Annotated in this window: 106 protein-coding genes and 8 pseudogenes (2 of these 114 only partly in view); 65 read left to right on the top strand and 49 right to left on the bottom strand. The window is 69.5% G+C overall.

Translation table 11 applies throughout. The features are described 5' to 3' along the window. The 9 genes from OHT57_RS02275 to OHT57_RS02235 form a co-directional block, all read left to right on the top strand. Nucleotides 1-109: the 3' portion of a hypothetical protein gene (locus OHT57_RS02275; RefSeq protein WP_328744134.1), read on the top strand. Its footprint begins 320 nt before the window's first position; only the last 109 of its 429 coding nucleotides appear in the window; its start codon lies beyond the left edge, outside the window; it ends in the stop codon at nt 107-109. Between the two features lie 159 nt (nt 110-268). Next, entirely contained in the window at nt 269-1,090 is an 822-nt protein-coding gene (locus OHT57_RS02270; RefSeq protein ID WP_328744133.1) for an ABC transporter ATP-binding protein, read from the top strand. Nucleotides 1,091-1,110: 20 nt separating this feature from the next. Next, entirely contained in the window at nt 1,111-1,983 is an 873-nt protein-coding gene (locus OHT57_RS02265) for an ABC transporter permease (RefSeq protein ID WP_328744132.1), read from the top strand. 134 nt (nt 1,984-2,117) lie between these two features. Beyond that, on the top strand, nt 2,118-3,233 hold the full coding sequence (locus OHT57_RS02260) for an ABC transporter substrate-binding protein (RefSeq protein WP_328744131.1): 1,116 nt from the start codon (nt 2,118-2,120) through the stop codon (nt 3,231-3,233). A 56-nt stretch (nt 3,234-3,289) separates the two neighbouring features. After that, on the top strand, nt 3,290-4,351 hold the full coding sequence (locus OHT57_RS02255; protein ID WP_328744129.1) for an LLM class flavin-dependent oxidoreductase: 1,062 nt from the start codon (nt 3,290-3,292) through the stop codon (nt 4,349-4,351). Continuing rightward, entirely contained in the window at nt 4,351-5,010 is a 660-nt protein-coding gene (locus OHT57_RS02250; protein WP_328744128.1) for a cysteine hydrolase family protein, read from the top strand. The genes OHT57_RS02255 and OHT57_RS02250 overlap by 1 nt, the downstream gene beginning before the upstream one ends. Next, nucleotides 5,007-6,341, top strand: coding sequence for an NtaA/DmoA family FMN-dependent monooxygenase (locus OHT57_RS02245; protein WP_328744127.1), 1,335 nt, complete (start codon nt 5,007-5,009; stop codon nt 6,339-6,341). Before OHT57_RS02250 ends, OHT57_RS02245 begins: the two co-directional genes overlap by 4 nt. Nucleotide 6,342: 1 nt before the next feature. Continuing rightward, nucleotides 6,343-7,752: an MFS transporter gene (locus tag OHT57_RS02240; RefSeq protein ID WP_328744126.1), complete on the top strand. Its 1,410-nt coding sequence runs from the start codon at nt 6,343-6,345 to the stop codon at nt 7,750-7,752. 103 nt (nt 7,753-7,855) lie between these two features. Then, a complete protein-coding gene (locus tag OHT57_RS02235) occupies nt 7,856-8,356 on the top strand; it encodes a flavin reductase family protein (RefSeq protein WP_328744125.1) in 501 nt (166 codons plus the stop codon). 350 nt (nt 8,357-8,706) lie between these two features. On the opposite strand, the gene OHT57_RS02230 is transcribed toward OHT57_RS02235, so the two are convergent. Next, nucleotides 8,707-9,972, bottom strand: a complete 1,266-nt coding sequence (locus OHT57_RS02230) for a cellulase-like family protein (RefSeq protein ID WP_328744124.1) — start codon at nt 9,970-9,972, stop codon at nt 8,707-8,709. A 76-nt stretch (nt 9,973-10,048) separates the two neighbouring features. On the opposite strand from OHT57_RS02230, the gene OHT57_RS02225 reads away from it, so the two are divergent. Beyond that, entirely contained in the window at nt 10,049-12,097 is a 2,049-nt protein-coding gene (locus tag OHT57_RS02225) for a glycoside hydrolase family 2 protein (RefSeq protein ID WP_328744123.1), read from the top strand. Nucleotides 12,098-12,148: 51 nt separating this feature from the next. Here OHT57_RS02225 and OHT57_RS02220 read toward each other — a convergent pair whose 3' ends face one another. From OHT57_RS02220 to OHT57_RS02200, 5 genes and pseudogenes are all read right to left on the bottom strand, one after another. Continuing rightward, a complete protein-coding gene (locus tag OHT57_RS02220; protein WP_328753093.1) occupies nt 12,149-12,982 on the bottom strand; it encodes a carbohydrate ABC transporter permease in 834 nt (277 codons plus the stop codon). 104 nt (nt 12,983-13,086) lie between these two features. Next, nucleotides 13,087-14,016 (bottom strand): carbohydrate ABC transporter permease, encoded by a 930-nt coding sequence (locus tag OHT57_RS02215; protein ID WP_328744122.1) that lies wholly within the window; start codon nt 14,014-14,016, stop codon nt 13,087-13,089. Further along, entirely contained in the window at nt 14,013-15,365 is a 1,353-nt protein-coding gene (locus OHT57_RS02210; protein WP_328744121.1) for an ABC transporter substrate-binding protein, read from the bottom strand. Before OHT57_RS02210 ends, OHT57_RS02215 begins: the two co-directional genes overlap by 4 nt. Nucleotides 15,366-15,406: 41 nt before the next feature. Further along, nucleotides 15,407-15,694: a Beta-galactosidase C-terminal domain gene (locus OHT57_RS02205; protein ID WP_328744119.1), complete on the bottom strand. Its 288-nt coding sequence runs from the start codon at nt 15,692-15,694 to the stop codon at nt 15,407-15,409. Further along, a pseudogene (locus OHT57_RS02200) lies at nt 15,586-15,843 on the bottom strand (beta-galactosidase); the annotation flags it as partial. The pseudogene OHT57_RS02200 and the gene OHT57_RS02205, both read right to left, overlap by 109 nt. 492 nt (nt 15,844-16,335) lie before the next feature. Between OHT57_RS02200 and OHT57_RS02195 the strand changes: the two are divergent. The 4 genes from OHT57_RS02195 (at nt 16,336) to OHT57_RS02180 (ending at nt 19,744) form a co-directional block, all read left to right on the top strand. Next, nucleotides 16,336-16,869 carry a 2,4'-dihydroxyacetophenone dioxygenase family protein gene (locus OHT57_RS02195; RefSeq protein WP_328744118.1) on the top strand — a complete coding sequence of 178 codons (534 nt, stop codon included), beginning with the start codon at nt 16,336-16,338 and terminating at the stop codon, nt 16,867-16,869. Nucleotides 16,870-16,930: 61 nt separating this feature from the next. After that, nucleotides 16,931-17,968 carry a 2,3-butanediol dehydrogenase gene (locus tag OHT57_RS02190; RefSeq protein WP_328744117.1) on the top strand — a complete coding sequence of 346 codons (1,038 nt, stop codon included), beginning with the start codon at nt 16,931-16,933 and terminating at the stop codon, nt 17,966-17,968. Further along, entirely contained in the window at nt 17,965-18,684 is a 720-nt protein-coding gene (locus OHT57_RS02185) for an SDR family NAD(P)-dependent oxidoreductase (RefSeq protein ID WP_328744116.1), read from the top strand. The genes OHT57_RS02190 and OHT57_RS02185 overlap by 4 nt, the downstream gene beginning before the upstream one ends. Nucleotides 18,685-18,733: 49 nt before the next feature. Continuing rightward, on the top strand, nt 18,734-19,744 hold the full coding sequence (locus OHT57_RS02180) for a helix-turn-helix domain-containing protein (RefSeq protein WP_328744115.1): 1,011 nt from the start codon (nt 18,734-18,736) through the stop codon (nt 19,742-19,744). On the opposite strand, the gene OHT57_RS02175 is transcribed toward OHT57_RS02180, so the two are convergent. The 8 genes from OHT57_RS02175 to OHT57_RS02140 form a co-directional block, all read right to left on the bottom strand. Continuing rightward, nucleotides 19,726-19,860 carry a hypothetical protein gene (locus tag OHT57_RS02175; RefSeq protein WP_328744114.1) on the bottom strand — a complete coding sequence of 45 codons (135 nt, stop codon included), beginning with the start codon at nt 19,858-19,860 and terminating at the stop codon, nt 19,726-19,728. The genes OHT57_RS02180 and OHT57_RS02175 overlap by 19 nt on opposite strands. Further along, nucleotides 19,850-20,575, bottom strand: a complete 726-nt coding sequence (locus OHT57_RS02170) for a hypothetical protein (protein WP_328744113.1) — start codon at nt 20,573-20,575, stop codon at nt 19,850-19,852. Before OHT57_RS02170 ends, OHT57_RS02175 begins: the two co-directional genes overlap by 11 nt. Before the next feature lie 306 nt (nt 20,576-20,881). Then, on the bottom strand, nt 20,882-21,508 hold the full coding sequence (locus tag OHT57_RS02165; RefSeq protein WP_328744112.1) for a hypothetical protein: 627 nt from the start codon (nt 21,506-21,508) through the stop codon (nt 20,882-20,884). Between the two features lie 316 nt (nt 21,509-21,824). Further along, nucleotides 21,825-22,535, bottom strand: coding sequence for a DUF4232 domain-containing protein (locus OHT57_RS02160; protein WP_328744111.1), 711 nt, complete (start codon nt 22,533-22,535; stop codon nt 21,825-21,827). A 172-nt stretch (nt 22,536-22,707) separates the two neighbouring features. Next, nucleotides 22,708-22,893, bottom strand: coding sequence for a hypothetical protein (locus OHT57_RS02155; RefSeq protein WP_328744110.1), 186 nt, complete (start codon nt 22,891-22,893; stop codon nt 22,708-22,710). Beyond that, nucleotides 22,890-23,924, bottom strand: coding sequence for a zinc-dependent alcohol dehydrogenase (locus OHT57_RS02150; RefSeq protein ID WP_328744109.1), 1,035 nt, complete (start codon nt 23,922-23,924; stop codon nt 22,890-22,892). Before OHT57_RS02150 ends, OHT57_RS02155 begins: the two co-directional genes overlap by 4 nt. Nucleotides 23,925-23,935: 11 nt before the next feature. Further along, nucleotides 23,936-24,133 carry a hypothetical protein gene (locus OHT57_RS02145; RefSeq protein ID WP_328744107.1) on the bottom strand — a complete coding sequence of 66 codons (198 nt, stop codon included), beginning with the start codon at nt 24,131-24,133 and terminating at the stop codon, nt 23,936-23,938. Between the two features lie 48 nt (nt 24,134-24,181). Next, complete coding sequence (locus OHT57_RS02140) at nt 24,182-25,006, bottom strand: IclR family transcriptional regulator (RefSeq protein ID WP_328744105.1); 825 nt, start codon at nt 25,004-25,006, stop codon at nt 24,182-24,184. 51 nt (nt 25,007-25,057) lie between these two features. On the opposite strand from OHT57_RS02140, the gene OHT57_RS02135 reads away from it, so the two are divergent. Next, nucleotides 25,058-26,770, top strand: a complete 1,713-nt coding sequence (locus OHT57_RS02135) for an IlvD/Edd family dehydratase (protein ID WP_328744104.1) — start codon at nt 25,058-25,060, stop codon at nt 26,768-26,770. Nucleotides 26,771-26,874: 104 nt separating this feature from the next. Then, entirely contained in the window at nt 26,875-27,264 is a 390-nt protein-coding gene (locus OHT57_RS02130; protein ID WP_328744101.1) for an FAD-binding protein, read from the top strand. A 333-nt stretch (nt 27,265-27,597) separates the two neighbouring features. On the opposite strand, the gene OHT57_RS02125 is transcribed toward OHT57_RS02130, so the two are convergent. Then, complete coding sequence (locus OHT57_RS02125) at nt 27,598-28,476, bottom strand: helix-turn-helix transcriptional regulator (RefSeq protein ID WP_328744100.1); 879 nt, start codon at nt 28,474-28,476, stop codon at nt 27,598-27,600. A 105-nt stretch (nt 28,477-28,581) separates the two neighbouring features. Here OHT57_RS02125 and OHT57_RS02120 point away from each other — a divergent pair, with 105 nt between their 5' ends. From OHT57_RS02120 to OHT57_RS02110, 3 genes and pseudogenes are all read left to right on the top strand, one after another. Then, nucleotides 28,582-29,280 carry an SDR family NAD(P)-dependent oxidoreductase gene (locus tag OHT57_RS02120; RefSeq protein WP_328744099.1) on the top strand — a complete coding sequence of 233 codons (699 nt, stop codon included), beginning with the start codon at nt 28,582-28,584 and terminating at the stop codon, nt 29,278-29,280. Nucleotides 29,281-29,715: 435 nt separating this feature from the next. Continuing rightward, a pseudogene (locus OHT57_RS02115) lies at nt 29,716-30,147 on the top strand (transposase); the annotation flags it as partial. Between the two features lie 74 nt (nt 30,148-30,221). After that, nucleotides 30,222-30,677 carry a GNAT family N-acetyltransferase gene (locus OHT57_RS02110; protein ID WP_328744098.1) on the top strand — a complete coding sequence of 152 codons (456 nt, stop codon included), beginning with the start codon at nt 30,222-30,224 and terminating at the stop codon, nt 30,675-30,677. Nucleotides 30,678-30,956: 279 nt separating this feature from the next. Here OHT57_RS02110 and OHT57_RS02105 read toward each other — a convergent pair whose 3' ends face one another. Beyond that, nucleotides 30,957-31,718: a metallophosphoesterase family protein gene (locus tag OHT57_RS02105; protein ID WP_328744097.1), complete on the bottom strand. Its 762-nt coding sequence runs from the start codon at nt 31,716-31,718 to the stop codon at nt 30,957-30,959. A gap of 285 nt (nt 31,719-32,003) precedes the next feature. Here OHT57_RS02105 and OHT57_RS02100 point away from each other — a divergent pair, with 285 nt between their 5' ends. From OHT57_RS02100 to OHT57_RS02085, 4 genes are read left to right on the top strand one after another with little or no spacing between them, the layout of a single operon-like run. Beyond that, complete coding sequence (locus OHT57_RS02100) at nt 32,004-32,189, top strand: hypothetical protein (RefSeq protein WP_328744096.1); 186 nt, start codon at nt 32,004-32,006, stop codon at nt 32,187-32,189. Next, nucleotides 32,186-32,497: a hypothetical protein gene (locus OHT57_RS02095; protein ID WP_328744095.1), complete on the top strand. Its 312-nt coding sequence runs from the start codon at nt 32,186-32,188 to the stop codon at nt 32,495-32,497. The genes OHT57_RS02100 and OHT57_RS02095 overlap by 4 nt, the downstream gene beginning before the upstream one ends. Further along, nucleotides 32,478-32,903 (top strand): MmyB family transcriptional regulator, encoded by a 426-nt coding sequence (locus tag OHT57_RS02090; protein WP_328744094.1) that lies wholly within the window; start codon nt 32,478-32,480, stop codon nt 32,901-32,903. Before OHT57_RS02095 ends, OHT57_RS02090 begins: the two co-directional genes overlap by 20 nt. After that, complete coding sequence (locus OHT57_RS02085) at nt 32,900-33,649, top strand: SDR family NAD(P)-dependent oxidoreductase (RefSeq protein WP_328744093.1); 750 nt, start codon at nt 32,900-32,902, stop codon at nt 33,647-33,649. Before OHT57_RS02090 ends, OHT57_RS02085 begins: the two co-directional genes overlap by 4 nt. A gap of 121 nt (nt 33,650-33,770) precedes the next feature. Here the strand turns inward: OHT57_RS02085 and OHT57_RS02080 are convergent, their stop codons facing one another. Next, entirely contained in the window at nt 33,771-34,442 is a 672-nt protein-coding gene (locus OHT57_RS02080; protein ID WP_328744092.1) for an enoyl-CoA hydratase-related protein, read from the bottom strand. Nucleotides 34,443-34,702: 260 nt separating this feature from the next. Further along, nucleotides 34,703-34,978, bottom strand: a complete 276-nt coding sequence (locus OHT57_RS02075; protein ID WP_328744090.1) for a hypothetical protein — start codon at nt 34,976-34,978, stop codon at nt 34,703-34,705. Between the two features lie 272 nt (nt 34,979-35,250). On the opposite strand from OHT57_RS02075, the pseudogene OHT57_RS02070 reads away from it, so the two are divergent. Continuing rightward, a pseudogene (locus OHT57_RS02070) lies at nt 35,251-35,618 on the top strand (vitamin B12-dependent ribonucleotide reductase); the annotation flags it as partial. Nucleotides 35,619-35,703: 85 nt separating this feature from the next. On the opposite strand, the gene OHT57_RS02065 reads toward OHT57_RS02070, so the two are convergent. From OHT57_RS02065 to OHT57_RS02055, 3 genes are all read right to left on the bottom strand, one after another. Further along, nucleotides 35,704-37,713 carry a S9 family peptidase gene (locus OHT57_RS02065; RefSeq protein WP_328744089.1) on the bottom strand — a complete coding sequence of 670 codons (2,010 nt, stop codon included), beginning with the start codon at nt 37,711-37,713 and terminating at the stop codon, nt 35,704-35,706. Nucleotides 37,714-37,937: 224 nt separating this feature from the next. Beyond that, nucleotides 37,938-38,951 carry a carbon-nitrogen hydrolase family protein gene (locus OHT57_RS02060; protein WP_328744087.1) on the bottom strand — a complete coding sequence of 338 codons (1,014 nt, stop codon included), beginning with the start codon at nt 38,949-38,951 and terminating at the stop codon, nt 37,938-37,940. A gap of 432 nt (nt 38,952-39,383) precedes the next feature. Further along, nucleotides 39,384-40,262: an alpha/beta hydrolase gene (locus OHT57_RS02055; protein ID WP_328744086.1), complete on the bottom strand. Its 879-nt coding sequence runs from the start codon at nt 40,260-40,262 to the stop codon at nt 39,384-39,386. A 111-nt stretch (nt 40,263-40,373) separates the two neighbouring features. Between OHT57_RS02055 and OHT57_RS02050 the strand changes: the two genes are divergently transcribed. After that, nucleotides 40,374-42,311, top strand: coding sequence for an AfsR/SARP family transcriptional regulator (locus OHT57_RS02050; protein ID WP_328744084.1), 1,938 nt, complete (start codon nt 40,374-40,376; stop codon nt 42,309-42,311). A gap of 267 nt (nt 42,312-42,578) precedes the next feature. Further along, the gene (locus OHT57_RS02045; protein ID WP_328744082.1) at nt 42,579-42,842 is read left to right on the top strand and encodes a hypothetical protein; all 264 of its coding nucleotides are present in this window, start codon (nt 42,579-42,581) and stop codon (nt 42,840-42,842) included. A gap of 121 nt (nt 42,843-42,963) precedes the next feature. Here the strand turns inward: OHT57_RS02045 and OHT57_RS02040 are convergent, their stop codons facing one another. From OHT57_RS02040 to OHT57_RS02020, 5 genes and pseudogenes are all read right to left on the bottom strand, one after another. Further along, the gene (locus tag OHT57_RS02040) at nt 42,964-43,329 is read right to left on the bottom strand and encodes a hypothetical protein (protein WP_328744080.1); all 366 of its coding nucleotides are present in this window, start codon (nt 43,327-43,329) and stop codon (nt 42,964-42,966) included. Nucleotides 43,330-43,424: 95 nt separating this feature from the next. Next, complete coding sequence (locus OHT57_RS02035) at nt 43,425-44,504, bottom strand: ABC transporter (RefSeq protein WP_328744078.1); 1,080 nt, start codon at nt 44,502-44,504, stop codon at nt 43,425-43,427. Further along, nucleotides 44,501-45,433: an ABC transporter ATP-binding protein gene (locus OHT57_RS02030; protein ID WP_328753092.1), complete on the bottom strand. Its 933-nt coding sequence runs from the start codon at nt 45,431-45,433 to the stop codon at nt 44,501-44,503. Before OHT57_RS02030 ends, OHT57_RS02035 begins: the two co-directional genes overlap by 4 nt. Before the next feature lie 4 nt (nt 45,434-45,437). Further along, a complete protein-coding gene (locus OHT57_RS02025; RefSeq protein ID WP_328744076.1) occupies nt 45,438-45,890 on the bottom strand; it encodes a GntR family transcriptional regulator in 453 nt (150 codons plus the stop codon). 229 nt (nt 45,891-46,119) lie between these two features. Then, a pseudogene (locus tag OHT57_RS02020) lies at nt 46,120-46,724 on the bottom strand (transposase); the annotation flags it as partial. A gap of 478 nt (nt 46,725-47,202) precedes the next feature. Between OHT57_RS02020 and OHT57_RS02015 the strand changes: the two are divergent. Continuing rightward, nucleotides 47,203-47,865: an HAD family hydrolase gene (locus OHT57_RS02015; RefSeq protein WP_328744074.1), complete on the top strand. Its 663-nt coding sequence runs from the start codon at nt 47,203-47,205 to the stop codon at nt 47,863-47,865. Here the strand turns inward: OHT57_RS02015 and OHT57_RS02010 are convergent. Further along, the gene (locus tag OHT57_RS02010; protein WP_328744073.1) at nt 47,846-49,072 is read right to left on the bottom strand and encodes a helix-turn-helix transcriptional regulator; all 1,227 of its coding nucleotides are present in this window, start codon (nt 49,070-49,072) and stop codon (nt 47,846-47,848) included. The two genes, OHT57_RS02015 and OHT57_RS02010, sit on opposite strands and share 20 nt — an antisense overlap. 189 nt (nt 49,073-49,261) lie before the next feature. Between OHT57_RS02010 and OHT57_RS02005 the strand changes: the two genes are divergently transcribed. The 12 genes from OHT57_RS02005 (at nt 49,262) to OHT57_RS01950 (ending at nt 64,332) form a co-directional block, all read left to right on the top strand. Continuing rightward, the gene (locus OHT57_RS02005; RefSeq protein ID WP_328744071.1) at nt 49,262-49,651 is read left to right on the top strand and encodes a hypothetical protein; all 390 of its coding nucleotides are present in this window, start codon (nt 49,262-49,264) and stop codon (nt 49,649-49,651) included. Then, entirely contained in the window at nt 49,648-50,193 is a 546-nt protein-coding gene (locus tag OHT57_RS02000) for a hypothetical protein (protein WP_328744069.1), read from the top strand. Before OHT57_RS02005 ends, OHT57_RS02000 begins: the two co-directional genes overlap by 4 nt. Nucleotides 50,194-50,406: 213 nt before the next feature. Next, nucleotides 50,407-51,339, top strand: a complete 933-nt coding sequence (locus OHT57_RS01995) for a hypothetical protein (RefSeq protein ID WP_328744068.1) — start codon at nt 50,407-50,409, stop codon at nt 51,337-51,339. 79 nt (nt 51,340-51,418) lie between these two features. After that, nucleotides 51,419-52,930, top strand: coding sequence for an amino acid permease (locus OHT57_RS01990; RefSeq protein WP_328744066.1), 1,512 nt, complete (start codon nt 51,419-51,421; stop codon nt 52,928-52,930). Further along, the gene (locus tag OHT57_RS01985; protein WP_328744065.1) at nt 52,930-54,300 is read left to right on the top strand and encodes a glutamine synthetase family protein; all 1,371 of its coding nucleotides are present in this window, start codon (nt 52,930-52,932) and stop codon (nt 54,298-54,300) included. The genes OHT57_RS01990 and OHT57_RS01985 overlap by 1 nt, the downstream gene beginning before the upstream one ends. Before the next feature lie 113 nt (nt 54,301-54,413). Continuing rightward, on the top strand, nt 54,414-55,619 hold the full coding sequence (gene fxlM / locus OHT57_RS01980) for a methyltransferase, FxLD system (protein ID WP_328744064.1): 1,206 nt from the start codon (nt 54,414-54,416) through the stop codon (nt 55,617-55,619). Between the two features lie 66 nt (nt 55,620-55,685). Beyond that, nucleotides 55,686-55,868 carry an FxLD family lanthipeptide gene (locus OHT57_RS01975; RefSeq protein ID WP_328744062.1) on the top strand — a complete coding sequence of 61 codons (183 nt, stop codon included), beginning with the start codon at nt 55,686-55,688 and terminating at the stop codon, nt 55,866-55,868. 78 nt (nt 55,869-55,946) lie between these two features. Beyond that, entirely contained in the window at nt 55,947-58,850 is a 2,904-nt protein-coding gene (locus tag OHT57_RS01970) for a lantibiotic dehydratase (RefSeq protein ID WP_328744061.1), read from the top strand. Beyond that, on the top strand, nt 58,847-60,091 hold the full coding sequence (locus tag OHT57_RS01965; protein ID WP_328744060.1) for a lanthionine synthetase C family protein: 1,245 nt from the start codon (nt 58,847-58,849) through the stop codon (nt 60,089-60,091). The genes OHT57_RS01970 and OHT57_RS01965 overlap by 4 nt, the downstream gene beginning before the upstream one ends. Before the next feature lie 138 nt (nt 60,092-60,229). After that, a complete protein-coding gene (locus OHT57_RS01960; RefSeq protein WP_328744058.1) occupies nt 60,230-61,060 on the top strand; it encodes a thiopeptide-type bacteriocin biosynthesis protein in 831 nt (276 codons plus the stop codon). Next, nucleotides 61,044-62,177, top strand: a complete 1,134-nt coding sequence (locus tag OHT57_RS01955; protein ID WP_328744057.1) for a hypothetical protein — start codon at nt 61,044-61,046, stop codon at nt 62,175-62,177. Before OHT57_RS01960 ends, OHT57_RS01955 begins: the two co-directional genes overlap by 17 nt. Before the next feature lie 271 nt (nt 62,178-62,448). Further along, nucleotides 62,449-64,332: an ATP-binding cassette domain-containing protein gene (locus tag OHT57_RS01950; RefSeq protein WP_328753091.1), complete on the top strand. Its 1,884-nt coding sequence runs from the start codon at nt 62,449-62,451 to the stop codon at nt 64,330-64,332. Nucleotides 64,333-64,443: 111 nt separating this feature from the next. Here the strand turns inward: OHT57_RS01950 and OHT57_RS47350 are convergent, their stop codons facing one another. The 6 genes and pseudogenes from OHT57_RS47350 to OHT57_RS01925 form a co-directional block, all read right to left on the bottom strand. Then, entirely contained in the window at nt 64,444-64,710 is a 267-nt protein-coding gene (locus tag OHT57_RS47350) for a transposase (protein ID WP_443053412.1), read from the bottom strand. Then, nucleotides 64,667-64,795 (bottom strand): annotated as a pseudogene (locus OHT57_RS47345) (hypothetical protein); the annotation flags it as partial. The pseudogene OHT57_RS47345 and the gene OHT57_RS47350, both read right to left, overlap by 44 nt. Nucleotides 64,796-64,891: 96 nt before the next feature. Then, a complete protein-coding gene (locus tag OHT57_RS01940) occupies nt 64,892-65,326 on the bottom strand; it encodes an SRPBCC domain-containing protein (RefSeq protein WP_328744056.1) in 435 nt (144 codons plus the stop codon). A 73-nt stretch (nt 65,327-65,399) separates the two neighbouring features. Then, entirely contained in the window at nt 65,400-65,963 is a 564-nt protein-coding gene (locus tag OHT57_RS01935; RefSeq protein ID WP_328753090.1) for a TetR/AcrR family transcriptional regulator, read from the bottom strand. 22 nt (nt 65,964-65,985) lie between these two features. Then, nucleotides 65,986-66,819 carry an alpha/beta fold hydrolase gene (locus OHT57_RS01930; protein WP_328744055.1) on the bottom strand — a complete coding sequence of 278 codons (834 nt, stop codon included), beginning with the start codon at nt 66,817-66,819 and terminating at the stop codon, nt 65,986-65,988. Between the two features lie 368 nt (nt 66,820-67,187). Next, nucleotides 67,188-70,082: a helix-turn-helix transcriptional regulator gene (locus tag OHT57_RS01925; protein ID WP_328744054.1), complete on the bottom strand. Its 2,895-nt coding sequence runs from the start codon at nt 70,080-70,082 to the stop codon at nt 67,188-67,190. Nucleotides 70,083-70,521: 439 nt separating this feature from the next. Between OHT57_RS01925 and OHT57_RS01920 the strand changes: the two genes are divergently transcribed. From OHT57_RS01920 to OHT57_RS01910, 3 genes and pseudogenes are all read left to right on the top strand, one after another. Then, nucleotides 70,522-71,646 (top strand): helix-turn-helix domain-containing protein, encoded by a 1,125-nt coding sequence (locus tag OHT57_RS01920; protein ID WP_328744053.1) that lies wholly within the window; start codon nt 70,522-70,524, stop codon nt 71,644-71,646. A 171-nt stretch (nt 71,647-71,817) separates the two neighbouring features. Continuing rightward, nucleotides 71,818-72,108: pseudogene (locus OHT57_RS01915) on the top strand (RICIN domain-containing protein); the annotation flags it as partial. Between the two features lie 179 nt (nt 72,109-72,287). After that, nucleotides 72,288-72,815: a mycothiol transferase gene (locus tag OHT57_RS01910; protein WP_328744052.1), complete on the top strand. Its 528-nt coding sequence runs from the start codon at nt 72,288-72,290 to the stop codon at nt 72,813-72,815. Nucleotides 72,816-74,188: 1,373 nt separating this feature from the next. Here OHT57_RS01910 and OHT57_RS01905 read toward each other — a convergent pair. Together OHT57_RS01905 and OHT57_RS01900 are read right to left on the bottom strand one after the other, a co-directional pair. Next, nucleotides 74,189-74,860 carry a recombinase family protein gene (locus OHT57_RS01905; protein WP_328642906.1) on the bottom strand — a complete coding sequence of 224 codons (672 nt, stop codon included), beginning with the start codon at nt 74,858-74,860 and terminating at the stop codon, nt 74,189-74,191. Between the two features lie 277 nt (nt 74,861-75,137). Then, on the bottom strand, nt 75,138-75,611 hold the full coding sequence (locus OHT57_RS01900) for a MarR family winged helix-turn-helix transcriptional regulator (RefSeq protein ID WP_057582258.1): 474 nt from the start codon (nt 75,609-75,611) through the stop codon (nt 75,138-75,140). Between the two features lie 184 nt (nt 75,612-75,795). On the opposite strand from OHT57_RS01900, the gene OHT57_RS01895 reads away from it, so the two are divergent. The 4 genes from OHT57_RS01895 (at nt 75,796) to OHT57_RS01880 (ending at nt 78,720) form a co-directional block, all read left to right on the top strand. Beyond that, nucleotides 75,796-76,407 (top strand): NADPH-dependent F420 reductase, encoded by a 612-nt coding sequence (locus OHT57_RS01895; protein WP_319751767.1) that lies wholly within the window; start codon nt 75,796-75,798, stop codon nt 76,405-76,407. A gap of 263 nt (nt 76,408-76,670) precedes the next feature. After that, complete coding sequence (locus OHT57_RS01890) at nt 76,671-77,042, top strand: DoxX family protein (RefSeq protein ID WP_057582123.1); 372 nt, start codon at nt 76,671-76,673, stop codon at nt 77,040-77,042. A gap of 138 nt (nt 77,043-77,180) precedes the next feature. Beyond that, entirely contained in the window at nt 77,181-77,834 is a 654-nt protein-coding gene (locus tag OHT57_RS01885) for an FMN-dependent NADH-azoreductase (protein WP_230193429.1), read from the top strand. A gap of 367 nt (nt 77,835-78,201) precedes the next feature. Then, nucleotides 78,202-78,720 (top strand): hemerythrin domain-containing protein, encoded by a 519-nt coding sequence (locus tag OHT57_RS01880; protein WP_328744050.1) that lies wholly within the window; start codon nt 78,202-78,204, stop codon nt 78,718-78,720. A 118-nt stretch (nt 78,721-78,838) separates the two neighbouring features. Here the strand turns inward: OHT57_RS01880 and OHT57_RS01875 are convergent, their stop codons facing one another. Both OHT57_RS01875 and OHT57_RS01870 read right to left on the bottom strand, forming a co-directional pair. After that, a complete protein-coding gene (locus OHT57_RS01875; protein ID WP_267953763.1) occupies nt 78,839-78,961 on the bottom strand; it encodes a hypothetical protein in 123 nt (40 codons plus the stop codon). An 85-nt stretch (nt 78,962-79,046) separates the two neighbouring features. Then, nucleotides 79,047-79,313, bottom strand: a pseudogene (locus tag OHT57_RS01870) (Tn3 family transposase); the annotation flags it as partial. A gap of 156 nt (nt 79,314-79,469) precedes the next feature. On the opposite strand from OHT57_RS01870, the gene OHT57_RS01865 reads away from it, so the two are divergent. Further along, nucleotides 79,470-80,063: a hypothetical protein gene (locus tag OHT57_RS01865; RefSeq protein WP_328753089.1), complete on the top strand. Its 594-nt coding sequence runs from the start codon at nt 79,470-79,472 to the stop codon at nt 80,061-80,063. 136 nt (nt 80,064-80,199) lie between these two features. Here OHT57_RS01865 and OHT57_RS01860 read toward each other — a convergent pair. After that, nucleotides 80,200-82,074, bottom strand: a pseudogene (locus tag OHT57_RS01860) (DUF4158 domain-containing protein); the annotation flags it as partial. 309 nt (nt 82,075-82,383) lie between these two features. After that, nucleotides 82,384-82,722 (bottom strand): hypothetical protein, encoded by a 339-nt coding sequence (locus OHT57_RS01855; RefSeq protein WP_328744047.1) that lies wholly within the window; start codon nt 82,720-82,722, stop codon nt 82,384-82,386. A 175-nt stretch (nt 82,723-82,897) separates the two neighbouring features. Here OHT57_RS01855 and OHT57_RS01850 point away from each other — a divergent pair, with 175 nt between their 5' ends. Continuing rightward, a complete protein-coding gene (locus OHT57_RS01850) occupies nt 82,898-83,908 on the top strand; it encodes a cellulase family glycosylhydrolase (protein ID WP_328744046.1) in 1,011 nt (336 codons plus the stop codon). 110 nt (nt 83,909-84,018) lie between these two features. On the opposite strand, the gene OHT57_RS01845 is transcribed toward OHT57_RS01850, so the two are convergent. Beyond that, the gene (locus tag OHT57_RS01845; RefSeq protein ID WP_328744045.1) at nt 84,019-85,779 is read right to left on the bottom strand and encodes a S8 family peptidase; all 1,761 of its coding nucleotides are present in this window, start codon (nt 85,777-85,779) and stop codon (nt 84,019-84,021) included. 1,021 nt (nt 85,780-86,800) lie between these two features. Between OHT57_RS01845 and OHT57_RS01840 the strand changes: the two genes are divergently transcribed. Together OHT57_RS01840 and OHT57_RS01835 are read left to right on the top strand one after the other, a co-directional pair. Then, nucleotides 86,801-87,145: a hypothetical protein gene (locus tag OHT57_RS01840; protein ID WP_328744044.1), complete on the top strand. Its 345-nt coding sequence runs from the start codon at nt 86,801-86,803 to the stop codon at nt 87,143-87,145. Further along, nucleotides 87,142-87,855 carry a hypothetical protein gene (locus OHT57_RS01835; RefSeq protein WP_328744043.1) on the top strand — a complete coding sequence of 238 codons (714 nt, stop codon included), beginning with the start codon at nt 87,142-87,144 and terminating at the stop codon, nt 87,853-87,855. The genes OHT57_RS01840 and OHT57_RS01835 overlap by 4 nt, the downstream gene beginning before the upstream one ends. A 422-nt stretch (nt 87,856-88,277) precedes the next feature. Here OHT57_RS01835 and OHT57_RS01830 read toward each other — a convergent pair whose 3' ends face one another. From OHT57_RS01830 to OHT57_RS01815, 4 genes are read right to left on the bottom strand one after another with little or no spacing between them, the layout of a single operon-like run. Continuing rightward, nucleotides 88,278-89,126: an ABC transporter permease gene (locus OHT57_RS01830; protein ID WP_328744042.1), complete on the bottom strand. Its 849-nt coding sequence runs from the start codon at nt 89,124-89,126 to the stop codon at nt 88,278-88,280. Beyond that, a complete protein-coding gene (locus tag OHT57_RS01825; RefSeq protein ID WP_328744040.1) occupies nt 89,123-89,890 on the bottom strand; it encodes an ABC transporter permease in 768 nt (255 codons plus the stop codon). The genes OHT57_RS01830 and OHT57_RS01825 overlap by 4 nt, the downstream gene beginning before the upstream one ends. Further along, nucleotides 89,887-90,876 carry an ABC transporter ATP-binding protein gene (locus OHT57_RS01820; RefSeq protein ID WP_328744039.1) on the bottom strand — a complete coding sequence of 330 codons (990 nt, stop codon included), beginning with the start codon at nt 90,874-90,876 and terminating at the stop codon, nt 89,887-89,889. Before OHT57_RS01820 ends, OHT57_RS01825 begins: the two co-directional genes overlap by 4 nt. Next, nucleotides 90,873-92,249, bottom strand: a complete 1,377-nt coding sequence (locus OHT57_RS01815; RefSeq protein WP_328744038.1) for a nucleotidyltransferase family protein — start codon at nt 92,247-92,249, stop codon at nt 90,873-90,875. The genes OHT57_RS01820 and OHT57_RS01815 overlap by 4 nt, the downstream gene beginning before the upstream one ends. Nucleotides 92,250-92,609: 360 nt before the next feature. Here OHT57_RS01815 and OHT57_RS01810 point away from each other — a divergent pair, with 360 nt between their 5' ends. The 10 genes from OHT57_RS01810 (at nt 92,610) to OHT57_RS01765 (ending at nt 104,301) form a co-directional block, all read left to right on the top strand. After that, entirely contained in the window at nt 92,610-93,611 is a 1,002-nt protein-coding gene (locus tag OHT57_RS01810) for a hypothetical protein (protein ID WP_328744037.1), read from the top strand. Nucleotides 93,612-93,667: 56 nt separating this feature from the next. After that, entirely contained in the window at nt 93,668-94,489 is an 822-nt protein-coding gene (locus tag OHT57_RS01805; RefSeq protein WP_328744036.1) for a metallophosphoesterase family protein, read from the top strand. A 198-nt stretch (nt 94,490-94,687) separates the two neighbouring features. Then, nucleotides 94,688-94,849, top strand: coding sequence for a hypothetical protein (locus OHT57_RS01800; RefSeq protein WP_328744035.1), 162 nt, complete (start codon nt 94,688-94,690; stop codon nt 94,847-94,849). A gap of 5 nt (nt 94,850-94,854) precedes the next feature. Beyond that, nucleotides 94,855-95,970: an alkaline phosphatase family protein gene (locus tag OHT57_RS01795; RefSeq protein ID WP_328744034.1), complete on the top strand. Its 1,116-nt coding sequence runs from the start codon at nt 94,855-94,857 to the stop codon at nt 95,968-95,970. Nucleotides 95,971-96,003: 33 nt separating this feature from the next. After that, nucleotides 96,004-97,224, top strand: a complete 1,221-nt coding sequence (locus OHT57_RS01790) for a hypothetical protein (protein ID WP_328744033.1) — start codon at nt 96,004-96,006, stop codon at nt 97,222-97,224. Continuing rightward, a complete protein-coding gene (locus tag OHT57_RS01785) occupies nt 97,221-99,164 on the top strand; it encodes an aminotransferase class I/II-fold pyridoxal phosphate-dependent enzyme (protein WP_328744032.1) in 1,944 nt (647 codons plus the stop codon). The genes OHT57_RS01790 and OHT57_RS01785 overlap by 4 nt, the downstream gene beginning before the upstream one ends. 1 nt (nt 99,165) lies before the next feature. Continuing rightward, the gene (locus OHT57_RS01780) at nt 99,166-101,133 is read left to right on the top strand and encodes a DUF4910 domain-containing protein (RefSeq protein ID WP_328744031.1); all 1,968 of its coding nucleotides are present in this window, start codon (nt 99,166-99,168) and stop codon (nt 101,131-101,133) included. Beyond that, on the top strand, nt 101,130-102,155 hold the full coding sequence (locus tag OHT57_RS01775) for a GNAT family N-acetyltransferase (RefSeq protein WP_328744030.1): 1,026 nt from the start codon (nt 101,130-101,132) through the stop codon (nt 102,153-102,155). The genes OHT57_RS01780 and OHT57_RS01775 overlap by 4 nt, the downstream gene beginning before the upstream one ends. Before the next feature lie 418 nt (nt 102,156-102,573). Next, nucleotides 102,574-103,380 carry an SDR family oxidoreductase gene (locus tag OHT57_RS01770; protein WP_328744029.1) on the top strand — a complete coding sequence of 269 codons (807 nt, stop codon included), beginning with the start codon at nt 102,574-102,576 and terminating at the stop codon, nt 103,378-103,380. Between the two features lie 27 nt (nt 103,381-103,407). Continuing rightward, nucleotides 103,408-104,301 carry a helix-turn-helix transcriptional regulator gene (locus tag OHT57_RS01765; RefSeq protein WP_443053411.1) on the top strand — a complete coding sequence of 298 codons (894 nt, stop codon included), beginning with the start codon at nt 103,408-103,410 and terminating at the stop codon, nt 104,299-104,301. 519 nt (nt 104,302-104,820) lie between these two features. On the opposite strand, the gene OHT57_RS01760 is transcribed toward OHT57_RS01765, so the two are convergent. Beyond that, on the bottom strand, nt 104,821-105,771 hold the full coding sequence (locus tag OHT57_RS01760; protein ID WP_328744028.1) for a hypothetical protein: 951 nt from the start codon (nt 105,769-105,771) through the stop codon (nt 104,821-104,823). Nucleotides 105,772-105,813: 42 nt separating this feature from the next. Then, nucleotides 105,814-108,174, bottom strand: a complete 2,361-nt coding sequence (locus OHT57_RS01755; RefSeq protein WP_328744026.1) for a S8 family peptidase — start codon at nt 108,172-108,174, stop codon at nt 105,814-105,816. A 306-nt stretch (nt 108,175-108,480) separates the two neighbouring features. Between OHT57_RS01755 and OHT57_RS01750 the strand changes: the two genes are divergently transcribed. The 3 genes from OHT57_RS01750 (at nt 108,481) to OHT57_RS01740 (ending at nt 110,649) form a co-directional block, all read left to right on the top strand. Beyond that, on the top strand, nt 108,481-109,026 hold the full coding sequence (locus OHT57_RS01750; protein WP_328744024.1) for a hypothetical protein: 546 nt from the start codon (nt 108,481-108,483) through the stop codon (nt 109,024-109,026). Between the two features lie 289 nt (nt 109,027-109,315). Beyond that, nucleotides 109,316-109,900, top strand: coding sequence for a sigma-70 family RNA polymerase sigma factor (locus tag OHT57_RS01745; RefSeq protein WP_328744023.1), 585 nt, complete (start codon nt 109,316-109,318; stop codon nt 109,898-109,900). Then, a complete protein-coding gene (locus OHT57_RS01740; RefSeq protein ID WP_328744022.1) occupies nt 109,897-110,649 on the top strand; it encodes an anti-sigma factor in 753 nt (250 codons plus the stop codon). Before OHT57_RS01745 ends, OHT57_RS01740 begins: the two co-directional genes overlap by 4 nt. A gap of 261 nt (nt 110,650-110,910) precedes the next feature. On the opposite strand, the gene OHT57_RS01735 is transcribed toward OHT57_RS01740, so the two are convergent. The 3 genes from OHT57_RS01735 to OHT57_RS01725 are packed head-to-tail and all read right to left on the bottom strand — an operon-like array spanning nt 110,911 to nt 112,477. Further along, nucleotides 110,911-111,264 (bottom strand): hypothetical protein, encoded by a 354-nt coding sequence (locus tag OHT57_RS01735; RefSeq protein ID WP_328744021.1) that lies wholly within the window; start codon nt 111,262-111,264, stop codon nt 110,911-110,913. Continuing rightward, a complete protein-coding gene (locus tag OHT57_RS01730; protein ID WP_328744020.1) occupies nt 111,261-111,881 on the bottom strand; it encodes an Asp23/Gls24 family envelope stress response protein in 621 nt (206 codons plus the stop codon). The genes OHT57_RS01735 and OHT57_RS01730 overlap by 4 nt, the downstream gene beginning before the upstream one ends. Then, nucleotides 111,878-112,477 carry an RNA polymerase sigma factor gene (locus OHT57_RS01725; protein WP_328744019.1) on the bottom strand — a complete coding sequence of 200 codons (600 nt, stop codon included), beginning with the start codon at nt 112,475-112,477 and terminating at the stop codon, nt 111,878-111,880. Before OHT57_RS01725 ends, OHT57_RS01730 begins: the two co-directional genes overlap by 4 nt. A gap of 277 nt (nt 112,478-112,754) precedes the next feature. Between OHT57_RS01725 and OHT57_RS01720 the strand changes: the two genes are divergently transcribed. Together OHT57_RS01720 and OHT57_RS01715 are read left to right on the top strand one after the other, a co-directional pair. Further along, on the top strand, nt 112,755-114,356 hold the full coding sequence (locus tag OHT57_RS01720) for a molybdopterin-dependent oxidoreductase (protein WP_328744018.1): 1,602 nt from the start codon (nt 112,755-112,757) through the stop codon (nt 114,354-114,356). A gap of 69 nt (nt 114,357-114,425) precedes the next feature. Beyond that, on the top strand, nt 114,426-114,982 hold the 5' portion of the coding sequence (locus OHT57_RS01715) for a fasciclin domain-containing protein (RefSeq protein WP_328744017.1). The gene runs 103 nt beyond the window's last position; the window shows 557 of its 660 coding nt (coding positions 1-557); the start codon lies at nt 114,426-114,428; its stop codon lies beyond the right edge, outside the window.

The following is a 114,982-nucleotide window of genomic DNA, read 5'->3' as shown; positions in this document are numbered from 1 at the left end:
GATCGTGCCGGCGCTCGGAGGCTGGGTGGCGTGCGCGGCGGCCGACCTCGGTATTGAGATCTACGTCTTCGACGGAGCCGGGTCCGTCACGGCGCAGCCGGCGGCGTAACCGCCGCGAAACCGAAGGCCGCCACCGGTGAAACGCAGGGCTCCTACGGTCAAGGGCAGCTAAGCGGATTTCCGCGTCGCAGTCATCGCACTCGCTACGCACGCTCTCCGACTTCCAGGATCGGGCCTTCGTGCTCGCGAGATGGATGGGAGCGTGAAGGTGACTGGTACGCCAGCACTCGAACTGCGGTCGGTGCACCGCGTCTACGGCTACGGGCCGTCCGCCACGAACGCCCTCGACGGCGTCGACCTGACGGTGCCGTCCGGCCGGTTCGTCAGCCTCATCGGGCCCAGCGGCTGTGGCAAATCGACCCTGCTGCGCATGGTGGCCGGACTCGAACAGCCCGACCGGGGCGAGGCGCGGGTGCACGGCGTCACACCGGCGCAGGCGTGCGCCGCCAAGATGATCGGCCTCGTGCCGCAGAGCCCGGCGCTGCTGCCCTGGCTGTCCGTGCTGCGGAACGTCACACTGCCGCAGAAGATCAACAGGGGTGCAGGGCGGCGCCGCGAACGCATCGCCGGCTTCGAGGAGCGGCAAGCGGTGCCGGACATGCGGGAACTCCTCGACAAGGCAGGCCTGGGCGAGGTCACGCACAAGCTCCCGGCGCAGCTGTCCGGCGGCATGCAGCAGCGGGCCGCGATCGTGCGCGCCTTCGGGCTGCGGCCCGACGTACTCCTCATGGACGAGCCCTTCTCGGCCCTGGACGAGTTCACCCGCGAGAGCCTGCAGGACCAACTGCTCGACCTGTGGGACGAACTGAACACGACCGTCCTGTTCGTCACCCACTCCGTCTCCGAGGCCGTCCGGCTCTCCGACACCGTCGTCGTCATGGCCCCGAACCCGGGACGCATCGTGGAGAGCGTCGACATCGACCTGCCCCGGCCGCGCAACGCACGTCTTTTTCGGCAGCAGAGCTTCCACGAGTACGAGGACCTGATCCGGGAGCGGCTGCGCCGTGCCTGGCACGGTGCAGCCGCGTGAAGGGGGTCCGGGAGATGACGATGGCCGACGAACGCACCGCTACCGTCCCGCCGACCGGCGCGGACAACGCCGTAGAACCGTCAGAACCGGCAGAACCGTCGCGCTTCAGCCTCGGGCATCCGCGGTCCCGGCTCGCGTGGATCCGTCCCTCCGTGTGGCTGCCGCTGGCCGTGATGCTGGCGTTGCTCGCCGTGCTGTGGCAGTGGGGGGCCCGGAAGCTGCCCTATCTGCTGCCGCCGCTGCCGAAGATCGGCGACTCGCTCGGCGCGCAGCCCGGCTACTACGTCGACAACGCCCTGGTCACCTTGGGAGAGGCGATGGCCGGCCTCGCCATCGGGTTCGTCGCCGCCTTCGTCCTCGCGGTGCTGACGAGTGAACTTCCCCTGGTGCGCCGGGCGGTGATGCCGATCGCGGTCGTCCTCAACGTCACTCCGCTCGTGGCGATCGCACCGGCGCTGGTCGTGGCCTTCGGCTTCGGTCCGCTGCCCAAGCTCGTCATCGCCGGCCTGATCTGCTTCTTCCCGATCCTCATCAACACCGCGGCGGGACTGCGGTCCGTACCGCGGCAGGTGCTGCAGGTCTACCGGACGATGGACGCCGGTCGCTTCGAACTGCTGTGGCACGTGCGCATTCCCAACGCGCTGCCGTTCCTCTTCGCGGCGTTGCGCATCGTCTTCCCGTTGTCGATCATCGGCGCCGTGGTGGCAGAGATGTCGGCGTCGGGTTCGGCCCGCGGCCTGGGCACGGTGATCAGCGTCGCCTCGTCGATGAACCAGCTGCCGGTCGTATACGCCGCGATCCTTGTCCTCGCGCTGCTCGGTCTGCTGCTGCTGTTCGTCGTGACGCTGGTGGAACGCCGCGTCCTGCACTGGCACGACAGCGCAGACGACTGACCCGTTCGCACGTCGTCCCCCGTGGCCCGCGACGGCGGGACGCTCGGCGACTGCCGCTCCGGCCCCCGCACCGATCCGCTGTGCCTCCTCGGCACCCTCATGCCCCGATGGCCCTCGCAAGTCTGGAGTCACCCATGCGTTCCCGCCTCATCAGATCCGGCCTCGCCTCCCTCGCCGCCGTCGCACTGACGACCGTTGTCGCGGGGTGCGGTTCGGACAGCTCCGACACCACTTCGGCGGGTGCGGAAGGCTCCGCGATCTCCGCCGCGCGCTGTGCCGAGAACAAGGCCGCCGGCCCGATCACCTATCTGTCCGGGTACCAGTACCAGTCCTCGGCGTCGATCCTCGAATACATCGCGGCCGCCAAGCTCGGCTACTTCAAGGACCTCTGCCTCGACGTCACCCTCAAGCCGGGCACCGGCGACACCGCCCAGAACACCAAACTGCTCGCCAGCGGACAGGCGACCGTGAGTCCGATCGCCGAGCAGGACGTCATCCAGGCGCGGGCCAACGGCATCGACATCACCGGCATCTCCTCGTACTCCAACGCGGGCCTGGAGATCCTGATGACGAACAAGGACATCACCAAGCTGACCCAGCTCGACGGCAAGGTCGTAGGGCACAAGGGTTACGTCCCCGCCACCGTCGAGGCGATGCTGGTGAAGGCCGGAGTGGACTGGAAGTCGCTCAAGCTGGTCAAGCAGGGCTACGACCCCTCGGTGCTGCCCCGCAGACAGGGCGGTCTGGCAGCGCTCACCGGGTTCGTCTCCAACGAGCCCAACCAGCTCAAGGCCGCCGGCCACGACGTCACGGTGTGGAAGCCGATCGACTACGGCGTCCCCAGCTCCCTCGGGGCCATGGCGGTCAACCCGGCGTTTGCCAAGGCGCACCCGCACGCCGTCGAGGACATCCTGCGGGCGGCGCTGCACGCCTATGCCTACTGCACGGCGAGCCCCGCGCACATCTCCGAGTGCGTCGGTCACGCGGCCGCGCTGGCCGGCCCCACCTACGACACGAAGCTCAACACGACGATCTGGAAGACCGAGACGCAGGTCGTCAAGGACAACCCGGTCTCCGGTCAGCCGCTCGGCGGCCTCGATCCGGCCAACGTCAAGGGGATCGTCGACATGCTGCACCGGTTCGGCATCATCCCCGCCTCGGTGACCGGAGCGAAGGCCGAGGCGTGGTTCGACGGGTCCTACGTCAAGAACGTCTACAACGGCGACAAGCTGGTCTGGCCCGCCCCGTAGCCGACGCACCCGCACCCGCAGCAGCCGTATCGCACCACCACGGAAAGGCCCGCAACGTGCCCACGAAAGAGTACGGAATCTTCCTCCCCATCGGGAACGGCGGCTGGATGCTGTCCACGACCGCGCCCCACCCCGAAGCGAACTACGCCTGGAACAAGCGCGCAGCCCTGCACGCCGAGACCATCGGCCTCGACTTCGTCATGTCGATGGCGAAGTGGCGGGGCTTCGGCGGCAGCACCGACCACTGGGGCCGTTCGCTCGAGTCGATGACCATGATGGCCGCCCTCGCCGAGGCGACCAGCCGGGTCAAGATCTGGGCGACCATGCACGCGAACGTCCACAACCCCGCCGTCGCCGCGAAGATGTACGCCACCCTCCAGGACATCTCCGGTGGCCGCGCCGGAATGAACATCGTCAACGGCTCCTACGCGGGCGAGTTCGAACAGTTCGGCGAGTGGGACGCGAGTCTGAGCCACGCGGAGCGCTACCGGATGACGGAGCTGTGGACGGAGGCCGTCACCCGGCTGTGGACCGAGGACTCCGTGACGCTGCGCACGCCCTACTTCGACCTCGTCGACTGCGAGTCACGCCCGCATCCGGCCACCCCTCCGACCCTCATCAACGCGGGCCGGTCGGAAGACGCCCGGCGCTTCCAGGCCAAGTACGCCGACGGCGCCTTCCTCGCCGCTGAAAGCCTCGACGAGATGCGGATGCTCTCGGCGGACGTCCACGAGCGGGCGAAGGCCCATGGACGCGTCTGCAAGACCTACTCGATGCTCACCGTCGTCCAGGACGAGACCGACGAACGGGCCGCCGAGAAGGCGCGGGAGTGGGGCGCGGGCCTGGACCGCGAGGCGCTCGCCCGGATGCGCAGCACCTGGGGCATCCCCGTGGATCAGGCCCGCGCCTGGGCCGACGGGGCGGACGGCGAGGCGGCGTTCCAGACCCCGTATGTCGCGGGATCGGCGCGGACGGTCACCGAGCACATCGAGTACATCGTGCGCGAGGCCGACCTCGACGGGCTCATGCTGATCTTCCCGGAGTACGACGAGGACATGCTGCTGTTCGGCGAGACCGTGCTGCCCGCGCTGCGCGCCCACGACGAGGTGGCGCTCTGATGCCCGACCTGCGCGAAAGACAACTCGCCCGCCTCGTCCGCCCCGGCAGCAGTCCCGCGCTGGTCGTGGTCGACGTACAGGCCGACTTCGCCGACCCCGACCGCCTGGCGGGACACGGACTGACGGAGGCCGCGCTCGCGGCGCTGGACCGGGCCGTCACCCGTGTCGGCGCCCTCGTCGACGCCGCGCGGGCCCACCACGTACCCGTTGTCTGGGTCGAGTTGGGCAGTGACCCGGCCCGCCCCTGGCGAGCGAGCAACTGGCTGCGCGGGGGCGATTACGACGCCCCCATGAGCCCGGACGAGCCGTGCGTCCTCAGCACCGCGGGAGCCGAGTGGTACCGGCTGCGCCCCGCCGAGGGGGAGCCGCGCGTGGTCAAGCGCGGCTACAGCGGGTTCCTCGGCACCGACCTCGACGCCCGGCTGCGCGCGGCCGGCCACGACTGGCTCACCGTCGTGGGCCTGACGAGCGAGTGCTGCGTCCAGGCGACCGCCCTGGACGCCGTCCAACTCGACTGGCCCGTCGTCGTCCCCCGCGACGCCACGGCCGCCTACGACCTCGACGTCAACACTGCGGCCCTCGTCCAGCTGGGCCTCAACGTGGCCGTGCTCAGCGACACGGACGAGGTCGTCGAACTGTGGAAGAAGGTGGCGCCATGACCGGCATGCACATCGGCTACGACCTCTCCTTCACCCACACCGAGGGGGCGTGGGCACGACAGGGCTCGTGGAGCGGGACGGACTTCCCCGACATCCGCATGTACATGGAGCTCGCGCGGACCGCCGAGCGCGCCGGCGTCGGAATGCTGTTCTTCGGCGACGGCAGCGGCATCCCCAGCACATGGCGGGGGAGTATCGAACCGGCCGTGGAGTGGGGCATACAGTGGCCGCGCCACGACATGTCACCGGTCATCGCGGCCATGTCCACGGTGACCGAGAGGATCGGCTTCGGGCTGACCTACTCCTCGACGTTCATGCACCCCTTCTACGTCGCCCGGCTGCTGAACTCGCTGGACCACGTGACGAACGGCCGCATCGCCTTCAACGTGGTCGCCTCCACCCGCGGCGCGGACGCGGCGAACTACGGCTTCAACCAGCTGATGGACCACGGCCTGCGGTACGAGCGGATGGAGGAGTTCGTCGCGGTCTGCCGCGCGCTGTGGGACTCGGTGGCACCCGACGCCATCGTGCGCGACCGCAGCACAGGCCGGTTCGCCGACCCCTCGAAGGTGCATCCGATCGACCACGAGGGGAAGTTCTTCACCGTCAAGGGCCCCCTGGCGTCCGTACCCAGTCCGCAGCACCACCCGCTCGTCGTCCAGGCCGGCAACTCGCCCCGCGGCATCACCGCATCAGCCCGGCTCGCCGATCTCGTCTTCGGCTTCGGCGGCAGCCTCGCGGGACAGCAGCGTCACCGCGACCTGCTCGACCAGGCACTGCGCTGTGAGGGACGGGACCCCGCGCGCGTGGGCATCCTCTGGGCCACCCAGGTGATCGTCGGCCGCACGACGGCCGAGGCGCTGGCCCGGCGGGACTCGGTGCACGAGTTCTGGAACGAGGAGGCAGTCGCCACCTACCTGTCGCACAACGCCGGCTACGACTTCTCGACGCTGCCGGAGTCGTTCCGCCTGGCCGAGCTGCGCGACGAGATCCTCGCCGCCAACGCCTCGCCCGCGGGTCTCGTCGGCTCGCTCGTCGCGGAACTCGGCGAGAACCACACGATGAGCCGCGGCGAGTTCTTCGCACACGGCCGCGGCCATGCGACGGGCCTCGACCACAGCATCGTCGGGGACCCCGACACCGTCGCCGACGCACTGCAGGACAACTTCGCCGCCACCGGAGCGCGCGGCGGCTACATGTTCTCCTGCCCGGCGGCCATGCCCTCGGGCTTCGGCGAGATCAGCGAACTGCTGCTGCCCGAACTGCGCCGCCGCGGCGCCCTCGCCCCGGCCTACCCCGGTGCCACACTGCGCGAGAACCTGGCGGTGTGAGATGACCGCGGGAAACCCGCGACGCCACTGGCTCGCCCTCGGCAGCCTGTGCGCGGGGTTCTTCATGCTGCTGGTGGACAGCACCGTCACCTCGGTCGCGCTGCCCGCGCTGGCCGGCGGGCTGCACACCGATGAGACCACCGCGATCTGGGTCAACAGCGCCTACCTCATCGCCTACGCCGTCCCCCTGATCATCGCGGCACGGCTGGGCGACCGCTACGGCCACCGCAGGGTCCTCCTGGCCGGACTCACCCTCTTCACGCTCGGGTCGCTGCTGTGCGCGCTGGCCCCCACCGTCGAGGTACTCGTCGCATGGCGGGTGGCCCAGGGTGTCGGTGCCGCGTTGATGACGCCGCAGAGCCTCACCATCATCAAGGCACTGTTCCAGCCGCCGCACCTGGCCACTGCGCTCGGCGTGTGGGGCGCGGTCGGCGGAGCCGCGGTGGCCGCCGGCCCGTTGCTCGGCGGTCTGCTCGTCGCCGTCGGCGGCTGGCCCGCCGTGTTCTGGGTCAACGTCCCCGTCGGCATCGCCACCACGGCTGCCGTGGTCGCGTTCGTCCCCACCCTGCCCCGGCAGGGGGCGAGCATCCCGGTGTGGGCCATCTGCGCCAACGCCACGGGCATCGGCGCACTCGTGCTCGGTGTCCAGGGCACGGACGCCGCGAGCCCCACCGCACTGGGGGTGCCGCGCTGGCTGCTCGCCCTCGCCGGCGTGCTGGTCGTCGCAGCCGTGGTCCGGCTGCAGCGGCACGACGGGAAACGCGCACTGGTGCCGGTCGCCCTGCTGCGCAGCCGCGGGTTCGTCACCGCCGCCGGGGGAGGCGCCGCCGCGGCCTTCTGCTCCGGCTCGGTCATGATCCCGCTGATGCTCTACCTCCAGCAGGAGCGCGGTCTGACTCCCGGCACGGCGGCCTACACCCTCGTACCGATGGGCGTGGTGTGCCTGTTCGGCGCTCCGCTCTCGGCCCGGCTCAACAACGCGACGGGCACACGAACGGTCGCCCTCATCGGCTCGTCCGCCCTCGTCCTGTCCATCGGAGCGTCGGCGGTCCTCGTCGCGGCCGACGCACCGGTGCCCGCACTGGCCGCCGTCTTCGCAGTGTACGGAGTGGCCAACTCGTTCGTCTGGTCACCGCTGTCGATCGCCGCGGTCACCGAGGTCGCCCCGGACGACGTCGGAGCGGCATCGGGAGCCTTCAACGCCGTCAAGCAACTCGGCGCCGTCCTGGGCAGTGCGATCTGCGCCGTCCTCCTCGCCGGATCCGGCTACGCGCTCACCCTGGGCGGCCTCGCCGCCGTAGGACTGCTCTGCCTCCTGGCCTGTGCCCTCCTCCGGGACGGCAGTCCCGGGACCGTGCCCGCGGCGGAGCCCACGTCCTCAACAGCCCCGATCACCACAGGAGTTGCCTGATGAAGGCCATCGACTCCACCTACACGACGGACGACTCGCTGACCCGCTGGGTCAGCCAGTGGGGTTCGATCGTGCTCGACGCAGCGCAGACGGGAGTACAACGATGACCGCATCAAGGAGCCTCACCACCGATCACGCCGAGGTGAAGAGGGCGTTCGCCGCGTTCCCCTCCGGAGTCGCGGCCGTCTCGGCACACGTCCACGGCGAACCCGCCGTGATCGTCGTCTCGTCGTTCACCGTGGGGGTCTCCCTCCACCCGCCCATGGTCTCCTTCGCCGTGCAGCACACCTCGACGACCTGGCCGATGCTGTCCCGCGCGGACACCGTGGGAGTCTCGATCCTGGGCGAGAACCACACCGACAAGACCCGGCAACTCGCCTCCCCCGCCAAGGAGGACCGGTTCGACGGCGTCGACACGGTCCAGGCGCCGTCCGGCGCGATCTTCCTCGACGGCGCGCCGGTCTGGCTGGAATGCGCCGTCGAGCACCGCTACCCGGCCGGCGATCACGACATCATCGTGCTGCGTGTGCTGGCCATGCTGACGGACGACGACCACAGACCGCTCGTCTGGCACCGGCAGACGCTGAAGATGTTGAACGGCTGAGTCGATCCCGGCTTCCCTGTGTGGTGCGGGAGTCGATGCCGTTGACGGCGCGCGTGGACGGGCACGGGACGTTCGAGTCCTGGCACGGTCACCCTCGTCCTCGGTCGGGACGGGAGCCCACAGCCCGTCTCCGACGCCGTGCTCGACGGGTCCGCCGTGACCGGGGGAGTCGACGGCCGCTGCCGACCCGCCGACGTGGGGGGCGCCGGGATCCAGGAGGAGGCGGGTCGAGGCATCGCGCGGGCCGCTCCGGGGGCTGGTGACCGTCTGCTCCGATGCCCGCCCCGACCGCGTGCACGTCCTGCTCGACCACTTTGCCGCCCCGGTTGTGGGCCGCCTTCGGGTCGGGTTCAGCCCGCGGTGATACGGGAGTTGACCCGTCGCATCCAGTCCCGGTCGGTGTGCCACATGGGGTGGTGCGGGGCCGCGTTGGAGGTCAGGACGAGGCCCTGGAAGCCCGCCGCGAGGCAGCGGTCGACGACGAACTCCGCGATGTCCTTGCCGACGGCGTCCTCCTCGAAGCGTGTCAGCAGCGGGGTGTAGCCGACGATTCCTTCGCCGAGGACGGCGGGAACACCGCGGCGACGGGCGAACTCGGCGACGGAGTCGACCCACCCGGCCAGCGTCTCGCGCATGGCGTCCCGGTGCGTCGCGTAGTTCTCGTAGAGCCAGAGGTCCCAGCGGTCGGGGTCCACCCAGTCGTGTGCGTAGAACAGTTCGCGCGGTATCCCGGTGGCGGCCAGCCGCCAGGGCTCGTCCGGCTGGTAGTCGGCGAAGGCGGGCGCGTCGGGGCGCAGCATGGCGGCCAGTTCGGGGGTGGGCCAGGCGGCCGTATCGGGCGCCGCTTCGGTGCCGTGGCCGAGACCCACCGCCTCGTAGAGCGCGCCGAGCACGCCGTAGACGTAGAAGTGGAAGTGCGCGAGCTGGGCCTGCTCCGGCAGGTCCTGGAGCTCGTCCGGCCACGGCTCCCCCAGGGAGTAGGTGGCGGGGATGTCAGGGTGGCGGGTCTGCAGCAGCTTCACGGCGCGTTCGAGGGGCCCGCGCAGCCGGGCGTAGTGGCCGGGGGTGCCGTCGGCCGGTACGAGGGAGCAGTTGTCGACCTCGTTGTGCACCTCGACGTAGGCGACGCGGTCGGCGAGACCGCGCTCGGTGAGGAAGTCCAGCAGTCCCGCGAGCGCTTCGGCCACCGCCTCGGCGCGGTCCGGGCCGGGGACCGCGGCCAGGGCGCGGTGCCAGGCGTCGGTGTCGGCGAAGCTGGGGGACTGCTGGTACTCCCAGGAGGACACGATCACCTTGCAGTCATGGCGGGCCGCCGCCTCGAACAGCTCGACGAGGCGGCGGCGGCCGTCCAGCGGGTAACCGCCGCGCACGTTGTACCAGCGGGTGCGCTGCCCGAACTGCTCGCCCAGGCCGCGTATTTGGAGCGAGTCCGGCTCCTCGACGCGTCCGGAGAACAGCAGGAAGGGCATCGCGCAGATGCGCACGGTGTTGAAGCCCCGGTCCACCGCCTCGGCGAAGGCGCGGTCGAGGTCGGCGAACGGCTCACCGGGGCCCGCCTGGGTGTACCAGCTGAAGTCCCAGAGGGTGATGGTCATGGTCTGCTGCGGTGTGGTCATGAGGGCACGTTAACCCAGTTCATTATTTATGAATAATCCTTGACAGGGGTGGCGGGACTGCCCAGGCTCATGTGCCATGACCGAATCCACCCACCCGTCCCGGCGTACCGTCGTGACGGCACTCGGCGCCGCCGCCTTCGTCGCCCTGCCCGCCTGGCCGGCGACCGCGCAAGCCGCGCACGGCACGGCGGCCGCCGCTGCGAACGGCCCGGTGCTCGACACCCACCCGGCCACCGAGCCCTCCGGCACCCATGTGCGTGACATCGGCGGCACCAACGTCGTCTTCCAGTACGGTGCGGTCCTCCCCGCCTTCGACAGCTGGCGCACCCATGAGCCCACCCGTGAGTACCTGTCCCTCGACAAGAAGTGGCGCTTCCGCTTCGACCCCGACGACCACGGGCTCGATGAGGGCTGGCAGTCGGCCCACCACGACGACAAGGCGTGGGGCCGCATCGGTGTCCCATCGGCCTGGGACCTGCTGGACACTCCCGGATTCGGCTCGGAGAGCGGCCCGTTCGCCCAGGGCACCGCGTTCAACGACGGCTACGCCTGGTACCGCACCACCGTCGACGTACCCGGATCCTGGCGTGCCCGGCACGTACGTATCGCCTTCCTCGCCGCCGGGTACAGCGCCGAGGTCTGGCTCGACGGCAGGCATCTCGGCAAGCACGAGGGCGCCAACTCCCCCTTCGCGCTGCCGGTGGCGGGGGCGCTCAGGCCGGGAACACGTCAGACGATCGCCGTCCGCGTCTTCCGCAGGGCGAGCTACACCGACTACACCGACTCGACACCCCAACCGGTCACGGACGACCACGAGCTGCCGTACAAGCCCGTCGACTACTGGCCCTACGCGGGCCTGACCCGGTCCGCCTGGATCGAGGCGGTCCCGCAGGTCACCATCGCCAAACTCCTGGCCGTCGGCGCGAACGGGCGCCTCGAGGCACGCGCGGTCGTCGAGAACCACGGCGCAGACGACTTCGACGGCCGCCTGACGCTCGAGCCCGGCCGGGAAAGCGGCGGCCGGCCCGTCGTGGTCGCGGCCCGGATCGCCGCCCGCTCGGCGGGAGTGGTCCGTGTCTCGGTCCCGATACCCCACGCCCCCCGCTGGAGCCCGGCCTCCCCGCACACGCTCACCGCTCGGGCCACCCTCACCGCCGGGCGGCACTCGGGCCCGCGCGTGGACACGCTGTCCACCGGGTACGGCGTGCGTGAACTGACCATCACTGGCGCCCAGTTGCGGCTGAACGGCAAACCGCTGTTCCTCAAGGGGCTCAACTGGCACGAGGAGACGGCCGCGCACGGCAGGGCGATGACCCCGGCCGAGTACGACCGCGAACTGGGCCAGGTGACGGCGGTGGGCGCCAACTTCATCCGCAACTGCGTCTACAACCGCCACCCGTACGTCTACGACTGGGCGGACGAGCACGGTGTGCTGGTGATGGACGACATCGACACCATGTGGCTCAACACCTCCCAGGAGAAGCTCCAGACCGAGCGCTACGGCCTCGCCCGCGCCCTCGCCCTGACCATGGCGTGGAACCAGCACAACCACCCCTCGGTGATCCTGTGGGGACTCCAGAACGAGTCGGAGATCGACGCCGCCGGCGCCCCGGTCTACCGGGCCTGGCTCGCCGACCTCAAGGCGGCCGTGAAGGCGGTCGACCTCACCGCCCGCCCCGTGACCTGGGCCTCCAGCACCAGCAACGACCCCGCCTTCGACCTCGCCGACGTGATCGGGTTCAACGAATACTTCGGCTACTTCTACGGCAAGGACGCCGACCTCGGCCCCACGCTCGACGCGGTCCACGCGAAGTATCCCGGCAAGCCGATCCTGATCACCGAGAACGGCACCTGGTCCATTGCCGGCACCCACGGCCCCGACACCACACAGGGCACCGAGGAGTGGCAGGCGGCGAGCTTCACCGCCCACTGGGCACAGGTCGCCGCACGCAGCGACTTCGTCACCGGCTTCACGTACTGGGTGCTCAAGGACTATAAGCAGCGGGCCGGGTACAACCAGGCCTACAACGGCATCTCCGTCATGGGGCTGCTCACCTTCGGGGACGAGCGCCCCAAGCTCGTGCACGACGCCTTCCGCAAGGCGGTCATACCCACCGGCAGATGACGCCGAATAAGGGGGGAGGGGCAACTCAGCCCCTCCCCCCTTATTCGGCTTTCAGCCCTTGACGCTGCCCTGGGTCAGACCGGAACGCCAGTAGCGCTGGAGGACGAGCATCGCGGCGGCCAGCGGGAGGATCGACAGGAACGCTCCGCCCACCGTGAGCTGATAGAGCTCGGGATACCGCTGCGCCTGCGACTGCCAGGTGGTCAGGCCCAGGGTCAGGGGGTACTTGCGGTCGTCGGAGAGCATGACCAGCGGCATGAAGTAGTTGTTCCAGATTCCGACGAACTGGAAGAGGAACACGGTCACCAGCGCGGGCGTCATCGTGCGCAGGACGAGGGTCCTGAAGATCCGCAACTCGCCGGCGCCGTCGACCCGTGCCGCCTCCAGCATCTCCATGGGTACCGCCGCCTCGGCGTAGATGCGGCACAGGTACACCCCGAACGGACTGACCATGCTGGGGATCAGCACGGCCCAGTAGGTGTTGGTCAGGCCCACTTTGCTGAACAGCAGGTACAAGGGGAGTGCGAGCGCGGTGCTGGGCAGCAGCACACCGGCGAGCACGACCTTGAAGACCGCCTCACGTCCGCGGAAGCGGTACACGGCGAGGGCGTACCCGGCCGCGCACGCCAGCAGGGTCGCCAGGGCGCCGCCGATCCCCGCGTACAGGAAGCTGTTCCACGTCCAGTTCCAGAAGACGCCGTCGTCGTAGGAGAAGACCTGCGACAGATTGTGCAGCCACTGCGGGTCGGAGAACCACAGCCCGAAACTGCCGAAGAGATCCGCACTGCTCTTGGTGGAGGCCACCACCAGCCAGTAGACGGGCAGCAGGAAGTAGAGGGCCGCCACCGCGAGCAGGGCGACCACCAGGATCCGCGATGGTTTCACCCTGCCGCGGGGCCGGCCGCCACGGCCGCCACGGCCGGCCCCGGCGGACCGGGAGGCGTCGGGGGGAACGACGGCCGTCTTCGTCGTCTGCGGTGTGGACACGCTCACCGTGCCCCCCTTTCCTTACGGTTCACCAGGCTGAGGAAACCGAAGGACAGCACGCTCGCGACCAGCGCGAGGATCACCGACTCGGCCGCGGCGAGGTAGATGTTGTTGTTGGAGAACGCCTCGTTGTAGGCGGCCAGGTTCGGTGTGTACGAGCTGGTGACCGTCGAGGTCAGCGGCTTGATGACCAGCGGCTCGGCGAACAGCTGCAGGGTGCCGATGATGGAGAACACGGCGGTGAGCACGAGGGCGGGCCGGGCCAGCGGCAGCTTGATCCTGACCGCCGTCTGCCAGGAACTGGCCCCGTCGATGCGCGCGGCCTCGTAGAGCTCCTGCGGGATCGACTTGAGCTGCGCGACGATCACCAGCATGTTGTAGCCCGTGAACTCCCAGATCACGATGTTGGCGATCGACCACAGCACGCCGTGGTAGCCGAGGAAGTCGGGAGCGAGACCGACCCTGTCGAGCAGGTCGACGAGGGGACTGACGCCCGGCACGTACAGGAAGCCCCACAGGATCGAGGCGATGACGCCGGGGACGCCGTACGGCAGGAAGTAGGCGGCTCGCAGGACGCCCGACCAGCGCTGCGAGAGCGTGTCGAGGACCAGCGCCAGCGTGGTCGCCAGCAGCAGCATCACGGGGACCTGCACGATGCCGAAGAGCAGCACCCGGCCGAAGCTCTCCAGGAAGTCCGACTGCTGCAGCGCGAGGGTGTAGTTGTCCAGCCCGGCGAAGCCGATGCTCGCCGGGCCCAGGCCCAGCGGCCCCGAACGGATCGGCTTCAGCAGGCTTTCGTAGACCGCGTAGCCGAGCGGGATGACGAAGACGAACAGGAAGAGGGCCACGAAGGGAAGGAGGAATCCCCAGGCGGCGCGGTCCGGTCGCGGGGTGCGCTGCCGGCGGCCGAGGACAGAGGTCGTGCTGCTCATGACTGGCTCCTCGCCTTCAGGCACTTGGCCAGCAGGTCGTCCACAGTGCGTTTCTGCGCGTCGGCCAGAGCCGAGGCGAGGGTGCCGTCTCCCGCCATGGACGCGCCGAAGGCGTCGCCGAGGTGGGCGAAGTCGGCATCCGTGGTGGGTGACCACTTCCAGGAGGTGTCGATGGCCCGGTCGGACGCGGCGAAGACGTCGTTGTACCGCTGTCCGCCGAAGAACGGGTCGGGCTTGTCGAGGGCGGATCCGCGGAAGATGCCGGTGGCGGCGGGCCAGCCGTAGCCGGCGGCGATGTTGAGGTCGACGGCCTTGGGGTCGGAGTTGATCCAGTGCGCGAACTGCAGCGCCTCACGCGGGTGCCTGCTGCCCTGCAGCACGGCGGTGGACGCTCCGCCCCAGTTGGCGGAGGCGTTCTCCCCCGCTTTCCACTGGGGGAGGGGGGCGGCCCGCCACTTTCCCTTGGTGCCCGGTGCGTTGCCGCGCAGCAGGGCGTCGCCCCACTGGGGGCCGATCCAGGTGACGACCTGCCCGGTCTGCAGCTGCCGGTACCAGGCACTGGAGAGGTCGGGTTCGGCGAAGACGAGGTCGTCGCGGACCATCCGCTCCCAGAACTCCGCGACCTCGCGGGAGGGGTCGTCGTTCATGTCGACGATCCAGGTGTCGTCCTGGGTGCGCACCCAGTGCGACCCGCGCTGCCAGCACAGCGCGGCGAACCAGGCAGGTGAGTTGGGGTTGAACGCGCTGATCCTGGCACCGTTGCCGCGGGCCTTGACCACGCGGGCGGCCCGCTCGAAGTCGGCCCACGTGGCGGGCGTTTCCAGGCCCCACTTCGCGAGGAGATCCTGGCGGTGGAAGAGTCCCATCGGGCCGGACGCCTGGGGGATGGTGTGGACCCGGCCGCCGAAGACGCCCTGGTTCCACTGCCAGGGCACATAGCTGTCGCGCAGCGCGTCGGCCCCGTAACGGCTCAGGTCCGTCAGGCCGTTGACCAGCATGAAGGCGGGAAGCTCCTGGTACTCCACCTGCGCCAGGTCCGGCGGGTTGCCGGCCGACAGGGCGGAGTACATCTTCTGGTAGCCGCCCTGGGTGCTCGCCGGGATGGTCTGCATCTCGACGTGGATGTCGGAGTGCGTCCGGTTCCACAGGTCGACGGTCTTCTGCATCGGTACCCAGGTCCAGAAGACGAGATTCACCTTCTGGCCGGGACGGGTGGATTCCTGCCGGGTCGTGCGGGCGGCCCCGACGGTCTGCCCGCAGGCGGTGAGGGCCGGAAGAGCGGCGAGTGCTCCGGCCGCCCCGGCACCCCAGCGAAGGACCGACCTCCGTGAGGGGGGTGAGCTGTTCATGTACGTCCCTTACGTCCCTTGTCTGCGGCTCGATCGGTGGTCTACGGCTCGATCAGTACGGCTACTCCGGCTCCCGGCAGCGTGATGCGGTCGGTGGGGGCCGCCTGCCGGGCCAGGGCGTCGGTCATCGGTGCGGGGAGCCCGACTTCGACCTCTTCCTGCCCGTGGTTCAGCAGGAAGGCGAACCGTCCGCCGTCGCCCGCGCGGACGGTCGCCTGGACGTGCTCGGGCAGGCCGGGAAACGGCGGCCGTCGGCGGTCTCGGGGAGCACCTCCGGGTGCAACCGGGACAGCCAGGGCGGCGCAGACGCCGTCATGGTGGGCGGGCATACGGCCACGCCGGCTCCGGCGGGGTTGTCCATGACCCGGTCGAACCAGGTGAAGTCGTATTCCCCGGGCCTCGGTTCCACCCTGGCCCAGGACAAGATCCCGGCCGTCACCGGGGAGACGCCCGCCTCCTTCATCGCCGAAGGCGATTCCGGCCGGGCGCAGGCGCCGCCGGGCGTCGATCGGTACTGAAGGTGCCTGTTGCATGCCGGTCAGCTTGGATCGGCGTCGCCACCCCGTCAAGATATATTCTTAATTAATTGAAACAGCTAGGGTGGGCCGCGAGCAGCCACAAGGGGAGACGCACACGATGGCGAGTGACACGTCAGGCAAGACGCTCATCACGGACATCGAGGACAACGGCAGACGCGCGGAGTCAGGACGCGTTCGACGCTGATCCCGCCCTGGGCGAACACGGGCCCGTACGAGCAGGACCGTCACAACGCCCCGACAGGCCGGCAGCCGGCGGGACCCTGGAACCGGCCTCCACAACTCCGCAGCCGTCCCGGACGGGCGCGAGCCTGATCGTGCCCGCCACCGCGGATGTCCCAGATCGGCAAGCACCGAGGTCCGCCACGGGAAAGACGGCACCGAACCCGTCGCGATTCACTCCGGGAGGTCCGCGACAAAAGGGAGCCGCTCACATGCCCGACACACCTACCGGCGAGTTCTGGAAAGACCTCAGGCCGATCGAGAACTCCTTGCGCCCCGATGCCCTCCCCGAGGTCTACCTGTCCAAGGTCGCCACCGACGACGACCGCTACTACGTGCCGTTCACCGAGACCGTCGGCTCCCGCCCCCTGTGGATCAACGTCAAGGACAACAGCTGGGCCGACATCCTGAGAGCCAAGGAAGCCGGGCTCGTCAACCGGCACTACCACCCGCACGAGGTGTTCGCGTACACGATCTCCGGCAAGTGGGGCTACCTGGAACGGCCCTGGACGGCGACCGCCGGCGACTTCGTCTACGAGTCCCCGGGCGAGGGACACACGCTGGTCGCCTACGCCAGCGACGAGCCGATGAAGGCGTTCTTCATCGTCAAGGGCCCCCTCGTCTGGCTGGACGAGAAAGGCGAGCCCGACGGCTTCTTCGACGTGCACGACTACATCAAGATGTGCCGCGAGCACTACGAGAAGGTCGGCATCGGCGCCGACTACGTCAACTCCCTCTTCCGCTGAGCGATATGACCGGAACTGCCGTCGCGCCGCACACCAGCGACGAGGAAGCCGAGGAAGCCGTATGAAGGCGGCAATCTGGTACGGGGCCAAGGACGTCCGCGTCGAGGACGTGCCGGTGACGCCGCCCCGGCCCGGCGAGGTGACCATCGAGGTCGCCTACTGCGGCATCTGCGGCAGTGACCTGCACGAGTACGCCGACGGTCCGCACGCCATTCCCGTGGGCGATCCGCACCCGGAGTCCGGCGTGGCCGCTCCGCTCGTCCTGGGGCACGAGTTCTGTGGCACCGTCACCGAGGTGGGCGGCGGGGTCACCGGTGTCGTCCCGGGCGACCGAGTGGCGGTGGAGCCGCACTACCGGTGCGGCACCTGTCCGCGATGCCTCGCCGGGGAGTACAACATCTGCCGGCATTTCGGGTTCGCCGGACTCATGGGACACGGCGGGCTCGCCGAGCGCGTCACCCTGCCCGGATACATGCTGCACAGGCTGCCCGACGAGGTCTCCCTGGAACAGGCCGCGGTGTTCGAGCCGGCCGCCGTCGCTCTGCACGCGGTGCGCCGGGCCGGAATCCGCCCCGGCGAGACCGTCGCCGTCCTCGGGCTGGGCCCGATCGGGCTGCTCGTGACCCAGCTCGCGGTCTGTCACGGCGCCGGACGTGTCGTCGCCGCCGACCGGTCCGTGACCCGCCGCGAGCTGGCCGCTCGCCTGGGGGCCGCCGAGACGGGCGCGGACCTCGCCGACGTGGTCGGCGGCGAGGGAGCGGACGTGGTGTTCGAGGCGGTCGGTTCCGAGGACACTCTGCGTGCCTGCCTGGCCGCCACCCGACGCGGTGGGCGGGTGATGTTCCTCGGCCTGACGGGCACGGTCCGCCTGGACGCCTTCGCACTCGTGAACAACGAGCAGACGATCACCACCAGCGTGGGATATCGCAACGCCTACCCCGAGCTGATCCGCATGGTGGCCGAGGAAGGCGTCGAGTTCACGGGCATCGTCACATCCACCATTTCCCTGGAACACGTCGTACGGGACGGATTCGAGGCGCTGCTGCGCGGCGAGGAACAGGTCAAAGTGCTGGTACGACCGGGGGAGCAGCACCGGTGAGCGGCGAGTTCGCGGGGCGACGGGCCTTCGTGACCGGTGGTACGTCCGGGATCGGCGCGGCCACGGCCGTCCTCCTGGCCGCACTGGGCGCCGACGTGACCGCCCTGGGCCTGCCACCTGCCGACCCCGCCGAACTGCCTGACCACTCGCGCGTCCGTGTAGTGGAGCACGACGTGCTGGACCGTGCCGGGCTGACCGCTCTGCTGTCCGTGGAAGAGCGGTTGGACGCCCTGGTGAACTGCGCGGGCGTCAGCCACGACCGAGAGGAGTACGACCTCGCCCGCTGGCAGCGGGTCATCGACATCAACCTCACCGCCACCATGGCCGCCAGCCAGGCTGCCCGCCCTGCCCTGGCCGACAACGGCGGCGCCATCGTGAACGTTTCCTCGATGTTCGCCTTTTTCGGCAGCAGGGACCGGCCCGCCTACAGCGCGAGCAAGGGCGGCGTATCCCAGCTCACGAAGTCGCTGGCCGCCGAGTACGCGGCCGACGGCATCCGGGTCAACGCCGTCGCGCCCGGCTTCGTCATCACCCCGCTGGCCCGCGGGGTGCTCGACGACCCCGAGGCCACGGCCCAGGTGTTGGCCCGCATCCCGGCCGGGCGCCTGGGGCAGCCGCACGAGGTCGCCTCAGTGGTGGCATTCCTGTGCTCGTCGGCGGCCTCGTACGTCACCGGGGCAGTGGTCCCTGTGGACGGCGGCTACCTGGCGGTGTGATGTGACGCCTAAGCTCAGGCCCTCTGACCGCATGACCATGGGAGGTCACGTGTCCGTACCCTTCGTCATCTCCCGGGCCGCCACCGAGCACATCGCACCCGCCGAGCGCATCCACTACTGGGAGGACTACAACCACCAGGCGCTGGTGGGCCTGTCCTGCACCAGCTATTCCGAGCAGGGTCTGCTGGCCAGGCAGACCAACATCGAGCTGGGCGGGCTGCGCCTGGCCGACATCGCCGGCAACGCCCACGCCGTCGAGCGCAGCCCGAAGACGGTCAGGTCGGCGCCCAAGGACTCGGTGTTCGCGACCCTCCTGCTCAAGGGAGAGGCGGTGTTCCTGCACGAGAACGGCTGCCTCGCGGCCACGGCGGGTGAGCTGCTCGTCTACGACACCCGAAGGCCGTATCTGTTCGGGTTCTCCTCCTCGATGCGGCAGATCCTGGTCGACGTGCCGCATGACCTGTTCGAACAGGCGGGCGTGGGAGGCGGGTTGCCCGGGCCGATGCTGTTCGGACGGGGCACGGCGAGGGAGGGCGCGCTCGTGGCCGCGCTGAGCTCCCTGCTCGGCGGGGTGGCTGCCCTGAGCGGCGGGCCGCTGGGCCCCGCCGACGCGGAGGAGGCCGTGCTTGCTCTGCTGAGGCGACTCGCCGAGGAGCGTACGGGCGGGCGGCCGGGACCCGACGTCTACCGGTCGCAGCTGATGGTGGCGGAGGACTACATCGAACGGCGTCTGCACGATCCCTGTCTCGGGGCGGTGCAGGTGGCCGGCGTGATGGGTATCTCGGTACGCCACCTGGGGCGGATCTTCGAATCGACGGGCACGTCGCCGGCACGGCACATCGTGGAACGGCGCCTGGTCAGGGCGCATCAAGAACTCGTCGAACCCGATGCGCGCGAGACCAGGATCGCCGACGTCGCGCACCGGTGGGGGTTCTCCAGCCAGGCCCACTTCGCCCGCCTCTTCCGCTCCAGATTCGGCCTCACCCCGAGCGAGGCCCGGGCGGAGGCGAAGAAGTGCGCGCAGTCCCGGACCGCGAGCGGTCACCCCGACGAGCCGTAGCCCTCCCGGATGTTCCCGGCATGTGAAGCGACCACCCCGCTGGACCGCTCGCCCAGGCCGTCGCTGCCGAGGCAGGGTGTCGTCACCAGCGAGGCAAGCTCCTCGTCACTGATCATCGATCCGGTTCCGGACGACGCCAGTTGGTGCTGACTTTGTGGATGCCGCCAGCCAGGTCCGCCAGACGTGACGCGTATTGGGCACCTCGGGACGGTCCAGGAGCCAGAGAACATATCCGGCATGGCGCTGCGCCCATGGGTTGTCCGAACAGGCAGCTCTTTCCAGCCTGCTGCGCAGATCCTCACCGTCCACCGCCCGGGCCACGCGCACGTACTCGCGGTCCTTGCAGCGGTAGGGCCGTTGTACGACGATCTCGATCAGTTCCACGAGCTTGCTTCTGACCGTGTCATCGTGGTGCGCGGCAGCCATGTCTTGAATGAGATTCTCTTTCGTGCCCCACGACTTGGCATGCCGTGTCCACTCCTGCGGATATCTCGCCTCCCACTCCAGGAAGCACAGCGCGTAGGGAAGACCCGGCCAGGTGCCGATGTCGTGACCGGCCGGACGGTCCCACAACGCATCGGGCAGCGAATACCTCAGGGCCTTGAGATAGTTTCTGTGGGCTGCCTTCGGCCTCAGCGGATAAATTCGACGCCACATGTTGTTGAACCGCTGACGAGCGTCCTGGGTGTTCCGCTGGGCGTCAGCCTGACGGACAAGCGCCGCAGCACGTTCAGCCGGATCGTTTGCTATCAGCCCGAACGCCCACCCCAGCCGCTCGTGCCACACGTCGGCATCGTCCCCGCTCACATCCGAATCCGCATGCCTCTTCACCCGGCAGATCATGCACTACCTCAAGCCACCGTTGCCTTCATTTATCCCCGTCACGCACAGCACTGCCCGGCGTCGGAGCACAGTGACAAGACCCGTGCCCTCGTGACAGCTGCTGTTCCTCGGCAGCCGTAACAAGAACTGCGAAGGCCCCAGACCTGCGGGACCCTTCCGCGAAACCAGCCGCGGCCCAACGGCCGTTGATACTCGATGAACACGTGCCGCAGTCACGGCCCTGCACGGTATCGACGGCCGTCACCTCGGTGCGAAGCCGGATGACAGGCCCGACGCCCTGCAGGGGACTTCAGGTCAAGAGAATGCGCTTGCGGGCTCGACGCCCGGTGGGAGTCCAAGGATCCCCGGCTCGGTGACGGAGTCGTCCTCGATCAGTGGCGGGCAGACGCTCCAGTTGGCGGCTATGCGCATCACGTCATGTTCCGTGGGCATCGCGGCGTGCCAGGCGTCCCATTCTGCGTCTCCCCAGTCCTGCCGGACTTCTTCCCAGCCGACGAGCCCGACGCCGAGCTCCCTTTCAATGGCGGTGGGTTCTCCCTGGCGCAGGGGGACCTCGCCGCTCATGCCGATGTAGCAGTAGGCGCGGGTGAGTTCGCCGGATTCGACTTTGGCCCAGGCGTGGTGCTCGCCGATACGGTCGGTGCAGAAGTACTGGAGGTCCCCGACACGGGCGGCCAGCGTGCGAAGCCAGCTGAGAAAGTCCGGGCGTGTGGGGTCGGTCGTGTGCGTGAGATGGATCCTGCCGTGGGCGAGTGTCCATTCCGGGACGGGTCTGGCGACGAAGACACCGTGCCGGTAGGCGAGTTCGGTGCCGGTCTCCCAGTCGATGCGCTGCCGGTGTCGCAGGTCGAGGGCATCGGCCACTTCCTCCGGCCCGGCGTCGCGCACCGCCAGCCATGACGTCTTGAAGCCGAAAGACATGAACCCTCCCACCGTGGTGTCCCTGAACCATGCGGGATCGTCGCAGACGCCACTGACATCGGCCCTGTCTGCTCGCAGTCTCGGCGGTGCCGGCGTTCTTGGAGCCGTGCATGCCGGGGCGGGTTCGTCGCGGGCGGCGGTCGGTCCCAGAGCCCGTTGACGCCTGCTTGGCCTCGGGTGGCACCGCACCGTTGGCTGCCGCGGTGCCGTTTAGGTCACCAGCGCCTCGATGACCTGCCCAGGCGTCCCATGCGTACTCGCCTCGTTCCTCTCGGCATCGTCCGGCTGTGTGCGCCTGTGCTGCGGCTGGGATCGGTCAGGACGGCCTGACCGCTGATACGGCGGTGACGGTCACGATGTCGTCGCACTCGGCGAACTGCCCGTCGTCCAGGGCCACCTGGTGCGCCCCGGACCCTGGCAGCCGGACGACCATCGTGGGATACACCACGGGTGCCGAACCGGACACGCAGTACCCGTCGGCCTCTCCCTGCACCTGCACGAACGTCAGCTTCACCCAGGCCTTGCCGCCGGGGGCCACCGTCACCGGCGTCGCGGATCCGGTCGGCTTGACGGTGAGCGGGACGTTCATCTCGGGGGAGCCGTTCCCGGCGCCGGCCACCGTGGGGTGTCCCTTGAGGACGCATGTCCGTGCGGACACGTTGGTGAACTCGACGAGGGCCGCCCCGGTCCCCGTACCGGACGGCCGCACAGTGGCCTGACGGGCGGTCGCCTTCAGACTGGCCGCGGAACAGGTCGCCGCCGAACCGTCCGCGGCAGGTGCGGAAGCGGCGGGCGAGGAGGACGCGGGCTCGGAGGCGGAGGGCGTCGAGGGGCCGGAGGCGGAGCTGCCGGGCTTCGGGGCGCCTGGGGTGGAGGAGGCTGCTGAGCTGACGGCCCCGGACGGAGGGGCGCCGCCGTCTCCGATGCCCGTTCCGCCCCCACCGGGCTGGCATCCCGCTACCGCCAGCGCCGCCGAAGCCACGACGACCGCCACCGCCGACCCGCGCATTCCGTTCATGTACCGCATGCTGTCCCCCGAGTTCCAGTTGTCCGGAGCGCGGCTCCTCGCCGCTCCCGTCGAACCAGACAGCACCGTGGAACCGGCAGTTCTCCGCCACTCCGACCTGTGACCCACCGGTGACGAGATCCGGCCAAAACCACCACGTACGCGCCGTGGCCGAAGCGGATGATCCGGCCCTTCAGAAGCATGGGTGGAAGCGGACCCCCATCTCCAGAACCCGCACGGCCCTGCACGAGTCCGGCCGTGTCGTAGCAGTGGGCAGGTCCAGGACGGCCACTCTGGTGCCGCGCCGGGCGGCCGTGGCAGCGCCGATGCCGCCCGCGACGGCGGTGACGTTCGCGCCGACGCCGTGGAAGTCGCTCAAGAGGCCTTTCTCGCCGTACTCGATCGGGGATCGACATGGATCTTGGGGCCGGGCCCCGCGTCCGCCGGGCGCCGGCCGGCGAGGACGGGGCCGACGTCGTAGAGGCCCACGGTGGCCGCGATGAGCGGCCGGGGGTCGACCGTTTTGTCGGCGTACGCGCGGATGGTGGCGGCCAGGCCCGGGGAGGCGGACAGGATGCCGACCGCGGTGACGTCCTTGAGGACGAGGGTGCGGGTGTCGACGTGACTGGGCTCGCCGGACAGCCCGATGTACACGAGCCGGCCGCCCGGCTCGACGAGTTCCAGCGCCCTGGCGGGCAGCGGGGCGGCGTTCGAGGCGTCCACGACCGCGTCGAAGGGCAGGCCGGGGAGCGAGTCCGCGGCCCACACATGCTCGAAGCCCAGACGGCGGGCGAAGGCGAGGGAGCTGTCGGTGGCACCCATCAGGTGGACCTCGGTGCCGGCGGCGCGCAGGAACATCGCCACCAGCAGGCCGATCGTGCCCGGACCCAGGACCAGAGCGCGGTCGCCGGGGCGCAGCGCCGCTGCACGCGCGGCGCGCAGGGCGTTGCCGCCCGGCTCGACGAGCGCGCCGAGGACGGCGTCGACGGAGCCGGGCAGAGCGTGCAACGAGGAGGCCGGAACGGCGAGTTGCTCGGCCAGGGCACCGGGACGGCCGGTGCGCACGCCCACCTCGTGCCGGTTCTCGCAGACGTGCTGGTGCCCTCGTCGGCAGCGGCGGCAGTCACCGCAGCCGATCATGGTGTCGCCCATGACCCGTCGGCCGATCCAGCCGGGATCGACGTCGGGGCCGATCGCAGCCACCCGGCCGGCCCACTCGTGTCCGAGTCGCATCGGATAGGCGGAGTGCCCTTGGTGGAGGTAGGCCATCTCGCCGGTGAAGAACTCCATGTCGGTGCCGCAGACACCGACCCGCTCGACGTCGACGACGACTTCGCCCGAGACGGCGACCGGTGCTGCTACCTCCTGTACGCAGTACTCGCCCGGCGCGGTCAGCACGAAAGCGCGCATCGGCCGGCTGCTCACCGTGGGCCGAGCGCGTGCTGGCGCCGGCTGCCGAGGCGGTCGATGCCGAGTTCGATTACGTCGCCCGGCTGCAGGTAGACGGGCGGGGTGAGGCCCATGCCGACGCCGGGCGGGGCAAGGTCGACGTATGTCTCGTCGTCGATGCGTGCGACGGGCTTCTCGGCGCCGGGGGCGCCGATGCGCATGAGGTGCACGACTCTGTCTCCAGGGTGGGGCGGGACGATGGGGGAGAAGGCAGTGGTTCAGGCCAGGGGGTCGGCGAGCGGGCCGAGCAGAGCACGAATCTCCGTGAAAGCGTTCACCAGGTCGGCCAGCGGGGTCCGGTAGGCGAGCGCGCTGACGCTCACCGCTCCGGAGGGGGTCGTGGGCGAGGTGAGGTAGACGGGCAGGGCGAGGCAGTTCACGCCGGTCTCGTTCTCCTGGTCGTCGCAGGCATAGCCCCGTTCGATCGCGGTCCCGAGGGCACGGTGCAGTTCGGCCGCCGTGCACAGCGTCCGGTCGGTGCGGCGCTCAAGCGGGAAGGAGCCCACCCACGTCTCAACGTCCTCCAGGGACGTCAGCTCCCGGGCGAGCAGCAGTTTCCCGACCGCGGTGGCGTGGGCCGGGTTACGTCCGCCGATCGTCGACGTCAGCTTGACGGCACCGGACGGCGGGTCGACCTTGGCCCGGTAGACGACCTCCCGGCCGTCGAGGACCGCGTAGTGCGCCGTCTCGCCGAACCGGTGCGCCAGCGCCTGCAGGGCCGGGCGGACACGGACATGGTCGGGGCGGGCCTCGTGGTGCGCGAACGCCATGCGCAGGAACTCGTCCCCGAGCACATAGCGGCTGCTCGCGTCCTGGTCGGCCAGCCCGGCCCGGCGCAGAGCGCCGAGCGCCCGGTGCACGGTCGGCTTCGGGCTGCCGATCGCGCGGGTCACCTCGTCCAGGCCCACCCCGTCGGGATGGCGCGCGAGTTCCTTGAGGACGGCGAGTACCCGGTCCGAGCCGACGAGCCGGCCGCCGTCGGTACCGGTTGCGCCGTCCTCACCGGGGTCTGTCGGTCCGTCGAAGGCCTGCGTATGCTCCATGGCGTTCCACACTTTAGATCGGCGTACCGACTATTGGAAGGAATGGTTGAGGTGGCTCTCCGCAGCGCACAGTGGTACGCGGGCCAGGACCGCAACGCCTACATCCACCGGGCGTGGATGCGGCGGGGTGTACCCGACGACGCCTTCACCGGCCGGCCCCAGATCGCCATCGCCAACACCGCCTCCGACCTGACCCCCTGCAACGCCCACCTCGACGAGGTGGCGGCCTCGGTCCGCAACGGCGTCTACGAGGCCGGCGGCATCCCGCTCGACCTCCCGGTGGTGTCGCTGGGCGAGACGAACGTACGGCCCACCGCCATGCTGTGGCGGAACATGGCCGCGATGGCGACCGAGGAGATGCTGCGGGCCAACCCCATCGACGGTGTGGTGCTGCTGGGCGGCTGCGACAAGACCATCCCCTCGCTGCTGATGGCCGCCGCGTCGGTCGACCTGCCCGCGGTCGTCGTCCCCGGCGGACCGATGCTCAACGGCACCTTCCGCGGCGGCCTGCTGGGCTGCGGCACCGGCGTGTGGCAGCTGTCGGAGGAGGTGCGCGCGGGCACCCTCTCCCAGGAGCAGTTCGTACGCTCCGAGTCCTCGATGATCCGCAGCCGAGGACACTGCAACACCATGGGCACCGCCTCGACCATGGCCCTGGTCGCGGAGGCACTGGGCACCGTGCTCCCCGGCGTGGCCGGAACCCCCGCGCCCGACAGCCGGCTACTGGAAGCCGCGCACCACACCGGCCGGCTCGCCGTCGGCATGGTCGCCGGTGACCGGCGCCCGGGCACCTTCCTCACCAAGGCGTCCTTCCACAACGCGATCGTCGCCCTGGCCGCCATCGGCGGCTCCACCAACGCCGTCGTCCACCTCCTGGCCATCGCCGGCCGGCTCGGCATCGAGCTCACCCTGGACGACTTCGACCGCATCGGCTCCCGCGTGCCCGTCCTGGTCGACCTCCAGCCCGCCGGCCGCTTCCTCATGGAGGACCTCCACCGCGCCGGCGGCCTGCTCGCCGTCCTGCGCGAAGTGCGCGACCTGCTCGACCCCGACGCCCTGACCGTCACCGGCGAGCCGCTGGTCGACTTCCTCGACGACGCCCCGATCTGGGACGCCGAGGTCATCCGCTCCCGCGCGAAGCCGCTGGTCGCCGAGGGCGGCATCGCCGTCCTGCGCGGCAACCTCGCCCCCGACGGCGCACTGATCAAACCGGCCGCAGCCTCCCCGCACCTGCTCCAACACCGGGGCCGGGCCGTCGTGTTCGACTCCATCGAGGACTTCCACGTCCGCATCGACGACCCGGACCTCGACGTCGACGCCGACTCCGTCCTGGTCCTGCGCGGCTGCGGCCCCAAGGGCTACCCGGGCATGCCCGAGGTCTCCAACATGCCCCTGCCGAAGAAACTCCTCGAACAGGGCGTCCGCGACATGGTCCGCGTCTGCGACGGCCGGATGAGCGGCACCGCCTACGGCACCGTCGTCCTGCACGTGGCCCCCGAAGCAGCGGCCGGCGGCCCCCTCGCCCTCGTCCGCACCGGCGACGTGATCACCCTCGACGTCGAGGCCCGCCGTATCGATGTCGACGTACCCGCCGACGAACTCGCCGCCCGCAAGCCCGACCAGGCCACGCTCGACGCCTTTGCTGCACCCCGCCGCGGTTGGGAACGCCTCTACGTCGACCACGTCCTGCAAGCCGACACCGGCGCCGACCTGGACTTCCTGGTCGGCTCCAGCGGCTCCGAGGTGACCCGCGAGTCGCACTGACGCCCTCCTCACCGCCGACGCGACCCTGCTCGCCCGGCTGGAGGCGGCAGCCCCGGGTACTGTCGCCGCTCGCGACTTGGACCGGCGCCTTGCACTGCCTGCTGGTGCCCGACGCCGTGGTCACCCCCAAGGAGAGCGCCCAGGTGGCCGAAGTCCTGCGCACAGGTGCCGCCCACGGGCTGACCCTCACCTTCCGCTCCGGCGGCCCCAGCCTCTCCGGCCAGGCCACCAATGACGAGGTCTTCGTTGACACCCGCTGCACCTTCCGGAGCATCGAGATCCTCGACGACGGCGCCCGCGTACGGGTCCGCGGTGCTGCGTCGACCCGACGTCTTCCACGCCGCGATGTCCGGCGCCCCGCTCACCGGCCGGCGGCTCCACGACGCCTGCTGGAAAGGGCGCTTCTTCGGTCTGGCCCGACAAATACTCGGAGCACTATGAGATGTTCTCGCTGCTCGCCGACGCTCCGAAGCGTGGTCGTCCGCTGCTGCTGATGCACGGACTGGCACACGACAACGTGTTCGTGACCCATACGCCCAAGCCTCCAGCTCTCTGCCTGGCCGCAGAGAATCCGCAGAGGTGCTACTACAGAGCGGAGTAACACATGCCGCACCGACCAACGACACGTTCGCCCGGCCACTGGGGCACCACCTGGCTGACGAGGTTCAGAGCGTGTTCGACGGGTCCGGCGATTGGCCAAGGGCGTCTCGTCGCGCCGCGCCCCAATGCCGACCCATCCGTGGAGTTGGCCGCTTGAAAGGTTCCCCACGACGCGAAGGGATTGACAGGGGACCGTGAGCCGCCGGTCGGCCGACGCGCGGGGCGGATCAGTTGCGCGTGCCGGCCGGTGGGCCGACGACGGTGGTGAGCTGGAGTTTTGTCTCGTCCTCGCTGCCCGGCGCCGCGGTCATGATGACGATCTTGAGCTCGGTGTCGCCGTCGGTCAGGACATCGCAGTCCACCGTGACCGGACCCACCAACGGGTGGTCGACCGTCTTGCGGACCTCGCGGTTCGCGGTCACCTCTCCCTTCGCCCACAACTCGGCGAACCTCTCGTTGCCTGCGTTCAGGTCGCGGACCAGCGCGGCCAGGCGACTGTCCCGGGGGAAGCGGCCGGTGGCGCGGCGCAGGTCGGAGACGAGGGCGGAGTCGGTGGTGTCGGGATCCGCGTCGGTGACCGGCCACAGCGCGAGCGAGGTGTGTTCGGCGTCCACCGGGAACCTGTCGCGGGCGAAGTTGCGCATCCGCGGCGGCGCGGCCAGGGGGTCGCCCAGCAGGGCGGCCCACCCGTGGTTCCACCACACCAGTTGCCAGTCCGCCGCGAACACGGCGACTGCCACGTCTCCGAGGCGGACGAGCACACGCTGCATGCCGGGCGGGAGATGGTCGCTGATCGTGCCGTCCGCCGGCGGCACGATCCGGGCCAGCCGGTAGAGGTGGTCCCGCTCGGCGGTGGACAGCTGGAGGGCACGTGCCAGAGACGCCACCACCGACGCCGAGGGTGCCGTGGCCCGCCCCTGCTCCAGGCGCACGACGTAGTCGACCGACACCCCGGCCAGGTCGGCCAGTTCCTCGCGCCGCAGCCCGACAGCCCGGCGCTTGCGGACGACCGGCAGCCCGGCGGCCGACGGGGGCAGCCGGTTCCGCCATGTGCGGATCGCCGCGCCCAGTCCGGCCCCGGGGGGTGTCGTCGTCATGCCCTCCATCCTCCCGCGTCCCCGATCACCTGCGGGGGCGCAAGGGTGGTACTGGTCTTCCCACCGTCGAAGCGTCCCTGGTCCGGCTCCCTCGTCCAGGCGACCATCGAAGGCATGACGATCACTTTCATCACCGGAGCCAACAAGGGCATCGGCCGCGAGACAGCCCGCCGCCTCATCGCGTGCGGTCACACCGTTCTCCTGGGAGCCCGCGACCGTGAGCGGGGTGAGGAGGCAGCCGCCGCGCTGGGCGCACGCTTCGTCCCCGTCGACGTGAGCGACGACGCGTCCGTGGCCGCCGCCGCCGCGGACGTCGCCGAGCACGAGGGCAGGATCGACGTCCTGATCAACAACGCGGGGGTACAGGGACCCTTCGGTGATCCCGGCGACCTCACCGCCGCGGACGCCCGCGCAGTCCTCGACGTCAACGTCATCGGCGTCGTCCGCACCACCACCGCGTTTCTGCCGCTGCTGCGCCGCTCGGACGACCCCGTGATCATCAACGTCAGCAGTGGCATGGGCTCCCTCGCCTTCACCCACGACCCCGGCCGGTCCGAGTCGCACGTCGTCGTGCCGCTGTACGCCTCCTCGAAGGCGGCGCTGACGATGTTGACCACGCAGTACGCCAAGGGGCTCAAGGGCATTCGCGTCAACGCCGCCGACCCCGGCTACACCGCGACCGACCTCAACGGTCACAGCGGCCCCCAGACCCTCACCGAGGGCACGGACGCGATCGTCGCCCTCGCCACCGAGGAGCCCGGCGCCGGCACCGGACGCTTCATCGACCGCCATGGCGAGATCGCCTGGTCCTGACACCGGCGGTGCCGGGTCACCGGCCCTGAAGTACAGAACGGGCAGAACATCGAGACCGGTTGGGCGGGAGAACCGTCGCCGCTACTGGCGTCGGCGGAATCTCCGGCAGAAATCCGCTCTCCTTCAGTGCTCCAGAGGCGGGCAGCAAGCTTCACCTGGCCGCTGACTGCCGGCATGGGCCCGCAGACCCGTCAGCCGACCCACACCCGGACTCGGGTTCCTGACCGGAACTACTGTGCGCCGCACTTGACTTGAGAGTGAGGACGGAGGCCACCCGCGCCACCCACCTCCTGCGCGCCCGGCTCGTCATGGCGAATCCTGAAGTCAACCGCTGCCAGACGATCGACTCCGGAGACTGCCGCCTCCGACCAGCGTGAGAACCTGGGGCGACCGTAACGCCAGCCCTTTGACCTGCGTCTTCAAGTTGCCGGAGGCTCATTGCAGGACATCTGCAACGCCGAGGACCGCGAGCATGTGGCCAAGGCCGTCGCCGCGTTCGACAAGACGTACGGCGAGCTGTGGCCCAAGGCGGCTCGGAAGATCACCAACGATGTCGATGAACTGCTGGCGTTCTACGGCTTCCCGGCCGAGCACTGGGTTCACCTGCCTACGACAAATCCCATCGAATCGACGTTCGCGACGGTCCTGCTCAGGACCAAGGTCACCAAGGGCGCCGGCACTGCCGCCGCCGCGCTTGCCATGGTCTGCAAGCTCGTCACCCTGGTCCGCGCCGGAACCCGCTTCGAACGCGGCCACCTCGCCGAACGCCCCGAGGCTTACGCAGCATTAAGCATCTCAACCGGCCTGCAAATATTGGCTATTGATCGTTCGCCCAGGTGGCAAACTTGCCGACGTCCCGAAAAGTAGCCCCCATCTCAAGCGGCTTGGGGAACGTGACACAGCACCCGCGGCACCGAGAGTCCCGACGAAGGGCGAGCACAGTGAAGATCGTAGTGGACGACCTCCTCGGCCCACAGATCGCCGGGTTCCTCGCCGAGCACGTCCAGCAGATGCGGTCCATCACGCCTGTGGAAAGCAAGCACGCCCTCGATCTCGACGAACTCCGCAAGCCCGAGATCACGTTCTGGTCGGTCATGGACGGTGACAGCTTGGTGGGCTGCGGTGCGATCAAGAGGCTGGACGCGGACCACGCGGAGTTGAAGTCCATGCGCACCACCCCGACACGTAAGCGAAGCGGGGTCGCATCCATGTTGCTGGAGCACATCGTCACCGAGACCAAGCGCATGGGATTCACGCGGCTGAGTCTGGAAACCGGCGCGGCCGATTTCTTCCTGCCCGCCAGGAAGCTGTACGAGAAGTTCGGGTTCGTCGACTGCGAGGCGTTCGCCGACTACCAACCCGACTCGAACAGTACGTTCATGACGAGGGTCCTCTAAACGATCTCGATCCACAGATCTTGACTCTTCATCAACGCCGGCCTGGAGGCCCTCGATCGCGCCCCGCGAGCCCCCTGCTCTGCCTCGGTGATTCGGGCGATGAGATCATCGCGGATCTCCTCCAACCGGCCGCGCCGGGCCAGGTCCAGGCGGGGGAGCGAGTACCCGCACCGCCCGCGAGGCCGCCGACCGAGATCCGCAGGCACCGGGGGGTTGGTAGGCGGCCTCGAGCGCGTAGTCGGTGTCCGGCCGCCCGTTGTCGTGGATGGGGAGAGCGTGTCACGGGCTGTTGTCGCGTCCGTCCCGTGGGGCGAAGGCTGCGAGGGCGTCGGTGTCGGACGCGCGAGCGTGCAGGAAGTAGTCGGCCCATGCGGTGATGTCCGGGTACGACGAGTCCTGGCTGACCTGCGTGGCTGCGCCTTGGATGTCGAAGTACGTGGTGCGGAGTTCGACGCCCGGGCCCAGGAGGGCCCAGTGTGCCCCGGTTCGTCCGTAGGGCATGCCGACGCTGCCGGGGTTGATCACGAGTCTCCCGTGGGCGAGGCGGACGAACGGCATATGGGTGTGGCCGCAGACCACGGTGCGGATGTCCGTATCGAGTCCGCTGAAGACTTCCTTCCAGCGCTCAAGGCGGGAGTCGACCAGGACAACCTCCTCGTCGTCGCGAGGAGTGGCGTGACAGAACAGCACTTTCCCCAGGCCATTCACGGACAGACAGAGTGATCGTGGAAGCGAGCCGAGAAGGTCGAGATGCTCCGTGCGGAGCTGTTCGGCTGCCCAGGGGGCGATCGGGTCGGGGATCGTGTCGCGCTGCCCCCGGCGGTATTCGAGGAGTTCGCGGTCGGCGTTGCCGCTGACCCAGACGACACGGTCGCCGAGGCTGGTCAGCAGGTCGAGAACCTGGGTGGGCTGCGGGCCGGCGGCGATGTCGCCGGTGAGCACGATGAGATCGGCGGTGCGGATGTCTGGTTCGGCGAGTACCGCCTCCAGGGCCGGCAGGACTCCGTGAATGTCGGACAGGACGGCTACTCGGTTCGGCATGGTCACCACTGTTGGATGGAGGCGGCGTGGTGGTGTGATCTTTCGCCCGACGCGTAGTGCAAGGGGGCGCAGGAGGGGCGCCTTCGGCTCCCTGACGGCCAAACAGGCGTGGCGGCGAAACGCGCTCCGGACTGCGCCCTCCAGAAAGCCGCGCGAAGGGCCCAGGGGGCAAGGTAGCCGTAGCGAGATCATGACCGCTTCGACGACCACCGACGCGCGTCGGCGTTCGGAGCCCATCACCAGCGCACCTACCGTGATGGCATCAGTGCCACTATATTTGACGTCATGACTGCCATCACGCTGCGGATCCCCGACGCCATGGATAAACCTCTGCGCGACGCCGCAGCCGGCGCCCCGTCGCTGAACGACTACATCCTGCGCGCCGTTCGGCGCCAGATGACCCTCGACGCCGCCCGCAAGCTCGTCTCCATCACTCCCCTCGACCTCGCGGGCGAGGGCGACGCTCTGTGACCATCCGCAAGGGCGACGTCTGGGACGTCGACACCGGAAAGGGCACCCGTACGGTTCTCATCGTCAGCCTCGACGGGCTCGCTGAGGCCTACGGCGCTGTCGTCGCCCTGGTACTCCACGCTCCGGCCCAGCACCCCGACACTGCGATGAGCGTGCACCTGACCACTCCAGTCGACGCCTCCCTCGTCGCCGTCAACCTCCTCCAACTCTCCGCCATCCGCTTCGAAAGCGGCACATTCCACGGCAACATCGGACCCGAACAGCAAGACGTCGTCGACAACGCCCTCCGTGCGGTTCTCGACTTGTAGACATGCCGTCGCGCTCGGTCACTGTGACTGGGGCAGCGCCGCCACCGTCACGGCCGCACCGCTACGGGCCGAGGCCGGCCGCTACCCCGACGACAAGGACCTGCCCGGCTTCATCGGCGAGCTGTCCACCGTCAGCCCCGAGTTCCGCACCCGGGGAGCCGCCCAGCACGTGTGCATCCACCACGGCGGCGTGAAACGCTTCGATCATCCCGAGCCCGGGGACCTGGAACTCACCTACCAGCCCCGTGGCCTGCCCATGTCCGTCCGCGAGGCGCACTCCCTGACCATCTACACCGCCGAACCCGGCTCGTCCTTCGAAGACGGTCTGCGCCTGCTCGCCTCCTGGGTAGCCACCCATGACTTCCACCAGAGGAGCCCTTCAGTGACGCACACAGGACGATCATGAGCCGGATCCTGGTCACCGGTTCCACGGACGGCCTCGGACTCGCCACGGCGGGCGCGCTGCAGTCCGCCGGGCACGACGTCGTGGTCCACGCCCGCAACTCGGAACGTGCCAGAGCCCTCGACCCGCTCGTCGGTCGCGGAGCGGGTCTCGTCGTCGCCGACTTCACCGACCAGGCCGCCGTACGGCAGCTCGCCACCGAGCTGAACGACGGACCACCGCTCGACGCGGTCATCCACAACGCCGGCGTCTGGAGAGGGCCTGCCGTCATACCGGTCAACATCATTGCCCCGTACCTGCTCACCGCGCTCGTGCCCGGACCGCGCCGCGTGGTGTACCTGAGCAGCAGCTCACACTTCGACGGCCGCCCCTCGACAGATGACATCGACTGGCGCGGCACGAAGTCCGGCGGGCACGCGAACGGGTCATACGCGGACAGCAAACTGTTCGTCACCACCCTCGCTGCCGCCGTGGCCCGCCTGTACCCCGGCGTGCTGAGCAACGCCGTGGACCCCGGCTGGGTGCCCACCAAGATGGGCGGACCGGGCGCACCCGACGATCTTGAACTGGGCCACCGGACACAGCAGTGGCTGGCCTCCAGCGAGGATCCCGAGGCGCTCACGACCGGCGGCTACTGGTACCACCGTCAACGGCAGCGGCCACACGCCGCCGTGCACGACGAGGGGTTCCAGGACCGGCTCCTGCGGACGCTGGCCGAGGAGACGGACACTGCACTCGCCGCGCGGTGATGGCATGCCCCGCAGACTCGGCGGGGAGGTGCAGCGCGGCGCTGAAGGGGTGCGCGGCCGGCGTCGCCCGTGCCCCGGGCTCAGCCCGGGGCACGGGATGTGCCGTCGGCGGGGTGCCGGCTCAGCCGAGCGGGTTGGTGGTGTCGCGCAGGGTGGCCAGGGCCGGTGCATACATGCGGGCCTTGATGATGCCGAGCGTGTCGCCGGCCTTGGCCACCTGCGCCTGGGCGATCTCGATGGCGGTGGAGCGCACGGCTTCCTCGGTGACAGCCTGGTCGACGATGCCGGCGGCTGCGGCGTCGGAGCCGCCGTAGCGTCGGGCGGTGACCATGGCCTCATGGGCGGTCTGCGGGGCCAGCCGGGACTGGATGAGGGCGGCCATGCCGGGGGTGAAGGGGATGTTGATGTCCGCCTCGGGCAGGCACCAGTAGCCGCGGTCGGCGCGTATCACGCGGAAGTCGTGGGCGAGGGAGAGCATCGCGCCGGCGGCGAAGGTGTGCCCCTGCAGCGCGGCCACGGTGATCACCGGCAGCGACAGCATCCGCGCGAAGAGCTCATGGACGGAGACGACGTAGTCGTGGTACTCGTCGGCGTGGGCGGACAGCCAGTCCAGGTCGAGGCCGTTGGAGTAGAACTTGCCGGTGGCGGCGGTGACCAGGGCGCGGGGGCCGTCCGCTTTCTCCACCTCGTCGAGTGCGGTTGCGACGGCGGTGAGCCAGTCGGGGTGGAAGCGGTTCTCTCCGTCTCCGAGGTCGAGGACGAAGACGTTGTCGTGGCGGTCGAGCGAGGGCATGACGACTCCTTCGAGCTGAACTGACTGGGTCAAGGGGCTACGGACTACGACCGGGTCCCGGATCGCGCACCGGGGCTGTCGCGCACGGTGTAGAGGAGCAGGTCGTGGATCTCGGCGGCGGCTGCCTCGATCGGGGCGGTGCTCTGCTCGGCCCGGCACATGATTACCGCGCCTTCGACTGCAGCGAGGCTCCATCGCCAACTGAGACATCTTCTTGGCGCACGGTTGGCCGGGGCACGTCGGGGTGTGTGGTGTGGTCGTCAATCGCGAAAGCCCCTGTCCGCGATTGCCGATATGGCTGTTTCGATGTTCTCGCGTGTAACGCTTGGGACGACCAGCAGGCTCCGAGCAGTGAACCGCCCGATCTGCTCGATCTCCAGGTCCACAGTCTGGGCAAGTCGAACTGGGTCGTAGACCTCGAAGACTCGAGCGCCACCGTCCCACGTGACGGTCACTTCCCCGATCCAGCCCTTCACTTCCTGCATTTGCCAGTCAAGCTCGTCCATGGGGGCAGGCCACTCGATTCGAAAATCCATGCCTGAATTATGCGGGGCGGTCGCTGTGCTCCCGCTGGCCATGCGATGCGTGGGCGCCGGCTTCCTGCTCTGCGCTTCGGGCTCCGATGGGGGCTGTATGTCGTGAGGGGCCTCGGGTTCTGAAGCCAGAGCACCTGGTACACGCTGATGCAACCGGACGGCGCTGCCTGCATCCAACGCCGTCTCGTCCGCAGCCCGGCAGCCCTCGCCGCCGAAGCGATCGTGTGTGCCCAGGCTGCTCCAAACCGTGAGCCGCGGGGTCAACCTCATACGTGCCGACGCGCCTCCGGGAATGGTCCGAAGGGACCAACTGGCGCGGCGGCTCGGTTAACTTCGAGCAGCGCGGCGGCGAGTTCCCCGACTGGTGGTCGGTGAACGCGGTCAACATCGTCACCAGCAAGTACTTCCGGGGTTGCGTCGGCACTCCGCAGCGCGAGACCGGACTGAGGCAGCTGATCGACCGCTTCGTGAAGACGTACCGGAAGGCGGGCGAGGACTACAAGTAGTTCGCCTCGCCCGCTGACGCGGAGATCTTCGAGCACGAGTTGGCGTACGCCCTCCTGCACGAGATCTTCAGCTACGACAGCCCGTGCGGTTCAACCTCGGCACACCCCAGCCACAGCGGGTCTCCGCCTGTTTCGCCTTCGGGTCGGCGGGAGTCCGCCATGGCGGTCGCTCATGGGGGCGCAAGTCGGTTGAACCGAGGGCTGCCGGGCTGGGCTCGGTCACAGCAGGTCGGGCTGGTGCCATTCGGTGCCGAGGACGTGGTGGTCGAGGAAGTTGAGGAACGTCTCGTACCACAGGCGTGTGTGGTTCGGCTTCAGGATCCAGTGGTTCTCGTCCGGGAAGTAGAGGTACTTCGCGGGGACTTCGTGCCGTTGCAGTTCCTGGAAGAGTGTGGCGCCCTGCCCGACGGGCACGCGGTAGTCCCTGGCGCCATGGATGATCAGCATCGGGGTGCGGATCTTTGCGACGTCCAGGTGCGGGGAGTCGGCGTCGTACTGCTCGGGGCGGGTCAGCGGGTCGCCGAAGATCCGCTGGAAGTACCAGGGCACGTCGGTGTCGCCCTGGAACATCCGCAGGTCCCACAGACCCGCATGGCTGATGATCGCCTTGAACCGGTCCGTGCTGGTGGCGACCCGGTTCGCCATGTATCCGCCGTACGACCCGCCGGCCAGCGCCGTACGTGAGGCATCGATGTCGTTGCGGGCCTCGGCCGCGTCGGTCAGCGCGATCACATCCGTGTAGGGGCGCCCACCCCACTGCCCCCAGCCGCGCGTGTGGTTGATCTGCCCGTAGCCGGTCGACAGGGCCGGATCCGGCAGCAGCACCGCATAGCCGCGCGCGGCGAACGGCCACGGGTTCCACCGCCAGGTCCAGCCGTTCCAGCTGAACTGCGGTCCGCCGTGGACGGCGACGAGCAGCGGAGCGGGTCGCTCGGCGGACGCGCCTTCGGGCAGCACGAGCCAGCCGCGCAGCACGAACCCGTCGTCGGCCTCCGTGTGCACCTCGGTGAGCGTGCCGGGCAGCTCCCCGACACCACCCGGGGCGGGCAGCCCGGCCGGAGTCTGGTCGACGACGTAGGCGTCGATCCGGACGGGCGTCGGCGGCGCGTCGACCGCGTGGCGCAGGGCGTAGAGCGTCCGCCCGTCGGGGGCCACGGTCAGCGAGCCGTACGCACCCCGAGCGGTGAGACGTGTGACAACGCCGTCCGGGTCGCGCCTGAAGACGGGCGCGTGCCCCTGCTCGTCGGACGTGAAGAAGAGCGTGTCGTCTACCGGTGAACAGGCCACGCCACCGGGCCAGTTGTCGAACCCGGGCAGCAGGTCCCGCACCGTGCCGTCGGCCACGTCGATTCTGACGAGAGTTGCTTCCCAGGGGGCGTCGTACGTCGGGTAGCGCATCTGGCAGCACACGAGGGCCGAGCCGTCGTGGGTGAACCGCGGAGCCTCGTAGAGGTGCTCCAGATCACCGACGACATGGATCTCCTGACCGCTCACGGTGTCGGCCACGACCACGGCGGTGCGATGCTCGTCGGGGACCCGTCCGGGCATGAACCGGCGGTATGCGACGCGTGTGCCGTCCGGCGACAACGCTGCGTCCCCCGGATCCTTCAGTCCGATCCCCTGCCCGCCGGCGACGACCGGCTCCGCGTCAACGCCGGCACGGACGAAGGTGTGCGGTTCCGCAGGGCCGAGGTCGTGGTCCCAGGCGCGGGTCGGCCCGGCTTCGTACAGGATCGCGGTGACCTTCGCGTCCTTTCGCGCCGCGCGCAGCTTGCCGTGCGCCTCGGCGTCGGCGGCCCCCGGTAGCAGTTCCGCGGTGTGGCACAGCGCGCCGGAGTTACGGGCGACGGTGACCGAGGCGATCCCGCCTGGGTGCCGGGCCATGACGACGGCCTCCCCGCGCGGCGGCAGCGCCCACAGCGCGGGCCCCTCGTCCTCGTCGCCGTCCGCTGCGGCGCGTCCGGACAGGAAGTACAGCGTTCCGTCCGGGCCGAACACCGGCCCCGACTCGCCCTTGTCGGACCAAGTCAGCCGCAGTGCGTCGCGCCTCCCGGTCGGATCGATCTCCCACAGACTGGACACGAACCGCGTCCCGTCCCCGGACAGCCCCTGCACGGCCGCGACGAGACGAGTGCCATCGACGGACAGGGCAAGGGAGTTGACGCGAGGGCAGGCGACGAGGGCGGACAGGTCATGGAAGGTGGACGGGCCACCGGAGGACTCGGTCATGCGGGCGATTGTCACCCGCGCGCGACGCGGACGGCCAGGGAGCCCGACGTAGAACTCCCGCTTTTCAGCCTGCCGATGCGTCGACATGGTCCGCACCGGTAAGGGGTGCTACCGCGAGCGCGGGCTATCGGCGCCCTCGACAAGACAAGACAAGACGGACTGAATCCGAGGTGCTCGCGGCGCCGGGAGCCATCCCGTACACGCGAACACCTCGGACTCTGCAGTCAGAAGGCCGCTGTCCGGTCTTCGCTGCGCGGGTCGGTCACCTGGTGCTCGGTGTAGATGCCCGAGCGTGCCTCACGACGCCAGGGACGCCCGTAGGTCACTGCTCCGGCGGCGGCCTCGGAACTGTCGTCGAGGTTCGCTACGGCCACCGACGGCGAGTTGTCTGCGGGGCACCGCGTAAGCCAGTGGCCGTTGGGAGCGACGATTCCGGACGGTGTGCTGCCGCTGTGCTGTGTGGGTACTGACAGGCTGACCCAGTAGCTGTTGACCGCGGCGTGGCCCTGGGCTTGGGCGGCGATGTTGCCTGGGGTGCCGCTGGTGGAGAACAGGACGCAGTCGGCATCCAGCTTTTCGTATTCCGCGAACAACTCCGGGTAGTGGACCTCCATGCCGAGCAGGCAGCCGAAGCGCACGCCGTCGACGTCGAAGGTCACCGGTGAGACGCCCGGCGAGTACATGTACGAGACCTTCGTCTTGGACAGCAGGCGCTCGTCATAACGCGTGACGACCTCACCGCGATCGGAGATGACGTAGAGGCTGTTGTGCGGACGGTTCGGGCCGGTCAAGCGGTGCACCGATGGGATCACCGTCCACAGCCGCAGCTCACGGGCCGACTCGGCGATCGCGGCCAACTCCGCTTGGAGCACGGGCCACTGGCACCGGCCCCAGTCCGCCGGGCCGACCGTATCCGGGCCGTCGACGGACATGACGAACTTGCTGGGAAAGCAGATCGCGCCTTCCGGAAACTGCACGATCCTCGCTCCCTGAGCGCTGGCCTCGCGCATCAGAGCACGGACCTCACGCCCGCTTTCGCGCAGCGCTTCAACGTCTCGGGGGTCTTCGCGTACGGGCGTCTGCGCTACGGCGAGCCACACGCTCTTGGGATTCCCTGCTTCCGACATGACGTCTGCTGATTGAGCTGGACGGAGGTGCCGTAGGGCAGAAGTGTAGGACTCGCCGGTTCTGGCGGCGCGGGCACGCACCTGGTGCTTGAAGTTCTTACGGGCTGTCATCGCGGCCTTCCACGCCTTGAGCGACGGCTCCCCAGCAACCTCGCCCGAGGCGATCGGGCTGCGGAAACGGCCTGAGACACTGGTCCCTTTGCCTCCGATGGGAGACCGTGCTGGGGACGGTCGCGGGAGGTTCGGCGTAGGCCACGCAGTCGGTCATCATGCCGTCACTCGCAGACTCCGTCAACATCCTTCAACACGTCCAAAAGTGCCGTCGCTTTACCGGCGGATGATGAGAAACGCTTCGGCTCAACACGCTGAACCAGGCAGGGGAGTCGGCGCTCACCGCCTCGCGTTCAGTGACAGGACCTGCGAGGCAGGCCAGGTGCCGGCGATCGTGCTCCTCCGGGTACCCGGCGCCCGGTGCACCGATGAGAACCACCAGGCAGCTTCCCGGCAGGTCCGGGTAGGTCAGGCGAGTCGGGAGCAGGAGGGTCAGCGGGCCAGCAGGGCCTGGATCGCGGCCGCGATCTCGTCGGGTGCCTCCTCGGCCATGAAGTGCCCGGCTCGGGTCAGCCGGTGGTCCAGGTCCGGCGCCCACGCCTTCCACACCCCGGCAGCGTCGTAGCCGAGCTGCGCGCCCCAGTCCTGCTGGACGACCGTCACGGGCATGGCCAGCTGCGACCCGGCGTCCAGGTCCGCCTGGTCGTGCGCGACGTCGATGCCCGCCGATGCCCGGTAGTCCGCGACGATCGACGTCACTGCCGCGGAACTTGCCCGCAGGTATTCGGCGCGTACGTCCTCCGGCATGGCGGTCGGGTCGTTGGCCCAGGCGTCGAGGAACGAGCCGAAGAACGCGTCCGCGCTGCCTGCGATCATCGTCTCCGGCAGGCCTGGCGGCTGCGCCATGAGGAAGAGGTGGTAGCCGACCGCAGCCGAGGCACCGCGCAGGACGTTCCACATGTCGAGCGTCGGCACGATGTCGAGGATGCCCAGGTGCGTGATGGTCTCGGGGTGGTCCAGCCCTGCTCGGAAGGCGACCAGGGCGCCCCGGTCGTGGCCGACGAGGGCGAAGCGGTCGTGGCCGAGGGCCGCCGCCAGGGTCACGACGTCGGCGGCCATGGTGCGCTTGGCGTACACGTCGGGCCCGGTGGCCGCCGGCTTGTCGCTGGCGCCGTAGCCCCGCAGGTCAGGACAGATCACTGTGTGCTTGTCAGCGAGCCGCTCGGCGACGTGTCGCCACATCAGGTGGGTCTGGGGGAATCCGTGCAACAGCACGACCGGGCTGCCGCTGCCGCCGACGGCGGCAGCCAGCTCCACACCGTCCGCGCCGGGCAGGCGGATGTGATCGAAGCCGGGAATGGTGAGCGTCATGAAGGCCGTCTTTTCGGGTGGGGGACTTGACCGGATCAGCCTGGGCGACGGCGATCAGCAGCCGATCAGTACGGTTGGGCGCAGCCCACTCCTGGCGCGGAGGATGGGGGCATGCGAATCGACGTGCTCGGTGCCGTGCGGGCCTTCCGCGACGACGGCAGTCCGGTTGACCTGGGTGGACCCCGCCATCGCGAGGTACTTGCCCGGCTCGTCGCCGCCGAGGGACGGATGGTCACCACCGACAGCCTTGTCGAGGACCTGTGGACCGATCCGCCGGCCCGCGCCGTGGGCGCTTTGCGTACGTTCGTGGCCGCGCTGCGCCGCGCCCTCGAACCCGACCGGCCGCCCCGCGATCCGCCGCACGTACTCGTCACCGAAGGTCCCGGCTACGCGCTCCGCCTGCCGCGCGAGGACGTGGACGTCCATCGGTTCCAGGACACCCTGGCCCGAGCCCGCCGCAATCCCGCCGCGGTGACCGACCTTGACGCGGTACTCGCGGACTGGCGTGGACCCGCCTACGCCGATGGGCCCGGCTCCGCATGGGCGCAGCGCGAGCGCACCCGACTGGAGGAGCTGAGACTGGAGGGGGTGGAACTGCGCGCCCGTATCCTCCTCGGCTCCGGGGACGGGGCCGATCTCGTCGCCGAACTGGGTGCCCATGTCACCGAACATCCGTGGCGCGAGCCGGCCTGGGGGCTGCTTGCCCGGGCGCTGTACCGCGCAGGCCGCCAGGCCGACGCCCTGGCCACCCTCCGCCGCGCCCGCGCGATGCTCGTTGACCAACTCGGACTCGACCCTGGTAGCGACCTCCAACGCCTGGAGACGGACATCCTCAACGGGTCCGTGCCCCCCGAAGGCGCACATGCCGCGTGGACCGGCCATGGCGTCCGGCTCGGCCCGCGTACCACCGTGGATCTGGCCCGCACCCTCGCACTGGCGGGCGGCGACGCCCTCGTACACTCACGGCGCGACCGCCTCGCTGCCATCCAGGCGGCGGAACGCACGGGAAACCTCTCCCTGACCGCCCGGATCATCGGCGCCTACGACGTGCCCGCCCTCTGGAGCCGGGCCGACGACCCCGAGCAGTCCCGCGCCGTCGTCGCGGCCGCCGAGCGCACGCTCACCGCGCTCGGCCCCGACGGCCCTGCCGACCTGCCCGCCCGCCTCCTGGCCACGGTCGCCGTCGAGAGCCGCAGCGCCGATCTGTCCGGGACCGAGCTGAAGCGCGCGCAGCAGGCGGCACAGCAGGCCGAGGCGCTGGCACGGGGCCTGGACGATCCCGCCCTGCTGGCCTTCGCCCTCAACGGGGTGTTCCTGCAGTCCTTCACCCGCCCCGGGCTCGCGGCGGTACGGGACCGGATCGGCGCCGAGATCCTCGACCTGGCCACCCGGCACGAGCTGCCGAACTACGCCGTACTCGGCCGACTCGTCCGCCTGCAATCCGCCTCGGCACTCGGCGACCTCGACGCCGTAACCTTGCACGCCACGGCAGCCGAACAGCTCGCCGCCACCACCGAGGCCCCCCTTGTCTCCGTCCTCACCGGATGGTTCAGGGCCCGGGCCACTGCCGCCCGCAGCGCCGAACCCGGCGGACCGACCGCCGCCACGGCGGCAGCGCACTACCGCGCTGCCGAGGACGCCCTCCGGACGGCCGGAATGCCGGGGCTGCACCGCGGCCTGTTCCCGCTCGCCCTACTGGGGCTGCGCCTGCTGCACGACCAGCACGCGCCCACCGACCCGCACCTCGACTGGGGCCCGTACCGACTCTGGGCGCGCCCCCTCGTGCTGCTCGCCCAGGACCTAGTCGAGGAGGCCCGTGCCGCCCTCAACGCAGTGCCCGAGCCACCACGTGACCACATGCAGGAGGCCATGTGGTGCCTGACCGCCCGCGCCGCCGTACGCCTCGACGAGCGCGGAATCGCCGCACGCGCCGAAGTTGCCCTGCGCGATGCCCGTGCCGAACACGCCGGTGCCGCCAGCGGAATGCTGACCCTTGGCCCCGTGGCGCGCTACCTGGCTGAGGCGGAGGCATGCGCCGGAGCGGGGTAAGCGACAACCGACATACGCGCACCCCGAGCTCGTGCGCGCCCACCCCACGACCCCGGCCTGATCAGGTCCCAGGGCTCAGAGGTCGTCGATCGCCGCCGCCAGGCGGTCGGTGACGGTCACGGGGCCGCACGTGGTGTCACTGCCCGCAAGCGTTCGCGAAGACCGTCGTGGCGATTTGGGCGACAGCCCAGTGGTCCCTGCTGGCGACCGCAGGTGGGAGCCCTCGCGGCGGCACGTACTGCCTGCCGGGAGAACGAGTTCCGGACCGTGGAACGCAAGCTGGACTGCATGCTCTGCGCCGGTCCCAACGGCGACGATTCGGCCCGCTTCTACCCCGTCTTCGCCGACCTGGTGCTGGCCTGCAGCGCCATGAACGCGAGTCTGGCGTCCTTGTCCCCGGAGATCCGGGACGCGGACCTGCGGGCGTGGAAGACGGACTACCTCACCCTGTCGCCCAAGAAGTTCCCCACCATCGCGTCTCCCACAGGTCGGCGCCCTCCGCCTTACGGGCCTTCAGCGCGTCCCCGTTGACGCTGGGCAGGTCCCGGCTGACCCGGGCTCCGGCGGCGGACAGCGCGCTCGGCGCGAGTGTGCGGCCCTTGGCGTACGTCACGATCAGCGGGAGGTCGGGGCGGGACGCGTCGTCGTACCCTCACTTGATGAGCTGCGTCACGTCGAACAGCCGTCGGTCGGCGGTGCCGTTCGCGAGGAGGCGCTCGGCGTCACGCGGGACGACGTAGGTGCGGTCGGCGCTTCGCGCTATTCGGAAGACCGTGCCCTCCCGGCCCTTGGCGGCCCGCACTCCGGTGACCTGCCCGGTGGCGTCCAGGGTGACCCGGTCCCCGGTGACGAGAGTGACGGACCTCGCCTTGGCCAGGGTGCGAGCCGTCCCCGCCGTACCGTCGGCGGACTGTGCGCCCCCGGATTCCGGGGCGCTGAGCAGGGTCGCGGTAACAGCGGCGGCGGTGAGCAGGATGAGTGCCGAAGCCTCACTCGCTCGCCTCTTTCGGTGATTCAACGCATGCCTTCTCTCCGGACGACCGGATGAGGAAGCGAAGGGTGGAGAAGCGCCACACTCGGGGGCAGGGGGCCGGGAAGGAGTAGAACGACTGCTCAGACGAGGCGCTTACGGCCCCAGACGAAGAGGAACGCCACGAGGCCGGCCGTCAGAGCGAACAGAATCGATGCCCCGAACCACTGCATGGCGTTCATCTGCGAGATCGGGAGGTACTCCACCGACCAGCCCACCACATCCGCCTTCTTCAGGCACAGGTTCAGCGCCTGCTCCGTCTGTGTATTCACACACGCGTTCAAGCCGAGAAGGTCCCCACTGCCCGTGAGGTACGACTGATCGAGCTGGGTCGCGCCGTGGGGGAGCGACGGGGCCGCGTTCGCGGCCAGAATGCCCTTGTGGGTTGTGACCGTGACCACGTTGCCGAGCGACAACACAAAGTAGCCCCAGACGAGCTGGACGGCGACGGTGAAACCGAAGGTGACCACCATGGCGATCAGCGTGCGGCGCAGCACCACACCGATCGCCACGCCGCCGAACACGGACAGGAGGGTGAGGGCGACGGGCACCGGGCCCGTGTTGTTGAAGGCCTCGCTGGAAGTCCAGTTCATGACCGTGGCCTCGGACTTGACCGGGTTCCACCACCAGCCGAACGCAGCTGACAGCAGGCCCGTACTCACCACGACCACCAGCCCGGCCAGCGCCAGCTTCGTGGCGAGCCAGCGGGTCCGGCTCACGGACTGGGCAGCGACCAGCTTGGCCGTGCCGTTCTCCAGGTCGCCCGCGAGCAGCGGAGCACCGAGGAGGACACCGAGCAGGATGGGTATCGCCTGGAGGCCGGTGGATACGGCGGCGAGCGCGGCGCTGTACTGCTGAAACTCGTTACCCATCTCGTCGAAGTTCTTGGCGGGATAGCCGTAACCGTCGAGGAAGTTCGTCATCTCGCCGCGCTGGTAGACCATCCAGGCCACGAAGAGCGCGGTGGCGGCGAGGATCGCCCAGAACCCGGCCCGGTGCTGGCGCCAGACCAGCCAGGTCATACCGCTGAGGCGGGGGCGCCGGGTGGCCTCCGTGGTGGTCGCGTTCAAGGTCTCGTCGGTGGTCGCGTTCATGGTCCCGTTCTTGCCGTCGCTCGTGGAGCCGGTCGAGGTGCTGGTCGAGCTGCGGGTGAAGGTGCTCATGCCGCCACCGTCCCGGTGCCGAACCCCTGGCCGTGGACCTGGGCGGTGGGGGTGATCAGCGGTGGTGCGTCGGCTGAGCGGAGGTAGGCGAGCAGGAGTTCCTCCATGTTCGGTGCGTTCATGTCCCAGGGGCCGGTGACCGGACCTTCGGGGCGGATCAGCGCGGTGAACTGCCGTCCGCTGGTCCGGGACTCGACGAGGGTGTGGTTCCCGAGGGCGGCGGGCAGGCCGCCGCCCTCCGCGGCACCGGTGACCAGGGTGTGCACGGACATCAGCTCGTCCACGTCACCGGCGAGGCGCACTCCGCCGCCGGAGACGACGACAAGGTAGTCGCACACGTTCTCCAGTTCGGCCAGGACGTGGGTGGACATCAGCACGGTGGTGCCGCGCTCGGACGCCTCGGCCAGGAGGGTGCCCATGATCTCGTGGCGCACCACCGGGTCGAGGTCCGACATCGGCTCATCGAGCATCAGCAGGTCGGGACGCTTTCCGAAGGCGAGAGCGATGGCGACGCGGGTGCGCTGACCGCCGGAGAGAGTGCCGACCTTCGCGCCGAAGGGCACATTGCCCGCGCGGATGATGTCCTCGGCGGCACGCTGGTCCCAGCCGGGGTTCAGCTCCCGGCCCAGACGCAGGGTCTCCGCCACGGTGAACCGGCGGAACAGGGGCTTCTCCTGGGCGAGGAACGCGGTGCGCCGACCGGACTTCACCGAGCCCGGCGCCTCGCCGAACAGACTGAGCGAGCCGTGGGTCGGCTGCAGGACATGGGCCGCGATACTCAGCAGCGTGGTCTTGCCCGCCCCGTTGGGTCCCACCAGCCCGCAGATCCGGCCCGCCGGAAGCCGGAAGGAACAGTCCCGCAGCGCCCAGCCCCGCCGGTAGCGCATCCCCAGTCCGTACGCCTCAAGCGCCGGTTCCCCCGCGTACATACCGTCACTCACCTGTGCTCCTAGTTGTCGTGGCCCCCGTGGACCCCGATGTCGTGGATCCCGTTGCCGCCGTGGTCCCGGCGGCGTACTGCTTCTCCATGGCCGACGCGACCAGCGCGGTCACGTCCTCCTGCTCCAGACCGGCTCCGGCCGCCTTCGACATCCACGCCACGAGCTCCGCGTACAGCGGCGAGTCGGTGCCCGTCTCGGGGCGGCCCAGCGTGCGGCGTACGAAGGTGCCCTGACCCGGGCGCGGTTCGACCAGGCCCTCGCGCTCCAGCTCGCGGTAGGCCTTGAGGGTGGTGTTCGGGTTGACCGTGCTGGTCTCCGCGACCTCCTTGGCGGTGGGCAGCCGATCCCCCGGCACCAGTACGCCCAGCCGCAGTGCCTGCTTGGTCTGCTGCACGATCTGCTGGAAGGCGGGGACCCCGCTCCGCCTGTCGATGCGGTACTCCATGATCACCACCACCATTCCACTACTTGATTAGTGGAATGATGATGGGGCGGGATGAGGGCGGTTGTCAACGTCGTCCGGAGAGCGGGAGGGGAGGGACTGGGGTTGTCCAAAGTGACCGGAGGAGTTCGTTGGGCAACGTTTCGGTGGTCAGCCTGGGTGCAGGCCTGGCACCCGAGGGCCGGAAATCAGACGATCCGATCGAGCGGCGCAGGAGTGCCGCGCTCTTCTCCAGGCCGGTGGCCCGGGCGGCCCGGATCCGGTCCTCGGCCCGTGCCCGGAGCCGGTGACGCAGCTCGAGCTCAGCGATCGGCCGGCCCGTGGTGTTGGTCGCGAAGCACGTGATCCGCATGCCATCCGCGTCCGTGATCCTCAACTGGGCGCCGGGATGGGGCCGTTCCTTGCGGACGATGAGCCGCATGCCCTTGGGCCAGCCGTTAAGGAGCGTGCCGGTGAGCTCGGCGGCCCAGGCCCCGTCCCGGGCCTCGCCGTCGGCCTCGACGGCCGGGGTCCAGGCCGAGGCGGGGACCTTCAGCACATGTTCGTGGATCGCTTCGCTGACCGTCATACCTACCGAGTAGGACAGCCATCGGCCCCGCTTCGCGAGCCAGGACACGAAGTCGTGGGTGCCGCCGACGGAGTCCGTGCGGATCAGCGTCTGCCGTCCTCGCCGGTAGCGCTTGGGCAGTTGGCCAGGGCAAGTTGGGCGGTGGTGATGTGGTCGGCAGCGGTGTTGGAGCCCGCGTTTCCCGGTCGGAGCAGGGCGGCGACGGGCTCACCGGTTCCGCCCGGTCCGTGGTCGACGAAGGCCGTCAGAGGGTGATGACCGTAGGTCTTCTACGGCTAGGCAGGCCGCGAAGAATCTGGCGGCCAGACTCGCCGCCGAGCACAAGCTGACCCACGTCGTCTACCGCAACGGTGTCCGAGTGCCGGTCCGGGCGTGGGCTGAGGCTGCGACTCTCGCCAAGTCGGCCGTCGCCTACAACGCCGGCACCCTCAACCGGACCCGTCAGGCAGGCGTCTCCATGGTCGAGGTCTTCGACGGTGTCGACTGTGGCTGGACCACTCATCAGGACACCGACAAGGCCAACCCCACAGTGCGTACTGTCGAAGACGCAGCCGAGTGGCCGATCTCCCATCCGCGCTGTCGGCGTGGGTTCGGGCCGCGCCCGGATCTCGGGGACACTGCTTGAACAGTGTCGACGGTCACGTAATTACGTGACGTTCCGCAAACCGGTCCAAGTCCACTGGGCGGCGTTGAAAGGGCCTCTGGATCCCTTGCCCGACTGATGATCAGTCCCGATACGCTGCCTACATGATTCGCGCAGTGGTCTTCGACGTCGGCGAGTGTCTTGTAGACGAGACCCGGGAGTATGGCACCTGGGCCGACTGGCTCGGGGTACCCCGGCACACCTTCCACGCGATGTTCGGCGCCGTCATCGCTCAGGGGCGCGACTATCGCGAGACATTCCAGGAATTCTGGCCCAACTTCGACCTCTACGAGGAACGCGGCAAGCGCGCAGAGGCCGGGAAACCGGAAGGGTTTGGAGAGGAAGACCTGTACAGCGACGTCCGCCCGGCGCTCACCCGGCTGCGCGCGGACGGGCTGTGGCTGGGCATCGCCGGTAACCAGACGGTGCGCGCCGGGAAGATTCTGCGCGAGCTGTTCACAGGAGACGTGGATCTGATCGGCACCTCGGACGACTGGGGTGCGAGCAAACCCGACCAGGAGTTCTTTCAACGTGTCGCAGAGGTGACCCCGTTCAGAAACGAAGAGATCCTCTACGTCGGGGACCGAGTCGACAACGACCTTCGGCCGGCCGTCGCTGCGGGGATGCGCACCGCACTCGTGCACCGGGGTCCGTGGGCGACGATCCAGTGGCGGACAGAAGAAGCGGAGAAGCTCCCGACGTTCAGAGTGGAGAGCCTCCTCGAACTGCCCATATTGATCGCAGACTTCAACGAGACAGCGCGCTGACTGTCGTCGTCCAGCCGTACAGGCGATCGTCCAACTCGTGCACACACCGCTCGTGCTGATGTGGCGCCAGGGTGCGCCGAACCTCGCGGACCCGATCCATGCCCATCGCGTACCAGGTCCGTTCCAGCTGGTCGAGCGCGCGCAGAGCGAATGCGCACGCGGCATTGGGATCGCCTGTCGCAGCTTCTACGGCGGCGAGGTCGCCGAGCACCACGGTCGCCTGTTTCTCTTCGCTTGGGTCGAGCTGGTCGAGAACACCAAGGAGCGTGGTGCGGGCCTGCGGCAGATGTCCGGCCTTCAGCTGGGTGTTTCCCTTGAACGCGGCGAGTCGAACCGGCGAGAACCAGTCGAGCCACTCCGGGATTTCGTGCTCGCTGCCTGCTTCCAAGACACTCTCAGCGTGCCCGATCAGGTGTAGCGCACTGCGCGTGTGGCCGCACCGGGTCTCGCACTCGGCTTCGACGGCGTCCAGCCATGCGAGCAGCTCGGCCGAGGCGGGGCCGCGACGGGCGTAGGTGCGGGCGGCGACCATCCGCTCGACGGCCGCCTCGCGGTCGCCTGCCCAGCCAGGAATGAACGCGGTGTGCGCGAGGATCGCCGCGCCGAGCAGCGGGGCATCAGCCTCGCCCGCGGCTTGGAGGGCACGCAACAGGGTCTGTTGGGCCCGATCGGCGTCGCGCAGGTCGAAGAACTCGATCCGCCCGGCGAGCAAATAGGTCTCGGCGAGTGCTGCGGCGATCAGCTGCCGTGTCTGCCCGGCCGTCTCCGGGAGCAGCGCACAGCCGAGGGCGGCGTGGGCCAGGGCGGCGGGGTGCAGCGTGGCTGGGGCGACAGACCAGTACAGGCGCCGGTGCGAGCGCGTGACGGCTTCGAAGTCCTGTGCAACGGTGGCAGGTTGCATGGTGACGGCCCGCCTGGGCACTGCTGCGGGCCCGACCACAGCAGCGGTAGCGGAGGGCACAGCACGACGCGCGCGGTCCGGTTGAACGCCGCCGGGCGGGCTGAACCCGAGGGACTCCAGGTCCTGGCCCAGAATCCGTGTAAGTGCCTGGGCGATCCCGGGTTGGGGCCATGGCGGAGCGTCGGATTCCCAGCGTCGCACTTGGCGAACACCGACGCCGAGCGCGTCGGCGAGGGCCTGCTGGGATGCATAACCGGCTGCAAGCCGGGCCGCTTTGAGCCGGGTGTTGCCTGCGGGCCGTGACACCTTCTGTACCTCCTAGCCGAGCACTGAGGACAGTGTTGCTGCGAGTCCTCGATCTGGCCACTCTTCGCCCTCTGAACTCAATAGAAGTCCCATTAGCGGCAGTTGAAAGACCTCTTGAAGTCCTCGTTATCGGCATTTAACAGGGCCACTGTGGAGCACACCTGATCACCGGTGTTTCAAGGAGGACGCATGCCCGCCAACCGTTTGCCGACCGCGGCAGGGTGCAGCCTGCACGACGCGGGCCAGGACTGGGACGTGATCCGCGTACCGCGCCAACTTGGCTTCGGCGCAATGGCCATCCTGGGACCCCGATGCGGCGCCGTCCTTGAGCACCCGCACAAGCCGGCCATCTACTACTTCGTCTCTGTCGGAACTGCGGCCGAGTGGGAAGTTGACGGCACAACGGCGATTGGCGAAGGGGGTACCCTCACGATCCCGCCGACGCGCTGTACGGCGGCTGTCGGCCCGCACTGGCTGGTCTGTCCCGGGGACAGTGATTGGCTCACTGATGCGCGTGCCCTCCAGGCGGCTCTGGAGGACTGTTCAACGGCCGACGCGTGCGCGGAGCTGTCGGCATGAAGAGCCTGCGCAGCGCACCCGGCTCCGACGAGCACCTGTACCCGATCGGACCTGAGCCCGGGGCCTTCGTGGTTTCCGGTGCCGACGCGCGGTCGGCTGCCCTCGCCGGTCGACCCGTCCGCCCGCAGACATGGGCGAATACGTGGCGCATGGCGGCCTGTGTTCCCAGGCTCGCTCGGCTGTACGCCCGCACACGGCTGGGCATGATGTCCTGGTCCGGCAACCAGGGTGCCGCCGTACGGATCACCACCGAGGTCGTACGGAATGCCGTGGCACACGTCGACACGGGCATCGTCGGGCTGGCCTTGTCCGTTGACGAACATGACGTGTTGCTCATCGACGTGACGGACCCGCACTCCGGTCACGAGGGACTCGACGAAGCCCTAGTCGGCGGCGACGGGACGGGCCTTTGGTTCGTGCGACTTCTGGGCGGCGAGGTCAGCTGGTTCCCAGTGGAATGCGGGCACGGCAAGACCATCCGGGTGCGGATGCGGCCCTCCAGCGAGATCGGATGTACAGCCACGGCCGCCGGCGTTTCCTGAGCGGCCGCCGGGCGGCGGACGCCTATCTCCCCAAGGTTCGTGCCCCTGCCGCTCGGCGGCTTCCAATCCCCAGATGAGGCCCCATGATCCTCTTAACGCGTTCAAGGCGGGCTCCAGTCCTGCCTGCTAGCACCCCTCACATGATCGGGGGGTGCAGTGACGGGCTCCAGTGACATGCCCCTGACCTCCCATCCTGCGGGTTACGACGAAGACTTGCGCCTGGCTCTGGAAGACCTCCTGCTCGACCGTTGGCTCTCCACCAAAGCTCTGCTCGCCAACACCCGCAGTTGGGGCCTGCGCACGTCCCGCAGTCAGGTCCTGGCGGCTGGCGCCGCCAAAGGTGATGCCATCGCGGCCTGGTGCGCGGAGGAACCCGGAGACGCGAACGCCCTGATGATGCGGGCCCGCGTCATGACCCACCGGGTTGTGGGCGCTCACCGCAGCACGGCAGACCGTCACACCCTGCTCCCCAGGGTCAGCGCCGCACGTGCGGTATGCGGGGACGCCACACGCCGCTGGCCGGCTGACCCCGTTCCGTGGGTGTGCCTGTTGGCACTCGCTCAGTTGGACGTCGACCACAGGCAGTGGCACTCCGTTGACCACTGGGCGCATCCGCCGGAGGCCCTGCTGCCGCGGGGACCGTGGCCGCTGCTATGGCAGGTAGACCGGCGGGACCGGTCCAACAGGGAGGCATATCACCGGATGCTCCAGTGCTTCCAGGCCCGCGGCAACGGAGCCGTGGACTTCACACGGTGGGTGGCCTCCCAGGCGAAGCCGGGATCCGTACTGCTGACCCTGCCCTTGTACGCATACGTCGAGGACTACCGGACGCGGACGGCAGGCGGACAGGTCGCCAGCACGCTTGGGTTCTGGACCAACGAGGAGGTCCGGCACTACGTCGAGCTGGCGAGAGATGGATGGTTCGCCTACGTCACCGACATGAGCACCTGCTCCCTGCTGGATCTGAACTATCTGGCCTACACGCTGACTGCCTGTGGCCTGCCCGGCGCGGCAGAGGTGTTCACGGCGATCGGCCCCTTCGCCACTCCCGCGCCCTGGCAGCACGTCAGCGAAAGCCGGTGGTGGCAGGACGACTTCCTGCAAGCCCGCACCTACGCGATGAAGCACGAGCGGAACCTCGGATGAGAAGCCGATCACCCCCGCCGCAGACGGTTTCCGGTACCACCCCATCCCTGTTTCCCCTTCGACCCAGAGGAATCTTTCGGTGTCTCCGAGAAGTGCCGCCCACCGACTGGTCGATGACGACGCTGTCTTGGCCGGGCTCGGCTACGAGTCCGTACTGGCGCGCCGCATGGGCCCGTTCGGCAACTTCGCCATCTCCTTTTCCGTGATCAGCATCCTGTCCGGATGCATGACTCTCTACGGCTTCGGCCTGAACACCGGCGGACCGGCCGTGATCATGTGGGGCTGGGTCGGCGTCGGCCTGATGGTCTTGCTACTCGGCATGTCGTTAGCCGAGGTCACCTCCGCCTACCCCACCTCCGGCGGCCTGTACTACATGGCGCACCGGCTCGGCGGGCCCCGTTGGGCCTGGGTGACCGGTTGGCTGAACCTGCTCGGGCTGCTCGGCGCCATCGCCGGCATCGACTACGGCGCCGCCACGTTCGTCGGCGCGTTCGCCAACCTCCAGTGGGGCTTCACGCCGACACCGGAGAAGACCATGGTGGTCTTCGCCGCGATCCTGCTGCTGCACGCTCTGCTGAACGTGGCCGGCGTCCGTTTGGTCAGCCTCCTGAACTCGGTCTCAGTGTGGTGGCACCTCGTCGGTGTCGCGGTCATCGTCGGCGTGCTGACTCTCGCTCCGGCCGATCATCAGAGCGCCGACTTCATGTTCACCACGTTCAACAATGACACCGGCTTCAGCAACGGCCTGTACGTGACCGCGCTCGGGCTGCTGCTGGCGCAGTACACCTTCTGCGGCTACGACGCCTCCTCTCACCTGTCCGAGGAGACCACGCAGGCCCAGACATCGGCGCCTAGGGGGATCGTCCGCTCGATCTGGGTCTCGTGGATCGCCGGGTTCATCCTGCTGGCAGGGCTCACGTCCTCCATTCAGGACTACGCGGGCACGCAGACCAGCGCCACCGGCGTGCCGCCCGCCCAGATCTTCCTCGATGTCGTCGGCCTCTCCGGCGCCAAGGCCCTGCTGCTGATCGTGATCGTGGCCCAGCTGTTCTGCGGCAACGCAGAGACCGCTGCTGCCTCCCGCATGGTGTTCGCGTTCTCTCGCGATGGGGCGGTTCCGTTCGCCGCCACCTGGCGCCGGGTCAGCACCCGCACGAAGACGCCGGTTGCCGCCGTGTGGCTGTCGGTAGGAGTCGCGCTCGTCCTGGCGGCACCGTCGCTGTACTCGCCGACCGCGTACGCCGCAGTCACGGCCATCAATGTCATCGGTATCACCCCTGCCTACGCCATCCCCGTCTTCCTGCGGCTGCGCGCGGGGGACCGCTTCGAGCCCGGACTGTGGAATCTTGGCCGGTGGAGCAAGCCCATCGGTTGGACGGCTGTGACCTGGGTCGGCGTCGTCACTGTCCTGTTCTGCCTGCCGCAGGTCTCCCCGATCACCACCTCGTCGTTCAACTACGCGGGCGTCGCCCTGATCGCCGTGCTTACGCTGGCCTGGATCTTGTGGATCACTCAGGGCCGCCGCAACTACCGCATCCCGGCCCTGGGCAACACCGCCACGCATGCCTCCCTGGCGGAGGACGTGGTCTGATGAGCAGCCAGCAGACTGACGAGAGCCACGAGTTGACCCGGCTCGCCGGTTTCATTTCCGCCGAGGAATTCCGGACCGCGGTGGATCGTGAGGACATCACCACAGTCATGGTTTGCGTCCCCGACATGATGGGGCGTCTCAAGGGCAAGCGGCTCAGCGCCCGGGTATTCCTCGACCGGATCGCCGACGGGCTCAACGTGACGGAAGCCTGCGCCTACATCCTGGCCACCAACGTGGGCATGGACCCCCTTGGCGGTTTCGACCTCACGGGCTGGGACAAAGGCTTTCAGGACCTCGGCATGGTCGCCGACCTGGCCACACTGCGCGTCCTGCCCTACATGCCCGGCCTCGCGCTGGTTCACTGCGAGGCCGTCCAACCCGACGGGACGCCCCTGGAGATCGCTCCGCGCCGCATGCTCCGCACTCAGCTCGATCGGCTGGGGAAGCTCGGCTTCGAGGCACGCGTGGGTCTGGAGAGTGAGTTCGTTCTCTGCAACGGCCTTCAGCCCATGGTGCAGCACAACCTCGACTACGCCCTCGACCATCCGCCGGCACTGAGCGATTTCTTCCGGTACCTGGAAGACGCTCTGCCCGAGGCCGGCGTACCGATCGAGGCGGCCAAGACAGAGGGCGCTCCCGGCCAGGTGGAGATCACGTTCCCCTACGGCCCGGCGCTTCAGGCCTGTGACGACTACACCGTCTACAAGCAGACCGTGCAGCACCTGGCCAGACGACAGGCGCTGTCGGCCACGTTCATGAGCGCACCGTTCACCGGCGTGGGCAGCGGGCTGCACCTGCACCTGTCCCTCTGGAAGGACGGCGTTCCAGCCTTCGACGCAGTCCCCGGCGCGGAGCTGCCCGAGACGATGCGCCACAGCATCGCCGGGCTGCTCTCCGGAATGCCGCACCTCGCCCCGCTGTACGCGCCCAACCCCAACTCCTACAAGCGGTACGCGACGGCGCACTCCTTCGCACCTCAGTACATGAACTGGGGCCACGACAACCGCGGGTGCGCAGTCCGGGTCACCGGTCACGGCGAGGGCACCCACCTGGAGATCCGCCTACCTGGCGCCGACGCCAACCCGTACCTCGCGCTCGCTGCCTCGGTCGCTGCGATCGTGCACGGCCTGACCGAGAAGCTGAACCCGCCCGCACCCTGCCGGGGCGACGCCTACGCAGACCGGCAGACGGTGCCTGTTCTACGTGACCTCGCCGAGGCGCTGGCGTACTTCCACGGCAGCGACTTCGCGACGAGCGCGCTTGGAGCCGAGGTAGTGCGGCACTACGCCATCGCAGCCGAGGCCGAGATCGCCGAACACCGCAGACAAGTCACCGACGTCGAGCGGGAACGGTGGTTCGACCGTGCCTGAGTGACCGGCGCGTAACCGCCCCCAACGACGGCGTCCTGGTTAGCGTCCTCGCTGACCACCGGGCCCATCTGAGCCTTCGCAAGCACCACCCCTCAACAGAGATAGGTAAATGGATGCCTGTTGTCGATGACTCGACCGATCGCGATCCCGGCGTGTGGCGTGCGGATATGGTCCGCGCGCTCCGTGACCAGGACGCGATTACGTCCGACTCGGTTGCTGCGGCCTTCGCCGCTGTGCCCCGGCACCGGTTCGCGCCGGAGGCGTCCCTGGAGGTCGTTTACGATCTCCACCGGATTGTGCCGGTCAAGAAGGACGAGAGCGGCCTGAACGTCAGCGTCATGTCCGCTGCCCACCTTCAGGGTGTGATGCTGGAGCAGGCTGACATCGCGCCCGGGATGAAGGTCCTGGAGATCGGCTCGGGTGGCGTCAATGCCGCCTACCTCCAGGAACTCGTGGGCAGCGACGGTGAGGTCACCACGGTCGACATCGACCGCGACATCGTCGACCGTGCCCGTCTGTGCCTGAACGAGGCCGGATACCGGCAGGTGAAGACGGTCCTCGCCGATGGCGAGAGGGGTGTCCCCGATGGAGCGCCCTACGACCGGATCATCGTCACCGCGGCGGCGTGGGACGTCCCCCCGTCGTGGATCGACGGGCTCACGGAGAAGGGCAGGCTCGTCGTTCCGCTGACGATGTGCGGCACGACCCGCTCGATCGCCTTCGACCGTGACGGTGCGGGCCTGCTCAGCCGCTCCTACCGGTTGGCGCACTTCGTACCGATGCAGGGCGAGGGCGCCGCAGAGGAACGCAAGGTGCTGCTGCGAGAGGGCGTCGTCGCGCAGACCGATGACGTGCGGGTGCCCCTCAACGCGCAGGCGCTGAACCATGCTTTGGACACCCCCCAGCTGGTGCACTGGTCGGGGGCGGCATGGGACCTGCCCGACGAGCTGGACCTGTACCTCACGCTCAACCTGCCGCGTGCGGTGCGGCTGCACGCGGCCAAGGACGTGGTCGAGCGAGGGCTGGTCACGCCAGCAGTCCAGTTCGGGGTGCCCGCCCTGGTCAGTGAGGACAGCATCGCCTACCGCACCCGTCGCGACAACGAGGCCATCGGCGGCTTCGAGAGCGGCGTCATCGCGCACGGTCCGCAGGCCGAAGCCCTCGCCGACCAGTACGCGGAGCTGCTGCGTTGCTGGGCCGAACACCACCGTCGCCGGGGAGCTGCGACGTTCCGGTACCTGCCGGGCCCCGCTCCGTCCCCTCTGCCGCAGGACGCCGTACTGCGGCGGCACGGGATCGTCACCGCGTCCTGGACCTGAGACTCCGGGGCCCAGCGAGGGCTCCGGGACCTTTGCACCATCCCCCATTACCTCAAGGAGGCACACATGACCGTTCAACTGGAGCGACCGGCCATATCCGCGCAACCGGCCGCTGATGCGGAGGACTTCGCTGACTTCGCCCTGGACATCTCCATCGTCGAGGGCGGTCCCTCCGCGGACCAGCTCATCAGGATGACGGACGACGGCTGCAACTCCACGTGCGCGACCGCGTGCACGAGCTGTCCGTAGCAGCACCGACCGCGTCCACCGCGATGCCCGGCCGCACCACCAGCGCGGCCGGGCACCGCGCAGTCCCAGGAGGGGCGTATGTATCGCCACCTTGATGCGGCACTGGTCCGGGCATCTGCATCGCGTCCCGACCGCCAGACAGTATGGCCGGACCTCACCGGCGCGTGCGCGGACCCGGCGTCCTGGCAGGCATGGCTCCAACAGACCTGGAACGACACCGACTTCGCGGCCGCCGTCAGGGCAGCCAGCCCCGACCTTGCGACCCGGGTGGAGCAGATCTGCGCCGGCCGGCCGGTCCCGGTCCCTGCCGTTCGGCGCACGGTGGTCGCCGTGCTGCGCTATCTGCTGCGCGCTCGCACCCGGGCAACGCCGTTCGGCCTGTTCGCCGGCATTGCGGCCGTACGAATAGGTGAGGTGCCCGCGCTCCGCGTCGGCCCTGGTCACCGCGCCATCGCCAGAGCAGATGCGGCACACAGTACGGTCCTCATCGACTACTTCGAGCAGCACCCGGCGCTGTGGCCCCGCCTGATGCTGCTCGCCTCCAGCCTCCTCATCGAACGCGACGGGTACGTGGTGATCGAGCACCGCCCGAACGCAACCCTCGATCGACGCCCCGACCACGTGCAGATCCGCTTGACCGCACCGGTCCGCGAAGCCCTGGGCGGGGCACAGACTCCGGTCTTGTGGAGCGACCTCGCTGCGAAGCTGGCGACCAGCTTCCCGAGCGCGCCGCCCTCCGTGATCGACCGCCTCATCGCAGACCTGGTCAGGCAACGGGTCCTTCTCACGAGCCTCCGGCAGGCGATGACGGTCACCGACCCGCTCACCGCCCTCGTCGAACAGGCAGCCCACCTCCCGCCCACGGAGGCAGCAGAGATCCGGTCCACCCCCAGGCCCGCGCTCGACCTGCGGGTGGACTGGGACCTGACCGTACCTACGGCCGTCGTGCAGGAGGCGGCAGAGGCAGCGAAGGCGCTCATCCGCCTCGCGCCACAAGCGTCCTTGACCGGCTGGGCCGAGTGGCATCGCCGCTTCCTGGAGCGGTACGGGCCGCGGGCGGCCGTCCCCGTCCTGGACGCGATCGACGTGCTCGGCTATCCGCCCGGCTACCTCGGTGCCACTGCCGCGCCGACGGCTTCCCCGCTGCCCGCCCGTGTCGGCCGCCTCATCAAACTCGCGCACACCGCCGGCATGCAGCGCCGCCTTGAAATCCAGCTCGACGATGCGGCGATCGAGGACCTGTCCACCGTCGATCCGGGCCGTCCCATCCAGCCGAGCACGGAGCTGACCATCCGTATTGACGCCGAAAGCGTCGCCGCCCTCCAGCAGGGGGAGTTCACCCTGCACGTGGTCGGGGTGGCGCGCTCGGCCGGAGCGACCACCGGACGCTTCCTGCATCTGCTCGACGACGAAGACCGCCGCCGCATGACCGAGACCTACGGCGCTTTACCTCCAGTGCATCAAGGCGCGCTCAGCGCGCAGATCAGCTCCACCCCTCTGTCGGCGCCAACCGAGAACGTCGCCCGCGCCCCGCAGGCGACCGAGTGGGTGATCTCGCTCGGCGACTACCACAGCCCGGACACCCGCCTCGTTCCCGTCACAGACCTCGCGGTCACCGCCGACGCCGAACAGTTGCACCTCGTCTCGCTGTCCCACCGCCGCCCCGTCCACACGCTGCTGCTCAACGCCGTTGACCTGGGCCACCACTCGCACCCGCTGTGCCGGTTCCTGACGGAGGCGCCCGCTGCGTTGGCCGTCCCCTGCACCGGATTCAGGTGGGGGACGGCCGCGTCCAGCCTGCCGTTCCTGCCCGCGTTGCGCTACGGCCGGACGATCCTGTCCCCAGCCCGCTGGCTCCTGACGCGAGAGGACCTGCCTCCCACATCCGCATCATGGCCGCAGTGGGACGACGCCCTGACCCGCTGGCGCCGCGAGGTCCACCTCCCTGAGCAGGTGTACCTGAGCGAGGACGACCAGCGCATGGCCCTGGACCTGGCGGAGCCGTCCCACCGGGCCCTGCTGCGCGTCCACCTGGACCGCGACGGCACCGTGACGCTGTGCCCGGCACCATGTGCGAAGGACCTGGGCTGGACCGGAGGCCGTGCCCACGAAGTCGTCATCCCTCTGAGCACCGAGCAGAACATCATCCCCGTCCGCGTGGCGGGCCGCGCGGTCAATCGGGAGCACGGTCACCTGCCCGGATGCGAGAACCGCATCTCCCTTCACCTCCATGGCCATCGCGACCGGCAGAACCCCATCCTGACCCGGCACCTGGCGGCCCTGCTGGACGAACTGGACGGTCCTCCATGGTGGTTCATCCGCTATCGCGACCCTGACGACCACCTTCGCCTCCGCCTGACCTACCAGCGCGGGACCCTCGGCGCCGTTTTCGAGACGATCGGGGAGTGGACGCGCCGCCTGCGGCGACACGGTCTGATCACGCACGCCGGTGTGGAGACCTACCACCCGGAGACCGCCCGATTCGGCGGCCCCACCGCCCTCGACGCGGCCGAACGGTACTTCGCCGCCGACTCCGCCGCCGCCGTAGCCCAGCTCGCTGCCCAGAGCGGAACGGAGGTCCCCGACCTTCGCGCAGTGACCGCCGCGAGCATGGTGGACATCGCCGTGGGCGTGCTCGGCGACAGCACCGCGGCGATGCAGTGGCTGATCGAGCACACGCGCACAGACCCGGACGCCCCGCCCCGCACCGTCTACCGCCAAGCCGTCGACCTGGTGAACATGCCCTCGGCCGGCCTGAGCGAGGACGTCAGCGCGGCCTGGTCCGCGCGGCGTGGGGCACTGGCCGACTACCGCCGCGCGCTCACGGACACGGCCTTCCGTCCGGACGAACTGCTGCCGGACCTGTTGCACCTCCACCACGTCCGGATGCACGGGCCGGGACTGCCCGAGGAACGCACCCACCTTCACCTGGCCAGAGCCGCTGCCCTCAGCTGGACGGCCCGCGCAAGGAGTACACCGTGATCACCACCGCTCCCGCTCTCACCGCACTGGAAACCGTCGACCATCTGGCCGCCGCGCTGGCCGACCCGAGCACCGCGTGGCCCGGCGGACGCCCCGACGGCGGCCGGTCCTGGCCCCAGTCACTGGCGGGTGGAGCCTCGGGCATCGCCCTGCTGCACATCGAGCGCGCCAGGACCGGGCACGGAGACTGGTCCACCGCACACGCCTGGCTGAAGGCGGCCGCGCAAGGTGAAGTCAGCGCCGCAGCCAACGCAAACCTGTACTTCGGCGCTCCCGCCCTCGCGTACGTGATGCATCGGGCAGCCAGCACATCGAGCCGCTACCTGCCCGTCCTTGCCCGTCTGGACACCGCCACCCTCACCCTCACCCGCAACCGGCTGGCCGCCGCCCACCAGCGCATCACCCGTGCCGAGCGCCCTCTCATGGAAGAGTTCGACCTGATCCGCGGCCTGTCCGGCCTGGGCGCCTATCACCTCAGCCGCCACCCGCACCACGCAATCACCTCGGACGTAATCGCCTACCTGGTACGCCTGACCGAGCACATCCCCGACCCGGCCGGGCTGCCGCCGTGGTGGACAGACATCGCCCCCAGCGGCGTCCTCCATCCCGACTACCCCGGCGGGCACGGCAACATCGGGCTCGCCCACGGCATCGGCTCCACCCTCGCCGTCCTCTCGCAGGCCCTGCTCGGCGGGCTGACTGTGCCCGGCACGGCCGACGCGATCGCGAGGATCTGCTCCTGGACGGACCAGTGGCGGCAAGGCGACGAGACCGCGCTTTGGTGGCCGGGACACCTCTCGATCCAGCAGGTGACCGACGACCAGGTCCATTCCTCGCTTCGGCCCCGGCCGTCCTGGTGCTACGGCGTCAGCGGCACCGCCCGTGCCCAGCAGCTGGCCGGACTAGCCCTCGGAGACCCGGCACGCGTCGCGATGGCCGAGACCGCCATCCTCTCCGCACTGCAAGACCCCCTCCAACTGGACACGCTCCCCGAGACCGGGCTGTGCCACGGCATGGCGGGACTCCTGCACGCGGCATGGCGCATGGCCACCGAGACGGACAACCCCGAGATCAGCGCCGAGCTGCCGCGGCTGACCGACCGCCTGATCACCGCGCTCAGCCAGAGCGACCCCAACCCGGAACTCCTCGATGGAACAGCCGGAGCAGCACTCGCTCTGCACACCGTGGGCACGGGCCGTGCGCCCGCCCCGCACTGGGACACCTTCCTCGCTCTGGCGTGATACCGCGCCGATCCGTACCGATACCGAAAGGTCTGAAGTGACCGACCTCGTGACCGCTGCGGTGTGGAACATCGACGGTGACGGCGGCCGCAACGGCGAACGCCGGCATCTCGCACTCGACCACCGCGGAGGCCCCCGATGACTCTGCCGGCCTGGTGCCAGGCCAATCTAGTGTTCCCGGAATGGGAGAACGCCGAGACCATCGCCGTGTCCCGACTCGCCCCCATACTGCGCGTGGGCGAGGACGAAGGCGCCCTGGCCCGGTGGTTCATCATCCGCAAGCACCCGTGCTGGCGGGTGCGCTACCTGCCCGCCGCCGGAGGAGCAGAGCACATAGCCCAGAGTCTCGACACGCTGATTGCCGAGAGGGCCATCACAGCGTGGACGGAGATCGTCTACGAACCCGAAGAGCATGCCTTCGGTGGCACCGAAGCCATGGCCAGCGCGCACCGCCTTTTTCACCGCGACAGCCGCAGTCTGCTCGAACACCTTCAGCGCAAGGGCGGCCTGCACCGGCGCGAGACGTCCCTGATGCTGTGCAGCATCCTGATGCGCTCCGCCGGGCTGGACTGGTACGAACAAGGCGACGTCTGGGCCCGCGTGGGCGCCCACCGCGAGACGCCCCCAGGTGCCACACCGGAGAGGCGCGAGCAACTCCAAGCTGCCGTACACCGGTTGATCTCCGTGAACGGGGACGAGTTGATGCGTACCGGCGGGCCGCTGGCTCACCTTGCGGACTGGGCCCGCGCCTATCGCGACGCCGGGCGGGATCTGGCCCACCTCATGGAGCTGGGGTTGCTTCACCGCGGGCTGCGTGACGTGCTCGCCCATCACGTGCTGTTTGCCTGGAACCGCATCGGCCTGCCTTACGCCACCCAGGCCGCCCTCGCCGCCGCCGCGAAAGCCGTTGTCTTCGGCCCGGACCCCACCACGGGAAGGAGCGTCGCGGACCGTGTGGATAATCCCTGACGCCCTGGCCCGGCGCTTCCCCCTCATCGCTCGCCCCCGCCCGGCCTGCCTCCCCCTGCCCCAGGGTGTTCGTGCGCTCGTCGAACTCGCCGACAGCGCGGCAAAGACGGGCGATGCGAGCATGGCCTCCACGGTCTACAACCAGGCCGCGCTGATCGCCTCCGACGCCGGTGTGCCGGACATGGCCCACACGCTGTGCCACCAGCACGCAGCCGCTTACCTAGAGGCCGCTCCCTTGCCCGGTAAGGCCGCGATCCGAGCCTTAGAACCCATCGTCAACCTCGCTCGCCTCGCCATCCGCGCCGGGCACTACGACGACGGCCGCCGTACGCTCCTCCAGTTGTTCGATGCGGTCAGCACCAACACCCCTACCACCTTGTTCGAGGACGTGGCCGTGCCATCCGGCCTCACCTCAACAGCCAGAGACCGCCAAGAGGTCCGCGCCTGGCTATGGCGAGTTCTACTCGCTGACGGAACGCGCGCGCTGACCACTGCCGGCCGCTGGACTGAAGCACTCGCCCACGTCGAAGCACACCACGGAGTCGGACAGCGCATGCTCGACGGCCGCCAGGTCGCCGTCCTCGCCGCTCTCACCGTCGGAGACACCGTCCGTGCTGACAGCCTCCTGGCCGACACGAAGCCTGGTGAACCTTGGGAAGTCGCCGTGACCGACTGCCTGAGCATCGTGTGCCGCCGAACCGCAGGACTGCCTTGGCAACACACCCTGCAGAACCTGGTGACCAAGCACCTCGGGGCTCTGGACGGGGACGACCTGACCGTGTTCAACACGCGGCTCGGGCTCGCCACGCTGGACCTGTTCACCTTGCCCGAAGGGCCTGAAGCACGCCTCGTGGTCGAGGAGTTGCACCGAAGGGCGATCAAGACCTCCGACGGCTATGCCGCGCGAGAGATCCTGGCACACCCCCTGTGTGCCGCCCTCGCCACCGATCGAGAGGCACAGGACTGCCGAACTCTCCTCACCGCCTGCGCACTCGGAGCAGGAAGCATCCCCGATGAGGTGCGTGACCAACTGGACCATGCGGTGCGTACCAGCGATCACACCATCCGGGAAAGCGTTGCTCTCCAAGATCATTCTTGCCCAATTGGGCAAGAATGATCTTGGTTTGTCGAGGTCCCTTGGCGCCATCGCGAGCCGATCACGGTCCGAAACCTCATGCGTCACAGGCGCCACAGGCATCGGCGATTCGGTCATAACTGCACCGGCCCTGGGCCGCCCCGGCACGGCGGTCACAGGTTCACCCCTTGCGTTTCAAGGGCTCCGGCGCGTCCGGAATCGAGCGCGTTCGAATGCCGTGGTGCGTCGTTATGCCGTGCACTGCCGAGCCATCCAGGTGCGGCACAGCCCCCAAGGAGGGATACAGGTGACTGTGACTGACGCCTCGACTGCAAACGAGGAGACGCCGCCCCCTCCACCCCCGGCCGCCATCACCTTCGAGGGCAAGTACGGGAAGAACCCACTGGCGGACGCCAGTTTCGGAGCGATGTGCCGACGTCTTCCCTCGGTGCTCGGGCACACCGCGCGGATGGCGTGGGCCGTCGACAGGACCGGCGTCGTGCTGCTCCTGGCCTGCCAGTTGCTCGTCGGCATCGCGGCCGCCGTCGTCCTCGCCTTCACCGCCCAGGCGATGATCCATCTCCTCGCCACCGGGACGGTTTCCGGACGTCTGCACGCCGCACTGCCCGCCCTGGTGGTGGTGACGACAGCTGCGGGCATCGGCCGCATCAGCGGAGCCCTGTCCTCGTACGCCGACGGACGGATCACACCTCTGCTGATGACCGAGGCGGACGTCGCCCTCGTCGCCGCCGTGTGCCGCGTGGAGTCAGCCGCGTACGGCGAGGACGGATTCGCCGACCGGCAGGAGGCCGCCGAAGTCGGCGTCACCCGGACCCGGATGATGGTGCAGGACGCCCAGCGGTTCATGTCCGCCCTGATCCGCATGATCGCCGCGAGCGGGGTCATCACCGCACTGCACCCGCTGATGCTGCCGCTTCTCCTGCTGGCCGTGCTCCCGGCCGGCGCCGGAGCAGTGCTGTCCGCACGCGTGGACTACGAGACCCACTACCTCAACGTCGGCGACCGCAATGTGCGCTCCATGATGCGCTGGTGGGCCACCTACTCCCGCTACGGCGACGAGGTCCGCGCCAACGGCATGACCGACTACCTCATCTACTGGTACCGCGCCCTGTCCGACCGGATCGATGAGCGCACCGTGACCGCAGCCCCGCGGATGCTCCGCATCGTCCTGGCCACCAGCGCCCTGGGCGGGATCTTCCAGCTGGGTACCTGGGCCACCCTCGCCTGGCTGGCCACCACCGGCCGGGTCGCCCTGCCCGTCGCGGCCACCGCCCTGGTCGCCGTCCAGACCACACTGGCCTCGCTCTCCCAGTTCGTCATCCACGGCGCCGCGATGTTCCACACCTCGCTCTACCTGGCCGACATGAGGTCCTTCCTCGACATGGCCACCGAACGCGCCCCCAAGCGAGGGGAATTGACCATCCCGGAACGCGTGGACGAGATCCGCCTCGACGAGGTCGTGTACCAGTACCCCGGCAAGGAGGAAGCAGCCGTCGCGGGGGTCTCGCTCACGCTCCGCCGCGGTGAGATCCTGGCGATCGTCGGTGAGAACGGCTCGGGCAAGTCAACCCTGGCCAAGCTCCTCACCGGCATTCTCCTCGCCGACAAGGGCCGTGTTCTGTGGGACGGCATCGACCTTGCCCAGGCCGCCCCCGACACTGTGTGGAAGCGCACCGCGCTCGTCCCGCAGGGGTTCGCGTGCTGGCCCCTGCGCGCCCGCGAGAACATCACCCTCGGCCAGCCCAAGACGCACGACGACGGGCCGGTGTGGGACGTCGTCGACGCCGTCGGTATGCGGGAAGCGATCGAGAAGCTGCCCCACCAGCTCGACACCCTCCTCGCCAAGGAGCTGTTCGGTGGCGCCGAGTTGTCCGGAGGGCAGTGGCAGCGACTCGTGTGCGGCCGCGCGCTCTACCGGCAGACCCCGCTCCTGATCTTGGATGAGCCGACCTCGCAGATGGATGCCCGCGGCGAGCACGCCATCTTCCTGGAGATCAAGCGGATCGCCGCCGAGCGCATGACGATCGTCGTCACCCACCAACTCGAGAACACGCGGCTCGCCGACCGCATCCTCGTCATGGACAAGGGCCGAGTAGTCGAGCAGGGCAGGTACGAGGACCTTGAATACGCCGGAGGGCTGTTCGCCGAACTCGTCGCCCTGGCCAAGGACCGGTGACGTCCATCCCTTGTGTATCGCGTGGAATCCCGGCCTTCAGTCCGGGCAGGAATGCGATCCTCGGCTCGGAGGCACGAAGCGTCGGAGATCGCTCCGTCTGTGTGGTGACGGTCAGGCCGGGCGTTTCTGGCTCTCGATGTAGTCATGGACGATGCTCAGTGGTGCGCCGCCGCAGGACCCCGCGAAGCAGGAGGGGGACCAGAAGACGGATCCCGTGCCGATCCGGTTGATCCGGCCGGTGCACTCCGCGCGAAGGTGGTGGTAGCTGACGCCCTTGAGGGACGGTGCCGACCGATGCCGCGCTGACGGCGATGATGCGTCGTACGGCGGTCTCGTGTATGGCCTGGACGATGGCTTGGGTTCTTTGCGAAGCGACACTGGCTTCGGCGCCCGATCGAGCGCCGAGTCCTGAGAGGACCGCGTCGGCTCCGGTACTGCCGCGAGCGCAGGACTGCCGGGTGATCTGGACGGGCGGGAGTGCCGTCGGCGCAGTTGTAGCGGGTCGCCCAGTGGGACCCGCTGCTGCGGGATCGTGTCGTGCCGGCAGGTGAGGGCGTCGTCAGCGTGTGCTGTCGGTGAGGCCTTCCACTCGTTGCTTGAGGCCCTGGTTGAACGCGGCGTACCCGTCGTCCTTGGGCGTCTTGAGGAACCGCCGGGTCAGGGTGGTCAGGGCTCCGGAGAATTCCTCGCGGTTGGTCAGGCGGGTGGTGCCGTCGCCGTTGGGGGCAAGGACGAAGGAGTGCTGGCCGTGGAAGAGGCGCTTCGTGCCGAGCGTGCCGGCCCACCGCAGTTCCTGGCCGGGTGTCGCGACGGTGACCGTGGGCCTGAAGGTCATGCCCGGCATCCGCATGGTGAGCTTGGTTCCCACGTGAGCGCTTCCCTCGGCTGCGGTGAAGTTGCTCCACTCGCCGTAGGACGCGAAGTCGGTGAGGACATTCCACACTTCTTCCGGCGTGGCGTCGATGTCTATGACGGCGGTGAGCACTGCGTCCATGACGGGTTCCATTTCTGGCGGGGGCGGGGGCGGGGGCGGGGGAGAGGGGCGGCGGTCCGGCGAGCGTATGGTCCTACGTGTGATGGTCGGCGCGGTCTGTGTCCGAGGAGGCGCGAAGGCCGCGGTCGACGAGGGCGACGAGATATTCGAAGCTTTCGCCGATGTCGGTGGACCACTGGAACCCGCCGGATACCTGCAGGTGGGCGAAGCCGTGGAAGACGCTGCGTACTGCCCGCAGCGCGTGGGTCATGTCCTGCGGGGCGATGTCGTATCCCCGCAGCACGGCTTCGAAGGGGCCGATTCCTCGTCTGCCGGCGAGCATGATCGGGTCGTCGGGACCGGTTGGTGTAAGGCCGAGGGTGGCCGCGTAGCGGCCGGGGTGGGTGAGCACGAAGTCGCGGAGCGCGCCGGCCGCCGCGGCGAGGGCGTCGCGCCCGGCACGGCCCTGGATGGCCGTGCCGATCGCGGCGCCGGCCTCGTCGAAGGCGAGCGCCGCGATCCGCCGGTGGAGGTCGTCCTGGCTGGCGATGTGCTTGTAGAGCGACGGGGCGCGCACCCCGAGGCGCCCGGCCAGCCGGCCCATGGTCAGCTCACTGAAGCCGATCTCGTCGGCGAGTGCCGCGGCGGCGGCGACGATCGTGGCCGCGTCCAGGCCCGCCCTAGGCACCGACACCGGCCAGGAAGGCAAGGACCGCGGCGAGGGTCTGCTGGGGGAACTGGACGTGCGGGTAGTGACCGGCGCCCTCGATCATCTCCAGCCGGCCCAGACCGGACGGCAGGTCGGCGACGATCGCCTCGCCCTCGGCCTGCGGCGAGGCCCAGTCGGGGTCGAGGGTGCCCTGCACGATGAGGACCGGGCAGGTGACGTTGGCCAGCTGCTCACCGGCATCGGCGGGGGAGATCTTGCCCATCGCCTGCAGGACCTTCATTCGGCCGGGCTCCTGAAGCATCGCGGTGATCTGCCCCGTGCGCGTGTCGAAGTCCGCGGGCTTGGAGCCGGGGTAGGCGACGTCCAGGTACTTGGCCCACTGCCGGGTGCTGCCCAGGATGGTGGTGCCCATGAGATGGGTCAGACCGCGGCGGTAGCCGGCCACTCGCAGGTCACCGAGTCGGAGCTGCTGCTTGCGGGTGAAAGGTGCGAGCTCGACCACCGCGGTGATGAGCTCCGGTGCCTTCGCCGCGGCGATCGTGACGGCACCGCCGGCGATGGAGTGGCCTATGAGCACCGCCGGCTCACCGAGGTGCTTCACCAGGGCGATCAGGTCACCCGCGAGGTCGGTGCGGGTGTAGGACGCCCATCCGACGCTGGACTCACCGTGGCCGCGCAGGTCCACCGCGACGACCCGGTACCCGGCTTCCACCAGGGCGGGGGTGAGGAACCGGTAGGCCTCGCGACTGTCGCCCATGCCGTGGGAAACCACCACCAGCGGCCCGGCGACGCCGCTCAGCTCGTACGCGATGGTGCCACCGTCGACGTTCAGGAACTCGGTCACGACTACCTCCATGTGGCCTGGCGGCCCGTTGGCTAACTGTATTAGCTAAAAGCTATCAGACTTAGCCTAGGAGTCAACCCATCGATGGAGCTGCGGGCAAAGCTGTGCCGCACATGAAGGCCACGGGCTACGCCACCCCGCACAGGGGCGTGGATGTTGCGCACCACCCGCACACGGGACGGGCGCCGGCCAGCACCGGCACGGCCGGAATGGGACCAGCGGGAGCGGGGTGGTGGTGCGCCGATGAAGCCGGTTTCGAGCGCCGCGCCAACTCCTGGCGGGACTGCGGACCGTCGGTATCGGGATGATCAGTCGCGCTGAGGGGGGCAGGCCGTGTGCAAGCAGACGCAGGGGGCGTCGGCCGTCGCTCAGCTTTCCGTCAGGCTCTGGCCGCCGACCAGGACGCCCAGAGCCTGGGCCCTGTTCCGCACGTCCAGCTTTCGGTAGACGCTTGTGCAGTGGCGCTCGACGGTCGACACGCTGAGATGCAGGGTTGCGGCGATGTCCCTGTTGCGCATGCCGGTCGCGGCGAGACGGAACACGTCCCGTTCACGGGCCGTGAGATGGTTCGCGCCCGGCACCCTGGGGATCGGCACGGGGATCTGGTGACCGTGTTGTTCGCGGTGAATGGCGACGATACTGCTGTCGTTCTCGCGGTCCTCCCGGGTACGGCGGCGCAGCCTCGTGGCCTCCTCGAACAGTTGGGCCGAGTCGAGTTCGCGGGCGATCTCGATCGCCTCGTCGAGCGCGCGGTGCGCCTCGACCTGGTCCCGGTCGTCGAACAGGCGGGCTCGCTGGAGGAGACATCGGGCGATCCACCAGCGCGCCCTGAGTCTGCGGCTCACTCGCTCCGCGTTCAGGTTCGCGTCGTGGGCGGCCGGAAAGTCCCCGAGGTACCGCAGGGGTTCGGCGACGAGCCAGCCGACCGGGGCGATGGGAAGGTAGGAGGCGAACACGGCGAACTCGTCGGTGTACGGGCGCAGGGCCTCCGACACGCTCAGGCACAGTGCCATGTCCCCTGCCAGGGAGGCCACTTGGGCTCGTACGGCCATCTCCTGGGACCAGGTCGGTCCTGGCCTGGCAGGACCGGCCAGGCGGAAGTCACGGGCGAGCGCGGTCATTTCGGACAGGGACCGTCGATCACCCGCCGATGCCGCCAGCACTGCTTCCGTGCTCGCCCACAGCGCGGCCAGCGGTGGGGCCAGACCCTCGGGAGCGCGGACTGTCGCCGGTTCGACGTCGAGCCGGCGACCGGTGTGAGCGGTCCAGGTCATCACCATGGCCGCGGGCATGATGCGCTCTTCCTCACACAGGGGAGGCGGCAGGGCACGCAGTGCTCGTATCAACGTTTCCTGTTTGCCGGAGAGCAGGGCACGGGTGGCCCGCAACAGGTCGAACTCGCCGCGGGCCCGCACGTCGGGGACCGCTTGCAGGAGGGTTTCGAACTCGCCTTCAAGCGCGGCCAGTTCCGTCGCGTCACCCCGAGCGAGACACAGACCGGTCGTGGCGGGGATCATCCGTCTGAGGGCCGGTGCCGAGTCCGCGGTCGGTGCCTGGCGGGCGAGGAGCAGCGCTCGGTCCCAGCCTTGCGGATTGCCGTGGATCCACGCCCCGGTCGCCAACACGTGCGCCGCCACGGGGCCGCACGCGTCGCGGTGCCCCACCACCGTGCGGGCCGCCTCGTCGGCGAGGGCGAGGGCGGTCGGGAAGTCCTCGAAGTGAAGCGTTTCTGCTGTCAGGGCGCGCAGGCGAGCGGCTGTCGCGGGGCTGTCCGTGGAGGTCCTGCTCATCGCAGTGCGAAGCAGCGGGGCCAGGTCCGTGCCGGTCGCGTCCGGCACCTTCGCGCCCCTGTGGGCGGCGGCGAGGTCCGCCACCGCTTCGGCGAACTGCTCGCTGTCGGCCAGGGCGTCGGCTGCCGCCACGGCGTCGGACAGCGCCCTGACGGCCGTCAGGTGATCCCCGGTCCGGTCCGCACACCTGCCGAGAACCCTCAGCTGCGAGCACCGGCTCCCGTGCCCGGGGGCACCCAGCAGGCCGTAGGTCGCGAAGTCGACCGCTTCGCGCGGCTTCCCCTCGGATTCGCACCACAGAGCCGCCCGCAGGCACCAGTCCACAGCGGCGGCCGAGAGATCCCCGACACCGATGAGGTGGGAGGCGATCTCCGGTGGTGTCCAGTCCGCCAGGTCGTCCGAGGCCGCCTCGGTCAGTGCCTGGGCCAGGGAGGCGCGGACCCGCGCCATGCGTTCCGGGCCGGGCAGGCTCAGGGCCAGTTCCGCGAAGAGGGAGTGACTGAACCGCACTGCCTGCCCGCCCGCACCTTCCGCGACCGTGACGATCCCGGCGTGCACGGCGCGGTTGAGGACCTCGGACACCGTCTCCGCAGAATCCACCACCGCCCGGGCCAGCAACGACCGCGACACGGCACGTCCGGCGGCGGCGAGCGTGGCGAGAACCGCCTCGTGCTCGCACTCGATCACCACGCGCCGTGCCAGGCCGTCCGTCGGCAGACGCCCCGCGGAGGGCATGCGCGTCGAATTGTGTGCCAGGGCTTCCCGCGTGGTCAGTTCACGGGCCAGCCGGGGGTTGCCCCGGGCGATCCGGACTATCTCGCGCTCGGTACGCGGGGGCAGCGCGGTGGGTGCGGTCCGCCGGATGAGCGTCTGGATGTCGGACTCCCCGAGCGGGCCCAACTCGACCAGCCTGGTGACCGGGTGGTCGCGCCATCGGTGCCACAAGGCCGTCCGCGCGTTGGCGGTCCGGGTCTCCGCGGTGACGGCGATCAGCACGGGGCGATGCCCCGCGACGTCCAGCAGCCGGTCCACGACAGACGCGGACACCGCCTCGGCCCGGTGGGCGTCATCGAGGAACAGGGCGATCGGCCCTGCCGCGCTCTCCTCCGCCAACGCGGCGGTCACGCGTTCGGCGAGTTGGCGGTCGCCGACGGTGTGCTGGGCCGTCATCCACATGGCGAGTCTGTCCGCGGGACCTCCCGGCCTGTCCGCGGCCAACTGGAGGGCCAGACTCTGCCAAGCGGCGAGCCAGGTGGGAAAGGAGTCGTCGGCGGGCGCGACCCAGGCGCACGCCGCGCTGTCACGTGCCCGCTCCCTGACGTTCGCGGCGAGTGTGGAACGCCCGGCTCCCGGAGCCCCGGTGATCAGCAGCCCGGACCCGCGGCCGGCCCGCAGCAGGGTGAGGGTGTCATCGACGACGGTGAATTCGCCGCGAGGGTCCGGGATGCGTCGCATGCCGTCTCTGCCTGTCATGCCGGTGGGGTGCGAATGCTGTGGGGCGCTACTCACCCAGCGAGGGAGCGCAGTGTCGTAGTGGGGCCGACGTGGCCGGTCGCTCCGCTCGCGGCAGTCAGCTCAGCGCGTTCGCCTCGATCGCAACATATCCGATCTGGCACATTATCCGATCGAAGTCCCCGCTGACATATTCGCTGCTGTGACGCGTGACACCGCCGGGGGGCGACTGGTTCGCCCGGCCTCCGTCGGTGGTGAGGGGAATCCCTCACCAGCCGTTCCCGGGCGTACGGCGGCGAGCGGTCCACGCCGTACCCGAGGGACCCTCACGTGCGCGTTCACCAGCGGGAGCAGGAGAGTTGAGGGTTTCCCGCGATGCGACGCGCGATCTTCCTTGCCACGCTGGGGGAAAGGTGACGCATGACCGGGCCGGTGCCGGTCGGCGACCGTTGGAGGAGAAATGCCGCTGCAGCCGCCCCCCGACCAGTTCGGGACCAGAGGGGCCGCCGCCCGGCTCAACTCCATCCGGATACGCGTCGGAGGCCTGCCGACGCAGCCCGCGGCTCTACGGCGTGCACTGAGCACGGAGTTTCTTCCCGTCTATTTCGACGCCTTCGAGGACGAACGCGACTGGGAGCTTCGGGCGCTGCGCACCGCGCAGTGGGTGGCCCGGCAGTGGGCTCGCCGTGAAGCGGACCTCGACCAGCTCCTCCAGGCGGTGTACGAGGCCACGGACGACATCCTCGGTGAGGTGTCCAGGCGCGCCGCGCCGGGGAGCGACAGGACGGACGGCTCCGCCCGGCGGGCGACGGTCGTCGGAGCAAGGATCATCGCCGCGGTTGTGTTCGAGTACGAGCGGGCGCGGGACAGTGTCACCGCTTTCGGGGCACGACGGCGCACCGAGCACGAGGTCCTCAGCGCCCTGCTCGGCAGCGGCGGTTCGCACGGACCGACGGTGCACGCGCTCGCCGACGCGTACACCTTGGTGGCGGTACGACTGTCCGGTGCCGCGCCGGCGGACGTCGAGGAGGCCTTCCAACGTCACGGGGGGCCCGGGACGCTGTGCCTGCTCGGCCGCGGCGGCGGTCACGTGGTGATACCGGAGTACGAGCCGTGGACCGCGTCGGCGACCGCGGAGCGGGTGCGCGCCGAACTCGGCGGCGCCGGATGGCTGGTGGTCGAGCGGGGGAGCGTGCGCGATCTCCCGGCGTGCCGGCAGCGGGCCGACATCCTTCTCACCATCGCCGCCGCCCTCTACGACCCCGGTGTGTACCGACCGCGCGACCTGGTGGTCGAGTACACGGCGGTGACGACACCGTCGGCCGTGGGCCGCCTGGTCGTCATGATCGACCCGGTTCTGTCCCAGCCGACCCTGCTCCGGACCCTCGAAACGTTGATTACCGCGGGCGGTGACCGGTCGAGGGCGGCGCGTCGGCTCAACGTCGACCGCTGCGTCATGGACCGGCTGTGCCTACGTATCGAGGACCTCACCGGCCAGGACCTGAACGATCCGAACGGGCTCACCACGCTGGGCTGTGCTCTCGCGGCCCACTCCCTGTGTGCCGTGCGGCCCGGCGAACGCTGAACGCACCGGGCCGCGCGGGAGACGGCCGGCGCCGCCGGACGTAGACGCCGCCGGTCCGACGCCAAGCCCCCACCCCGCACGGCGTCCTGAGGGAACGGCGGCCTTCCAGCTCGCGCATCCCCGCACCTCCATGCCGTGGAGGGCGCGGGCCATGCGATGACGGGAACGCCGTTCGTACGCATCCAGGTCAACGCCGGTACCGGCGGTTACGCGAACATCGGCGGTGTGAAGATCGGCGGAAGGAGTGCCAAGCCCGTCCTGGTGTCCTCCGTCCTCCCGGGGAACACGACCGTCTACCGCCTGGTGAACCGCAACAGCGGGGAGGTCGCCGACGTCTACAACTTCGGCACCGCCAACGGCAGCAACGTCCAGCAGTGGCCGTGGCTGAACAACTCGGCCCAGAAATGGACCTTCATCTCGACCGGCGACGGCTACTACAAGATCAAGAACGTCAACAGCGGCTAGCTGATGGAGGTGGCCGGCCTCTCGCGGGTCGGGGCAAGCCTTCTCGCGACTTGACCCTGGAGCGGAAGGTGACTCCAGTGGCTGCCTGCCTCACGGTCCCGCCCGGTCTTCGGTCGGGTGCGTGTCCCGGATATTGGACAACTCCCTGCGCGGCCGCAGAGATTCGGGGAACCTGGGTGATCGTGACCGAAAATTTTAGCGACACCACTCCAGGTAGTGAGGTACGGGCGCTTCTTCGGATCCTGCACGGACAGCGACGCCACGTTCTCGGTATCCTCGACGGGCTCGACGCAAAGGATCTTCGACGGCCCGTGCTGCCTTCCGGATGGCACTGCCTGGGGCTGGTCCAGCACCTGGCGCTCGATGTTGAGCGGTTCTGGTTCCGCGCGGTCGTCGCCGGGGATCAGGAGGTCATCCACGGTCTTACGAGCGGCGACGAAGCGTGGAAGGTGGCCCCGGAAGTGCCGGCCATCGACGTGCTCGACCAATATCGGCGGGAGGCAGAACTCGCCGATGCCGTCATCACTGCCGCCCCTGCCGACGCCGCATTGGCCTGGTGGCCCCACGACCTGTTCGGTGAACCGCACCTACACACGCTGCGCGACGTCCTGCTGCATGTCATCACCGAGACTGCGTGCCATGCGGGCCACCTCGATGCAGCCCGGGAGCTGATCGACGGCCGCCGCTGGCTGGTCCTGACCTGAGAATCGCCGGTCTGACTCCGCGCTGATCAGGTTTCGTGTTCTATCCCGTCGGTCCGTGAGGGTCAAGTCGGCGGTAGTGGCTGCGGCGGGCTGTTGCCTGGTGTTGTCGGCGCCAGGTTGGCCCGTGCAGCAGCCTGGTTGCTGTCACGGCTGGTGGGTTGAGGACGGCGGCGAGTAGGTGTCGGATCTCCGGGACGGTGAGTCTGATCAGGGAGTGACCGCAGGTGAGGCGGGTTCTTTGGGCGGGTCGCTCAGGGGCCGAGCTGGCGGCGACGGCGGTCAGGATGGCCAGGGCAAGCATGGCGAGCGTGACGTGCCGGTGTCATGAGGTCCAGTGCCTGACCTGGCAATGGTCGAGTCCGACTTGCCCTTGGCGGCTTGGAAGCATTCCTCAATCTGCCAAGCACTTGCCGCAGAGGCTCTCCGTGGGGCCGGCCGAAGCGGGTGGCAGCCCTCGCGGATGACGTAGCGTTTGAGGCAACGGATGCTCGCGTTTCGTCTTGCTGTCGACGGTGCAGCGGGCCACGGGATGCCGCTGCCGGTCCTGGCGGCTACTACGTAAACTGAACTGCCCGACCACCCGCATCACGAGCCGGTCACGTCCGCCGGACTGGCCGGTCACGCTCAGCCTGTCGTATGCCGCGGTCGTTGATGTGGCGCCCCCGTTCGTCGCGGAGGCTGGGCAGCCGGTGGCCTGGATGCGCTTGGACGAGGGCTGGGAGAGTTACTTTCCCGATGACTTGGTCCGCATCCGTCAGCACGCGGCTTGGATGGCCGCCCTCTACGCCAAGGCCCGTACGGACGGCGAGCGTCCTGTGCGTGTGTAGGCGTTCGACGCGCTGGCAGTGGGGGAGTGGGAGCTCGAGGACAGCCGGTGACAGAAGACGGAGCTGGTCCTGTGGAAGCCGTCGGCTGCATGGTTCAGCATCACGCCTTCCAGAAGACGAGTACGGCCTTGGGGACCAGCGGAACAGCCAGTAACGCTAAGCACTTGATCTTGCTGCGTTCGCCTACAACTCGAACGTCAGCTGCCCGCCGGTTTCGAGCGCGGTATGCCGGGTCTGGGCCCGGGTGCGGGTGTGGTGGTTACGGTCGTAGTGCAGGTGGCAGCCCTGGCATGGCTTTGAGGTTGGCCGGGTGACAGTTCTCCGGCGTGTGGTCGAGGTGCGCGCTCTCGTCGTCAGGATGACCCGCGAACCGGTGCCGTACACGGGCTGTCCGTGCCGGTTGGGACACCGGCCGGGGTGACTGCCGCGTCCGCACTCGCCTTCACACTCGCACCGCCAGCCGGCGCGTTCGTTGATGGCGTTGGAGATGTCCGGCCAGTCGGCGGGACAACGCTCGCGGTTCTAGGGACGGAGCGGCACGTGGGGTCACCGTTCCGCAGCGTCGAGCTGGTGGGGGACGGCGGAGGCGCGCAGGTCTTGGAGGTCGGGGATGTGGTTGTAGAGGGTGCCCGGGGAGATGCCCAGCATTTTGGCGATCGAGGTGATGGAGCGGCCGGGGTCGGGCAGCAGGTCGCGGGCGGCGCGGATGACTTCCTCGGTAGCGACGGTGGGGCGCCCGCCGACCCGGCCGCGGGCGCGGGCGGCGGCCAGGCCCTCGCGGGTGCCCTGGACGATGAGTTCGCGGATGAACTCCGCCAGAGCGGCGAAGACGTGGAAGACGAGCCGGCCGCCGGGGGTGGTGGTGTCGAGGTTCTCGTGCAGCGAGGTGAAGCCGATCCCGCGCGTCCGGAGTTCGGCGACCATGTTGATGAGGTCCTGGAGGCTGCGGCCGTAGCGGTCGAGCGAGGGGACCACGAGGGTGTCGCCGGCATCGAGGAAGGCGTGGCACGCCTTCAGCTCCGGGCGGAGCGCGTTCTTGCCGGACTTCTTGTCCGAGAAGATCTTCCGGCATCCGGCAGAGGTGAGGGCATCGATCTGCCGGTCGAGCTTCTGCCCGCCGCTCGACACCCTCGCGTACCCGATCTTGATCTCGGTGCGGACGAGCGGCTCGGCGACGAGGAATTCGGGATGGCCGGACGGCTCCAGGGGGTCACTCATGACCCCGGATCATGTCAGAAAACGGTGGTTCGGGGTTCTTGAAGCACTGAAGTTTTTGAAGGGGTTTTTGAAGGGCTCTCGGTTCTTTTCGATCTTGAAATGGCGATCTTCAGAAAACGTTCGTTTTTTGAAGGCGAGGCTCGTCGACCCGCATCGTCTTCTTTGTTGGATGGGAGTGTCGCAGTAAGGGCGGTTGGTGCGATGCCGGGCCCTCATCAGCACCCCGGGCGAGACTCTGACGGCACGGTCGGCGGCAGCCCGGCGGGGACGCAAGGGGTCATCCCGGTTTCTGATCGATCTCGGCGAGTTGCGCCTCCACCTGGTCTCCCAATTCGATCAGCAGGTCCATCTGCGCAGGGGTCACGTGGTCGATCAGCACATTGCGCACGTCGGCCAGGTGGAGCGGGGCGGCTGCCTCGACGAGGGTGCGGCCCTGTTCGGTGATGACCACGACGGCCCCTCGCTGGTCGGTCGCGCATCGCTCGCGGCGGATGAGGTTGCGGTTCTGCATGCGGGTCAGATGCTGCGACAGACGGCTCTTCTCCCATTGCAGCGCATCTCCGAGTGCGAACGACCGCAGGCGTCCCTCGGGCGCCTCGGACAGGTGTGCCAGCACCTGGTAGTCGGCGGTGGACAGCCCGCTGTGGGTGCGCAGCTGCCGCTCGATGTATTCGGACAGGCCGGCCTGCATCTTCATGAGGCTGCGCCAAGCCCGCTGTTCACGCTCGTCCAGCCATCGCGGTTCGTCCATGAAGCCCATCCTACTGCTTTGGTTGACATGTTAACCAGTCCGTCGTACGGTTTGGTTAACACCTCAACCAAATGGACTTGCGGAGGTCGGAGCCGCCTACAGAAACGCGGCGACGACAGGCCGGACGTCGAAGCTGCTCTGCCGCCTCGACAGCCTTCAGCAATTACTGGAACAGGGAGCACTCATGTCTGCAGACACCCGCTACGCCATCGTGGGCACCGGAAACATCGGTTCGGCGCTGGCGCGCGTCTTCGCCCGGGCCGGAGTCGAGGTCAGCATCGCCAACACCCGCGGACCGGGCTCGATCAGCGAACTCGCCGCCTCCTGGGGTTCCACGGTCCGGGCCGTGACGCTCACCGAGGCACTGGCGAGCGACGTCATCTTCATGGCCATCCCGTTCGGCGCAGTCGAGACGTTCGGCAACGCCCTGCCCGACTGGAACGGGAAGATCGTCGTCGACACCACCAACGCGCACTACGCGCCCAACGCGGGCGACGTCCTCAAGGGTCGGCTCTCCTCGCAGTACGCGGCCGAGGTCCTGCCCGGCGCCCAGATCGTGAAGGGCTTCAACCACCTTCCCGCCCAGACGCTCGCCGCCGAAGTGCCCTCCGGCCAGGGCAAGCGCGTGGTCTTCGTCTCCAGCGACTCCGGGGAGGCCAGCTCCCAGATCGCCGAGCTCGCCCGCACGCTCGGCCTGTCGCCGGTGGAACTCGGCAGGATCGACGAAGGCGGACGCCTCATCGAGGTTCCCGGCGCACTGGTGCTCAGGAACTTCACCGAACAGCCCCTCACCTGATCGGCCGCATTCCGCCTTCCACAGGCGGTGCGGCCGGCGCCGACGAGCCGTCCCGCCTCAGCGTCTGCCGTCACCGGCCGGACCGCGGCGGCCGGCGCCCGGCCCGCGGCCGGGTTGCCGCGCAGCAGCGCTCTCCATCGATGAGACCGCACTTCAGCAACGCTCACGCGTGAACAGCAAAACCCCTGGCACACCCATCCTCCACGGATGCCGCTCCCTCACAGCTCGGGCGGTCCGAATCACTCTCCAGAAAGGCATGACCCGTGTTTGTCTTCGCCGCCGTACTGAGCGTTCTGCTCGCCGTTGTCGGGCTGGCCGCCGGACTACCGAAAGCCCTGCTCAAGGGCAGCATTCCAGCCCAGTTGCAGTCTCCCGGAGGCTTCAGCGCCCCGCTGGTCCGGTTCATCGGGCTGGCCGAGCTGGCCGCAGCCGCAGGGCTCATCGCCGGTCTCTTCTGGCAGCCCATCGGCGTTGCCGCCGCCCTGGGATTCGCAGTCCTGCTCGTCGGAGCCGTCGGCTTCCACGCCAAGTCCGGCGACTACGCCAACCCCGAGACCCGCGGCAACGCGATGGCACCCATCATCCTCACCGTCATCGCGATCGCTGCCGCCGCCACGCTCGTCCTCGCCTCCTGACCAGCGCCTGAATCCGAGGCGCCACAGCTCACCTTCCGCCCGGCAAACCCGGCCGGGTGATCGCGAGACCGCCCTCGCCACGCGGACCGCCACCGATCATCCGCATTCCCGACCACTGCTACACCTGAGGAACATCCCATGACCACTCTTCTGCACCTCGATTCCTCGCTGTTTTCCGGCGACGCCTCCTCCTCCCGCGCCGTGACCGCCGCCTTCCGCCGGACCTGGCAGGAGCACCACCCCGAGGGCACGGTCATCTACCGTGACCTCGCCACGAACCCCGTACCGCACCTCACCGCCGACGCCCACACCGCCGGCCAGACCGACCCGGCCACGCACACCCCCGCCCAGGCCGCCGCCCTCGCCCACCGGCTGACGCTGATCGACGAGCTGGAGAACGCCGACGCCATACTGATCGGCGCTCCGATGTACAACTACTCGATTCCCTCGACCCTCAAGGCGTGGCTCGACAACATCGTCCTCGTCGGCCGCACCGCCGGCGTGGAAAGCTCCAGGCTCAAGGGCACCCCCGTCACCGTCGTCGCCAGCCGCGGCGGCTCCTACGCCCCGGGCACGCCCCGCGAGGGCTACGAATACGTGCAGAACTACCTCACGGCCGTTCTGGCCGACGCGCTCGCCCTGGACGTGAACTTCATCGTCCCGGAACTCACGATGGCCGTACACAACCCGGCGATGTCCCAGCTGATCCCCCTCTTCGAAGCCTCCCGCCAGCAGGCACTGGACGACGCAGCCTCCACGGCCAAGGCGATAGCCCACCGCATCGCCGCCTAGAAACAGCGCCCTCCGGACGGCGGCCGTGAAGCACGCTTCACGGCCGCCGTGGGCGAACTCCAGCGGGGACAGGCAGTTGGCTGCCCTCGTAGGAATTTCTCGCCCCGGAGGAGCTGGACGACGCGAACCGGCGAATCGACGAGGCGGCCGGCGCTGCCGGGCGGGACCCGAGCCGGACCAACCGGGTCTACAACCTGGTCGGTGACCGTTCGACTACGCAGCGGGTCGACCTGCTGACGAGCTGGCCGGTCGAGCACGGCATGAACGGCTACATCTTCAGCGGCCCGGTCGACGAGTCCGCGCTGCGCCCCATCATCGAGAAGGTCGCGCCCGCCGTGCGCGAGGCAGTCGCAAAGGAGCATCGACGATGACACAGCCGCAGGCGGGAACTGTCGCCGGCCGCCAGATGGTGCAGCAGCTGCTGATGGCGCATGCGCCGCTGCGCAGCGACGTCGCCGCCCTGCGCAAGGGGCTTGAGGTGCTCGATGCGGCGACCACACGCGCAGAGGACATCGAGGAGCTGCTCGGCGGTCTGACTGTCGCGGACCTCACCTGGCAGCTCAAGGTGGGCTGCCAGCATTTCTGCGCCCACCTGGACGCCCACCACACGATCGAGGACGCTCGGATGCTGCCGGTCATGCAGCACCGGTTCCCCGAGCTCACCGATCAGATCGGGCGGCTCCGGCGCGAGCATGAGGAGGTCAAACAGATGATCGTGAGCATCCGCGCCGACGCGCGGCATCTGAACCCCAAGGACGAACGCTCCGTCCACGTGGTGCTGGAACAGATCGTCGCGCTTTCCGACCACCTCCAGGCACATCTCGACTTCGAGGAGCGCACCCTCTTCCCGTACTTCCTGCGGATGGACCACGACTGGCACGCCTGAGCTGTCCTGGCCGGGAGCGTGAGGTTGGAGCCGCGGACGGCCGTGCCGCCGCGCCATGGAGGCTTTGAAGCTGGACGCTGAGCTTGACTCTGACACGAAAATAGAGGCTTCGTGCAGGTCAGGTCACCTCGATGGGTTCGAAGCGGATGGTCATCGGCGCGTCCCTGCGGTCGGCGGCGAACCGCTCGTTGGCCTCCCGCAGGTGCTCCCTCATCTCGTCGTACGAGTCGGTCACGGTCATACCGGCGCCCCCTTCTCACTGCCCCGCCGGTCGGCGGTGGCCTTCTCGAAGTACAACGACCCGCCCCGGACGGCGGATGCGGCGCTCACTCCTCCTGGCCGTCGTCGTCATCGTCGAGGTCGACAGCATCCGGGTCGCGCAGGGGCCGCAGCCCCTTCACCGGCTGGGAGGCGGTGAAGTTGTACCGGCCCAGGACGTTCAGATTCTTGTGCTTGAGCGGGGAGAGCCGGGCGACGTCCTCGTCGCGGATCTCGTAGCCCTCCGCGCGGAGCTGGGCGACGGCGGCGTCGATGTAGCGCGTCGTCCACAGGACCACGGCGTTCAGCACGAGCCCCAGCGACCCGAGTTGGTCTTATCCGAACTAGCCCAGCTGACGGCCTGGTGGGCCGGACCGCAGCCGAGTTGCCGAAAGTAGTGGGCGGAAATCTTCGCACCCAGGAGCATCCGGGCGTGTCGCGCCGGTGGGTCCTGGTGCTCGGCTGAGACAAGGTGCCCAAGGCCGGGGAGAATCCGGCTCATGGATGACGCGTTCACACTCCTTCGGCATGCCGTTGACCTGTTGCCCGAGGATGCCATGACAGAGAACGGCGTGACGGTCGGGGATGTTCGCGAGGACATCAGGCGCCAGGAGTGGGAGATGGTGCTCGGCCTTCTCACCGAGTTCGGAGATGTTCATCCGATCTCCCTGGACTTCTGGGAGCTTCTCGCCGAGGCCGCCCGGCAGATGATGCTCGACCGCAGCCGGCGCTGGTGTGAGTGGCGGGGCTGGGAAGTCCGGCACGGCACGGTCAGGGCGACACTGAGTCTCCCAGAGGCAAAGAAGGGCGGACGCCGGAGTGCCTTTGCCGGGGACGGCCGACTCAGACCGATGTGGGACATCGGCAACCGCACCACCGATGGAGAACGAGAGCTGAGCGTCGCACGGGTGTGGGTGGAGTTCGCGGAGGAGATCGGTCCGGGAGAGACCGCCGACGTTCGGCTGGCCCCTCTGAGCCCCGAGCAGTGGAGGCATCTGAAGTGCGGTGACGTGATCACGATGCACGAGGCCCGGCCTGTTGCCGGCACGGCCACGGTCATCGAGGTTTTGCCGCCTCACAGCTGAATCACTGCGTGATCCTGTGCGAGGCGGTCGGTGGCGCGATGGTCGTCAGTCACTGCCGGAGTTCGGCGGGAGCCGGCCGGCACTGGTGCGGAAGTCGGGCATCCCAAGGTGCACGGTCGCGTGGCGGGCGGACATGCCATGAGTACACCTCGAACAGCAGGTCCGGCAGGTCGATCTTCGGAAGCATCTTCTCGACACGCTCGCGCAGCCACTTCAGTGACTTCGGCTCACCGAGCGCATGGAGCTTCTCCACGTTCAGCTTCGCCCGGCCGTTTGGCTGCACCTCGATACTGATCTTCGCGTCGGAGCCCGCCTCCTGAAGGCGCTCGGCCATCTGCTTCCACGTCGCGTCCAGCACGGCGACCAGTTCCCGAAGGTGCTGTTCGGCGTCCTCGGCCAGGCTCAGGCCGGCCAGGACGTCCTCGCGCACCGCCTCCCACCCCTTGCCCTGAAGCAGCCGGGCTCGCGGGTCGGACCAGCGGTGCGAGGGCGAGGCGAAGATGTCGCGGCGCCTCAGCGCGCCGAACAGCTGCTCCAGCACACACACCACGTACGCATCCCGGTCCACCGCCCCCTGCGGCAGCTCCGCGTTCGCGTACACGGTCTTGCGCCAGTGCGCCGGCACCAGCTTGTCGTCGACCTCGCGCGGCAGCAGCGGCTTCTCGCCCGCCTTCCGCCGGGAGAGAGCCGGGAGCCGCTGCACCCCGGTGAGGATCCGTCTGCCGGCGGGCGCCGCGTCCAGCGCCTTCGACTCACCCAGCAGCGACAGGAACGGCTTGACGGTGTTGTAGCGCAGCGCCAGCGCCCCACGCAGCGCGGTCTCCGCCGTGCCGTCGTCCTCCGGCACCAGGCTCACCACCGTGGCCGCCGCGCTGGAGAGCGCGGCCCGAGGCGCGACCTCCTCCAAGGCCCGCCACAGCCCGGCCACGTCGACATCGCAGCCGCTCGCCTCGATGAGCTCCAGCTCCTCGATGATCACCTTCGAGACCCGGGCGGTGATCCGTGCCGCCTTCTCCAACTGCGGCAGCGTGGACAGGCGCTGCTTGTCCGTGGACCGCCTCGCGGAGCTGATCAGCCGGGTGGCCATCAGGATCTCGAAAAGGTCCAGCGCGTCGTCGATCGCCTTCGCCTCCAAGTGGCGCATCACCGCGGTGAGCATCGCCGTGCGCTTGGGCTCCGGGGTCCGCTCCAGCTTCGGCGCCTTGGTGCCCAGCCCGTACCGGGCCAGCGCGGACAGCCGGTTCGGCGGAACCTGCTCCAGCCTGAGACGGCCCAACTGGAAGGCGGCGATGTCCTCGACCCGCTGCAACGCGGCCTTCATCGCGGTGCCGGTGGTCCGCGTCGGCGGCCGGCGCATCCGCTCCAGCTCCGAATGCCGTTTGCCCTCCGGCGTCTTCAGCGTGGCAACCAGGTCGCCGGGCAGAGCCGGGTCCGCCCGCCGGGCCGCCCTGGCGACCGTGGCGTGCAGCCGCTTGTCCGCGACGCCGCGGACCTCGGCGACCTGCCGGGCCAGCACACTCACTCCCGGCAGCAGCACCCGGTTGCGGCGCAGCCAGCCCACCGCGTGATCGAACAAAGCCTTCGGCCCCTCCGCGTGCGCCGTCCACGCCCGGCCGTGCAGGAAGGCCCTGAGCTTCCGGCCCTGGTCGTGGTCCTCGTACTGGTGATAGCCGTACGCGTCACGTATCTCCCACGCGTGCTCGTACGGCGTCGGCCTGCGCTCGGTATACCGCTTGATCTGGGAGGCATCCCCGATCCCCAGCTGCTCGGCCAGATGCTCGACGACCGGCCACGGCACCGCGAGGGGGTCCTCCAGGAACAGCCCGATGTACCGCACCGTGCACATCTGGAGCGCGAAGCCGAGACGGTTGTGGTCCCCGCGCCGCTTCGCGATCAGCTTCAGGTCCTCGTCATCAAGGAAGAAGAACCGCTCCAGCTCAGGCTTCGTCGGCTCCTCGGCGAACTTCCCATACGCCTCAGCCTGCTCATCAGTCAGAAATTCCACCGGCATGCGGCGGACCATAGCCATCCCCCAACCAGCGGTCGGGGACCTTCCGCCGAACCCCCGCACGACACCGATCACCCGTGCTAGAAGCCCGAGATCAAGTGCTTAGCGTTACTGGCTGTTCCGCTGGTCCCCAAGGCCGGAGTACGCGCATGTACGGCGGCTCGGCATCGTCACCGACACCGAGCACCGGGCCGTGGACGGCGCCCGCACTCAGGTCCTCGCGATGATCCAAGAACGCTCCGGGCTGTTCGCGGACCTCGCCGCGTGGTCTGGCTGGCGATGGGATCCGGCCTGGCCCCTGCCGCGCCTGCCTCAGTGCCTCCCGGTTGCGCCCAGCGCGTGATTGGAGGCAATGCGGTGATAGCCCTCGTCATCCCGATGTCGTGCTGGGGGGAACCGCAGGTGCGTCTGGAGGTAGTTGTCGATGTGCAGGGTGCTGGCGGGTCTGGTGAAGGAGTCCGCTCGGTGGAGCGGCGGCGTGCCGGCCTTCTTGGAGGCGACGCGGACTGGCTCTGCGAGGTGGCCGCTGTCCCAGTGAACTTCTTGCGGGACCTGGCCGCCGGTGAACACCGGCTTGTTGGTCGGCCAGGTCGGCCAGGTCGGGTGTTGCCTGTCCCAGGCAAGGCGTTCGGGGTCCACCTCGGTGAGCACCCGTTGGTCGCCCGCCCCGACCCGCCGTTGTTACACGGGATACGCCTCCTGACAGGCCCTTGACACTGATTCGATGGAGGATCAGCATTCAGAAACCTCCCTGTCTTCGACTCGGTACCCCCACGCCGGGACAGGTGTTTACGTAAACATCGAGCAATCGAACAATGGAGTTCGTGTGAATCGCCTTCGCCTTCGCCTTCGCCTTCGCCTTCGCCTTCGCGCCCGTCTGCGCGCCTTCCTGATCGCAGCACTCCTCGCGCCACTGCTGACGGTTTCTCATGGCGCATCCGCCGCCACCAACTCCTTCCACGGAGTCAACTGGGCGGACGGCCGCGACAATTACGTGGACGGCTGGGTGATCCCGACCGGCCTCGCGGCCGGGGACAGCTACGACAGCGTCCGCTCCAAGGCCGATGGCATCATCAGCGGCTTCCAGCAGCAGCTCGGCGCGAACACCGTGCGCCTGCCGATCAACCCGCAGAGCGTCAACTCGGACTGGTGGGGGCGGTACAAGGGCGCCGCGGACTCGGCCCTGTCCCACGGCATGAAGGTCATCTTCGGCTACTGGGAAGCGAACAAAGACGGCAAAGTCGATGACATGAACGCGTGGAACACCATGTGGGACAAGGTCATCAGCGACTACGGCAGCAACGGCAACGTCTACTTCGAACCGATGAACGAGCCGTTCGGTTACAGCCTGAACGACTGGGTGTCGCTCTGCTCGTCGTGGCTGTCCCGGCATTCGAGCACCCCCCGCGGGCGGGTCCTCATCAGCGGCACCGGTTACAACGACAACGTCACGGGCGTAGGGGCGGCCAGCGCCCTGAACGGCACACTGCTGTCGCTGCACTTCTACGGATACTGGGCCTCGGACACGACCCGCTCGGCGTGGACCACCAACCTGAGCAACCGGCTCGGCTCGTACTCGTCCCGCACCATCATCGACGAGGCCGGTGCCCCGATGACGACCGGGCTGAACTACTACGGCGGGAACCAGGACGGCAACACCTTCACCGCGTACTTCGCCGCCACCACGGATTTGACGAGGTCCCGTCAGATGGGCGTCGTCTACTGGCCCGGCCTGCGCTCGGGCGACAGCTACTCGATCACCCGGCAGAGCGGCAGCGGACTTGCGGTGAACAACTCCTCGGGCGTGGCACAACTGCGTTGGGGCTGGGGCCTGTAACCGGACAGACAGCCGAGGGGGCTTTCCGCCCCACGTCGACGTTCTTCGTCACGACCGTGCACCCCGACGGATGCCCGCGTTCGGCAGCCGTCGGGGTCGAAAGCGCGAGGTCAGAAGGTCAGGTTCCAGGCGTCGAGCGTGCCCGTGTCGGAGGCGGCGTTGTCGTTGACGCGCAGCTTCCAGGTGCCGTTCGCGACCTCCGAGGAGGCGTTCACGGTGTAGGTCTGGGCGATGTTGTCGGTGCTGCCGCCGGTGTGGTTGTGCAGCGTGTAGACGGTGCCGTCCGGCGCCACCAGGTCGACCTTCAGGTCACCGATGTAGGTGTGCTTGATGTCCACGCCCACCTTGAGGGTGGCCGGGGCGTTGCCGGTCACGCCGGTGACGGCGATCGGGCTCTCCACGGTCGCGTTGTCGTTGATGGTGAAGTCCGCGAGGTTCTCGAAGTACGCGCCGGGCGGCGGGGTGGCCCCGACGGCCTTGAGGGCGTCGACCTGTCCCTCGCCGAAGAACGAGTTGTTGGCCGTCGTGCCCGTGCAGCGGCTGTCCGAGGGGCAGGCGATGTCGTTGGCCTGGGCGGCCAGCTTGGCTCGGATCTGCGCCGGGGTGATGCCCGGGTTGGCGCTGGCGATGAGCGCCGCCACGCCGACCACGTGCGGGGTGGCCATCGAGGTGCCGCTCTTGCTGCCGTAGCCGCCGCCGGGGACGGTGGAGTACACACTGCTGCCCGGCGCCGCGACGTCGATGACGCCCTGGCCGTAGTTGGAGAACGAGGCCTTGGTGACGCCCGTGCCGTTGGCCGCGACCGTGACCACGCCCGGCAGTTCGGTCGGGATGTCGAGGCAGGCGTTGGTGATGGTGCGGGTGGTCGGCGTCGAGTCGTTCGGGCTCGCGGAGTCGGTCGTCTTGTGGGCGAGGTCGTAGTTCTCGTTGCCCGCGGCGGCGATCTGGAGGGAGCCCTTGCTCTCGGCGTACTCCTGGGCGCGCTTGACGCCCTCGATGATGGCGGCCTGGTCGATGTTGTCCGGGCAGTTGAACTGCCACGGGTCCGTGTAATAGCTGTTGTTGGTGACCTGGAAGCCGTGGTCACCGGCCCAGACGAAACCGCAGATGGTGTTCTCGGCGAAGAAGAAGGCGTTGCCCGGCTCGGCGACCCGGACCGCGGCGATCTTGACCCCGGGTGCCACGCCGACGACACCCTTGCCGTTCTTGGCCGCGGCGATGGTGCCCGCTACATGGGTGCCGTGCGTGTCGACGTCCCGCCAGGCGCCGGCCCGGGTGTCGGGCTTGCCGTAGGCGCAGGAGACCGAGTCGGCCGCATCGAAGTTGGGCGCCAGGTCCTGGTGCTGGTCGTCCACACCGGTGTCCAGGATGCCGACCTTGACGGACGCGGAGCCCGGGTTCACGGCCCAGGCCTGGTCGGCCTTGATCTGACTCATGTCGGCCCGGACCGGTTCTCCGGCCGGGGTCGTGGCCTGGGCCGGGTTGGCCGGGAGCGCCGGGGTGTAGGCGTCGGCCGGGACGTCCGAGGTGCGCGTGGCGCCGACCTGCTGCACGCCGGCGACACCGCGCATGGTGGCGGCGAATGAGCTGGACGCCGAGTGGGCGACGATCACGCCGATGGCGTCGAAGTTCGAGAAGACGGTGCCGCCGTTGGCCGCGATCGCGGAGCGGACCGCCGAACTGTCACCGGGTGCGGTGATCACGAGGTAGGCACGTGTACCGGCCACCCAGGCCGCACTCTGGGAGGCCGGCACGGCGGCCGGAGCCTGGGCCTTGGCGGCCGGCGCGGTGGAGGGGGCGACGGGAAGCGTGCCCGCGAGGGCGCCGGGGGCGCCGAACGCGAGAGCGGCGCCGAGCGTGGCTGCCAGCACCAGCGTGCGTCTGGGGCGGCTGGATATGTGGGGTATCAATGCGTCCTCCGGAGAAGGCCCGGCCGTGCCGAGGACACGGACCGGGCCATACGAAACAAGTGGTGGATGCAAGATGTCAGGTGCATGATCCTGTACGGAAGTACCTTTCCGCGCAGGGACGTTACAGAGGCATGGCTGAAAAGAGACTTACTTTGGGCATCGAGTGTCGGGATCCACCGGGAGCTCGGCGACGTACCGCCCGCTCGTGCGACAGGAACGCGCCGCCCGGGCCTCCGGTAGGCAGTCGTCGCCCCCGAGCAGGCTGCAATGCGGACCACGGCCTGAGCCAACTCACAGATCAGAACCCCCTGTTACTGAAAGTTGTCCCGCCGTAGCGTGACGGGTACACGCCTGGTATGCGGTGAGTGCGGGAAGGAGCCGTGCTGGACCGGTGTTTCCGGCTGATCGAGGCAATCGGCGCGGACGGGTTCGGACAGGTCTGGGCGGCACACGATCCCAAGATCCACCGCCTGGCCGCGGTCAAGGTCCTCACCGGTGACGCGGGCAGCGGCGGGCAGGTGGCCGGTTCGCCCGCGGGGCCGCCGTCGCCGGCGGTCTCCTCGCCCACCCCGACATACTCACCGTGGCTGCGGCACCCTCCACCGTTCTCGCACTCCGCCACTCACCAAGCCAACCTATGCGCAGCGCCGCCCAACCGATCAAAGGTCTACCGCCGGGTTCCAGGTGCTGACTCGAACAGGTGCCCGTGGTGGCGACGTGAGGGTCTGATATGTTCATGGCGACCAAATCGTCACGAAGAACTTCTTTCCGGCGTTCTGTTCAACGGCGACCCACAGCAACGGCTCCGAGGTCACCTACGGCGCGGCGGTCACCACGGACGGCACGACTTGGTCCGCGTCCGGCAGTGCCTCGGTCGCCAACGCCAAGGGCTTCGACTTCCAGTGAGACCCCGACACCAACCCGAACATCTCGTTCCGGGCCAAGGTCCGCTACTACGAGTACAAGTACGACTGCGAGGGGCGTGATCATCAACCGCAAGGTGAAGGCCGTCTCGGAGACCGGCGGCGAAAAGACGATCCACCTCAACGCCAACCCGCCGTACTGGCTCTCCCGGGCGAAGTGCACCTTCGACATGCCAGCCGGCACCTGCACGAAGACCACCGGCGAGGCGTACTCCAACTCCGGTGGCGTCAAGACCGGTTCGGTGATCGGCATCGACCTGAGCACGTCACGGGCCTACACCCAGGGCTCCACGCTCAGCTACAAGATGGACGCCGGGCACGACTGCCTGTGTGGCAACACGGACAAGCCGGCTTACGCGTCAAAGGTCCAGCAGTACTACAACGGCATACAAGAGGAACTGTGACCAGCAGCGCCACGCGCGAGGAAGCCGCCGTGCCCGCACGGCGGCTCCGTCGAGGCCGCAGGGGAAAGACCGCGCTGATCCTGGCCGCCTCCGCGGCGGCCGCGGCGATGACGGTGTCCCTGCTTACCGGTTGGCCGTTCGGTGACGAGCGCGTAGAGCACGTCAGCGGGGCCGGCCCCTTGCAGTCCCACACCGACACGGGCACCACATCGGTCTATGCGCCGAAGAAGGTTCCGTGGACGGTGACGTTCGGCAGCTACCTCCTGTGCTCGACCAGCGGGGATCCGATCACCATCGACGCCATCCGCTACAGCACGCCGGTGAAGCCGAGGTCGGTCTCCCTGAAGCTGCGGACCGTCACCCCGCAAGTGTGGAAGGCCACCGTCGACGCCGGCCAGATCGGCGCTGCCCTGGGTGCACCTCCGCACTTCCAGCAGCGCAAGGCACCCGGCGACTACAAGGACGCACGGACAGGAAGCCGCATCACCCAGAGCTGCGCCGACCAGGACAAGGAAGGCACGGGTTTCACCGAGCTGCTGTTCGTCCTGGACGTGGGTAAGCAGGGCGGCTACATCAACACCGCGTGGATCGACTACCACGTGAACGGAAGTCCGTACACGCTGCGGCTCGACTGGAAGATGGTCGCCTGCGGGTCGCGGATCCCGCATACGGTGGACGGAACCGACGTATGTGACGGAAAGCAGACCTGAGCAGTGGCCGAGTGCCGCATGGCGTTGCAACCGGCTGCCTGGCACAAGTGAACAGGACGGCCCGGGAACAGCAAGCAACTGGTCCGCGCAGTTCAATGGTTGCCCGGCAGCACGAAACGGCCCATCCCCGATGGAGAGGCGGCCGACCCGTCCCTCCCGGGTGACCGTCCTGCCCGAGACCATCGCCGTCACCCCGCGGGGTTGCGGCTGCCGCTCTGGACGTGATGGGGCTGGAGGGCTGGCACGTCCTGGACATCGGTGAGATCCATCAGATGCTGCTGCAACTCACCCCGGTTCGCGACGCGGACGGACGGGTCACGACGAAGGCCGGTCTGCGGAACAGCCCAAGGGATGCCCGTGGTCATGCCGGGCCGCCGGGAGCCTCAAGATCCCGGGGGTTGAGCTCAGGTCACGGACCGGGGTCAAGTCAGGAAGAGGGCCGCCCCGTCGCGGCGGCTGCGGCGGGCTCGCCATGTCAGTGTTGTGAGGGCCGCCGCGAGCCAGCAGGCCCCGATGAGTGTTTCCCAGCCCGCCAGCACGGCGGTGTGGGGACCCGCTCTTCCGGCCAGTACTTCGCGGACCGCGAGGAGACCGTGGGTGAGTGGCAGGACGTCGCCGATCCGGCCGAGCACCGGGCCGACGGCGCTCGCCGGTACCTCAGGGCCGCAGACGATCAGCATCACCGTGAACGCCGCGTTCGACACCACGTTGCGCAGGTCCGCAGCGGTCAGTACCAGGGAGCCCAGGAACAGGCCGAGGCAGTAGGTCGTCATCGCGACGAGGACGAGGAGAGCGGCGAGCAGGGCCACCCTGGCCACGGTCAACCGCAGGTCCGCCACGGGGGCGAGGATGAGTATCGCGCCCAGGCCGCATGCCACGCCGTCCGGTAGCCAGAACAGGCTCCGTCCCAGCAGGACCAGCGAGGGGCTGCTGGGAGAGGCGACCAGCAGGGGCAGGGTGCCGTTCTGGAGTTCCCATGTGGTCGACGCGGTCGCGAAGATGCCGTGCAGCGCCACCAGCGCCACCGCGTTGCCGATCAGCAGGTAGCGGGCCTGGCCGGGGCCGAGCAGGTCGCCGATGGTGGTGAAGAAGAGCACCTGGGCGAGCATCCGCACAAACCAGCCGAGCAGCCAGGTCTTCCAGGTGAAGACCGTGCCGTAGTCGGCGGCTCCGGCGCGCGCCGCCCAGCTCAGTACCTGGAGACGGCGGCTGGACGCGCCGGGCGTGCCGTCGTCCGTCGAGGTGGCCGTGACGTCCGTGACGTTGCTCAAGACAGTCCCACCGTCCCGGTCTCCCGTACCAGCCGTACGACCCTGCCGAGCAGCAGTCGGCCGCCGAGCCCGGTGAGGAGCCCGAGGAAAAGGACGACGCTGGTCCGCCAGAGCGCCGAGGTGACGGGGGCCGGGTTCAGCGCGTCACGCAGGAGGTCGGAACTCCAGGAAAGGTAGAGGAGGCGACCGATGGGGTGCGTCCACTCCGGCAGCCGGTCGAGGGGGGTGAATACCCCGCCGAGCAGCAGCACCGGATAGCTCAGCGAGTTCTGGAAGGTACGGGCGGTGCGCGTCGCCACGAACAGGGCGGCCATCAGGGTGGCGGACCCGGCGGTGGCGACCGCGGTGGCGAGCAGGCTCACCAGGAAGATGAACGGGTGGGGGACCTCGGGGACGATGCCGAAGCCGAGGATCGCGACGGCGGCGACCTCCACCACCGTCAGCAGACTGATCGCCGTGGTCACCCAGACCCTGCTGAGCACTACCCGGGCGAAGTCGGCCGGTGCCGCGATCTGGAGTTCCAGGGTGCCGAGCCAGCGGTCGTTGTCGACGACCTCCCCGGAGATCAGCATCGCCATGCTCCACACACCCATCAGCACCGGTGCGAGCAGCCCGTAGGCCAGGAGGTCGGGCTTGTCGTTGTGCCGGATCAACAGCAGGAACACGGCGGCGAGCAGTGGGGTGCGCACCAGGTCGATGAGGTAGTCGCGGTGGGTCAGCACCAGACGGCCCTGGAAGCGGCCGGTCGCGGCGAGCAGACTCACCGGTTCACCACGCTGCGCTGCTCGTTGTGGTGCACGAGTCGGAGGTAGACCTCTTCGAGGCCGGGCAGCTCCGTGCGGACGTCGGTGACACCCTCGGCGACCACAAATGCCAGTACGGTGCCGACGGCTTCCTGGCTGTCGACGGAGATCACCGCGGTGCCGTCGTCGGCCGGGGCCACGTCGAGGACACCGTCGAGGTCGCGCACCCGGTTGAGCAGCCCAGTATCGGCGCGGACGCGGATACGTTCCTGCCGTGACATCAGCCGTGCCAGGGTCTTCGGCGCCTCGGCCGCGATGACCCGGCCGTGATTGATCATCGTGACGCGGTCGCAGAGCACTTCAGCCTCGGCCAGATCGTGCGTGGCGAGGAGGATGGTACGGCCCTCCCCGGCGAGCTTCTGGATCAGCTCTCGCAACTGGCGGGCGGCCAGCGGGTCCAGGCCGTTGGTGGGTTCGTCGAGCAGCAGTACACGTGGGTCTCCGATGATTCCCCGGGCCAGGTGCAGACGTTGGCGCATGCCGACCGAGAAGGTCTCCACGCGGTCGTCGGCCCGCTCGGCCAGGCCGAGTTCGTCGAGCAGTTCGTTGGTCCTGGCCAGGCCCTTCTTCGTGGACAGGCCGTACAGCGCTGCCCAGTAGCGCAGGTTCTGACGGGCAGTCAGGCGTGGATAGAGGCCGCGTTCGCCGCCGAAGACGATGCCGAGCAGCGGCCGGATCCGCCGGTGCTCGGTCACCAGGTCATGGCCGAGCACATAGGCGCTTCCGGAGGTCGGCAGCAGCACCGTCGAGAGGATCTTCATCAGAGTGCTCTTGCCGGCCCCGTTCGGGCCGAGCAGTCCGTGCACCTCGCCCTGCTCCACCTGGATCGACACACCGTCCAGGGCGGTGACTGCCGGGCCGCGCCGCACGCGGTACTCGCGCTTGAGGCAGCGGGTGTCGACGGCCAGCTGCGTACCGTCCGGCCGATGGCCGCTGTCGCGCATCATGCTCCCGTTCGCACTGACGAAGACGAAGAAGACCTGGTGCTGGATGGTCCGGATGGGGTGGAGGGGACGGACTGCGGACCGGCTGCCTCGTCGAGCCATTCCTGCCGGGCGGCCCCGGACACCAGCAGGAAGGCACCCAGCGGGGTCCGCGCGACCAGATGGCGGCCGACGTCGTGGAGCTGCAGCCCCTCGACCGGCTCGGCGTCGGGAGATCCGTCCGTGGGGCCGTCCGCACGCACACCGTCGGCAGCGATTGAGGCCGTGTCGGCGCGTGCGGCCGGCTGCTTCCCGGGCATCGGCACCCCGGGCATGGGCACCTCGGGCATGGGCACCTCGGGCACAGGCACCTCGGGCACAGGCACCCCGAACAGCGGCACTCCCGCGGTGAGCAGCCGTCGCGCACCGGGCCGGCGGTGTATGACATCGGAGGCGAGAGCGGCGAGGCGCCCCCCGCGGCCCTCGATGCCGGACTGCGCGACGAAGGCTGCCGCGCGAACCGGGTTGCTCCAGCGCAAGGCCGTGCGCACCGACCGCAGCAGTCGTACGCGGACAGCCGCCGCCCGGGTGTGCGGCAGGACTACCGCGGGCCGCCAGCCGAGGCGGCCGATTCCGCGCATCGCCTCCCGCCACTCCGGCCACAGACCGGCCTTGTCGAGGTCGGCGCGCAGCTGTCGTAGGCCCGGCTCGTCCAGGGCCCCGAGCAGGAGGACCAGGTCGAGCAGGTCACGGGAGCGGAAGCGTCGTTCCCAGCGTTCCGCGACCAGGGCGACGGTGCTCGCGGCCAGTGGGGAACCCGGCGGCCGGGCGAGTTGCCGGGGCGGTCCGTGGACGTCCGTCACGATCTCGGCGGTGAACAGGCCCACGGCGTAGGGGTCCTGGGACGGGTCAGGTGCCGGTTTGCGGAACTCTGCGCCCAGGTGCGGGGAGACGGTGTCGCCGGGGTGGGCGGGCCCCACGGTGAAGGCCTCCAACTCCCAGCCGGTCGCGGCAAGGTGGCGGGCGCAGGCCCACAGGTCGTCATGGCGGGGGCAGATGACGTCGAGGTCGCCGGCCGAGCGGAGTACCCCCGGCGGATAGAGGGCGGCGATCGTCATCCCCTTCAGGAGGAAGGCGTCGGGCGCGTGCTCCTGAAGCTGTTCCCAGAGCCGGCGGTAGTGCTCGATACGCTCCTGGGCCAGCCGTAGTTCGGCCGCCTGGTCGACCGTGAGCTCCTCGCCGGCGGCGGCCCAGAGGCTCAACAGGGTTCCGGCGAGCTTGTGCTGACTGTCGCGGGCCGTGCGCAGCACGGTGTCGCGAGCGGACCGGGGCTTCGCTTTCAGCAGGGCGAGAACCGTGTCCGTCGTGACCGCGATCCCGGTCGTTGTGTCGGTCAACGCGGACTCCGCCCTCAGTGAGCGAGATTTCGTCGGGGTCGAAAGGGCGACGCGAATTGAACGAGGGAGACGCTCGGGCGAGCGACGGAAGACGCGATCAGGATCTCCGGAAATACCGGACGACCGGATCCCGATCGCATCGACACCGATCGCTTACTTGCCCGGCTTCGGACGGACCGTAACCTTCTTGAAGGCGACGCTCATGGGACCCTCCTTGATGTGTTCGGTCTGGGAAGTTAGCCTCAGCGTATTGCCCCCCATGGTGCATGGCAACGGTGCAACTCGCTTTGCATACAGCGTAGTTGGCGTGAATTGCCGGGTAGGTGCACAGGCCGCCACCGCGCGGAGAGTCGGAGGATCATGGCCGTCCAGCAGTGGTTGCGGGCCCCCTTCACGCACGACCCCGTACGGCGCCGAACCTATCCGGACGACGTCTACTTCCGCGAGATGGCCGCTTTGCTGGACGGGCGGGACGCGGGGGAGACCGAGCGGACACTTGGCCGTACCACCTTCGTCATGTTCAAGCCCGACGCCGTCGTCGGACGCCGCATCGAGGCCGCCCTCGACCTGCTGGCGGGCCACGGTTTCGCACCGCTCGGCGCGCTGGAGGTCCGGGTCGACGCGCGGGTCTGCCGCGAGCTGTGGCGCTACCAGATCAACGCCGCGCCGCTGGCCGTCATCCGGGCCGTGGACATGATCCTGGAGTCGGGGCCGCCCTGTCTCTTCGTCGCGCTGCGCTGCACCCAGGGTCCGGAGCGGACGGGGATGACGGCGGCCGAACGGCTCGGGGAGTTGAAGGGATCGTCCAAGAACCGGGACACGGGGGGCGGTTCACTGCGCGGTGCGCTCGGCTGCGAGCTGATGTGTCTCAATTTCCTGCACGCGCCGGACGATTGCGCCGATCTCATCCGGGAGGTGGGCGTCCTGCTGTCGGGGCGGCGCCGGGACGAGGCGCTGGCGATGCTGGCGGGCGAGCCGTCGCCCGGGCGTGCCGCCGAGGTGGCCGCCGCCGCACGTCGGCTCTACGCCGCCCATCCGGCCCACTCCCTGGCCCCGACTCCCGGCCCGCTGCCGCCGGCGGTGACCGACTCCGACGGGCTCCTCGCCCGGGTGGATGAGCTGGCCGAGGACCACGGCGGGCTCCCGCTGTGGGACCGCATAGTGATCGCCGCGCATCTGGTCGACGGCCTGCCGTCCGAGGGCACGGCGCTGATCGGACCGCCTCCCGGCACACGTCTGAACCATCCCCGAACCTCCAGGTCCACGCAGGCCGCACCACCTGGGGCGGGCGGAAACGTCCCCGCGACCACCACGCTGCCCGCTCGCGGTCCCACGCCCGCGGTCGTCGCCGCGGACCAGTGACCGTCCCTGCCCGCCCGTCCCGCGCCCAGGACCGCACCCGAAAGGCCCCATCCCCGATGGACGACTCCACGACGGACGACGTCACGCTGCACGGTCCGGCGAGCTGGGAAGGGCCGGTGCAGCGGTACGGGCCGGTGGCCCGGGTCGCCGTACTCTCCGACATCCACGCGAACATCCCCGCCTTCGAAGCCGTGCTCGCCGAACCCGACGTCGCCGCGGCCGACCTCGTCGTGCTGTGCGGCGACCTGACGTGGGGCCCGCAGCCGCAGGAGACGTACGAGCGGATCCTCGCGCTGGGGGAGCGCGCCCTGTGCGTGCGGGGCAACGCCGACCGGTACGCCGCCGAGATCGGCACCGCCGCGCGCGTGGCCGACACACCCCGTCAGTCGTGGATCGCGGCCCAGCACTCGCCCGAGGCCATCGACTTCCTCACCCGGGTGCCCTTCGCAGTCACGGTCGAGATCGACGGCCTCGGCCCGGCGCACTTCTGCCATGGCTCGCCGCGCAGCGACCATGAACTGGTCACACCGGGCACGCCGGCGGAGCGGTTCGCACGGCTGTCCGCGGCCCTCGACGCGCGCGTTCTGGTCACCGGGCACTCGCACCTCCAGTTCGACCGTGTGGTGGCGGGCCTGCGCAGCGTCAACCCGGGAAGCGTCGGGCTGCCGTACCACGCCGGTGAGCCGGGAACCGCGTACTGGGCCCTGCTGGGCCCCGACGTCCGCCTGAGGACCACGCGTTACGACGTGGCGGACGCCGTCGCCCGCGCCCACCGGGCAGCGGACCCGGACGCCGAGCGCTATGCGGGCACCCTGATGAGTCCGCCCGTCCCCGAGAAGATCGTCGAGGAAGCGGAATCCCTGATCTTCGTCAATTGACAGCCGCCACCGCTTTCGCCGCGCGCGGCTCCCATGTTTCCGGCGCATCAACTAGCTTGAAAACGACCACAGTTGGGGCGGGAACCGGTGACTGGCCGGTGTTGACAGGCCAACTCGCCATGTGTTGACCTGTTCACGCAAAGTTGAAGGTTGTTCGGCACTTTTCTCTCGCGCTATTCCAGCCAGCAGGAGGAATTCATGCAGACAGCTCCACGCCCCACTGTGAAGACCACCACCACATCGACCCCCGCGCCGGTGATGTTGCTGCCGCGCCTCGTCGAGCGCATGATCACGGACCGTCAGGCCGTGCACATCGCCAAGTTCCGCACCACCTGCACCGACTGCGTGCCGAACTTCTGAGCACGGTGCCACGTGTCGGCGGACGTACGACAGCGTCCGCCGACCTGCGCGTGGTACCCGAAGTCGTCGAGCGGTGTCTGCGCGCGGCGCCCCGCGGACTGTGCGTCCTGGCGGTCGACGGCCTGTCGTACGGCGTCGCGGAAGCAGCCCTCGCCCACGCCAGGACACGCCCCCTGCGCTCCACGTTCCCGAGCACCTCGACCACTGCCTGGCTCACCGCCGTCACCGGCGCCGACCCCTCACAGCACGGCGCCCTCGGCATGGTGTACCGGGCGCCGGACGCCGACTGCGTCACCCACCTCATCACGGGCCAGACGCACGCCTTCGGCCCCTGCCCGCCGCCCAGGAATCCCCTGCTGCACGGTGGTGTGACCCTCTTCGACCGCGTCGCCGCGGCCGGCGCCACCGCCTTCGTGGTCGGCGCCGAACTCGAGCGGTTGACCGGGGAGTGGGCCGCGGCGCTGCTGCACGGCGCCCGGGTCGCCCACTCGCCGGCGACCGAACTCGACCCCGATTGCATCGCGGTCGCCGAGCGGACGGTGCGCGAGGTCGAGGCCGTCCTCGCACAACCACACGACGTACCACCCCTGGTATGGGCCTACGTGAACCTCGACGACCACATCCACATCAGCGGCTACGACGACCGTCTGCACGCATCCCTGCGGCTGCTGGACACCGCGGCGAGCCGCTGGGCCGACGCCGGATGGAGCGTCCTCGCCCACGCCGACCACGGCCAGGTCCCGGTCCAACCGAAGCCCGAACTCCTGGACGCCTGGGACCGGTTGGACTCCCCGGCGCACTGCCGGATGCCCAGCGGCGGCGCGGGCCGTGTCCGGTGGATGTATCCGCAGCCCGGCCACGAACAGGAGCTCGCGGCCGCCCTGAGCGACGCACTCGGCGACCACGCGCTCGTCCTGAGCCCCGATGACCTGGCCGAACGCGGGCTGCTCGCCGCGACCCCCGTCGTCCGCGAGCGCATCGGCGCGGTGGTCGCCCTCGCCACCTCCGCGGCCTTCCCGGTGCCCGACCCCACCGTCGCCTGGGAGCACGGATCCCTCACCGACGACGAGATGCTCGTACCCCTCGCAGCCTGGAACGCACCGCTCGCCCAGAACTGGTAGACCCCAGCATCCCCCAGACGACTAGGAGAGACCGTGAGCACGGTCGTGTTCCGCAACAAGACCGGTGGTTCGGAGACCCTGTATGCAGTACCGGGCCAGAACCTCCTCGATGTCCTGCGCCTGCACGGCATTCCGGCCAACGCGGTGCTCTCGTACCGGAACGGAGCGGTGATCCCCGAATCGGCGGTCGTCGTCGAGGCCGACGAGGTCATCGAGGTCCGTCAGGTACGCCACTATGACCTCGACGTACTGCGCAAGCCCAAGGAGCACGTCTACGCCGCGCCGGACCCCGTGTACTCCAAGTCCGTCCTGTTCGACCACGGCGGGACCCTGGAACGCCGCACCGAACAGCTCACCGCCGAGACCTTCGTGCAGTACGTCGAGGAGACCTTCGTCCAGAGCATCACCTCCGGCGGGACGATGCGCGCCGGGGACCGAGCCGTCATCGGACTGTCGGGCGGCCGGGACAGCGTCGCCTATCTCAAGCTGCTCGAACGCACCCGGGGCCGCTGGCCCGAGATCGACATGACGGCCGTCACCATCACCGGGCTGCCCGACTGGGACGAGCCGGCGACCTTCCAGATCGCGCTGGACGCCTGCGAGGGTCTCGGCCTGGACCACACGATCGTGACCGCCGACGACGTGGCCGAACTGTTCAAGCTGCGCGAGCCGTTCGTCGACGTGATGAACAAGGTCGTCGCCGGCGAACACCGCAACATGAACATGGTGATCGGCCACCAGGTGCTGCGCCGCATGCTGGAGCAGGAGGCCGCACGTGCCGGCGCCTCGGTCGTGGCCTTCGGCTTCAACGCCGACGACCTGGTTGCCAGCATGGTCACCTGGTTCACCACCGGATACCGGATGGGCGGCGTCCCCGTCCGCGAGCTGGGCGATCTGCGGTACGTCTTCCCGCTCTACCGCATCACCAAGAAGGAACTGACCCTCTACCTCGAACTCGTCGCGCCGGAGCTCAACCGGCAGGGCGCCCCGGGCCGCTTCACCACCGGCTCCGACGAACGCTCCCTGGCCTACGCGATGGCCGACCACCTGTACGACCTGTGGCCGGGCATCGACTACTACCTGTTCAACGCCTTCGAGAACGTGCAGCGCAGTCTGCTGCCGGTGGTCGACGACGTGTGCCGGGTCTGCGAGGGCCGGTATCTCCTGATGGAGGGTGTGCCCAACCCGGCCGGACTGTGCGACGTGTGCGGCTTCCTCCTCCGGCAGGAGGCGCTGCGGGCGGACGCCCTGTGACCGATGACGCGAGCGGCGGTGCGCACCGCCCCTGGTACCGGGACTTCTTCGGCGAGGAGTTCTGGGCGGTGGCGGCCCACGAGTACACCCCCGAGCGCACCGCGGCGGAGGCCGACTACCTGGCCGCGGTCCTCGACGCCTCGGCCCCGGGCCGGCGCGTCCTCGACCTGGGCTGCGGCACGGGGCGCCATGCGGTCGCGTTGGCCGGGCGCGGGTTCCGTGTCACCGGGGTCGACGTCGGTGCGTGGGCGCTGCGGCAGGCCGCGGGGTCGGCGGCCGCGGCCGGGGTGGAGGCGCGGTGGCTGCACCTGGACCTGCTGCGTGAACCCGCCTGGCCGGTGGGGGAGTTCGACGCGCTCGTCTGCGTGCAGTCCTTCGGCTGGGGCAGTGATGCCCAGCAGCTGCGGCTGCTCCGAGAGGCCCGCCGCGCGCTCGTACCGGGCGGGCTCCTCGTACTCGACCATTCCAACGTCCTGACGATCGCGGGCCACTACGTGCCCGAGGCGACCTTCGAGACCGAGGGGTTGCGGGCCGTCTTCCGCCGGGACTACCGCGTGGTGAGCGGCCGCAGCGCCGGTTCGATCGAGGTCCGGCACGGTGACGCGGAGCCGGTCGTCGTCCATGACGACGTACGGCTCTACCAGCCCGCCGAGGTACGAGAACTGCTGATCCGCGCCGGTTTCGAGGTCGAGCGCGCCGACGCAGACTTCACCATCGGCCAAGAAGCCGCACTGACGACGCGATACGTGCAGTTCGTCGCCCGTAACCCCAGGGCCGGGGACACCACCGCGATCACGGCGTGGCAACGGCCCACCGCCGCAGGGCTCGTGGGCTCCGCGGCACCGGGACCGGCGGAACCGGCCGCCCTCGGGGATGTCCTGGACCTGCGCTGGTCGCCCGACGAGATCGACTTCGTACGGCCCGCGGTCGACCGTGCCCTGCGGGGGGTCACCCCCGACGCAGCGCGCGCCTACCACGTGATGGACCCCTATGCCGCCGCACAGGCCGCGCCGGTGCTGTCCGAGCACTTCGGCCTCGAACTGCCCCCGGACACGGTGACCGCCGGGACCGGCGCCACCGCTCTGCTGCACGCGTGCGCCGCACTGGCGCAGCCGGGCCCCGTGCTGCACCTGCGCGGCGGTCACCCGGACCTGCCACGATGGGCCGCGCGCTGGGGCAGTGAGGCGCTCGCGACCCGGATCGAGGACCTGGCGGCCGACCTCGACCAGCATGCTCCCTCGGTCCTCGTCCTCGACCGCCCGACGATCACGGGAGACCTGTACGGCAGAGCGGCGCTGGAGGAGATCGCCCAGGCCGCCCGCGCACGCGGCACGACGGTGGTCCTCGACGAGGCATACGCCGTCTACGCCGGGCCGTCCGCCAGCTGCGTACCCGCGGTCGCCGACCACGACAACCTGATCGTCGTGCGCAGCATGTCCAAGGGCTACTGCTGCGGCGGGCTCAGGGTCGGCTTCGCGGTCGCCGCGCCCGCGCTGACGCAACGACTGCGGGAAGCCCTGCCACCGCTGGGCGCGAACGGCTTCGGCCTGGCCGTCTCCCTCGGCCTGCTGGCGCAGGGAGACGTCTTCGCCGCGCTGCGGGCCAGGATCGCCGAGGTGAAGCCGCAGATGACGGCACTGCTGCGGGGGGCGGGGCTAGCGGTGACGCAGGGGGCTGTCTGTCTGCCATGGGTGACCGCACCGGCGGACGACTCGGCCAGGGCCCTGATCGAGAAACTGGGGCTGCAGGTCAAAGAGGTGGAGGGACAGGGGATGCGGGGCACGGGGACGAGGGTGGAGGGGCGCGCGCCGTCCGGTCCGGGGGCTGCGGACCGGGGGCTGTCGGACGCGGAGAGCGGCGGCAGGCTTTTCAAGATCACCGTCCCGCTGTCGAACGCCCGGCTGACGGCGTTCCGCGCGGCCTTCTCCCAGGGCGGATAGCGTGAGCGGCTTCGCAGGTGCGAGCGGCCCGGGCCTTTCGGACCGCCTCAGCGGCCCAAGTGGCCTGAGCGGCCTGGTCGGTGGCATCCACCAGAGAATCGACGCCGACGAAGCGATGGGCTGGGTCGCCCGGCTGGCCGAATGGGACCGTTACCAGGGATCGGCGGGCATCGCCGAGGCAGCCGACTTCGTCGCGGGCGAGGCCGAACGCGTGGGGCTGGCCGACGTCAAGGTGCTGAGCTTCCCGGCGGACGGCAGGACCGCGTGGTGGACGTACACGGCGCCCTCCTCCTGGACGCCGCGCGCCGCGCACCTCTCGCTCAACGGCCGTCCCCCGCTGGTCAGTTACCCCGCACAGCCCTACGCCATCGCGGCGAACTCGGTGGCCGTGGACGGCGAGGTGCCGCTCGCGCTGCCGCGGGATTCCGGCTGGCCGCCGGGCGCGCTGGTCCTCGTCGGGTCGGCGGCCGACCTCGGTCCCGGCCTGTTCGCCCGGATGCGGGCCGAGAAGGCGAGGGGGTTCTGTGTGACGACAGACCCCGACCGGCCCGGACAGGCGGGGCGGGTCGAACTGCCCGGCGACAGTTCCCTGTTCGGCTTCAGCGTGTTCCCGGCCCAGCTGGAGGAGCTGCTGCGTGCGCACCGGCGGGGGGAGCGGGCCCGGGTGGTCGTCGATGTCGACACGGGCCCCCGGCAGATGCCTGTCGTGGTCGCCCGCACCCCGTCGAGGTGTCCGCCGGCGGACGAGGCCGACGCATGTCTGCTCACCGCCCACCTGTGCCATCCGGCGCCCGGAGCCAACGACAACGCCTCGGGAGTCGCGGCGGCACTGGCAGCCGGACGCGTGCTGGCGGGACGCTCGCTGCGCCGACCCGTCCGGTTCGTGTGGGCACCCGAGTTCGTGGGCCTGGCCGCCTACGTCCACCAAGCGGTCGAAGAGGGCACCCGACCGCTCCCCGCGATGGCGGTCAACCTCGACATGGTGGGCGAAGACCAGCGCCGCTGCGGCGGCCCACTGATCGTGGAATACGGCCCGGAGTACCTCCCGCACTACGCCAACGCCCTGGTCGAAGCCTGTGTACGAGCCCTTCCACCCGCCGCGCGCTCCTACAGCGGAGCCGTCGGCTGCGACACCTGGGCCTGGCGCACGACACCGTTCGTCGGCGCATCCGACCACGCGATCCTCGCCGACCGAGCCATCGGCTGCCCCGCCGTACAACTGGGGCACTGGCCCGACCGCTTCAACCACTCCAGTGCCGACACACTCGACAAGGTCGATCCGCTGGAGCTGCGCAGGTCCGCCACGATCGCGGCGTCCGCGGCCGCCGTCGTGGCGACGGCCGACGGACGGGACGCCGACCGCATCACCCAGCTCCTGGCCCGCTGGACGGCCCGGCGGATGACCGCATGCCTGCCGTCCGCCGACGGGCCCCCCTCCGACGGGATGGCCGCCGCCCGTCTCACCCGGCGCTGGCACTACGGCCGGGACGCCCTGCACACCCTGCGCCCGCTCGGTGCGAGCCCCCGCCTGCTCGACCGACAGGCCGAATTCCTCGCCGGGCTGCACCGCACACTGTCGTCCGTCTGGGACGACGGCCTTACAGAACAGCCGCCACCGTCACCGCGCGGCCCGGGCCTGCGCAGGAACTGGCCCGGGCCCTTCAACCTCCGGGCCCTGATGGGAGCCATGGCACAGAAGGACAGCCAGTGGTTCCTGGAAGAGCTGACCGTGGACCGGGGCGGCTGCTATGCCGCCGCGATGGCCCTCGCGCAGAGCATCGACGGCAGCTCCGACGCGGCGGCCGTCATCCGCATCGCTGAGCTGGACTCCGGGATCCGCCCCACGACAGCAGACTTCGGGGAGCGATTCCTGGCAGCGATCGCCGGGGCAGGGTGGATCGAGGAAGCCGCGGCGGACAACGTGGCGGCGCCCGGGACCAGACGGCCACACGAAGGAGGCACGGCATGAGCGTGCCGCAAGTCCAGTTCGTCGAGTCCATCGACGACCTCGACACCGAGCAGTGGCAGCAGGTGGCTGCCTCGGCCGGCGCCCCCGTCCACTACTCCCCGGCGTATCTGCGGGCCTACCAGGACAGCCCGCTCAGCCCATACGCCGCCGTCCGCTATCTGACGGCCGTCGACGCCGGGCGGATCGTCGCCGTGCTGCCGTGCTACCTCGACAAGCAGGGCGACCCGTACGGCTTCCTGCGGACCGTCGGCATCCCAGAGGCGGACGGCACCGCGCTCCTCGGGCACAACTGGTACTGCTACGACACCTGTGTCCCCGTCCTCGCGACCAACACGGACCACCGCGACCGGGTGCTCGCGGCGATGCTGGACGCCCTGGTCGAACTGGGAGCCCGCGACAACGCGCGGGCCACGGGCCTCGTCAACGTCGCGGAGGGCGACCCGTTGCTCGGCGCCGCCCGGCGCATGGGGTGGCGGGTGGCCCCCATCGTCACCCGCTTTCAGCTCCCGCTGCAGGGCCTGGCGACCTACGACGACTATCTGGTAACACTGGGCCCGAAGACGCGCCGCACGATCCGCCAGTATCTGCGCCGCGCGGCCGACGCCGGTGTCACGACGTCCGTCGAAGCCCCCCGGCCGGACTTCCTGCGCACCGTGTGCGACCTGACCCGTCGCACGGCCGCCAAGTACGGCAGCGCGGACATGTATCCCGAGAACGCCTTCATCGACTTCGTCATGGCCCTGGGCGACCGCGCCCGCGTCGTGCGCGTCGATGCGCGCGAGCGGACGCTGGCGGCGGCGGTGGTCCTGCTGGACGACCTGCGCCTGCACATGTGGGTGGGTGGCACCAGCGATGCCACCGTCCACAGTTTCAGCCCCAACTACCTTCTGTGGGCCACCGAGATCCGCACTGCCATCGAGGCGGGCAAGCAGTGGGTTGAGGGTGGCCGGAGCAACCGCCCGATGAAGGAACGCCACGGCATGAAACCACTGCCGCTGTATGCCTGCGTCGCCCCCGGGTAACGAGCCCAGGGCCGGGCATGGACGAGCATCAGGTTCGGATCATCGAACGCGGATGAAACCGCCCCCGCGGCATGGGAAGACTGCATCTCGGAAGAGCCCTGCCGATCGTGCCTGATGTGGTCCTGGAGAAACCCCGTCATCGCAGGCCGCAAGGCATTTCTTCGTTTCTGGAAGAACCATCCACCCGCATCAAGCTGGTGGATCCGGGGTCAGCGCACCAAGCAAGGGGGGCTCTCACAGTACCTGGATCACCAGGGTCTCCCAGACGTCCAGAACTCCTGTCAACCTGGTTGAGCCGAAAGCGCCGACAACACTCCATGGACACGCACTGCAGCTGTACCCCCATCATTTCAATTCAGCTGCCCCGAATGCGCGACCATGCCGGCGATTTCTTCCACGAACGAAGGGACGGAGACCAATGGCGGACCACCAATTCACCACTCGCACAGGACTTTTCGATCTGAGCGGGAAGTACGCGCTTGTCACTGGCGGCACCAGGGGCATTGGGATGATGATAGCTCGCGGCCTTCTTCAGGCGGGCGCCCGCGTCGTCATCAGCTCACGCAAGGCAGACGCGTGCGCGGAGGCACAGCATCTCCTGTCCGAATTCGGCGACGTTCAAGCAATCCCCGCCGACCTGTCCAGGCACGACGAGTGTCAGCGCCTCGCTGATCTTGTCATGGCCGACTCGGAACGCCTGGACATCCTGGTCAACAATGCGGGAGCGATGCGGAGCGAGCCGCTGGAGACGTTCCCGGACGAGGCCTGGGACTCAGTGATCGACCTCAACCTCAAGTCGCCGTTCTGGCTGGTGCAGGCGCTGCTGCCCGCACTTCGCAAGGCGGGCACCGCCGATGACCCCGCGCGGATCATCAACATCGGCAGTATCGCCGCCATCCACGTCGCCCAGGCGCCCAACTACTCGTACGCCAGCAGCAAAGCGGCACTCCATCAACTCACCAGGGTGCTCGCCAGGGAGCTGGGCCCACAGCACGTAACGGTGAACGCGGTAGCACCGGGAGTGTTCCCGTCGCAGATGATGGGGGCCACGCTCGATGCCATCGGCGACACGATCGCGGCGGCGGCCCCTCTGCGCCGGCTCGGCCGCGACGACGACATGGCGGGCATCGCCGTGTTTCTCGCCAGCCGGGCCGGCTCCTACCTCACGGGCGCCATCATCCCGGTAGACGGCGGCACCGCGACGACCGCAACGGGTACCCCCTAAACTGCGGGACCGGCTTACGGTAAGGGGATGGCCACGATGGATCTACGCACCGAGATCCGGGAGTTTCTCAGCTCGCGTCGCGCCCGCATCGCACCCGAGCAGGCGGGCCTGCCCGCTTACGGCGGCAACCGTCGGGTCAAAGGTCTGCGCCGCGAGGAGGTAGCGCTACTGGCGGGCGTATCGGTCGACTACTACGTGCGCATGGAGCGCGGCAGCCTCTCCGGTGCTTCCGATGGCGTGCTCGACGCGTTGGCCTCTGCCTTGCAACTCGACGAGGCCGAGCGCGACCACCTGTTCCACCTCGCGCGCCAATCCAGGGCGCCCAGCGGCCCACGCCGGCGTAAGGCTGCCGCGACGGTGCGCTCGACGCTGCAGCAGGTGCTCGACGCGATCTCCGATGCGCCGGCCTGGATCGGTAACGGCCGTTATGACGTGCTCGCCATGAATCAACTCGCTCGCGCACTGTATTCACCGGTGCTGGCGGACCCGCGCAGGCCCGCGAACACAGCGCGGTTCGTCTATCTCAACCCCGAGGCGGCCGGAGATTTCTTTGTCGACTACGACCAAATTGTCGGTGACGTGGCCGCGAAGCTACGCATGGAAGCCGGCCGCAATCCGCACGACGAGGCGCTGATCGCCCTGGTCGGCGAACTGTCGACGTGCAGTGAGCTATTTCGGCAGCGGTGGGCATCTCGGGACGTGCGGCTGCACCGGTCCGGCCGTAAACGTATGCGCCATCCGATCGTGGGCCAGCTCGACTTGGACGTCGAGTCCCTGGAACTGCCCGCCGAACCCGGCCTGCGCCTCAACGTCTACACCGCACCCGAGGGCACACCGACCGCTGACAATTTGGCGCTCCTGGCTTCGTGGGCGGCCACCCAACAGACGCTGGCGACCGAGATCGAAGCACACAACGGATAGTCCAACCGTTCAGCCGTCATAGTCAGCGGACCGTGTGGACGAGCCTTGCCTTCTTGCTTCGGCGGATGCCCTGCTCGTGTACTGACCGGGTTCAACCAGTCGTAGCAACACTCCTGATCAAAGAGGTGTGTTGTGGGACGACCAGCGGGTTGGATGGCGGAGTTGACAGGGCGATCACCGATGAAGTCACCCGGTCGGCCCGCTTGCTCCCCGTGGAAGAACCATGGCTCACGAAGAGCGTGATCACAGCGAAAAGGACATTGGCGAGGTAAAGCGGGCACCGGTGCGCCTGCCTGGGGTCGCCGCTTCCCAAGGTGCTAAGCCCCGTGGTCCGGCTGTCTGCCGCCCAGATGCATTGGCCGGCACAACGAGCAGTCCTGCTCACTGATCCGGCGAATGCATCCAGGCGACCCACAGTCTGTCGGCCGTCCGGTTCATCGGTCGTCATACGCCGATACCGGACACCCTCCTCTCATCGACCGCCGGACGTCACAACCTCTCGGCCGGCGCGTCGGACGGTCAGCGCGTCAGGAGGTACGCGTCGATGATCGTCACCGTGTGTGTGTTCCCGCCCATGTCCGTCAGACGGGCTCGGAAGGAGACGGAACGGGCGTCCGCGGGGTGGGCCAGAGTCACCTGCCGCGTACTCTCGGAGGAACGCACGTCCGTCTTCCGCCAGGTTGCCCCCGCGTCGTACGAGACCTCGACCGAGAGCGCCTTCACTCCCCGCGTGGCCGCCGCGCCCTCGACGATGAGTGGCACCGTCAGACGGGTGCCCGCCTTCGCCGTGCCGGCCGACGTCAGTTCGGGAGCGAAGCGGACCGAGGACAGCGGCAGGACGGCTGCACGTGTGCCGGACACACGGCCGGAGACGAACGTCCAGGAGGCGCTGACCCGCGTGCTGACCCCGGAGACCTCCGTCGGCCGGGAGGAGTCCGTGGTGAGGCGGTAGGGCTGCCGTGCCGCGGGGAGTGTGGTCACGGACCGGCAGCGCAGGTACTTCGGCTCCAGTGCGGTCACTGTGCGGTACAGATAGGGGACACCGCCCGAGGTGAGTGTGGCCTTGGCCGTCTCGGTCACGGAGTCGCCGAGGTGGCCGGAGCCGTCGGCGAACTGCGGCAGACAGATCTTCAGGTCGTCACCGAGACGCGACACGCCTCCGCCGCCCGGCCCTTCGGCCAGGCTGGGCCCGAACACACCGGTGTTGAAGGTCTTCTCGGAGTAGTTCCGTCCGGCCCGGTACGTCCGGTCCACGCCGCTCAGGAACGTTTCGTGCCCGCCGCTCGCGCCCTTCTGTACGAAGTCGAAGCCCCAGGTGTAGTCCTTGGGCGCGGTGACGTAATGCCGCTGGCTGCCCGGGAGGGCGAAGCCGGTGGCGGCGACGCCGTAGGCCTCGCCGAGCGGTGTGCGCCAACTGGCCGTGACGCTGCCCGTCTTGCCCGCCGCGGGAGCGCCCGCGGCGATGTCCACGCGCGCGAGTTCGCTCGTACTCGCCGTGTGCGAGAAGCCGTCCTAGAACGAGCCGGATCTGGTGTACAGCAGGTCGTACGCGGTGTCGGTGCCCTTGCTGTAGGTGGCGCCGACCTGGGCCTCGAAACCGTCGGCGGGTGACGCCGGGGCGCCGGAAGACTGGGCGATCCTGAGCCGCGAGAAGTCACTCCCGGTCAGAATGCCCGCGGCGAGTTCCGACCCGGCCGCGCGCATTATGTACGAGGCGTAGGCGCCGTTGGACGTGGCATCAGGATCCGGTGGGGTGAGCGACACCGGCTTGGCCTCACGGGCGTCCAGGACCGTGCGGGTGTCCGCGGTCAGCGACAGCCGCGGCTGCGTCAGTTCCGCCGTCCCCGCGGCCCCACCACTCCAGGTGGTGACCAGGGCGAAGACGTTGTACGCCCCCTTCGGCGCGCGGAACCGCACGACGCCGTCGCTGGTCTGCGCGTTCCACAGCAGGGCCGGGCTGTCCAGGCCGTAGAGAATGATGAACGGGAAGAACGCCTGGTCCCCGTTGCCGTCGAGGACGTTCATCGTCAGGTCGTACGACTCCACCTCGGGGTCGGCCGCCAGGGCGGTGCGTACGCTCTGGCCGCCGCCGGTGGCGACCAGAGCGCCCGAGTAGTCGCCTCCCGCCGGTACGGTGCGGGCGTCGGCGGTCACGTCCACGGAGGCGGTGCCGCCCGCGGGCACGGTGACGCGCTTCGTCGAAACGGTGAACAGCCCCCGGGGAGCGGACTTTCCGGCGGCGTCGGTCGCCTGGACGGCCAGGCTGAGGGTGACCGCCGAGGTGCCGGTGTTGCGGTACGTGATCTTCTTGGCCAGCGGGGTGTCGTCGGTGTGCGGCCACTGCTGTGCACCGAAGCCGACGGACGACGCCTCACTGCTCACCGTCTGTCTGACGGCCCTCGCGACGTCCACCCGTCCGGTGCCCTGCTGCTGCACGGTCAGGCCTGCCGTGGGCTTGGTGGAGGAGACGAGGGCCTGCTTGAGCTGCTGCCCGGTCCAGTCGGGGTGCCGCTGGGCGAGGATGGCCGCTGCGCCCGCGACATGCGGGGTGGCCATCGAGGTGCCGTTGAGGGAGACGTATCCGTCGCCCGCGGGGGTGCCTATCGTGCCCTCGGCCGCCTTGGCGGCGACGATGAACCGGCCCGGCGCGGTGAGGTCGGGCTTCAGGGAGCCGTCCTTGGTGGGGCCTACGCTGGAGAAGGTGGCGATCCGGTTCTGCTTGTCCACCGCGCCGACGGTGAGTGCGGCGGCCGCGCTGCCGGGAGAGCCGATGGTGCCGGCGAGGGGCCCCTCGTTGCCGGCGGCTATCACGAACAGTGTTCTGCTCTTGGCGGACAGGGTGTTGACGGCCTCCTCCAGCGGGTCGATGCCCGCGCTGTCGGTGCCGCCCAGGGAGAGGTTGACAACGTTGGCATTCTGGTCGACGGCCCACTGCATACCGGCGATGATGTCCGACTCGTAGCCGGATCCCATGTCGTTGAGGACCTTGCCGTCGAGGATCTTCGCGCCGGGGGCGACACCCTTGTAGCGGCCACCGGACTTGGCGCCGGAACCGGCCGCGATGGAGGCGACATGGGTGCCGTGGCCGACCCGGTCCACGTTGTCCGGCGAGGAGCCGAAGTTCTTCTCGGTGATCTCCCGGTCGGCCAGATCCGGGTGGGTCTGGTCAACGCCCGTGTCCAGTACGGCGATGGTGACGCCCTTGCCGTCGTAGCCGGAGGCCCATGCCGTGGGCGCGCCGATCTGCGGCACGCTCTGGTCCAGGCTCGCCGTCCGGGCGGCGTCCAGCCACACCTTTTCGATGCCGGAGGCGACCTGGGTGGCATCCGCCCGGGCACCCGTACTGGCGTCTGTGAGCGCGTCCCACACCTGTGCGGCGTCGGACCTATTCACCTTGACCGCCTGGCCGTTGATCACCGGCAGGTTTCGCTCGACCTCCGCGTCGGCGGCGACGAGTTCCCGTTTCGCCGATGCCGCACCGGCCGTACGGTAGGTCACGATCAGCGGCGTCGAGTCCCGCTGTGTGTCGTCGATGTCCGCGGCGAGCAGTTCCGTCACATCGAACAGCCGTCGGTCCACGGTGCCCTCGGCCAGCGGCCGCACCGCGTCCTCAGGGATCACGTAACTGCGGTCCTGGTAGCGGTGGACGGAGATCGCGATGTCCTCGCGTCCCTCACCCGCCCGGACTCCGATGACGCGGCCGGTGCCGTCGGTGGTCACCGTGTCTCCGGTGATCAGGGTGACGGTGCGGCCGCCACTCTGCGCCGTACTTCCTGCCGGTGCGGCCTCCGCCGCTGCCGACAGGCCGGGTCTGATCCCGGGCGCCATGCCCAGGGTGAGCGCGGTGGCAATCGCCACTGCCCCCGAACGCATCCATAAGCTCATGCAAACCCCTTTGTTGTCAGGTGAGTTGGGTGGTATTCGGGTGCTGCCATCGTGGCGGCGGCCCCATGATCCCCATTGCGGTACCTCCGCACAAGGCCGTCCCTCTTGAGCACTGTCCCGCAATGATCAAGAAGCCCCCGCTCGCCGACACAAGGCTGTGAGAGGAGACCGTGCGTCGCACCGAGCGGGCATGAAGTTCGTTCGCTGAGCTCGGAAAAACCTTTGGACCCGTTGGCGGGGGCGCGTCATAGGGTTCGGGGCGCGGAGGCGCGGTCGGCGAAAGGGGAACGGTGGATGACGGGACTTTACGAGATCTGGCAGCGGGCAGAGGTGTCGCGCAGGCTCGACGTGTTATCGGGGTTCATCGCGATGTGCGTGGCGGGGGACGGCGACGCGCGACGCCGTCTCGCCCAGCTGGTTGCTGGCGCGGACGCGGCTTTCTCAGCCTCGCCCCCGGATTTGGTGGTCGCCTCCGAGTACCTGGACGAACTCGGCTGCTGGGCTGACACGGAGTGGGCAGATCACCCCTGTCGTCCCGTGGAAGCCCGGCCTGACGAGGCGGACCGGCAGACGCGCGACTACGCCAAGGACCTCCGGCACGCCGCACTCCCGGTCGGCGTTCGAGACGAGATGGGTCGCATCGAACTCAGTCTCGAGGTGCGGTTCCTGGCCTTGTGCCGGCAACCAGGACTGGGCTGTCACATCCGACAGGACCTCTTCTATGTCGCCGGGCGTGCCGCGATGGCCCTCGACCTCGGGCACTTGGAAGCGGCGGAGCGGGAGATCCGGCGCATGGAACAGGTGGGTTCCGTGGAGCCACGGCAGAGCCGCTGCTGCTGACTCACGGCTTTCCGAGGCCCGCAGATGTAGAACGATCCCTTCACCTGGCTGGTGTGATCACGGCGTCGGAACCGCATGGGACAGTCGTCCCGGAGGCCCTGTCGGTCCCTCCCCGTGGCCGGGAAAATCGGGGCAGGTGAAGGGTTCCGCCTTCGGTAGGGACTCCGGACTGTTCCGGGTCGTCCGTCGTCACCGTCGCCGTCGGTGAATTCGTCACGAGTGTGACCAATCCATGTGGCCTGCGGGAACGGATTACGCCCGGACATGTCCCGACGGTGGAGGCCCCTCGGTGAAAGAAGCAGTACATATCGGCAGAAACCCCTCTAGGGGGCCTGATCTGCAGGAACTCGTGGGGCAGGTGGCCCTGGGGGACGAGGCGGCGTTCGCTCGCGTGTACGACCATGTGGCGGGCCCGGTGCTCGGTGTGGTGCGTGCGGTGCTGCGGGATCACGCGCAGTCGGAGGAGGTGACGCAGGAGGTCCTGGTGGAGGTGTGGCGGACGGCTCCCCGCTACCGGCCCGATCGCGGGAGCGCGGTGAACTGGATCCTCACGCTGGCGCACCGCCGGGCGGTGGACCGGGTGCGTTCGGTGGACGCCGCGATGGCCCGGGACCACAAGGCCGCGCTGCTCGACCAGGTTCCCGAGTACGACGAGGTGGCCGAGCATGTCGAGGCGAGCCTGGAGCGGGAACAGGTGCGGCGCTGTCTGCGCACGCTGACCGAGCTCCAGCGCCAGTCGGTCACGCTCGCCTACTACCGGGGGCTGACCTACCGCGAGGTTGCCGAGGCGCTGGGGCTCCCGCTGGGGACCGTGAAGACCCGACTGCGCGACGGACTGATCCGGCTGCGCGACTGCCTGGGGGTGACCGCGTGAGGACCATCGACCTGCACCGGCTGACAGGCGCGTACGCCCTGCACGCCCTGTCGGACGAGGAGAACGCTTCGTTCGAACGGCACCTGGCGGGCTGCGAGCCGTGCGCGCAGGAATCGGCCGAGTTGGGCGCGACGGCCGCGCGTCTGGGACTGGCCGTGGCCACGGCTGCGGCTCCGGCACTGCGCGAGCAGGTGCTGCACCGGATCACCACCGTCCGCCAGGAGGCGCCCGGCACGCCCGCCCGGGTCCTTGCGGTACGTGCCGGGCTGAGGGCTCGGCTGCTGTCCCGGTGGGCGCTCGCCGCCTGCCTCGCGGCGGCCGCGGCGCTCGGCGGGACAACCCTGTGGCAGCACCAGCGAGCCGAGGAGGCCGGTGCCCAGGCACGTCAGGTTTCCCGGACGTCCGATGAGATCGCCGCGGTACTGGCGGCGCCGGACGCCAGGACCCGTGCCGCCGGCCTGGCCGGCGGTGCCACCGGTGCGGTCGTCGTCTCCCGCAGCCGGGACAGGGCCGTGTTCGTCGTCTCGGGGATGGACCGTCCGCCCTCCGGGAGGGTCTACCAGCTGTGGTTCGACGACGGCGGGACCATGCGGTCGGCCGGGCTGATGGACCCGGACCGCGGTGACCAGGCCGTCCTGATGCGGGGCGACGTCGACGGGGCGTCGGGCATGGGTGTCACCGTCGAACCCAGCGGCGGCTCACAACAGCCCACCACCACGCCGATCGCCCTGATGGCCCTTCCTGGCTGACGGCGAGGGGCAGTGCTCTACGGCACAGGGGTGCATGGCATGACGTGAAGTCGCAGCATGTGCCGGCGGGTGGTCGGACGTCATGACGGCCGGTGTTCTGCCTCGGCAGTTGGTACCCGTCGTCGCTGCCGGGACGGCAGAGCACCGGTGTCGGGTCTCGGGGAGCATGTCCGGCTGCGCCGGGCGTGGCGGCTCACCGGGGAGCGGATCGTCGCGGCGCCGTTGATGGCGACCGAACCTGCGCCCCGCAGGGGACCGGCCTCAGAGGAGCCCGGTGATCGTCACGGTGACCCGGGGCGGAAACGCGGCGGGGGCCAGGACATCCAGGCGATGCCCGACGGCGTCGCGGACAGCGCGGGCCACGTCCACGGTCCGCCCCTGCCGGAGCGCCACGACGTGGATCTCGACGTGCCAGGGCCCCTCGCTGTCCGGGCGGGTCATCCGGACCCCGGCAGGGTGCGGCGCGGGGCGGGCCGGCGTGGTGCGGGCCAGCGTCGTGCGCAGCCGGTCGGCCAGACCGGGCCGTAGGAAGGCGACCCCCGGTACCTCTGTCACGGCGCCGGCGACCTCCTCGGCCAGCGTGCGGTGCGGGGTCCTCGCGGTGTGCTCGGTCATGGCGTAGGGCCTTCCCGGTCGTCGTCGGCTGCTGGGTGGGCCAGGTCGGTGACTTGGATGTGCACGGCCGTTATGACCATGCCCAGGGCGCGGTGGGCGGCCCGCCGCACCTGTTCCCGCACCTGCGCGGTGAGGTCGGGCAGGGGGACGCCGGGCGGGGCGTGGATGTCGAGGCGGACCTCGACCGTGCCGTCCTCGTGGACGTCGAGAAGGCGGCAGGATCCGGCGCGGACGCCCGGGACCGTTTCCGCCGCGGTGCGCAGGGCGCGGGCTGCGACCGCTTCCATGATCCACAGGTCCTCGGCGGGTTCGCCGAGCGGCAGGGGGCGGCCCGGCCGCAGTTCGAGGCGGACCACGTCCATGATCCGCCGGGTCAGCGGCTCGGTGTCGTAGGAGCCGGTGTCCGCCGTCTCGGTGCGCAGCCCGCGTACCGCGGACTCCAGTTCGTCGAGCCCGCGCACCGCCTTTCGGCAGTGCGGGCAGGTTCGCGGGTGGGTATTGTCCGACTGGTCCTCCCAGTCGGCCCAGGCTCGGGACAGCAGCCGTCCGCACGGCAGGAGTTCGTCGCCGTCCTCGTGGGTGGACGTGCCGTGCGGTGGGTCGGTCCGGTCGGTCATCGCCAGGCCCCCAGTGCTTGTGTCAGACAACGGCGGGCACGAAAGACCCGGGCCCTCACGGCCTCCTGGCTGATGCCGACCGCGTCCGCGACGAACTCGTAGGAGCGGCCGTCCAGTTCCCGCAGCACCCAGCAGGCGCGCTGTTCGGCCGAGAGCAGGTCGAGGGCTCCGCGCAGTTCACGTACCGCGTCGCGGCCCTCGGTGATCCGGGCCGGGGACGTGCTGTGCTCGGCTGCGGGCACGTCTCCGACCGCCTCCAGTGGGGCTGTGGGCCTGCGGGAGCGCAGCACGTTCAGGCAGCGGTTGGTGACGATCCGGTATATCCAGGTGCCGAAGGAGGAGCGCCCCTGGAACTCGGGCAGCCGCCGCCAGGCGCTGAGGAAGGCGTCCTGGACCGCGTCCTCGGCCTCGGTCCGGGTGCCGAGCAGTCGGGTGGCGAGGCGGGTGAGCGACGGCGCGTGCCGTTGCACGAGCACGGCGAAGGCGTCCTCGTCACCCTCCGCGGCACGGACCGTCAGCAGGGCGTCGTCCGTGTCGAGCCGGGTGTTCGGTGGTGCGCTGTCGGGTGGTGCGCTCGGTGTGCGGGCCCCCGCCACTGGGCGGCTCCTCTCGTCCGGTCTTTCGAAAGCCGGTCTTTCCAAGGCCGGTGTTCCGAAGGTTGGACACCGCGGCGCGGTCTCCGTTACGCGGGACTTCGGGCCGAGAGGGCCCGACGGATGCCGACGACCGCCGTCACAGTCGACGACCGGTGAAATGAAAAGACGTTTTACAGGTGATCCGTAGCCGAAGGCGGGCGCGGATTGGTGGGAAAAGAAAATTCATCCGATCGTGGGTGAGACCAATCCGGCGGGAGTTCAGGACCGGATTCCCCACGTGACCGAGAACGAGAAGAATCCCCGCCGCCGGCCCGGTCCGGTGCGGCTGCTGCTGGGCGCGCTCAGCGGTGCGCTGGCCGGGTGTGCCGCGCTTGCGGTCGCCGAGGCCGTGGCGGGCGCGGTCCGCCCGCAGGCCGGTCCCGTCGTCGCCGTCGGCGGCGCCGCGATCGACCGCACGCCCGCCGCGGTCAAGGACTGGGCGATCCGGAATTTCGGCGCCGACGACAAATTGGTTCTCCAGCTTGGAATTCTCGCGGTCCTTGCGCTTTTCGCGGTATCCCTGGGAATCGCCGGACTGTGGTTTCGCCGTACGGCCGCGGCCGGTGTGCTGCTGTTCGGGGCCGTGGGGGCGCTCGCGGCGACCGGAAGACCCGACTCGGCCGGTGTCACGGACGCGCTGCCCTCAGCGGCGGGGGCCGTCGCCGCAGCCGTGCTCCTGTATGTGCTCACGGGCCGCCTCGAACCCCGCACGGAACCCCACGCGCCCCCGACGGTCCCGCCCGGAGGCGACTGGGACCGCCGCGGCTTCGTGATCGCGGCCAGCACCGCGGCCGTGGCGTCGGCGGGCGCCGGGCTGCTGGGCCGTGCCCTGGCCGGAGCCGGCGGCCGGGACGCGGTCGCCTCCCGGCGCAACGTGGTGCTGCCCGCGCCCGCATCCCCCGCCCCCGCCGTGCCGAAGGGCGCGGGACCGCGGCTGCCCGGCCTCAGCCCGTTCGTCACGCCCAACGCGGACTTCTACCGCGTCGACACCGCCCTCGTGGTGCCCAGGGTGGACGCGACGACCTGGAAGCTGCGGATCCACGGCAAGGGAGTCAGCCGTCCGGTCACGCTCTCATACGACGATCTCCTGGGCCGTGACCTGGTCGAGCGGGACATCACGCTGACCTGTGTCTCCAACGAGGTCGGCGGCCCCTACGTCGGCAACGCCCGCTGGATCGGCGTACGGCTGGCCGATCTGCTGGCCGAGTGCGGGGTCAAGCCGCCCTCGAAGGGCGGGCCCGCCGACCAGTTGGTCGCCCGCTCGGTGGACGGCATGACGATCGGCAGCCCGGTCGAGGACGTGATGGACGGCCGCGACGCCCTCCTCGCCCTCGGCATGAACGGCGAACCCCTGCCCTTCACCCACGGCTTCCCGGTCCGCATGGTGGTGCCCGGCCTGTACGGCTTCGTCTCCGCCTGCAAGTGGATCAAGGACATCGAGCTCACCACGTTCGACTCCTACGACCCCTACTGGGTCAAGCGCGGATGGGCCCGCACGGCGCCCGTCAAGACGCAGTCGCGCATCGACACGCCCAAGCCGTTCGCACGGCCCACGGCGGGCACCGTGATGGTCGCCGGCGTCGCCTGGGCCCAGCACCGCGGCATCGACACAGTCGAGGTCCGCGTGGACGACGGCCCCTGGCAGCAAGCCCGGCTCGCCACCGAGGACTCCCGCGACACCTGGCGCCAGTGGACCTTCCCCTGGCAGGCCACCAAGGGCGGCCACACCCTCACCGTGCGCGCCACCGACCGCACCGGCGCGGTGCAGACCGAGAAACGCACCCGCACCATCCCCGACGGCGCCAGTGGATGGCACTCCGTTGTCGTGACCGTCGACTGACCCCCCAAGCCACCGTTCCCTTTCCCCATGAAGGCAGCTCAGGCTGCGTCAACCAACAGGAGAAACACCATGAACACCCGTATCCGCCGTACCGCCGTGACCCTGGCCGCCGCGGCCGTCCTGCCCCTGGCCCTGAGCGCCTGCTCCGACAGCGGCTCCGACTCGACCACGTCGGACTCCTCGTCGAAGGCGTCGGCGTCCGCCTCCGCGTCGGACGACAGCATGACCGGCTCCGACAGCAGCACCGCCATGGACAAGCCGTTCGGTTCGGCTTGTTCGGCGGTGCCCACGAGCGGTGCCGGTTCCTTCGACGGCATGGCCCAGGACCCGGTCGCCACCGCCGCCTCCAACAACCCGGCACTGTCCACGCTGGTCGCCGCGGTGAAGAAGGCCGGGCTGGTCGACACTCTCAACAACGCCCAGAACATCACCGTGTTCGCGCCGACCAACGACGCCTTCGCGAAGATTCCCAAGGCCACCCTGGACAAGGTCCTGAACGACAAGGCACAGCTGACGAAGATCCTCACCTACCACGTGGTGGGCCAGAAGCTCACGCCGAAGGACCTGGAGAAGGGCTCCTTCGACACCCTGGAGAAGGCGAAGCTCACCACCTCCGGTTCCGGCCA

It is taken from the genome of Streptomyces sp. NBC_00285, from assembly GCF_036174265.1.
Taxonomy (GTDB): domain Bacteria; phylum Actinomycetota; class Actinomycetes; order Streptomycetales; family Streptomycetaceae; genus Streptomyces.
Note: the sequence above shows the minus strand (reverse complement) of the source record. Positions and strands in the feature narration are given on the sequence as shown.

Bases quoted from the DNA above. Each gene is read 5' to 3' on its own strand.
- OHT57_RS02085 (WP_328744093.1), top strand. From the start codon at position 32,900: ATGAGCCGGATCCTGGTCACCGGTTCCACGGACGGCCTCGGACTCGCC.
- OHT57_RS02055 (WP_328744086.1), bottom strand. From the start codon at position 40,262: ATGACGCTCACCATTCCCGGCTTCGATCACATCCGCCTGCCCGGCGCG.
- OHT57_RS01885 (WP_230193429.1), top strand. From the start codon at position 77,181: ATGACCACTCTTCTGCACCTCGATTCCTCGCTGTTTTCCGGCGACGCC.
- OHT57_RS01765 (WP_443053411.1), top strand. From the start codon at position 103,408: ATGGCCACGATGGATCTACGCACCGAGATCCGGGAGTTTCTCAGCTCG.
- OHT57_RS02120 (WP_328744099.1), top strand. From the start codon at position 28,582: ATGACGATCACTTTCATCACCGGAGCCAACAAGGGCATCGGCCGCGAG.
- OHT57_RS02260 (WP_328744131.1), top strand. From the start codon at position 2,118: ATGCGTTCCCGCCTCATCAGATCCGGCCTCGCCTCCCTCGCCGCCGTC.
- OHT57_RS01900 (WP_057582258.1), bottom strand. From the start codon at position 75,611: ATGGACGAACCGCGATGGCTGGACGAGCGTGAACAGCGGGCTTGGCGC.
- OHT57_RS02100 (WP_328744096.1), top strand. From the start codon at position 32,004: ATGACTGCCATCACGCTGCGGATCCCCGACGCCATGGATAAACCTCTG.
- OHT57_RS02175 (WP_328744114.1), bottom strand. From the start codon at position 19,860: ATGATCAGTGACGAGGAGCTTGCCTCGCTGGTGACGACACCCTGCCTC.
- OHT57_RS01810 (WP_328744037.1), top strand. From the start codon at position 92,610: ATGGCCGTCCAGCAGTGGTTGCGGGCCCCCTTCACGCACGACCCCGTA.
- OHT57_RS02075 (WP_328744090.1), bottom strand. From the start codon at position 34,978: ATGGATTTTCGAATCGAGTGGCCTGCCCCCATGGACGAGCTTGACTGG.
- OHT57_RS02205 (WP_328744119.1), bottom strand. From the start codon at position 15,694: ATGCCCGCCCACCATGACGGCGTCTGCGCCGCCCTGGCTGTCCCGGTT.
- OHT57_RS01775 (WP_328744030.1), top strand. From the start codon at position 101,130: ATGAGCGTGCCGCAAGTCCAGTTCGTCGAGTCCATCGACGACCTCGAC.
- OHT57_RS02080 (WP_328744092.1), bottom strand. From the start codon at position 34,442: ATGCCCTCGCTCGACCGCCACGACAACGTCTTCGTCCTCGACCTCGGA.
- OHT57_RS01960 (WP_328744058.1), top strand. From the start codon at position 60,230: ATGACTCTGCCGGCCTGGTGCCAGGCCAATCTAGTGTTCCCGGAATGG.
- OHT57_RS01905 (WP_328642906.1), bottom strand. From the start codon at position 74,860: ATGAGTGACCCCCTGGAGCCGTCCGGCCATCCCGAATTCCTCGTCGCC.
- OHT57_RS02215 (WP_328744122.1), bottom strand. From the start codon at position 14,016: ATGAGCAGCACGACCTCTGTCCTCGGCCGCCGGCAGCGCACCCCGCGA.
- OHT57_RS01755 (WP_328744026.1), bottom strand. From the start codon at position 108,174: ATGCGTTCGGGGGCAGTGGCGATTGCCACCGCGCTCACCCTGGGCATG.
- OHT57_RS01985 (WP_328744065.1), top strand. From the start codon at position 52,930: ATGAGCAGCCAGCAGACTGACGAGAGCCACGAGTTGACCCGGCTCGCC.
- OHT57_RS01770 (WP_328744029.1), top strand. From the start codon at position 102,574: ATGGCGGACCACCAATTCACCACTCGCACAGGACTTTTCGATCTGAGC.
- OHT57_RS02015 (WP_328744074.1), top strand. From the start codon at position 47,203: ATGATTCGCGCAGTGGTCTTCGACGTCGGCGAGTGTCTTGTAGACGAG.
- OHT57_RS02060 (WP_328744087.1), bottom strand. From the start codon at position 38,951: ATGACAGCCCGTAAGAACTTCAAGCACCAGGTGCGTGCCCGCGCCGCC.
- fxlM (WP_328744064.1), top strand. From the start codon at position 54,414: ATGCCTGTTGTCGATGACTCGACCGATCGCGATCCCGGCGTGTGGCGT.
- OHT57_RS01920 (WP_328744053.1), top strand. From the start codon at position 70,522: ATGCCGCTGCAGCCGCCCCCCGACCAGTTCGGGACCAGAGGGGCCGCC.
- OHT57_RS02265 (WP_328744132.1), top strand. From the start codon at position 1,111: ATGGCCGACGAACGCACCGCTACCGTCCCGCCGACCGGCGCGGACAAC.
- OHT57_RS02000 (WP_328744069.1), top strand. From the start codon at position 49,648: ATGAAGAGCCTGCGCAGCGCACCCGGCTCCGACGAGCACCTGTACCCG.
- OHT57_RS01880 (WP_328744050.1), top strand. From the start codon at position 78,202: ATGACACAGCCGCAGGCGGGAACTGTCGCCGGCCGCCAGATGGTGCAG.
- OHT57_RS02140 (WP_328744105.1), bottom strand. From the start codon at position 25,006: ATGGAGCATACGCAGGCCTTCGACGGACCGACAGACCCCGGTGAGGAC.
- OHT57_RS01895 (WP_319751767.1), top strand. From the start codon at position 75,796: ATGTCTGCAGACACCCGCTACGCCATCGTGGGCACCGGAAACATCGGT.
- OHT57_RS01970 (WP_328744061.1), top strand. From the start codon at position 55,947: ATGTATCGCCACCTTGATGCGGCACTGGTCCGGGCATCTGCATCGCGT.
- OHT57_RS02210 (WP_328744121.1), bottom strand. From the start codon at position 15,365: ATGAACAGCTCACCCCCCTCACGGAGGTCGGTCCTTCGCTGGGGTGCC.
- OHT57_RS02150 (WP_328744109.1), bottom strand. From the start codon at position 23,924: ATGCGCGCTTTCGTGCTGACCGCGCCGGGCGAGTACTGCGTACAGGAG.
- OHT57_RS02165 (WP_328744112.1), bottom strand. From the start codon at position 21,508: ATGTCTTTCGGCTTCAAGACGTCATGGCTGGCGGTGCGCGACGCCGGG.
- OHT57_RS01805 (WP_328744036.1), top strand. From the start codon at position 93,668: ATGGACGACTCCACGACGGACGACGTCACGCTGCACGGTCCGGCGAGC.
- OHT57_RS01800 (WP_328744035.1), top strand. From the start codon at position 94,688: ATGCAGACAGCTCCACGCCCCACTGTGAAGACCACCACCACATCGACC.
- OHT57_RS01875 (WP_267953763.1), bottom strand. From the start codon at position 78,961: ATGACCGTGACCGACTCGTACGACGAGATGAGGGAGCACCTGCGGGAG.
- OHT57_RS02050 (WP_328744084.1), top strand. From the start codon at position 40,374: ATGCGAATCGACGTGCTCGGTGCCGTGCGGGCCTTCCGCGACGACGGC.
- OHT57_RS02195 (WP_328744118.1), top strand. From the start codon at position 16,336: ATGCCCGACACACCTACCGGCGAGTTCTGGAAAGACCTCAGGCCGATC.
- OHT57_RS02235 (WP_328744125.1), top strand. From the start codon at position 7,856: ATGACCGCATCAAGGAGCCTCACCACCGATCACGCCGAGGTGAAGAGG.
- OHT57_RS01975 (WP_328744062.1), top strand. From the start codon at position 55,686: ATGACCGTTCAACTGGAGCGACCGGCCATATCCGCGCAACCGGCCGCT.
- OHT57_RS01925 (WP_328744054.1), bottom strand. From the start codon at position 70,082: ATGACAGGCAGAGACGGCATGCGACGCATCCCGGACCCTCGCGGCGAA.
- OHT57_RS02240 (WP_328744126.1), top strand. From the start codon at position 6,343: ATGACCGCGGGAAACCCGCGACGCCACTGGCTCGCCCTCGGCAGCCTG.
- OHT57_RS02125 (WP_328744100.1), bottom strand. From the start codon at position 28,476: ATGGAGGGCATGACGACGACACCCCCCGGGGCCGGACTGGGCGCGGCG.
- OHT57_RS02245 (WP_328744127.1), top strand. From the start codon at position 5,007: ATGACCGGCATGCACATCGGCTACGACCTCTCCTTCACCCACACCGAG.
- OHT57_RS02030 (WP_328753092.1), bottom strand. From the start codon at position 45,433: ATGTACGCGGGGGAACCGGCGCTTGAGGCGTACGGACTGGGGATGCGC.
- OHT57_RS02250 (WP_328744128.1), top strand. From the start codon at position 4,351: ATGCCCGACCTGCGCGAAAGACAACTCGCCCGCCTCGTCCGCCCCGGC.
- OHT57_RS02190 (WP_328744117.1), top strand. From the start codon at position 16,931: ATGAAGGCGGCAATCTGGTACGGGGCCAAGGACGTCCGCGTCGAGGAC.
- OHT57_RS01730 (WP_328744020.1), bottom strand. From the start codon at position 111,881: ATGACCGACCGGACCGACCCACCGCACGGCACGTCCACCCACGAGGAC.
- OHT57_RS02025 (WP_328744076.1), bottom strand. From the start codon at position 45,890: ATGGAGTACCGCATCGACAGGCGGAGCGGGGTCCCCGCCTTCCAGCAG.
- OHT57_RS02105 (WP_328744097.1), bottom strand. From the start codon at position 31,718: ATGCCGAACCGAGTAGCCGTCCTGTCCGACATTCACGGAGTCCTGCCG.
- OHT57_RS02005 (WP_328744071.1), top strand. From the start codon at position 49,262: ATGCCCGCCAACCGTTTGCCGACCGCGGCAGGGTGCAGCCTGCACGAC.
- OHT57_RS02035 (WP_328744078.1), bottom strand. From the start codon at position 44,504: ATGAGCACCTTCACCCGCAGCTCGACCAGCACCTCGACCGGCTCCACG.
- OHT57_RS02230 (WP_328744124.1), bottom strand. From the start codon at position 9,972: ATGACCACACCGCAGCAGACCATGACCATCACCCTCTGGGACTTCAGC.
- OHT57_RS02160 (WP_328744111.1), bottom strand. From the start codon at position 22,535: ATGCGGTACATGAACGGAATGCGCGGGTCGGCGGTGGCGGTCGTCGTG.
- OHT57_RS02225 (WP_328744123.1), top strand. From the start codon at position 10,049: ATGACCGAATCCACCCACCCGTCCCGGCGTACCGTCGTGACGGCACTC.
- OHT57_RS01940 (WP_328744056.1), bottom strand. From the start codon at position 65,326: ATGGACGCAGTGCTCACCGCCGTCATAGACATCGACGCCACGCCGGAA.
- OHT57_RS02065 (WP_328744089.1), bottom strand. From the start codon at position 37,713: ATGACCGAGTCCTCCGGTGGCCCGTCCACCTTCCATGACCTGTCCGCC.
- OHT57_RS01820 (WP_328744039.1), bottom strand. From the start codon at position 90,876: ATGATGCGCGACAGCGGCCATCGGCCGGACGGTACGCAGCTGGCCGTC.
- OHT57_RS01735 (WP_328744021.1), bottom strand. From the start codon at position 111,264: ATGACCGAGCACACCGCGAGGACCCCGCACCGCACGCTGGCCGAGGAG.
- OHT57_RS01750 (WP_328744024.1), top strand. From the start codon at position 108,481: ATGACGGGACTTTACGAGATCTGGCAGCGGGCAGAGGTGTCGCGCAGG.